Source organism: Sediminibacterium ginsengisoli (assembly GCF_900167075.1).
GTDB lineage: Bacteria > Bacteroidota > Bacteroidia > Chitinophagales > Chitinophagaceae > Sediminibacterium > Sediminibacterium ginsengisoli.
In genome coordinates this window covers 115343-202716 of sequence record NZ_FUWH01000007.1, presented here as the reverse complement: position 1 = coordinate 202716, position 87374 = coordinate 115343, and the positions used below count along the sequence as shown (strand labels likewise).

Below are 87374 nucleotides of genomic sequence, written 5' to 3'. Positions count from 1 at the left end.
GGATCTGAAGGCTGAGGATGTGACGGAAGTATACCGCCGAAGGTGGGATATTGAAGTCTTTTTCAAATTCATCAAGCAATTATTCAATTTCAGTCACCTGGTGAATAGAAGTGAAAATGGGATTAAGGTTGTTCTCTATGTCACAATGATCGCAGCCATTTTATTAAGCGCTTATAAAAAAGAAACGAAACAACCGGGATATAAAATACCCAGGCTGAAGTTCGCCGCTGATCTCGAAGCAGAGATAATTAAATATCTGATTATCAAGTGCGGCGGTGATCCCGAAAAAATGAACGCTATTTTATTGTGTAACTCCTCATAAATATCTTTCGAACACCTGTGGTCGCCTGACCAGCAACACAGCAAACCGCCGCGGTTCCTCACCCACCTCCCTCACTTCGCCCTCACCCCCCCCTGAAAAAATGGGTGTTTTTCACGTATGCAGCGCCAAAACCACACAGTATGTTTGCATCATGAAAGGGAGAAAACGCAGCGTTGTTTTACAACATTGCTGCCGGAATAAAGAGATAGCGGTCATCTCCGGGGGGAATATGGCTCGCTATCTCTGACTCTCTTGATTACAAAAAGTCTGACAGTTTTTTTATGCGTTGATTTATATTGGGGGCAGGAGAGGTGTTTACCTCTCCTTTTTTATGATCATATCTGCAACCCGTTCTCCATCCATCGCTGCACTTACAATGCCACCTGCATAACCGGCACCTTCGCCGCAGGGATAAAGACCTTTTAAAGAAGTATGTTCCAGTGTAGCCGGATCACGAGGTATCCTTACGGGCGAAGAAGTGCGGCTTTCGGTAGCAACAACAACGGCGTCATTGGTATAATAACCCCGCATCTTTTTTCCGAAGGCCCTGAAGCCGCCCTGTAAACTTTTATGAACAAAGGGCGGAAGTACCCGGGTAAGATCCGAAGATGCAATACCGGGCAGATAACTGCAATCGGGCAGGTCGGCAGAAATCTTATTGCTGCAGAAATCAGCCATCCGTTGTGCAGGAGCAACAAACTTACCGCCACCTGCTTTGAATGCCGATCTTTCGATGGCTTCCTGGAAATACATCAGCAGCAACGGAGAGGCGAGCAGCTGTTCACGCGTTAAGCCGAGCAACTCCTGTTTTTGTTCAGCAACAATACGTCCCTGTTTGCCAAAGAAACTGGTGGCATCAGGAATATCTACCTGTACAACCATGCCGCTGTTGGCATAAGGATTATTTCTTTTACTGGGGCTCCAGCCGTTTACAACCAGTTCCTCAGGGTTGGTAGCTGCCGGTGCAATAATACCGCCAGGACACATACAGAAACTGAACACACCTCTGCCGTCTACCTGTTCTACCAATCCGTAAGAAGCAGGTGGCAACAGCGGATCGCGTACGGGACAATGGTATTGTATGCTGTCGATCAGTTCCTGCGGATGTTCTATCCGTACACCCAGTGCAAAAGCTTTGGCTTCGATATGAACCTGGTGCTGGTGGAGTAATTCAAAAATGTCGCGTGCGGAGTGGCCTGTGGCGAGGATCACGTCTTCGGCAAAAAAAGTATCGCCGTCGGCAGTGCCAACACCTTTCAGCTGGTTGTTTTCGGTGACCAGCCGGTTTACTTTTTTGCCGAAGAGGAATATTCCGCCGGCATCGGTGATCTGCTGCCTGATGGCAGTAATGATCTGCGGCAGTTTATTGGTCCCGATATGCGGATGTGCTTCGAACAGTACATTTTCTTCGGCACCGAAAAGAAATAATATATTAAGGATACGGTTAATGTCACCGCGCTTTTTGCTGCGCGTATACAATTTGCCATCACTGTATGTACCTGCGCCGCCTTCACCGAAACAGTAATTACTTTCAGGGTTTACGATACCCTGCTTGTTCAGCAGGGCCAGGTCGCGCCTGCGGGTACGTACATCAAATCCCCTTTCGAGGATTACCGGACGAATACCTGCTTCAAGTAATTTAAGTGCTGCAAATAAGCCTGCCGGGCCCGCCCCAACGATAATCACCTGTCTGGATGCATGGGTAACATCTTTGAACAATACGGGCAGGGCCTTTCTGTTTTCGAAAGGTTCGCCGATCCAGGCTTTTACATCCAGGTTGATCCAGACCTGCCGGCCCCTCGCATCGATGGAATGTTTAAGTACCTGGTAGCCGGTTACAGCCGATTCTTGCAGCCCGGCCGTTGCGGCTATCAGGCTGCGGATTTTGCCGGTATCTGCGGCTTCGGAAGGCAATAGCCTTAAAGTGAGATTTTGTTGCATACTGTTAGGTATTTATCCTAAAAAGCATTGAAGCGGATAATCAGTAAATAATGCTTCCCTTCCGGTTAGAACGGAAGATCGTCCACCACGTCGGATGGGGGCGGCATATCATTGTAGCTCATATCCGGCGGCATATTGTCCTGACCCATTTTCACGGTCTCCATACGCCATGCGTCAAGGTTGGTAATATAGTTTTCGCGGCCGTCTTTCACCCACTTGGTTCCCTTGATATTGAACTGCACTTTCACTTCGTCGCCCATATTGAAACGGTCGGGCATAGCCGTCTTATCCTGCACACACTGGAACTTCACGTAATTGGTAATCACCCTGCCGCCGATATCTTCAGATTTCTCTATTACAAATTCACGGGTTTTGAATGATTCGGTACGCTGAACGATATCAAATTTAGCTACGAGTTTTCCTACGATTTCGTACGACATGAGTATTGTTTTATGAAAGCGCAAAAGTACTATTAAAAAAATGATCCGTTCTTCTAAATTCTTCCGCCGGGAATCTGATAAGTTCCGTAACTTGTCAGGCACCCCCTGGCTGAGTTTTACAAGCTGAAATGAGAAAGCGGAAATGCTGAAAATGCTTTAAAACGAACGGGTGTTATTATGAATAAGAGGCCGGGAAAAGCGATCAAAGTTGTGATGCTGATTTTTTTTATCAGCTGAAATCCAGTGGTAGTGCCATACTGTGGTTCGATGCAAAAAAACAAGAGAATAAAAAGTTTTTTTTTCAACATAAAGTCTACATATTCGCACCCCCGTATTATTTTTTTCAACATTTCCACATGTGGGAAAAATAAGATAACTTGAAGGTTTAAGGCGATAAAAGACAGGAAGGCAGATTGCTTATAAAAAAGGATTTGTTGCTGAAAGGAATAAGACAAGGAAAAGACTTAACTCATTATATAAAATTCGTTCACTTTTTGTATGACTAAGAACGCTGAATCTGTTTGGAGCAATTGTTTGAAGATCATCAAAGACATTGTAGAATGGCAACATTTTAAAACATGGTTTGAGCCGATCAACCCGGTAGAACTGAAGGAAAATGTATTGATGATACAGGTGCCCAGCCAGTTCTTTTATGAATACCTGGAAGAGCATTATGTGAACCTCCTTGCCAAAACACTGAAACGTGAGCTTGGAAAAGATGCACGCCTTGAATACCGCATCATGGTAGACAGCGGGAATACCAACAGCCGCAACGGCTCTATGGATATCCCGGCGCGTAACATGAAGACCTATAATAACAATGAGATGAATTTTCCGCTGGTGATCGACAACCCGGTGAAAAATCCTTTTGTTATCCCCGGGCTTAAAAAAATGCAGATCGATCCGCAGCTGAACCATATGTACACTTTCGATTCTTTTATCGAAGGCGACAGTAACAGGGTGGCCAGGCGCGCCGGTAAAACGGTGGCGGAAAAACCCGGAGCCAACTCATTTAATCCCTTGGTGATCTATGGCAGCGTCGGACTTGGTAAAACACACCTTGCACAGGCCATCGGTAACGAGGTGAAGAGAACACATCCCGGCAAAGTGGTTTTATATGTAAGCAGTGAAAAGTTCATCAACCAGTTCCAGGATCATAGCCGCAATAACGCGATCAACGATTTCATCCATTTTTACCAGCTGATAGATGTACTGATCATTGATGATGTTCAGTTCTTCAGTCGTGCTGAAAAAAGCCAGGATGCATTCTTTGCTATATTCAACCACCTGCACCAGAGCGGTAAGCAGCTGGTACTTACTTCAGACAAGCCGCCCAAAGACCTGGATGGTATGCAGGAGCGTTTGCTGAGTCGTTTCCGCTGGGGGCTCAGCGCAGATCTGCAGGTGCCGGATTACGAAACCCGTATCGAGATACTGGAACGTAAGATGAAAAACGATGGCCTGGATATGCCGAAGGAAGTGGTGAAATATGTGGCCTATAATATCAATACCAATGTACGTGAGCTGGAAGGTGCGCTGATCTCATTGCTGGCGCAGTCGTCGCTCAATAAAAAAGACATTGATGTAGAGCTGGCGAAAAAGGTACTGCGGAATTTTGTGAAGACCAGCAGCAAAGAAATCACCATCGACGCCATCCAGAAAATGGTTTGTGAATACTTCGATGTTCCTTATGATAAATTACTGCAGAAAACCCGGAAGCGGGAGATCGTGCAGGCACGGCAGATCACGATGTACCTGGCCAAAGCATTTACCAAAAACTCTTTAAAGACCATCGGGGAACATTTTGGTGGCAGGGATCATACCACGGTGATCCATTCATGTCAGACGGTAAAAGACCTGATGGATACAGATTCTATTTTCAGGGAAAACGTAATGGAGCTGACGCAGAAAGTACAGCTGGCAGCCATGTAAGCCAGATCTGGCAATGGTTACAGCCTGTTTACAGAATAAGAACATTATTTTTTGGGATATTCAATCTCCTATCCTTATTTTTGCAGCCCTCTCTGAAAAGAGAAAGGCTAATTCAGCCCGGTGAGGTGGATGAGTGGCTGAAATCAGTAGTTTGCTAAACTGCCGTACGGGTTAAACTGTACCGCGGGTTCGAATCCCGCCCTCACCGCAAAGCCTGACAACATAATTTGTCAGGCTTTTTTATGTTCTGGCCTTCTTTTTAAGCAGGGCCCACTAGTTGTTTTTAAGGCTATTTCTTACCTGTCCGCCCTGGTTGTAATCCGCAGAAAATCACCTGTTAAGCGACCTGTTCAGTATGTAAAATATATTTTATCAAAAGCCCGATTTTGGCACCCTGAACAGTTATATTTGTGGGAAGGGATATATGTTATCAGCAATGACTTTCATACCCCTGTAGATGTGTTAGAATTCTTTTGACCTGACTCTGCTGCTTATCTTTTCTCCATACAAACAGAATCCTGACAGGGAATGTGGTGATGATGAAAATATATGTGACTGAGATAAGCGAAGCTATATCCCCGGCTTATATGCTCTCTTTTACACCGGGATTCTGAAGATTGTATTCATTGTACACAATTTTATGCCCGGTTGCCGGGAGGTTTATAATTCTTAATTTTTATGATGCGAAGAAGTTACTGGATCTTTCTGCCGTTCATTTTTATGTACGCCTGTCAGGGCCAAAAGAAACTGGTAAATAATTTCAGTTATTTCCAGAACGGAACAGACAGCCTCGGCAAAGCGGTGTTTAAAGAACCGGTTATCCAGCCGAATGATCTGCTGTCGATACAGGTGTACAGCGGAACGCTGAGCCAGGAGCAGGCGGTTTTGTTTAACCTGCCGAATGCAGGAGGTGCAGGTATGCAGAGTAACAATGCACAAGGTGCTGCAACTGCTAATGGTTACCTGGTGGATATGGATGGCCAGATCGCAATGCCGGTTATTGGTAAAATAAAAGCGGCAGGCCTTACACGCGGTGAACTGGCAAAAACGGTGGAAGCAAAGATTGCAGATTATGTAAAAAATCCCAATGTGCTGGTTCGATATCTGCAGTTCAAGGTGAATGTGATAGGTGAAGTAAAAGCACCGGGTACTAAAAGCTTTAATACAGACCGTGTTACATTGCTGGATGCGTTAAGTGCATCAGGTGATCTTACTGATTTCGGCAAGCGCGAGAATGTTCGTGTTTTCAGGGAAACGAACGGAGAAAGGAAAGTGTATGAGGTAGACCTGCGTAACGCTTCTTTTTTTCAATCGCCTGCTTATCAGCTGCAGCAGAACGATGTTGTATATGTAGACGCGATCAATAATAAATTGAAGCTTGTAAATGCGAATCCTAATGTTCAAAGAGATATATCACTTGTGCTTTCTCTCTTGTCAGGAGTAGCTATTTTATTAAATACTTATATTCTCTTAACACGTTGATCTATGTCTGAACAACAAGGTGTTTTATTTCAGAACAAGGAAAGGAAAATGACGGTCAAGGAAATATTTTTTAAATACTTTTCTTACTTCTCCTTTTTTATTTTATCAGTAATTATTTGCTTGGGTGCCGCGGTATTATATGTAAGATATAAAGTACCTGTATATACGGCGAGTGCGCAGATGTTTGTAAAAAATGATGAGAGACGGGGTGGTTCGGTGCGTGGAAGCGGCAGTAACGATCTCATAGACGCTGCTATGGGTGGATCAAGGGTGAATCTCGACAATGAAATCGAGCTTATCAAAGCCAAAAATATTATCACCCGCGCTGTAGTTCAGGGTGGGTTGAATATGCGGTATTTCAATAAGGGCAAGATCCGCACAAGTGAGTTGTACGCGTCACTGCCTTTTAAATGTACACTGGTGTCAAAAAAAGACAGTAGTTCGGGTTTTCTTCTGACGCTAAGTAACCTGACCGACGCAGGTGCCGATTTGAATATCGGTAAAGAGGTAAGTAATTCAGGAAAAAGAAAAATAGAGTGGGGCATTCCTTTTTATTGTAATGACGCATACGTTATTTTAAATAAAAACCAAGGAGTAGCATTCAATAATGAAACGCCATACCAGATAAGATGGGAGCCGGCAGCAAATACGGCATCTGAAATCGCAGGCTCATTAGGGGTGGCACCGCTGAGTCAGCGTACCACGATCATTGTACTTTCGCTGAGAGGATCCAGCCCGGAAAGATGTGCTGAAATATTGAACAATATTATACAGGCATATAAAACGGTTAACCTGGAGGAAAAGAACCGTATTGCAGGGAACACTATTCAGTTCATTGACCAGCGACTGGCTATTGTAACACAGGAGCTTGGCGGCGTGGAGACAAATCTGAAAGAATTCAAAACTGCAAATAAATTTATCAGTGCAACAAACCAGTTGCAGCAGTTCATGGAAGATTACAGCGCTACTGATAAAACAATACTTGATCTTGAAATCAGGAAGCAGGTTATTGGTAGTATCGAAGATTTTATCAATAACCCGGCAAATGCAGATCGGATCATTCCCAGTAACCTTGGTGTTGATGATGGCACATTGACTGCATTGATTGTGAAATATAATGAACTGATACTTCGCAAGGAAAGGGAAACTCCGATGCAGGCTCCCAGCAGCCTTGTGATTGCCGATATCAATAACCAACTCGGAGAAACACGTACTGCCATCAGGAACGGGGTTTCTCTGATCCGCAGAAGGCTGCAGGATGAGTTAAATAACTTTAAAACAAGAAGTAGCAGGTTCCAGTCGGAATTAATCGAAATGCCAGCGCGTGAGAAGGTCTTAAAAGAGATCAGCCGCCAGCAAAGCATTAAAGAAGGGCTGTATCTGTATCTGATGCAAAAAAGAGAAGAGACGGCTATTACTTCCTCCTCTACTATTTCCAACTATGAACAGATAGATAAAGCTGTATTTTCCTACGCACCAATTGAACCTGATGCCAGGAGAATTAAATTATTTGCATTGGTGTTAGGTGTGTTGCTGCCTTTCGGTATTATTTACCTGAAAGATATCATGAATGATAAAGTGATTACCCGCGATGATATAACAAAAAAAACAGATACGCCGGTTGTAGGTGAAATCGGACATAGCAAGGATATGCAAACACTTGTGGTTGCACATAAAAGCAGGAGCATTATTTCCGAACAGTTCCGGATCATCCGTACAAACCTTCAGTTTTTACTCGGTAATAATAAAACACTCCTGATCACTTCATCTGTCAGCGGCGAGGGTAAATCTTTTGTAAGTCTTAACCTTGCAGCTGTTATGGCTATTTCAGGCAAAAGAGTGGCTTTACTGGAATTCGACCTGAGAAAACCACGGATCATTAATCAGATTGGAGTAGAGCGAAAGAACAAAGGAATCAGTAACTATCTCGCCGGCCAGGCCGTTGATATTAATGATCTTTATTATACTCTGGACGATTATCCTTCACTGCATATTTATGGTTGCGGACCAATCCCGCCTAATCCTGCAGAATTGATGCTCGGTTCTTATATGCGGCCATTCTTTGACGCGCTTTATGCGAATTATGATATCATCATCATCGATTCTGCTCCGGTTGGATTGGTGAGTGATTCATTTACACTGCACGATTATGCCCAGGCAACAATCTACGTGGTAAGACAACGATACACGCTGAAAAAACAGCTGGAATTTGTTGATGAGATATATCGTACGCAAAAACTCCGCAATCTTGGCCTCGTGATCAATGATGTGATGGTCGGGGATCGATACGGCTATTATGGATTTGGTAATGGTTATGGCTACGGAGGCTACAGTTACGGGAATTATTTTGATGATCTGGAATCAAAACCGTGGTGGCAGCGTTTTAAATGGAGAAAAAATAAAAATTAGGAATTCCGGCACATATGTGCAGAATAGCAGCTATAATCAGTGAGGATAAACCGAATCTGCCTGCGCGCATAGCACAGATGACCCAAGCCATGCAGCATGGAGGCCCGGATGATACCGGTCATTATGTTGATGATGAGCTGCCTGTTGCATTGGGACATAAGCGACTTTCGATCATTGATCTGAGTTCCGGAGGGCACCAGCCTTACTTCAGCAATGACGGTCAATTGGTATTGAGCTTTAACGGTGAGATCTATAATTATCTCGAGCTGAAAAAAGAACTCCGGGAAGCGGGGTACTCTTTTCGTTCAGACAGTGATACCGAAGTGCTCATATATGCATATGCGGAATGGGGAACAGATTGTCTGTCAAAACTGGAAGGGATGTTCGCTTTTGTGTTGATCGATAAGCGTAAGCGAAAAGTAATTGCAGCCCGCGATCATGCAGGAATAAAACCTCTGTATTACGGTAAGAAAGGTGGAGATCTTTACTTCAGCAGTGAAATAAGAGGAATATCTGCCATAGATCAGGGCTGGCCTCAAAACACGCAATGGCCTGTCTGGTTTCTTTCTTTTGGTTTTATCCCAGAGCCTCATACTACCCTGCAAAATGTCTGGCATCTGCCTAAGCAGCATTATCTTTTATACGATCTTGATACACGGCAGTACGAGATCAGGTGTTATGAAAAGTTTATATTCACATCCGATATTCAGTCTTATGATGAAGCAGTGTCGGCGGTTCGCGAAACAGTAACACAGGCAGTAAAGAAACACCTGATTGCTGATGTGCCTACAGGGGTCTTTTTAAGCGGCGGGATAGATTCGAGTATACTTACGATCGCTGCGCAGCAGATGGTGCCGGAACAGCTGAAAACGCTTTCTATCTATTTCGAAGATGAAGCATACAGTGAAAAATATTATCAGGACCTGGTCATCAGAAAAACAAATGTTGCACACCGCAGCTATAAGGTGGGTAGGGGTGAGTTTGTTGAAAGCCTGCCGGATATTTATAAAGCAATGGACCAGCCATCTACCGATGGGATCAACAGCTATTTTATTACCCGGTATGCCCGGGAGGAAGGTCTTAAAGTTGTACTGAGCGGGTTGGGCGCGGATGAACTTTTTGGCGGTTATCCTTCTTTTAAAAGAACAGGAAACACCAGTATGGCCGCCAGGCTTCACCTGTTGTCGCATGTTCTGCCTTTTGGCCAGTTAAAATATCCGCAAAGGAAAGGTGCTTATTACAGGAAGAACCGCTGGTACAATGATTATCTTGTTAACCGCGGACTGTTTATACCACGCGATGTAGCAGCAATGCTGAATATCAGCCAAAAAGAGGTGAATGAAGTGCTTGCCTCACTACCCCCATTACAGGATTCCGGCAAAGTGGAACAAAGGAACAGAACGAGCCAACTGGAAAGCGAATTATACATGCAGAGCCAGTTGCTGAGAGACAGCGATGTTTACAGTATGTGGCATAGCCTTGAGTTACGTGTGCCTTTTCTCGATAAAAAAATAATGCAACTCGTTCACAGGATGGATCCCGTCGTTAAATTCAATGGCAGCATCCCGAAACAACTCCTGATCGATGCATTTAAAAATGAACTGCCGGAGGAAATCTGGAAAAGACCAAAGCAAGGATTTACATTCCCGCTTGAAACCTGGTTCAGAACAATACCGGCCTTCGAAAATCCACGGTATATACCTGTTCGGTGGCAGAAAGAGTTCAGCAAGAAAAGAATTAATTATTCCAGGGTTTGGGGCATATTTCTTTTAAAAACTTTGGGAGACCGGTTTCCGGCCGGAGAAACTGACTGCAGTAAATCCCCTGACCGGCTTTTCATGTATTTAGCTGCTTTTTCCAGAACAGGGGGCATTGAAAAAGTGAACAGGGCTTTGCTGAAAGCCTTTGAGGATGCTCAACCAGGTCAGACAGATGCATATAGTGTATACGACAACTTTGCAGATCAGCGGTATTTCCCAAGATCTATGTTCAATGGTTACAATGGAAATAAGGCAAGGTTCATGTGGAACATGCTTACAAAGCCGGTTCCATGGAAACATATTGTTGTTGGCCACATCAACCTTGCGCTTGCTGCGCGGATTTTGAAATGGCGGAAAAAAGATATTTCATTTACAATCATGGCACACGGGATTGAAGCATGGCCAAAGGTGGGAGGATTTAAAAAGTGGTTATTGCAGAATGCTGCTATAATAGCGGTAAGCGAGTATACCCGAAAACAGATATCAGCCAATAATAATATTGATCTTTCCGCGATAACGGTCCGCCATAATTGCCTCGATCCTTTTTTTTCTATTCCCCCGATAGGTAAAAGGCCGGATTATTTATTGAAACGGTACGGGATTTCTCCTGGCGAGAAAATTATACTTACTGTTACGAGATTATCAGATCAGGAAAAATATAAAGGATACGATAAAACGATCGAGGCATTAAGCAACATCGGTATAAAAGAAAACATCCGTTACCTCCTTTGCGGAAATGCTGATACAGCTGAAAAGTCAAGGATTGAAGAACTGATTTTATCCTGCAACCTGTCTGATAGAGTAATAATGCCGGGTTTTATTGCCGACGATGAACTGGAAGATCATTACAGGCTGGCAGATGCATTTGTTATGCCAAGCAAGGGTGAAGGGTTCGGAATCGTATTTATAGAAGCAGCCGCCTGCGGCACTCCTGTTATTGCAGGGAATTCGGATGGAAGTGCGGAAGCGGTACTACAGGGTAATGGTGGCTACCTGGTCAATGCCGACGATGTGAGGCAATTACAGGAAACGATCGAAAAAGTTCTCGGATCGGTTTTGGATCGGGAAGAATTGGGCAGACAGGTGCAGAAGGCGTTTAGTTTTAACAAGTACAAGAATAATATTTTATCTCATTTTTCAGAAACGAATCCGCCCATTCATGGAGATTGAAGAGATCGTAATCAAACCTGAGGTTTCCGAAAAAAATTACTGGCGTGATATCTGGCGCTACAGAGAACTTTTTTACATATTAAGCTGGCGGGATATCAAGGTCAGGTATAAACAGACTGTGATCGGAGCTGCATGGAGCATCATACGCCCTGTTCTGACCACGATCATTTTTACCATTATTTTCAACAGGATTGCACGATTGGATAACCCCGGTAATGCTCCATACTCATTGATGGTCTTTGTAGGAATGCTACCCTGGCAGTTTTTCGCGAACAGTTTAAGCGAAGCCAGCAACAGCCTCGTGGGCAATGCCAATTTAATAACCAAAGTATATTTTCCGCGTATAATAATACCTGCCAGTTCTGTTATTACTTCTATGGTAGATTTTGCGATCTCTTTCTTGATATTAATTGTAATGCTGGTATGGTACAGGTATTTGCCTGGTTACCATGTTGTTTTTCTGCCCCTTTTCATTATCATGGCTTTTGTGGCGTCCTTCGGAATCGGTCTTTACCTGACTGCAGTTAATGTAAAGTACAGAGACTTCAGGTATATCATACCTTTTATTGTTCAATTCGGATTATATATCACACCCGTGGGTTTCAGCAGTCATGTGCTGCCCGAAAAATACAGACTGCTGTATTCTATAAACCCGATGGTGGGTGTTATTGACGGGTTCCGCTGGTGCCTGCTGAACGAGGAATTATATATTCCGGGATTTATTTTATCCCTCGCTATTACTATCATATTGCTGTATGTAGGCGTGGCCTATTTCAGGCGTATGGAAAAGGGATTTGCAGATAACATATAATTGTAATCAACCAGATATTTGTGAAACCAGTTATAGAAGTAAAGAATATTGCAAAGTCCTTTATTATCACGCATGAAGGAAAAAAAGAAAATTACAAGGCATTGAGAGATGTGATCGCCGGCGGGGTGAAAAAAATGTTTTCTTTTTCAAATTCGATGAGGGGTCGCCAGACAAGTGAAGAATTCTTTGCTTTAAAAAATGTTTCATTTGAAGTAGAGGCCGGTGACAGGGTTGGAATAGTAGGACGTAACGGAGCCGGCAAAAGTACATTGTTGAAAATACTGAGCCGGATCACACCGCCAACTGCCGGGGAAATAGCAATCCGTGGACGGATCGCAAGTCTGCTGGAAGTGGGAACCGGTTTTCATCCCGAACTGACAGGCCGGGAAAATATCTACCTGAATGGTGCCATCCTAGGCATGAAGAGGGCTGAAATAAAGAACAAATTCGATGATATCGTTTCATTTGCAGAGGTTGAAAAATTTTTAGATACACCAGTCAAAAGGTATAGCAGCGGCATGTATGTAAGGCTCGCTTTCGCTGTGGCTGCTCATCTTGATCCTGAAATCCTGATCGTTGATGAAGTACTTGCAGTAGGGGATGCGCAATTCCAGAAAAAATGCCTGGGCAAAATGGAGGATGTGAGTAAAAATGAAGGCAGAACAGTATTGTTCGTGAGTCATAATATGGGAATTGTAAAAAGCTTATGTAATAAAGGCATTTTACTCAACCAGGGTGAAGTAGAACACAGCGGAAATGTGCAATCAATACTGTCTGCATATTCCGATCAACTGGTTTCAGATAATTCAGTTGTGTATAAGCATATTGCCGGCGATCAGCGCGTAGAGATAAAAAAAATCAATATCGCACGAAGAAATGAGCTGTCCGTATACGATAAAATAAGCATTTCAATAAACCTGGCGCAAACAGACAATGCCTGGCAGCTAATCACTAAATATCATTTCTTTTTATTATTCCATAATATGGAAGGCGATGTAATCTGGAGTGTGTTTCAAAAGGATAATGAAAATTACTTTGATAGGATGCCCGGTAATTCGGTAAAGGTAGATTTGCTCAATATTTTATTGCCGGGTAGCTATTTAATATCCGCAGGCATATTTGACCATAACGATCAGTTTGTAGATTGGGTCGAATATGCAGAAACACTTGAGATTCTGTCTGCTTTTGCAGGTAATAAGACTTTTGATAACCGTTATGGTAAAGTAACCACAAAAGCCGAATGGTATGTGGATTAATCAGTTACTGAAAAAAGCGATACGGAAAATAAACTACCGTGCTGGTCAGAAACGAGCCGCCGGCTTTAACAGAAAGTTTAAAAAAAGCGGACTGAATGTATTTATAATGCAACCGGTCTGCCTTGAAGGAATGGAGTTTATTGAACTGGAGGAATTTGTATCAATCGCTGCTTTTGTCCATATGTGGGGGCACGGAGGAATCAAAATAGGGAACAGAGTTATGATAGGATCCCATACTGCCATTTCCACCATAACCCATGATTATAGCCAGGAAATTATGTATGATACAGTAATTGCAAAGCCTGTGATAATAGAAGATGATGTATGGATCGGTTCCCATGCTGTGATTATGCCCGGCGTAACGCTTGGTAAAGGCTGTGTAATCGGCGCAGGATCTGTGGTTACCAAAGATGTGCCTCCCGGCGCAATAGTTACGGGAGTTCCGGCAAAAATTCAAAAAATGCGATGAAAGTGCTGACTTGCCCCGGCTGCAGATCGGGTAAATATGTTGAATTAAGCAGAAGCGGTGCATTAACTGAATCAAGGAACAATATTGATTTCGTACAGAATGCATATGCTGTTAATCAGTGCAATAACTGCGGCTTGTATTATAAAGATGAAGTTCTATCCGAAAAAGAATTCAAAGTGTATTATAACAGCTTTGATTTTAATCAGTGGAGCGACCCCCGAAATATATATCCTACAGAAGAAATCATAAAAAAACAACTTGGTAAAGCAATCTGGCAGGCAAAAGAAAAACTGAAAATTTTAGATTTTGGCTGCAGTGACGGCAGGTTGCTGCATTTTTTTGCAGAGCAATCCTTCTGTTTCGGATTTGATATCGATGAACGCATTTATAAAACATTATCTGAAAAAGGAATAGAGGGATTGACATCTAAAGAACTGGAAGACAAAGACAGCTATTTTGACCTGATTATCATCTCGGATGTATTCGAGCATTTACTCCATCCCACTGTGCTGATTCAGCAGGTCTGGAAAAAACTGGCGCCGGGCGGAAAGCTGATCATCAGCACAGGTTTCGCCGATTCTGATTATTGCAGATTTGATATAGCTGACTACTGGTATTTTAAAAATCTTCAGCATGTTTGCATGCTTGGAAATAGATATATTGATTTCCTGGCTGCAACACTGAGAGCAAAAGTCGTACTCAGGAAAGAGTGTTCCCATTATTCCGCCTCTTTCATGAAAAAAGCCGGTCGGAAAACTGCTTTTTCAATCCGCTTTTTTTTGTACAAACATATTTCAACTAAAAAATCTTCACGCCTGAACAGGATAGTGCGCAAAGTCCCTTTTTTAAATAAAATTGTGAAGTGGAATACACAGCCATTTTATCCCTTCGCAAAAGATCATATTGTAACTGTTTTCGAAAAAATGAATCCTTGATGAGTAAAATATTAATTACCGGGTCATCTGGCCTGATCGGCTCTGAAGTGTGTACACATTTCGCATCTATGGGATGGGATATACATGGTGTTGATAATAACCAACGGGCAATTTTTTTTGGTCCGCAGGGTGATACAAGATGGAACCAGAGCAGGCTGCAGAGAACACTGCCTCGTTTCACTCATCATGAAGTGGATATACGAGATAGAAATGCTATCAGGCAACTGGTGCACCAGATACAGCCTGATGCAATCGTTCATACAGCAGCTCAGCCCAGTCACGACAGGGCTGCGGCGATACCATTTGACGATTTTGATACCAATGCAGTTGGTACCCTGAATCTCCTGGAAGCGCTGCGCCAGCTCAGTACCAGCATCCCTTTTGTGCATATGAGTACCAATAAAGTATATGGGGATGCTCCTAACCGCATAGCAATGACAGAAGAGGAAACGCGTTGGGATTATGCTGATGTTGCGTATACAAACGGAATTCCCGAAACCTTTACCATTGACCAGAGCAAGCATTCTCTTTTTGGTGCTTCGAAAGTGGCCGCGGATATTATGGTACAGGAGTATGGCCGGTATTTTAATATGCCCACCTGCTGTCTCAGGGGTGGCTGCCTGACAGGTCCTAACCATAGCGGTGTTGAGCTTCACGGTTTTTTAAGCTACCTGATTAAATGTAATCTGGACGAAAAACCCTACACTATTTTCGGATACAAGGGAAAACAGGTACGCGACAATATCCATTCCTACGATGTTGCGAAATTCATAGAAGCATATCTTAACCGTCCGAGGTATGGCGAAGTTTACAACATCGGCGGCGGAAAAGACAATACATGTTCTATCCTGGAAGCATTCCGTATTACAGAAAATTTTACGGGTAAACCCATGAAATATACATACAGTGAAATGAACCGGGAAGGTGATCATATCTGCTATTACAGCGACCTGAGAAAGATCAAATCTCATTATCCTGAATGGAGCATACAAAAATCTCTGAAGGAGACCATTGGCGAGATTGTAGCTAATTATGGAAAAAGAGCAGCCGGTGAAAAAAGCTGATTATCCCAGGATCTTATATATAGCCGATGTTCCTGTAGAGCTCAGTTTTGCCGGTGCTACACTTATCTATCGCCTGCTGGAAGAATATCCAAAAGATAAACTCGTGATCATCCAGGGGATGACGGTGAACAATAGCAAAAGAATAAACGGGGTTGTTTATCACAACAGGCATTCAACATTCCGGGAACGGCTGAAGCAATCCAAATTCGCAAAATTTGTTTCCCCGTTTTTTTTCCTCCGGCAGGCTGTAGTTCATGCAGCGGATCGCCATATAGTCAGAACATATCAACCGGATATTATTCTAACCATACCTTTCCGGCTCCGGTGGGTACAGGCATACCGGATAGCGCGTGAGTATAATATACCGCTTCACCTGATATTGCATGACGACTGGCTTATAACAGAAAAGCAGCCTTTTTTTCAAAAGCAGCTGGAGAAAATATTCATTGAAATGTACCGGTTTTCACAAAGCAGATTATGCATTTCGCCCAACATGGAAGCGTATTACCGGATGAAAACAGGCAAAGACGGAGAAGTGCTGCTTCCTTCCCGGGGTGTAAATGATAAAATATTTTCTCCGAATATAACCAGACTCGCCAAAAATGACCGGATCAGCTTCTGTTATGCCGGTTCCGTTTTTACAAGCGATTTTCTGCCCATGCTCGATCTTATCGCAAAGCATACTGAAAATGAAGGTTGCGATCTGCATATTTTTTCGGATATAGCTGAAAACATACTGGAACGATACGAACACCTGCGGAAAAATCATGTTTGTTTTTACAGCATGGTAGATTCAGCAGTGCTGGTCAGGAAAATGCACAAGGAAATGGATGTGTCTATCGTGCTTAATTCTTTCGAAATGGAAGAGGCTTTCAGGTATAATTTTTCCAGTAAAATAGTTGATTATACATCTGCAGCCCTGCCGGTGTTTTTCTGGGGTCCATCAACCGGTGGGATTATTTCCTGGGCAATGGAAAATGGTTGCGATAACGTGTTGCAGGACAATGACGAGAAAAAACTGGCAGAACAGATCCGATTACTGAAAACAGGAGCAAATAGGCAAATGAATGCTGAAAAAATGCTGAAAAAGCGCACAGCGTTTGATTACGAACATAACCATGATATTTTTATAAAATCCATTTCCATTCATTCATGATCAAAAAAGCCAGGCGTCATTTTTACAATATGCAGCTCAGGATGCAGGGTGTAAAACTTCGGTTCCCTGTTAATGGATACGATTTTCTTTTCGGGAACAGGAGCGGATTTGAAACCGGGCAGCATAACATGCTGGAAGCTGGTGTTAAATTTAATATCGGAGCAAAAGGAAGACTTGTTCTTGCCGGAAATATTTATATTAATTCCTACACGATCATTGATGTACAACAGCAGGTAACTATTGGTAATCGGGTTCAGATTGGTCCGTTATGTTATATAACCGATTTCGATCATGATCTGCATGTAGATCTGACGCAACCGTTTCACAGGATGAAGGATTCGGTAGAACCAGTCACTATTGAGGATAATGTATGGATTGGGGCCGGCGCTAAAATATTAAAAGGTGTTACGATCGGGAAAAATGCAGTGGTCGCTGCCGGTGCTGTTGTTGTGAAAGATGTACCCGCCGATACATTGGTTGCCGGAGTGCCTGCAAGGGTAATTAAAATATTGACTCAATCTAATAGAGGGAATGAAGTTTCTTAAAGGACTATGGCGGGTAATACAGCCCGCCCGGCATTATTTATTTAAGTCACCGTTTGCTATGGTCGGTGCCTACTACCGTTATTTCGGGGATTTGAAAAAATACCGGGCGCAGGGTGGTAAGATAGTATGGAGTGACATCGCCCCTGTTTTGTACCTTAAAAATGAAGATGCACAGAGTGGCGGCGGACATTATTTTTACCAGGATATATGGGCATTGCGTAAGTTAAGATCAATTGCACCGTACGTGCATTACGATATCGGTTCCCGATACGATGGCTTTGTGGGCCAGGCTACCGCTATTACAAAAGTGATCTCAATTGATATCAGGAAGCCTTCTTTCTCATTGCCAGATTTTGAATTTCAGTACGGCGATATCACCAATCTGGATATTCCCGCGAACAGTATTTACTCTGTTTCATGCCTGCATACCCTGGAACATATCGGATTGGGCAGGTATGGAGATCGGATTAATCCCGGTGGTTTTTCTGATGGGTTACTTACACTGCAGCATATTATAGCTCCGGGAGGCCATTTACTCATCAGCTTTCCTGTAGGCAGACCAAGGGTAGAGTTTAACGCGCAGCGGGTATTGGACCCCACCATCTTCACCGACCTGCTGCCTGGTATGGAACTCTTAGAATTCAGTGTAGTGAATGATCATAATGAATTCATAGCCAATGCATGGGCTGCTGATTATATAAATGCAAAATATGCGTGCGGTCTATATCATTTTGTAAAAAAGAGCAGGACTTAAACGGGATATGCTTCGTAAAAAGATACAAAAATGGTCATAGTGCAATTAATGGGTGGAATGGGTAACCAGATGTTTCAATATGCATTGGGGAAACACCTTGCTATATTGAATAATACGCAGCTGAAGCTGGATACAAGTATCCTGCTTGACTGGTCACCCGGAAGACATGCCGTTAACCGTTCATTTGATCTCAATATTTTCAATGTAAATGAAGAATGGGCATCCAAAAAGGAGATTTCAAGGTATAACAGCCAGTTGATGAATATTCCTGAAAAAATAATATTTAAAGCCCGTAAACTATTTTCAGGCGATGCAGTGCTCGGAGAAAAGTTCTATCATTTTGATGCTGATGTGCTGAATGCAAGAGGTGAAATTTATATAGCAGGATTATGGCAGTCCTACCGTTATTTCGAAAGCATAGAGCAGAAAATAAGGACTGCATTTCAATTTAGATTGCCCCTTTCGGCAAAAGCTTCAGAACTGCATAAAAGGATAAAGGCAACCAACGCTGTCTGCGTAAATGTGCGAAGAACGGATTATGTAAATATAGCATCCACTGCAAATACAATGGGAACAATTCCTGTGGATTATTATAAGAAGGCATTGGACATCATAGCAGCAAAATATGACAAACCGGAAATCTTTATTTTTTCGGATGATATTGCATGGTGTAAGGAACACTTGAATATTTTCAAGTACCCTCATTTTTTTGTAGATCACACCTATGCGGGAGAACAGTTCAGTGACTATATGCAACTCATGACTGCCTGCAACCATTTTATTATACCCAATTCTTCATTTGCATGGTGGGCTGCATGGTTGAACACGAGTGGGGATAAAATTGTAATTGCTCCTAAAAAGTGGATGGCGGATACATCTGTTAATACCACAGATTTAATACCGAATACTTGGATCAGAATATAACTATTGTACCGGTATCGGTCATAATCGCAACAGCAAACAGGCCCTGGCTCCTTGAAAGAACACTGGCAAGCCTCAGGCAGCAGACTTTTCAGCCCCGGGAATTGATTATTATCGACGCGTCCGATAATAATGCTGTAAAAGAATTGTTGTCCACCTGGGATGCAGACAGCATAGCCCTGAAATATGAAAAAGCCGGTGTAAAAGGTGCTGCTTCCCAAAGAAACCAGGGCGTTGAACATAGCGTCTCGCCTTTTATTGCTTTTCTGGATGATGACATCATACTTGAAAAAGATTGCTTTGGCTTCTTATTCAATACTATTGCCGGAAATGAAAACGTTGGTGGCGTAAATGCTTTTATAACCAACCAGCATTCATTTCCTCCCGGTAAAATTACAAGAACGTATTACCGGCTCATCAGCGACAGGAAGCTGGACTTCTACGATGGAAAGTGCTTCGGGCCTGTTATAAATGTATTGCCGGTCGATTACCAGGGAAGCAGACAATTAGTGGAGGTTGAATGGCTGAACTCCACCTGTGTCATCTATCGCCGGGAGGCTTTGCCGGTACCGGTTTTTGATCCGCATTTTACAGGCTATTCTTTTATGGAAGATGTAGCATTGTCGTTGCAGGTTGGAAAAAAATGGCAGATGTATAACGTACAGACTGCAAGAATATTCCATGATAGTCAGCAATCAGGACATAAAAGCAAAAGGCGACTGTTGAGCAAACAACAGATCGTTAACCGCTACTACATTATGACAAGGATAATGGAGAAAAGAAAAACTGCGGATCTGATACGGCTCATTGCAGCGGAATTATTCGGAATATTATCCGGACTAACAGGTTTTAATGGCTGGAAAACATTGATTCCCGATATCGGCGGGAAAATAGATGGCGCATGGTCATTGATAATGCGAAAAGGGCAATGAAAATATTAATCGGGATAACTTCCAGGAACAGGTGTGCCGTGTTGCCGAAGGCCATCGAATCTGCTTTGTCACAGACATACGGCGATAAGCATGTAGTAATATTTGATGATGCCTCTACGGACGGTACAAAACTGCTGAAGGAAAATTTCACTGCGGTGGAATGGATATTGTCTGGAGAACAGAAGGGATTAATGTATGCAAGAAACCTGTTTTTAACATTGCATGATGCAGTTTATTTCTGTAGCCTCGATGATGATGCATGGTTTCTCGATGCGAATACCTTATTGGACGCTGTACAGTATATGGACAGAAACGAAGATGTTGCAGCATTGGCGTTTGATATATTAAGCCCGGATGATCACAATCGTGTTCAGAAAGAGAATATAATAACTGAAACCAATAACTATATTGGTTGCGGGCATCTGCTCAGGATTCGCCCTGTACTGGAAGCCGGCGGATATTTTACAACACCCGGATATTATGGAAGTGAAGAAAAAGATTTATGTATTCGTTTAATGAATAATGGGTATAAAATTATGAAGTCCTCTGGCTGGCAGGTGTGGCATGATAAGACCAGCATATCCCGCAATATAAAAGCGCAACATGAGTCAGGTGTTTGCAATGACCTGGTATTCATGTGGCGGAGAACGCCGCTATTATTGTTATTGCCGGCATTGTTTTCGAAGTTCTATAAGCATCTTGCATTTTCAGCAACATATGAAAACGAAAAGCTGCTGTTGCCGTGTTTAAACGGAATGAAACGTTTTTTTCGTTTCCTTTTTACTTTTAAAACCGGTCGGAAAGCAGTATCATTAAGTACGTTTAAAAAATATATCCGCTTAAATCAATAATATGCTGTCGCGGTTAGAACCTCTTTTATTGCGTATGCCTTATGGTTTGATGAGCAGGATCAGGATCCTGATTTTCAGGTTGCTCGGACTTACCATTGGCAGAAAAAACAGGATGGAGGGTGGTCGTTGCCGGCGCCTGACACAAATAGAGATTGGCGATAATAATGCGTTCACGAAAGGTTTTATGCTTTGGCCTGAAGATGCTGATCATAAAGGGATCAGGATAAGAATCGGTAATTACAACTACTTTAACAGGAACTGCATGCTGGATGCATGCGGTGAGATTCAGATAGGCAATCATAACATGATCGGTCCGGATGTATATATCACAGATTCCGATCATGCGCATGGTGTCGGAATTTCCCCGGCAGCGGAACCAATGAAAAAAGGAAGTGTAAAGATTGGCGATCACTGCTGGATAGGTGCAAAGGCTGTACTGCTTAAGAACGTAGCGTTAGGAGATTATTGCGTGGTGGCGGCCGGAGCGGTGGTAACAAAAAGTTTTCCCGCCGGTAGTGTTATCGGGGGAGTCCCTGCAAAACTACTAAAGCATAATGGTGAAAAACATTCTTAAAAAACTGCTGTTTTCAGGCAGCGATGCGCAAACCATCAGGTTTGGCCCTGCAAAGGGAATGCAGATAAAATACGACGTAACTCATCGCTCGCAGCATTTGCTTGGATTGTATGAAAGAGAGATCTATCCTTTTCTGGAAAAAGGTATGAGCAAAGCCGAAACACTGATCGATGTAGGTGCGAACGATGGATATTACCTGCTCGCTTTTTTAAAGACAGGTAAACAGGTTATTGCTTGTGAACCTGGCCCGATTGTAACAGAATTGGTTGCGAATGCAGCATTGAATGGTTATACGGAAGAGCAAGATTATAAAGTCGAAACCAGATTGGTAGGAAATCCCATGAAACAAGGTTTTGTAGGAGTTGAAGAACTTACATCTGGATCAAGGCCACCTTATTTCCTGCTTGTGGATATCGATGGCGGAGAGGCAGACCTGCTGCGCTCATGCGGAGACAATTTTGCTTACCATAATGCTACATGGCTGATTGAGACGCATTCTAAGGAACTTGAAGACGAGTGTATTGCTTTGCTGAAGGCAAAGAATTATAAAGTAAAGATCATCAGGAATAAATGGTGGCGTTTTTTTATAAAGGAACAGCGACCACTTGAACATAACAGGTGGCTGTATGCAGAAACCAAATAAATACCAGTAAGCGCAACGCGGTTTGAAAATATTAGTAGCACATCCGGGAACCCAACATTCTTTTCAACTTGCGAAAGAGCTAGAGGAAAGAGGGCTGCTTTTGAGGTTCTATACTTGCTTAGCCATATCTGATAAAAGCATAACAGGCCGCCTGATAACAAAGTTCCTTGGCGGATCTTCGCTCAGGAACAGGATTATCAGGTCGGTTCCTCAGAAAAAGATAAAATGTTTTCTCCGCCTTGAATGGAATACACAGAAACTGTTAAGGAAAGGCGCAGACAGCGAATCGGTACTGTTTGAAAGAAACCGGATGTTCCAGGAACTTATCCCGGATCATGAACTGATGAAAGCCGATATTGTTGTGGGTTTTGATACCTCAGGCTGGGTATTGGCTGAGCGCTGTAAGAAGTTAAATAAAAAGTTCATCTTAGATGTAAGCATTGCACATTCGCTTGCAAAGCAGGAAGTATACAAGAGCATAGCCAACCGGTATCCGCAATGGAAATCTACAATTCATTATAAATCGCCAGAGTATATTGCATACGAACAGCTCGAAATGGAAACGGCCACTTGTATCATGGCAGCGAGTTCGTTCACTAAACAAACGCTTATTGTAAACAACATAGCGCAGGAAAAAATACTGATCAATCCATATGGTGTAAACAGCCTTGATTTCAAACCCATTCCTAAAAAGAGAAAACAGGGCGATTCAATAAGGTTTGTATTTGTGGGACTTGTTGATGCACGAAAAGGCGTTCCGCTTCTACTAGAAAGCTGGAATTTGTTGTCTCTGCCCGGTGCAACACTTACATTAATTGGCCCTGTTGAAGAACAGGTAAAACATGAGATCCTAACACAATACCCTAAAGTTGAACTAGTAGGAAAGCTTTCATCAGCTGAATTAAGGGGTGTATTGCCAACATATGACGTATTGGTTTTTCCAAGTTTTTTTGAGGGCTTCGGACTTGTGGTACTGGAAGCAATGGCTTGTGGATTAGCAGTGATAACAACAACGGCAACCTGCGCTGTGGATCTGATGGAACATTTCAAAGACGGAATTATTCTTGAAGATTACTCTGTTGCCGGGCTTGCCGGTTCAATGCGTGTTCTCGCAGAAGATCAGGCATTATTGGAAACGATTTCGGGGAATGCGATCGTAAAAGCTGAAAAATTCAACTGGAAAGCATATGGCGACCGATGGGAAAGCACGCTAAAAAAAATACATGAGAAGCCAGGGAATTGATTTTTTACGGTTCATTGCAGTAGCGCTGGTATTGTTCAGGCATTTCGATACAGCTCCGGATACTGCTGCTGCAACTAATCTGGCCACGCTGGTACAGCCGTTACAGCGCATTGGCTGGATTGGGGTAGACCTGTTTTTCGTAATAAGCGGATTTTTGATCTCAAGACTGGTATTCAATGAACTTGATGAACGGCGATCGTTCAACGCGCGGCGTTTCCTGATCAGGAGGGGATTTAAAATTTATCCTTCTTTCTATATTTTAATTGGTCTCACTTTCGTTTTGTTTTTTTTAAAACATAAACTTGATACAGGGCAGTTATTTGCCGAACTGTTTTATTACCAGAATTATGTACAGGGGCTCTGGCCACATACCTGGTCGCTGGCCATTGAAGAGCACTTCTATTTTCTGATTGCATTTGTATTTTATATTGTTGGTAAAAAGAAAATAAACTACAGATCGGATTCTTTCATTTTTATTTTTTTTGTATTAATCCTGCTGATCAATTATATAAAATTTTCTTACCGCGGTGTTATCACAGACAGCAACAGGGTGCCTTATTATACACATACAAGAATCGATGGCTTGTTATGGGGTTGCATACTGGCGTATCTGACCTTATATAAAACGCGGGTAATCAGATTCTGGGAAAAATGGATAATGTTGCCATTTGCCGCCGCTGCAATTCCATTTATATATGCACAGGCAAATAAGGGAATCAGCGATGTGTCACAACTCTATTTCGGGTTTACCTTTTTCAGCCTTTATTCCTGTAATCTTCTGCTCATCGTATTAAAATATGAATCGGTATTTAAATGGAAACTCTTTGCTGCTCCCGCGTCTGTAGGAGTGTTTTCTTATTCGATTTACCTGTGGCATATGCCCTGCAAGTTCTGGATCATGGGAGCTATTAACAAACTGGTAAATTTATCTTACCTGCAGAGTCTGCTGGTTTATATTTTTTCAGCCATATTGGTTGGTGTGGTTCTTTCTAAACTGATTGAAATTCCTTTTCTGAAAATACGCAACCGGATCTTTAGCTGATACAAGGGAATCCGTTAAAATAGTTATATGAGTACCAGAAAAATCAACTGGGTTAGTAGTCTCAATCAAGTGCACGAAAATGCTATTGCAGCGCTGGAGCATAAAATGCAGCAGTATTATGCGCGGAATAATAATTATTATGAAACCATAGATTTCACGTCTTCCAACTGGGCTGATGTAAATGAAACCGGGTACAATGAAATACAAAACCTGGCAGCAGAGGCCGGCAGTATCTGTGAAATAGGTTGCGGTAGCGCAAATATCCTGTATCATCACCCAGAAATAGAAAACAGGTATCATGGTTGTGATTTTTCACCGCAGTTGATACAAAAAAATAAAGAACGTTATCCTGAAGCGCAGTTTAATGTAATCCGTGATCCTGCTGTACTGCCTTTTGAAGATAATTGCTTTGACCTGGTATTCTCAGTATTTGTGATCGAACACAGCGCAAGGCCTGCTTCATTCCTGGACGAATGTAAGCGGATCCTGAAACCGGGCGGACGGCTTATTATCCTGTGCCCGGATTTTATGGGCTATGGCAGGATGTCTTCCCAGAGAGCAGGATTCAGCCAGGGAACCACCAGCCAGAAAATTGCACAACGTAGATTTATAGATGCAGCAATCACTTTTTTTGATAACCGGATGCGTATACCGTTCAAGTGTTCCCGTCTGATAAGACAGGCAGAAAAAGAACCTTTATTTATGGTTAATCTTGCTCCTACAGTATTCACAGATGTTTTTTTACCTGACGTGGATGCGGTATATATAACGAACAGGAATGAAATGGTGGCTTACCTGCAACATGCATGTACATTGCAGGAAAACAGCCCTGCATTGAAGAAATACGAGAAGGAACGAGAGCTCATTTTTATAAACGCGATAAAAAGAAGGCATGAAGATTAACGTATGGCAATACCGCCTTATTGCCAGGATAATCCCACTGAAACACAGGTTGTCTTTTTTGATCAGCCGCCTGTTGAATGAGGGAGGGATGATTACTATCCCTTATTATAAGAATTATGCGATCTCTGTTAACAGGGATAATAATGCTGTTGACAAATCAACAATAGCAGACCTGATCTTTGAAGGATGCCGGTATTTACCGGAGTATTTCCTGGTAGGAAAAATAAAAAAATGCTGCCGCAGGGTTTTGTATATGTGGATGTTGGAACCAATATCGGCACAACCTTATGGCTGATGGCGGATAAGGCAAAGCAAATACACGCATTTGAACCGATGCCCCATCTTTATAATACTGTTATCAGTTCTGTTGAAACAAATAATGCAGGGAATATTAACATGAAGATGATGGCTGTCGGAAAAGAAAGTGGTAAATTAAGAATGTTTAAAAACAATAATTCTTCCATTGCGGCCGCCGAAAACGCCGATACAATTGAAATACCGGTCAGTACACTAGACTCGGAACTGAAAAATCAGGAACAAATCGACTATATCAAAATAGATGTTGAAGGTTATGAATACAAAGTGCTGCAAGGCGCATCCGGCATTATCGGAAAACATAAACCGGTGTTACTGATCGAAATTCACCCGCAGTTCATATTGAATTACCAGGATAACTGCGAAGACGTGATATCATGGCTGGAAAATCAGGGCTATTCCATTTCTTTTTATTCGTTTCTTGACGAACAGCGGAAGAGCAAGGCGCGCCGTTTCCTGAACCGCTTTTTCCCTTCAAAAGGACGGCAACTGAAAAATAAGGACGAATTTTTCTCGGATATTGAACTGACACCGCAATTGTTAAGCTACCATTTACTCTGCGAGCCCGTATATGCTTAAAATACATGCCATCATTCTCGCTCTAAACGAAGAGAATTTTATTACTGCGCAACTGGATACTATTTATCCCTTCTGCGACAGGATCTCCGTTATTACACAATACGACAGAGACTGGTATGGTACAGCCGTAAATACTGATGGTACCGTTGATATAATATTAAAATATCCGGATCCGGGAGGAAAGATCAATCTTGTTGTACGGCGTCTTCCTGATGAAGCAGCAGCGAGGAATATGGAAATGCTGGCCTTTAACAGGAAAAGTTTTAAGGGTATACAAACACACGGAAACCCGATAACGGCAGTTGAAGCATTTCACAACCCGCCTGATTATTTCTGGGTCATCGATGCCGATGAAATATATGACCAGACTACCATTCCATCGATTCTCTCTTTCCTTGAAAAGAAGAACCCGCGGGGAATGCGGGTAACAGGGTATAATTATGTGCGCACGTGGAATCGTAGGATACCGAGAACGACAATCGATTTTACGCATTTCGGGTTTGTTAAACCCGGAGTCCTTTTCGAACAACGCAGAGTTGTTTCCTGGAATGAGCACAGGTTAGCCAGGTTATTCAAAATGCTGCGGCTTCCGGATTGGTCTGCATTTTTCTTTGGCTTCATTAATTGCCCGGAACAGATTGGCGTGTTTCATCATGGATGCTGGCTGGGAGATAATGCCCGGATCAGAGATAAATTTCAGAAATCCAGCCACCGGGAATCGATTGGCTGGGAAGCTGATTCTGTAGATGATATACATTCCGAATATGTTCCAAATTCAAACCTGCCAATAAATATCCAAAAAGCAAAATGGCCGGATAATTTTACTGAACAAAATGGATGATCATAAAATAAAAGTACTGGCGATTGTTCCATCGGGGTTTTGCTTTGGCCTGCAGCACGCTACCATAGATCTTTTCTCAGCAGCCGCAGAACAGGTTGAACCGCATTTTATAATAACCCGCTGGACGAACGGAGAGTTTGAGAAACATGTTAAAAAAGCCGGGTTTGCCTATTCATTCAGCTGGCTGGGTATGTTCAGCCGTAACCTGAACTGGCAATACCTGAAAATGAGTTTTTCAGCTTTGATTAAGTTGCCGCGTCTGTATTCCGATGTACTGAATGCTTTTCGCAGGGAAAAACCGGATATTGTTTTTTTTGCAAACCATCATGAATTAATACTACTGCTTCCTGTATTGCTTTTCAGTAAACGGAAAGTAGTTTGTCATATGCACGATCCGTCTCCTGCCATTCCTTTCCAGGTGAGATTGTTTTCTTTGTATGCCAGGCCGGTTAACAGGTTTATCGCCATTTCACAAAGCGTCAGCGACCGTCTTCAGAAATTAGGCTGTAAAGCGAATCGGATATCTCTTCTCCATAATGGCATATCACTCCCGGAAAGGCAAGAACATAAATCCCGGAAAGCATATTCGGAAAAATGGCCCGGTAACAGTTTTATATTAGGGATCACCGGCCAGATGTCTGCAACGAAAGGACATGAAGATCTTCTCATAGCATTTGAAAAAGCAATTGGTAAAGTCTCCAGCCTGAGGCTCGTGATAGGAGGAAAGCAACTGGAACCCTTTTATAGTCATTTAAAGGAATTAATCAATAGAAAGGGGTTAAATGAATACATTGTATTCTCTGGCTGGAGTGAAAATGTGAATGATTTTTACACATCCATAGATGTGCTTGTTCTGGCATCCAGGCACGATGAAGGCTATGGGCTGGTAGTTGCGGAAGCAATGTCCTGCGAAAAACCTGTTATCATAACAGCGTCTGGCGGAGCAACCGAAATTGTTGAAAACGGCGTGAACGGGATCATTGTGCCTAAAGAAGATGTTGAAAAAATGACGGATGCAATAGTTTTTTATGCTACAAATCCTGCTTTATATAAAGAACATGCTTTAAAAGCAAGGAAACATATTGAAGATAATTTTAATATATGTAAAGTGGCAGATAATTTTATTCATATTCTGAAGGCTGTTAAATAAAAGCGGGTTTAAATAATGTTCGGAAAGATTAAAATACCAATTCTATTATGGTTAGCCGCAGGTGGCTATTCACTATATGCTTTAATCGCTGGCGAAGACGTGCTGTTGATCTCCCTGATCTGTTTTTACCCGTTACTGATCTATAAATTTTTCTGGATTCCGCAGCAGTCGAATGTATTGTTCTGGGGGCAATTGGTACAATGGCTTTCTGTTTCTATACAAATCTTATATTGTTCTGCCACCGGAACAACCCTTGCTGAATTGATGCGCAATACGATTTTCCCGGTTAGCCAGTTCCCGTTCACTATAACACTTTCTATTATTTCATTGTATTCTTTTTCGGCGGGGCTTTTTCTGGCCGTGCGGAAATTGAAACATCCCGATCTTAACACTATAGCGGTGCAGTATTCAGCTAAGAAATCTTTGTTTATCTATGTTGCAATATCTGTAGTGATTTATTTAACCCAGATCGTAATCTGGGCATTCCCGTCTGTTGTTCAGTTGATCTATTTCTTCTTTTATATCAAATGGGGCTTTTTCTTCCTGACATTCTACCTGGTACATAAAACTGCAAAAGAACTGCGGTTAATATTGTACCTGATTATCTGTACTGAATTCGTATTGGGATTATCTTCTTTTTTCGCCAGCAGCTTTCTGTATATCATGTTCTTCACATTTATTTCCATAGCTGTTTTACAGCGCAAAATGATCAATTTCCGGTCGGCCTTCCTGCTGCTCCTGGGTGCAGGCTTAATTGCGCATGTCAGTATTCTGTGGACTTCTGTCAAAAAAAATTACCGGAACTATGTTACGCAGGGAGTGGTTAGTCAGTCAGTAACAGTAAGCAAAAAAGATGCGATTGTAAACCTGATCCGAAGCGCGAATGACGTACGCGATTCTGAGTATAAAGATGCTATAGTAACACTGGTGAACCGGATCGGTTATGTACAGTACTTTGCAGCTGCTACGGCCTATGTTCCGGCGGTAAAACCATACGAATATGGTAAAATATACTGGTCTGCCATTTCCCATTACCTGGTTCCGCGCTTTCTTGATCCTGATAAAGAAACGCTGGACGACAGTAAACACACTAACTATTATACGGGGCTAAACCTGAGCGGTGCCGATCAGGCTACATCTTTCAGTCTGGGCACGGCAGCTGATGCCTATATAGATTTCGGCCCTGTATTTATGTATATCCCTCTTTTTCTGTTCGGTTTTTTTTGCGGAACCGCGTATAAATTCCTTTTCCGGCGAAGTATTAACCAGCTATGGGCAACAATATTTACCATGCCGTTTTTTCTCCTGGTAAATATTTATGGAGCCGATACAAAAAAAGCATTTGGCTTTATACTTATTTATTTTGTTGTAATCCTGCTAACTCAAAAAAAGATCCAGAATATAGTAGATCCGTTATTAAAGCAATGATCCCTGTAGTTTTTTTAAATTCGCATCCTATCCAGTATTTTGTTCCGCTATATCAGAAGATCACAGCTGAAAACAGCTCCGATCTTGAAATAATTTATTGCTCGGGTGCGAACCCGGATGGAAAGCTGGATAAAGAGTTCGGTAAGAAAATACAATGGGATATCCCGATGCTTACAGGTTACCGGTCGCGGTTTCTTAAAAATCATTCCTTTAAACCTTCTTCCGACAATGGATTTTTCGGATTAATCAATTTCGGTATCCTGAAATATTTATTCAAAAAGGAAAAATCGGTATTTATAATACATGGCTGGGGGTATGCGACTAATATCATGGCTATTCTCTTTGCAAAAACAGCCGGTCATGTTGTATGTCTGCGTGCCGAAACACCTTATGTTCATGAATTAAAGAAAAACAGGGTTGTCACATTTTTCAAACACCTGTGGCTGAGAATGCTGTTCAGCAGGGTAGACCGGTTCCTGTATATCGGAAATGAAAACAAAAGATTTTATACTGCATTGGGTGTTTCCGAAAAACAACTTGTTTTCGCTCCCTATTGTATAGATAACAAACGTTTTGCAGAGGTTGCCGATGCTGTCTCAAAAGAAGAAGCACGCGCACTGGTTAAATTACCCGGTTCGGAAAAAATCATTTTGTATTCCGGTAAATATATCAGCAAAAAAAGACCCTTAGACCTGTTGCAGGCGATGCTCCTGCTAAAAGGTATGAATATACATTTGGTCATGGTTGGTGAAGGTGATAAACGAGCGGAGATGGAAACATTTATCAATGACAATGAACTTGCGAATGATATTACACTCACAGGTTTTGTAAACCAATCGCAGATTCCATATTATTATGCGGCTGCGGATATTTTCGTAATGACATCAGGCTTAGGCGAAACTTGGGGGTTGTCTGTAAATGAAGCGATGAATTTCGGTCTGCCGGTTATCCTTTCCGATATGACCGGCTCCGCATTCGATCTTGTAAGAACGGGCTATAAAAACGGAGAAATATATAAAACGGGTGATATCGTAGCATTGGCAAACGGAATTCGTAAATACCTGAGCAGAAGTACGGAAGAGGTAGAAGCGCAAAGAAATGCAACCAGGCAATTGATCAGGGATGAGTACTCCTACGAAAAAGTAATACAGGCAATCGAAAAAATTAAAGAGCAAGCTGGTAAATGAATAAATTGCTGGTGTTTGCCGAATATTATTACCCGGGATATAAAGCGGGCGGCCCGATTCAATCACTGTTAAATATTACGGAGTGTATACGTGAAGATTTTACCATATCGGTATATACCAGTTCATACGATCTTACAGCAGCCGCTCCTTATGATCAGGTAACCCCAAATGAATGGAATAATATTGTTGTACGTGGAAACGAATACAGCATATTTTATAAAGCAGGCCGTGGGTTACAGATCCGCAGCCTTATACGCGCCGTCAGGAAAACAGATGTGATATATCTCAATGGCATTTTTTCCAGCTCCTTCTTTTTATTGCCGGTATTGGTCAACTTTTTTCTGAAAAAGAAAATGATCATTAGCCCCAGAGGAATGCTCCAGGCCGGAGCTTTAAATGTCAAAAGCAAAAAGAAACGTATTTATCTTTTCCTGCTTAAGAAAAGCGGCTTGCTTAACAACGCAAAATGGCATGCTACCGATCCTGTGGAAAAGGAAGATATTGCATCAGTTTTTGCTAAAAATAACGGTATTGTAGTATTGCCGAATCTCCCCCGCAAACCCCTTCCTGTTATTGCAACGCCGCAAAAAGAGGCAGGGAAACTGAACCTTGTTTACCTCTCGCTGATCACAGCCAAGAAAAATCTTGATCTGCTCCTGGCTGCTGTTGCAGAAATGGATAATGTTTATCTGAATGTATACGGGCCGGTTAAGGATGTCAAATACTGGGAGAAAAAATGCCTGCCGATTATAAGCCGTCATCCAGACAAAATCACCTACAAGGGCGACCTTCAGCCCGAAATGGTGCAGCAAACAATAGCTGCTTACGATGCATTAGCACTTTTATCTTCAGGGGAAAACTTTGGTCATGCATTATACGAATGCCTGAGTGTTGGCCGGCCGGTCATAACAAGTCCTTTTACTCCATGGACGGATCTGGAAATAAAAAAGGCAGGGTTTAACACGGAGATAAACAATGTGTCGACGGTCATTGCAACATTAGAACGAATGCGGCTGATGGACCAGACTACATATAAGCTGTTTTGTATACAGGCCCACCATGAAGCCTGTGAATATTATTTTGGAACAGATTTCAAAGCAGGATATAAAAAATTATTCACTTCATAACCAGCAGTGATTTAAAAATTAACAGATGATCATTCTTGGCCTCAATGCCTACCACGCAGATTCATCCGCAGCTATTTTTGTAAACGGCACCATGATAGCCGCAACCGAAGAAGAGCGTTCCCGTCGCATCAAACACTGGGCTGGCTTTCCTTCAGAAGCCATTGCATTCTGTTTGCAGGAAGCGGGTATCACCCTTGACCAGGTAGACCATATTGCCATCGGCCGCGACCCGGGCGCCAAATTCTGGAATAAACTGCGTTTCGTTTCACAATCACCGGTAGCGAGTCTCGGATTTATAAAAGACAGGTTCTTCAACCGGAAAAAAATAACCAGTCTCGAAGAAGAATTCGAACACCACTTTGCAATTGATAAAGCACTCATCAAACCGAAGATCCACGCGGTTGAACACCACCGAAGTCACCTTGCATCCGCATTTTTTGCATCGCCCTTTAAAGAAGCTGCTTTACTGAGTATAGATGGTTCCGGTGATTTTACTACCACCATGACCGGAACGGGCAGCGACAACAGGATCGAAGTATCAGACTCTATTGATTTCCCGCATTCTTTAGGGGTTTTCTATACAGCATTTACACAACTCCTCGGTTTTCCGCATTACGGGGATGAATATAAGATCATGGGACTGGCACCGTACGGCAACCCAAGGTATGCGAAGAAGCTGGAGCAGGTAATACATTGTACCGATGATGGGCTTTTTCAACTTGATCTTTCTTTCTTCAGATCGCCGCATAAAGGATTCGTTACCTATGGCGATGCACATATTCCACAGATCCCTTCATTGTATGGCCAGAAAATGGAAGAACTGCTGGGCAAGGCGAGAGCCAAAGACCAGCCACTGGATCAACACCATAAAGACATTGCGGCATCAGTACAGAAAGTAACGGAACAGGTTATTTTTCATCTGCTGAACCATCTCCATAAAAAAACAGGGCTTAACGAAGTATGTATTGCCGGAGGTGTAGCGCAGAACAGCGTTGCAAACGGCAAGATCAGCCGTAATACGCCTTTCAGACAGGTATATATTCCGTCGGCAGGTCATGATGCAGGTATTTCCATGGGATCCGCACTGTATGTACAGCACCAGCTGCTGAACATGGAAAGACAACCGGCTATTTACAGCGCCTATACCGGCAAACGTGCAAGCCCGGAGGAGATAGAAACACTGCTCGGCAGCCGCAACATCAGTTATAAAAAACTCGGCGATGCCGAACTTCCGCAATATGTTGCTGAAAAGATCGCAAACGGCGCAGTGGTGGGCTGGTTTACGGGCAGGGCAGAGTTTGGTCCAAGGGCACTGGGCGGAAGATCCATCATAGCAGATCCGCGGCGTGAGGATGCCAAAGATCTCCTGAATGCCAAGGTTAAAAGAAGAGAGAGTTTCAGACCATTTGCACCCTCGGTGCTCGAAGAATATGCGGCATCCTTTTTCGATCTGAATGATAAAGTGCCCTTCATGGAAAAAGTATTCCCGGTGCAGGAAAATAAACGCGCGCTGATCCCGGCCGTAACACATGTGGATGGAACCGGGCGGCTGCAAACCGTGAGCAAAGATGTTTCACCGCGTTATCACGCGCTCATCAGTGCATTTCATGCTATTACGGGTGTTCCGATACTGCTGAATACATCTTTTAACGAGAATGAACCGATTGTAAATAGTCCGGCAGAAGCGCTGGAGTGTTTTCTGCGTACACAAATGGATATGCTTGTGCTGGAAAATTATATCGTAGAACGCTGATGGGTTTGAAAATCACAATTATTACGGCAACCTGGAACAGTGCCGCTACGCTGGAAGACACACTGCGTTCGGTAAAAGAACAGAGCTACGCCGATATTGAGCATATCATCATAGACGGAGCTTCAACAGACGATACACTGAAGATCGCTGACCGTTTTCCGCACATCGCGAAGATCTGTTCGGAAAAAGACAACGGCATCTATGATGCCATGAATAAAGGCATTGCACTTGCTACCGGCGATATTATCGGGATCCTGAATTCAGACGATGTGCTGGCAGACAACAGGGTAATTGAGCGTATTGCTGCCCGTTTCGAAGACGCTGGCATTGATGCTGTTTACGGCGACCTTGTTTTTGTTGACCGCAATGATCTCAGCCGGATCAAAAGGGTATGGAAGGCCGGATCATACAGGTATGGCCAGCTTTACAGGGGCTGGATGCCTCCGCATCCTACTGTGTACGTAAGACGCGGCTGCTATGAACGCTTCGGGCTTTTTAATATTGATTATAAAGTGGCTGCAGACTACGATATGCTGATCCGCTTATTGCTGATCAACCGCATCGCACTTGCATATATTCCCGCAGTATTGATCAGGATGCGTACCGGCGGTGTGAGCACGGGTAGCTTCAGCAGAAGATTTTCAATCAATAAAGAAGACCGGCTTGTCTGGGAAAATAATAAGATAAGTCCCAGATGGTATACATTGTATTGCAAACCGTTGTATAAAGTAAAACAATTCCTGTTCCCGGCACTGCAATGGCGCTGGCTGTCTTATCGCAGGCGGAACCGCGGCTGATAGCGGAACAATATTACCTTTATAAGATGTTCGGATTATTCAGAAATAAAAAAACGGAGCCCACAGATCTGTCTTTTTTGAGCACAGATATGCACAGCCACCTGCTGCCGGCACTGGACGATGGTGCTGAAGACATTGAACAATCGGTACAGCTGATCACAGAAATGCGTGCGCTGGGTTATCGAAAACTCATCTGCACACCACATGTTATGGCAGATATGTACCGTAATACTCCCGCGTCTATTTCAGAAGCACATGCAAAACTTGAAAAACGCCTGGCCGATAACGGGCCTGCTGATATAGAGATCGCGTATGCGGCAGAATATATGCTCGACGAAGGTTTTACCCTGAACAGGAATAATCACTCATTGCTGAAATTAACCGGTAATTACCTGCTGATTGAAATGTCTTATCTCGCAGAGTCACCTTTTTTGCATAACGAAATATTCGAGCTCAGCCTGAGTGGGTACCAGCCTGTTCTGGCACATCCTGAGCGCTATAATTTTTATCATAATGATTACGCAGTTTATCGTAAGCTCTGCGATGCCGGCTGCCTGCTGCAGGTCAATCTCCTGTCCTTTACCGGATATTATGGCCCGGCCGTTAAAAATATTGCTACGCGGTTACTGAAAGACAAGTTGATCACGCTCGCCGGAAGCGATGTGCATCACATGAAACATATCGCTGCGCTTAAAACTCTTTCCCGTACTTCTGTATGGACGGAGCTTAAAAACTATCCCTTCCTGAACCATTCCTGGTTATAAATTTCCCCTCCGACGTTTTTATATTATACTATAGTTGAATGTGTAGGTAAAATCCTACAAATTAGAAATAATTAAGGTGCGGATTGTAGTAATAATCTTACATTAGCGGTACTAAACTATCTGCTTTCACCCCCGGGATTGTCTGTAAAAACAAGAAAACGCTTATGCTATCTGTTTTATCGATACTGTTTTTCACATTCCTGGTAACATACTTCCTGATACCGGTATTAATAGATGTATCAAAGATCAAGCATCTCTTCGACGATAATCTCGAAACAAGAAAAATACATATACAGCGAACGCCGAATTTAGGTGGCATTGCTATTTATACGGCTTTACTCCTTGGATCCGGTATATTGATCAAAGCCTCACTGGTTCCCTGGTTCAACTATTTTATAGCCGGCTCTTTTATTATCGCCCTGATCGGTGTAAAAGACGATCTGGTAGGCCTGGATCCGATGAAAAAGATCGTAGCACAGATAGCTGCGGCTTTCATAATGGCTTATATGGCAGACATACGTATTACCAGTTTTTACGGGTTAGCCGGGATATACGAACTGCCATTATGGTTAAGCGTTGCGTTTACCATGCTTGTTTCTATCTTTTTATATAATGCCATGAACCTGCTCGATGGTATAGATTGCCTTGCAACAGGGATAGGTGTTATTGCATGCTTTACCTATGCAGTTTGCTTTTATATGATGGGCAATAAAGGTGAATGCCTGCTTGCGCTCGCACTCGGCGGTGCATTGATCGCTTTTCTTTTTTATAATTATTCGCCTGCAAAGATCTTTATGGGCGATTCAGGTTCACTTACCATTGGCTTTATCCTTGCCATCCTGAGTGTGCGTTTTATTGAATTAAATAAAAATGGCGCTGTTCCCGCAGTTCGTTTTCATTCGGCACCGGCTATTGCCATCGGTATCCTGATCATACCGGTATATGATACATTACGTGTATTTTTTCTGCGTCTCTGGTTAAAAAGATCCCCGTTCAAAGCAGATAATAATCATCTGCACCATCGACTTGTTTATCTCAAATTCTCGCATATACAATCTTCACTTATACTGATATTGATCAATCTTGTGAGTATAGCAATGGTTTTCCTGTTGCAGAAAGCAGGAAATATGCCTTTGATCTGTGGCCTGCTGTTATTGGCATTATGCACCAATATTATTTTGTGGACCATGAAATCGAAGCGCAAGGCGGCAGGCAGGTTCCATCTTCAGAAAGCAGCATAATCACCTTGTCATGTGAATGATAGCCATTTCATGAACTAGCAATATTTACGAAATCTGTAATTTTTTACATAAAAGCGCCCGTTTTCTAAAAAAAACGGGCGCTTTTATGTATTTCCTATTGTAAAAAGCTATTCTTACCTGTACTTTTAGGCTGACGATCCAATATCCGACAGTTTATTCATAGCAGAATCCAATTTTAATGAAAACTGTGCATCAGTCAAGACAGTGCCGTAAATGTAAAAAAGGCACACTGGATACTCGTGTCGAAAGGGCAATGGTAATTAAAAAATTGTTCTTTTGGCTACCGATAAAAAGATACCGTTGTAGTCATTGCTACAGGCGCACCTACCTGTTCACTACTTCCGATGTTTTAGAGCCGGATTATGATGCGTTTCCTACCGTGGATAATATCTTCCACGGGCAACCGCAGCCATCTCAAAAGCATAAGCAACCTTCCACACCCAAATACAATGCTTTGGATACCCGTTCGCCCCGGATTTATGCCAACGGGAATTCAGGTGACGTGAAGATCAGGTACAAGGAAAAGCCGGTGGACAGGTATACATCCACATATACACGGATATAAACGATTGATTCATCAACTGTTCTTTTGCTCAGTCGCTTTTGCTTCTTCTTTTACGGCCTGGACTTCCGCTTCTTTTGCCTGGACAGTTTTCTTGCCTGTTTCCACTTCTTCCTGCCTTACCGTTACTGCATAAGGTGCCGGATGAATGGCTCTGCCGAATTGAACGGCATAGGCTTTTGTGAACTCAGCACCGAAATACAGAATAATGGAAGAATAATAAACCCAAAGCAGTAATACTACCAGTGATCCCGCAGTTCCGTAAGTACTGCCTACATTGCTTTTGCTGATGTAAAACGAGATGCCGAATTTGCCGATCATAAACAGGATGGCAGTAGTGACGGCACCGGTCATTACATCTTTCCACCGTATGTCTGCATCGGGTAATACCTTAAAGATCACGGCAAAAATGAGGGTGGTAGCTGCCAGTGTGATCACCAGGTTCAGGATATAAAACACAACTACCGTTACATCCGGGTATGCGTTTCTTAAACTGTTGCTGAAACCTTCTATTACTGTGCTGATGGATAAAGAAACCAGCAGCAGAAAACCAAGACTTACGATCACCGAAAAGGAGAGGAACCTGTTCTGTATCATTTTCAGCCAGCCTTTTTTTGGCTTGGGCTTTAAACCCCAGATCCCGTTGATAGAGTCCTGGATCTCGCCGAATACTGTTGTAGCACCGATGAGCAGCGTTGCGCCGCCTATAATGGCCGCTGTTTTGCCTTTCCCGCTTACGGATGCATTCCTGATGATCTGCTGAAGCTGCGCGGCTGTATCGCTTCCCACAAACTCTGCAAGCTGCGCATAGATCCTTCCTTCAACCGCTTCCCTGCCGAGAAATAAAGCACAAAGCGAAATGATCACGATCAGCAACGGGCCCATGGAGAATACCGTGTAGTAAGCCAGCGAGCCGCTGAGTTTGGTTACTTTGTCATCGGAAAAACCATCGATCGCATTCTTAAGTACTTCCCAGATATTTTTAAATGTATGTTTCTTTTTCATACGCCTAATTTTTTCAGACAGGATCTGATGTCGGTTGCTTTTCCAAAAACACCCTCAAACAGGTCGCCTTTTTTTTCAATGCGTTTGAATATATTCTGAATCGTGAACATGGAAGGATGGAGACCCGTTTTTACTTCTTTCCAATCGAGCGGAGTTGATACTGTTGCACCCTCTTTGGGCCTCAGACTATATGCTGAAGCAAGTGTCTGTCCCGTGCGGTTCTGCAGGTAATCCACATAGATTTTTTTACCGCGTTTGGATAAAGATCTTTCAAGACTCGTAAACCGCGGTACCTGCTCATGTACCAGTGATGCAATGATGTGGGCAAAATCCTTTACCGTATCATAATCATATTTATTACCCATCGGAACATATACATGCAGGCCGGTAGCGCCTGATGTTTTACAATAGGATAGGGCACCGGCTTTATCCAGTACTTCCTTTGTAGCACGCGCCACTTCTATCACCTGGTCGAACGAGTTTCCGGAAGACGGATCTATATCTATCACCAGGTAGCTGGGCGATCCTGGTTTTTTGACAGTGGAGTTCCAGGGATTCATTTCAATACAACCAAGATTGGCGAGGTATAACAGGGTGGCTTTATCGTTGCAAAGGATATAATGAATGATTTTATCCGAAGATTCGGAATAGATATCCGTTGTCTTTACCCAATCAGGCGCATTTTCACCTGCATCTTTATGAAAGAACCCTTCATCCTTAATGCCGTTTGGGTTTCTTTTCAGCGACATAGGCCTGTTTTCCAGGTATGGAAGGATATAAGGCGACATTTCATCATAAAATGTGATGAGATCGCCCTTGGTATAACCTTCATCGGGCCAGAACACTTTGTCCAGATTAGTGAGCGTTACCTGTTTTCTGTTCACCGTAATTGTCTTTTCCTTTTCGGCTGCGGCCTCAGGAGCTACAGCTTTTTTTATGCGCTTCGGGGCGGCTTTTACAGTTGTTTCTTTCATGGTAATTTCTTTTGCGTTTCTATCCGGTCTTAAACGGATAAAAACAGGATGACGCATGATATTGGATGATGTCAGTTCCGTAAAATTCAACTCTGCCACGAGCTTTGGTTTTACCCAGGTAACCGGTGAATTTACTTTTACAGGCTTACCGAAGGGGGATTGTGTTGTAATGAGCGGCTTCATCAAAGCGGCAAGATCCTTCAGTGATTGGGTATTGAAACCGGTGCCTGTATGACCGATGTATTCAAGCTTGCCGTTATTGTATTTACCAAGTATCAGTGCACCGAAATGCTGTCTGCTGCCACGTGGACTGGTATAGCCGGCTATAACCGCTTCATGCGTTTGCAGATGTTTAATCTTCAGCCATTCTTTTGTTCTGATGCCCGGATGATAAAAACTGTCTTTTCTTTTGGCAATGATACCTTCCATTCCTGCGGCTGATGCTTTTTTGAAAAATGCCATGCCGTTTTTTTCAATATGATCGCAGTAGCGGATGATGCCGTTGTTTCCGAGTATTTTTCTGAGTAGTTTTTTGCGCTCGGTCAGCGGTATTTCTTCGAGGCTTTCGCCTTCGTAAGAAAGCAGGTCGAACACATAATAGACGAGGGGAAGGCTGGTCTGATTGATATCGTAATGCTGCAGTTCCTGGAAATTGGGTTTGCCGTTTTCATCAATCAATACAATCTCACCATCCATCACCAGCCTGTGTTTTATTTTTTCAAGCGCAGTTACCAGTGGCGAATATTTCTCCAGGAAGGAAAGCCCGTTGCGCGAATACAACCTGATCTCATGATCTTCAAGTTCTGCAATGGCACGGTAACCGTCCATCTTCAGCTCAAAGATCCAGTCTTCATGGTCAAATGCTTCTTCAACAGAGCTGGCAAGCATCGGTTTGATATAATGACTGACCTTCTTATCGCCGATGATTACAGAAGCTGGTTCAGCGTGTGCGGGCTTTTTTTTTACTGCGCTGGTTTTCGGCTTTTTTGACGGTGCTTCCTTTTTATCTTCTTTCTTTTTGTTCTTACTGAAATCCTCGCTGTTATAGGTTTTATCGGTTGCATACCGGTCGCGGTGTTTGATCAGCAGCCAGCTGTTTCCCTTGCCTTCATCTTTTTTGATCTTCACCAGTGCAAAGCCTCCTTTCAGTTTTTTTCCTTTCAGTTCAAATTTAATGCTCCCTTTTTTCAATGCACTTTTTGCTTTAGCCGAGGTGATGGGTTCGCCGGCTTCATCTACCGGAATGTAAGCGCCATGGTCCCATACTTCAACGGTACCTGCGCCATAATTTCCTTCGGGGATGGTTCCTTCGAAACCGATATAATCAACAGGATGATCCTCAACCTGCATAGCAAGGCGTTTGTCGGCCGGGTTCAACGACGGGCCTTTCGGTACCGCCCAGCTTTTAAGTACGCCATCCAGTTCCAGCCTGAAATCATAATGTATATGCGAGGCATGATGGCGCTGTACTACAAAACGCAGCTGATCTGCTGCCGATACTTTACCGGCAGGCTCGGAAGTTTTATGGAAATTCCTTTTCTTGTTATAAGTAGTAAGTGTCATCAGGATGCTTTTTTGCGTGAACCTCCGAGGCTTGCCTTCAGCTGTGCCATCAGGTCGGTAGCTTTGGAATGAACCACTTTCAGGGTAGGAGCGGCGGTTTGTTTGCCTTTCGATTTAGCGCGGATGATCTTCATCAGTTTTTCGGTATAAGTGTCTTTGTATTTCGAAATATCAAAACTTCCGCTCAGCTGTTTGATCAGTTCCATGGCCATTTTTATTTCTGCGGGTTTACTGGTTGTGGCCGGTATTTTGAGTTCCGGCTGCCTGATCTCCTGTGCAAAACGGATCCTGTTGATCACCATTACATCATCCTCTGCTTTAATGATACAGAGGCTTTCCTTGGTTCTCAATACAAAACTTCCCAAACCGGCTTTCCCTGATTTCTTCAGTGCATCTCTCAGCAATGTATAGGCTTTGGCTCCGTTCTTTTCCGGTTCTGCGTAATAGGGCATTTCATAATACATGCTGTTGATCTCGCTGATGTCTATGAACTCGGCTATTTCTATGATCTTTGTTTTTTCCGGTGCGGCACCTTCAAAATCCTTGTCATCCAATATAACATATTTATCATCCATCAGGTATCCCCGCACAATATTTTCCCAGGCCACTTCCTTGCCGGTTTTTTCATTCACACGCTTGAATTTGATGTTGGCGTGGTCTTTTTTATCGAGCATATCCAGGTCGAGCTCACTGTTCTCCACAGCGCTGTACAGTTTAATGGGAATATTCACCAGCCCGAACCCGATGCTGCCTGTCCAGATTGCTTTCATAAAGACAAGATTTACATACGGAAACGAAAAAATACATGCCATACATCCGTAAAGGCCGAAAACAGGCTGGAAACCTCTCTCAGGCTGCCCGAAGCGCTGTTGCGTATTTTTTTCTACAGCCCACGCTTTGTCAGGCAATCTATTTAAGGCCCTGTTTTTTTATCTTGCAGTATAAACAGTGATTATGAGCCAGGCATTTGTAAGAGAGCAGGACGAGGAATGGCTGCAGGACGTAAAACCAGATCCGGCAGCATTGCTGCGTTTCCTGAAACGTGAGAATGGCGGCAGACCCGTACACGAACTGCGGGTAGAGGAAGATAAGTCCGGCCGGAAGCAATATGTGATGAGCAACGGGCTTACATATATGCTGGATATGGACAACCGCTGGCAGGTGGTGCTGTAAGATGCTGGAAACCAGGCCTATGGCTTCCGGTTTTCTTTTCTCAATATAATTCCACAATTTTTTTGCAGGTAAATCTTATTCCCCTACTTTTGCGTCCCTGATGTGAAAGCAGCGATGCTTGAACATGGCCCGGGAAGTAGCGCAGGCCGGTAGCGCACCTGGTTTGGGACCAGGGGGTCGCAGGTTCGAATCCTGTCTTCCCGACTGAAAACCTCAACAGAAATGTTGAGGTTTTTTATTGGGATAAATCTTGTAAATACTGGAAATTTTAGCTTTTCACAGCACTTCTTATCGATTTTCCTAAGTATCCATTTAAAATGCTTAAAGCCGCCAAATTTGACCATTCACTTCAAAATTGGGAAAGGATAACCAGACCAACATTGCACAAGCCAAGAAAACAGCCGTACTGATTGAACAGGATATGGCAAATGAGAAGTTTGACCAGACACTTGTCCGACATAAAGGGGAAACTGAAATCCCGGTACAGGAGAGGGTAATCGTAAAGTATTTCGAGGAATGGGTAACAATTTACAAGCAAAATGAGTTGTGGTACCAATATCAACTACTACCATCCTGGAACACACTGATGAAATGGGACAAATCCGATTGCAGCGATTGATGGGAATGATAAAAACTGGATAAGCGTCCAGCCTGCCATTTACTTTGCCTTATTCCCCCTGATCACCACTTCACGGTGACCCTTACCCCAACGGATCATTTCAGCTATCACTTTTCCAAAGGACCGGCAGTGCTCGGTGGGCGCATATTCGACCAATACCGGTGTTTCATCGTACACGGTTCTTTTGAGCAGTTTGCTCTGCTCCATTTCCTTTAACTCTTTTGATAACATCCGGGTCGTGATGCCCGGAATACTACGTTCGATCTCGCGGAAGCGGCGGTTCCCGTTACAGATCGAATTGATGATAGGGATCCGCCATTTACCGCCGATAAAGTACAAGGTGTCCTGTAATGCTTTAAGTTCCTGCTGCTGGTTTCTGGCCATGATTCAACGATTGATTACTGGTATACTACATGATACTGGTTACAAATGTATACCAGTTAACGGATACCTTTGCTCAAAATTATCAAATCATGGAATTGAAAAACAAAAAGGCAGTGATAACAGGCGGCAATAGCGGCATAGGTCTTGCAACTGCCAGAGAGCTGGTCAGACAGGGCGCTACCGTACTGATCACGGGCAGAAGAAAGGACGCTACAGAACAGGCAGCACTTGAAACAGGATCCATGCCATTCGTTGCTGACCAGGCGCGGGTAGAGGACATTGAAGCTCTGCGCGATCATATTGCAGAAACTTTTGGTAAAATAGATATCCTTTTCATTAACGCCGGGATTACCGGTGCCGCCGGCCTGATCGAAAATGAAAGCGAGCAGAACTTCGATACGGTTATGGATATCAATTTCCGCGGTGCCTATTTTACTTTAAGCAAACTGGTTCCTGTACTGAGTGATGGTGCATCCGTTATATTTCTGTCTTCCAATACGGCTTTTATGCACAAGCCGCAGAGTTCTGTTTACCAGGCCAGCAAAGCGGCCCTTAATTCGATCGCAAAAACGGCTGCCGCAGAGCTTAGTGGCAGGAAGATCCGGGTTAATACCATAAGCCCTGGACCTACCAGAACAAATGTCTTACATCATTCTTACGGTGAAGTAACCGCCAATGCTATCTGGGAGGATCTGGTGGATGTGGTACCGCTGAAAAGAATTGGTAAGCCGGAAGAGGTGGCTAAAATGGTTGTGTTCCTCAGCAGCGAACACGCCGATTATATTACCGGTGCCGACTTCCTCATGGACGGCGGTATGACCATTTAAAAAAACGTAATGGTTTTGTTGTTCTTCAGTATTATCTACACAGCTGCAACATCCGGACCGTTAATTGGCAATTGCAGGATGACCCCGACCGATAGTAATATGAACGGATTCTCTGCCAGAATAGCCAGCTGTTTTGTCATTCCTTTTGGCTAAAACAATCAGAAGTTCAGCTAAATCTGTTTTTTTCAGCCGGTGCAACTTTGCATAAGCAAAATAAAACAGTAAAAAAATGAACATTGTATTAACCGGTTCTCTGGGCAACATCGGAAAGCCGCTTACAACAGAACTTGTAAAAAAAGGGCATTCGGTAACCGTCATCAGCAGTAATGCAGAAAGAAAAGAAGCCATTGAAATACTGGGTGCAAAAGCGGCTATTGGCAGTATGTTTGATGCCGGGTTCTTAACAACAGTATTCACTGGAGCAGACATTGTCTATTTAATGGAAACGATGGAAGCCGCCGGTAATCTCTTTGATAAATCAGTTGATTTTATTACTAATATTAACAAAATTGGCAACAGCTACAAAAAGGCGGTTGAGCGGTCGGGCATAAAAAAGGTAATTCATTTGAGCAGTATCGGTGCTCATACCAACAAGGGCATTGGCATTCTCATCTTCCATTACAATGTAGAAAGCATTTTGAGACAATTGCCGGATAATGTCGCCATCAAGTTCATTCGGCCGGTCGGCTTTTATATCAATATGTTTTCCTTTGTGCAGTCGATAAAATATAATGGTGCCATTATTTCAAACTATGGTGGTGACAAAAAAGAACCCTGGGTTTCACCTTTGGATGTAGCAGATGTAATTGTTGAAGAAATGGACCAACCATTTGCAGGCAGAACGGTACGATATGTTGCCAGTGATGAAGTTTCTCCGAATGAAATTGCAAAAGTCCTGGGAAATGAAATTGGAAAACCTGATCTGGAATGGAAAGTAATACCTGATGAACAATTATTGAACAATTGGTTGGGAATTGGTTTTAATAAGCAGGTTGCTGAAGGCTTTATTGAATTACAGAGAAGCCAGGGCGATGGCAGTCTATATGAAGATTACTACCAACACCAACCAACTTTTGGCAAAATAAAACTGGCTGATTTTGCCAAAGAATTCGCATTGGTTTATAATTCTGAAAACAAGTAATCTTTCATATATGGAGGCTTCTGAAAATGCAACGAAAGTTACTCAAAGCTCACGCAGTTGATGGCAGCCCGATAAAATCAAAGTTGTTTTTGGTACTAAGCAGAATAAACAGGTTTACTTTACATTATGGAACAACGGCCAACTAAAAGAATAAAAACGATTAGCGAATTCCACCGGTTGAGAGGATTGATGCAGCCTGAGCATCCGCTTATCAGCGTGATTGATTACAGCAATGTTCAGCGGCCTGCCGATATTGCTGAAACAAACTGGGTGTTTGATTTCTACCAGATATCTGTCAAAAGAGGAATGAACGCTAAAATGAAGTACGGGCAGCAGCAATACGATTTTGATGAAGGTATTATGTTTTTTGTTTCACCTAACCAGGTATTCAGGATAGAGCCCGATAGAGATGTAGCTGAAAAGAAGTCGGGGTGGATGTTGCTCATTCATCCTGATTTCTTATGGAATACATCGCTTGCCAAAACTATTAAACAGTACGAATTTTTTGATTATTCGGTAAACGAAGCCTTGTTTTTATCAGATAAGGAAGAAAATACACTCAATCATATTATTGAAAATATTAAGCAGGAATATCATGCAAACATCGATAGGTTTAGCAAACAGATCATTATTGCACAAATTGAAAGTTTGCTTAGTTATGCTGAGCGCTTTTATAGCCGCCAGTTTATAACAAGAGAAAAATCAAACCACCAGCTTCTGGTCCGGTTGGAAAAATTGCTTGTAGATTATTTTAACAGCGATAATTTAATTGCAAAAGGATTGCCCACCGTTCAGCACATTGCAGACACGTTACATGTTTCACCAAAATATTTAAGTAGTTTGCTTAAAGTGCTCACAGGACAAAGCACACAACAACACATTCACAACAAACTTATAGACAAGGCGAAGGAAAAGCTGTCAACTACACAACTGTCAATTAGCGAAATTGCGTATGAATTAGGCTTTGAACACTTACAATCGTTCAGCAAACTTTTTAAGGCAAAGACAGATATTTCACCCGTGGAATTCAGACAATCATTTAACTAACAGATGGCGTAAGCTTTCGGACTATTGAAATTTCGTAAAACCGGGTATGCTTCCGGATGTAAGGGGCTGTAGTACTCATTTTTCAGACGGATGATATAAAGCAGTTTCTTTTTCCGTTGGATTGTAGAACTTGGTTTCTACGATCTTTACGATACCGCCGCCACCCTTCAGGTAATGCATTTCCTCTATCATGAAGCCGTACTTCCCTTCAGTCCAGAGATAGCGGTTGGCTGTAGCCCCGTTAATAGTGAAAGGAGTAATGATCGGATCGAGCAGAAGCGAAGTGGAATAGATATTGGCTAAAGAAACGGGTAGCCCCACATTTATGTTGTAAATCGGTAATGAACCTTCATAAATATAGGTACTGTATGCCTGCAGCACCTGGTAACCGGTAACTTTTCCATCTTTTACATATACACCTAAAATAGTAAAAGGATTGTGAGAACCTTTCATCGAAGGGATAGTGGGAAATGGAAATTCAGCGGTATCAAAGCTGTATGCCGTATTATGATATAACTCTACCGTAGGCGACACTTTATCCGCTACCCATTTTTTTACCTTCCATTTCGGATTGGCTTTATCCAATTCATCCAGTGTGATATTGAACTGTCCTTTGAGTGTTACCGTATTGATAAATGCATCTTTATGCGCCTGAGTTCTTGCTTTTGCAAGTGAATCGCGCCTTTTTTCCCTGGCCAGCGTTAATTCCGCCTGCTTGTCTGTGATGGCTTTCTGTTCTGATTTTACCAGGAGTTTCAGCTTGCTTATTTCCAGGGCTTTCTCTTCGTTGAAATTCGGATAGTCGGGGCTTTTTTCAAATTGAAGTATCAGGGGCAGTATATCATTGTTGGCGGAATCTTTTGCATGAAGTTCGCGGGTAGCCATGATCTGTAAGTACAGTATTTTACAGTTGGTGTTACCAAGCGCTTCGCGGACCTGGCTCAGGAATTCCAGTGTTTTTTTATAATCGCCTTTGCCGTAACTCTCTTCTGCGAGGAGATAGGCTGCTTTGGCTTCTATTGCATTTGTCTGGGCGTTCAGTGTATAACCTGTTATAAAGAACAGGCATATCATTATCAGTTTTCTCATATCGTTTATATGTTTAAAAATAGCCGGTATGAAAAAAATGCCCAATACTCCTAAATAGGTATAAGAATGAATTTCACATCTCTTGCTTCACAAAGCCCCTTTAACTTTTCGCTGATCAGGTTCCCATGGATGAAAAACCGGCTTATAGTGAAATGGCCGTTTTAAGAGAACATGGATCATACTGTCAACATTGTACCATTGCTGCACAACGATACCAACCTGGTCATCTGGCACGCAAAATCCTGCCGCTAACCAGCGGCAGGATAAGTTAATTTTTAAACCTACTATTTGCGGCTGCTTTTTCCCGGGCTCCCACTTGTGCCCTGGGCGGAAGAATTTTTTTTGCCCGTTGATACGGTGCTTGAATCCTTACTCATCTTTTCATTGTTACTGGCAACCGACTTGGTCTGTGCTATCGATTTTTTTGAATTCTGTGCCATAAACCTGAATTTTAAGTGGTTAATAATGCCACGTAAAAAGAAAGGATTATGCCATAGTTACAGATGCGTTCCTGTATAATAAAATACACGCGAAGCCACTCCAAGGGATTCTTCTTCCACATCTTTCCGCACTATTGCAACCGGCTATAACAGGTCAAGGTCGCGGGCAACGTAATAACTGGGCACAAGTGGGCGGTAACCCGCAAATTTCCTGATCTTCGATATGTCCATGATGCCTTCAAAAGGATCCAGGAGCGGTCCCTCTGCCTTGGGAAAAGTATCAGCAGCGAGGCCGAAAGAATCCGCGAGTTCGTACAGCGAAACCGGCGCATCATCTGCGAGGTTAAAAATCTGGCCATCCAGCCCTTCAAGGTTAAGCATCAGGTTAATACCTTGCGCCACATCGAGATGATGGAGCATTTGCATGCGCCAGCCGGGATGACGGTTCCATTTTTTAAGCAATGGCAGGATTTCTTCTATATGCGGGTCCTTATCGCCATAGACAAAGGAGAGGCGGAGTATGCGTAGGTCCAGACCATCGGTTCTGTGCAGTGCCAGCAGTTCCTGTTCAGCGGCAACCTTACTCGCTGAATACGCACGGGGGTCATTACTATCTACAAAATCAGTTTCCCTTGCCGGATGTCCGTAGCCGGAAACATATACATTGCCTGTGCTTGTGAATACAAACCTTTTTACACCCGCAGCAAGGGCCGCTTTGGCGAGTGCAACGGTTCCGTTGTGGTTGGTTTTTATTATTCCTTCGTTATCTGTAAGTGTCCGGAAAAAGGCAGCCAGGTGAACAATGGCATCGGTGCCCTCCACTGCCGGTACGAGGGATACCGGATCGAACAGGTCTCCGGTAACAGGTATCGCGCCGAGCGTTGTCAGCGTTTCTGCTTTGGCCGCATCGCGTACCAGGATCCGGACTTCATGCCCCTTTGCGATCAGGCGGGGAACTAACCTTGAGCCCACTTTCCCGGTTGCACCGGTTACTAAAATTTTCATATGTTTTGATTTAAATTCATCATGCAAAGTTCCTGCCCTCGCGGGAGCAATGACAACGAGATTCAAACCAATAAGTATGATTTTCAAACCTTCCCTTTCCGAAATGAATTTGGCGCTGCGCCTGTTATCCTTTTAAAATAATTGTTGAAGTAGGTAGTGTATTCAAAACCTAATGCATCTGCGATCTCTGCTATGCTGCAGTCGGTATGGAGGAGCAGCGCTTTTGCTTCGGCAACTATGCGGTCGGCAATATGGACAGATGTAGGTTTGCCGGTAACTTCTTTTACGGCACGGTTGAGGTAGTTTACATGCACTGCCAGGCCCGCGGCAAAGTCCTGAGGAGCGCGCAGCTTCAACGCTTGGCCGGAACGCTCCAGCGGGAACTGCCGTTCCAGTAGATCAAAAAAAAGATGCGTGATCCTGGTTGCTCCTTTTTTGAACTCCGGTACATTTTGCGGAGGCTGTATCCTGAGCGCTTCCCGGAGGATGAGTTCAATACAATTACTGATCATTTCGCCCTTTTGCCTGTAATCACTGTCATAAACAGACACCATCTTTTTAAAAATACCAGCTATGAATTCTGCCTGTTCATTGTTCAGTGCAATGTGAGGCGCGTCACTTGTACGTACCAGTGGTGAATTGTTCAGGAGCTGAGTTCTTTCCCTGCCAATAAAAAACGCAGGTGTAAACAAACAGGCGTAACCGGTTCTCTCCCTGGAACGATGGATAACACCATGCGGTACTTTGGGATTTACAAAAAAGAGAACCGGGCCATTCATTTCAATCACCCTGTCGCCATAAGTGATGGACATATCACCATTCACCAAACCCATTTTGTAAAAGTCGCGGCGGCCCAATGAAACAGGCAGATCCCGCGGGTTGGTAAGTACATGCGCCTTAAAGCCTTTGATTGTAAGGTCGGTCATATCTATCCCGGGTATCGCGGTATTGCGTTTTACTGCCATCCGGCAAAATTAATACAATCAAACCTTTAAAACAGATCTGAAATGTTTTGGTTATTGTCTTCAAAACGATGTTAGAAGCCTAACCCCTTAACTTTGAATAATTATGATGCCGCATAGACCAGTTCATCATTTTCTCAAGATTCCCTTCTCCACATTCTCCTTCAATAAATTCTCTGCATATTCCCAGATTGCTTCCGAGCCTTTTTTGATGACCGACTTCTTATCATATACCTGCTGATAGCCCACATTGAATTCAGCCCAGGTGCCACCGTTGTTGGATGTGTTTTGTAACAAGGGTTCCAGCCTGTCCATAGATCTTGCAAATTTGGCTTCATTGGTATGGCCGGCCTCAAATTCCTCCCATATGGAAATAAACTCCGAAGCCTGTTCAGCGGGCAATAACCCGAAGATCCGTTTTGCTGCACGTAGCTCTTCTTCCGTGTTCGTATGATTTTTGGCAGTGTCGTAAATAAATGTATCTCCCGCATCAATCTCAACAATATCATGGATCAGCACCATTTTTACCACTTTCAGCACATCAATAGGCTTGTTTGAATGCCCGGCTAAAACAATCGCCATCAGAGCTAGGTGCCAGCTGTGTTCCGCGTCGTTTTCGTGTCTGTCGCTGTTGAACAGTCTGGTTTTGCGGGTAATATATTTCAGTTTGTCGATTTCTTTGATGAAACCGATCTGTTTTAATAGGGTAGCTGTTTCCATGAGTGCTTTATTTGTATTGGCTGATGGAGAAATGCAAGTACCTGCAAATTAGATAAGAATGGGTACCTATTAATAGGGAAACGACAAGGCATATAAATTTTAATGATATGAGAGGAACTGTTAAGGACAAAAATCTATTTTACTAATTCTAATTTCTCATTTTGCATTTTGCAAAATGAGAAATTATTCATATATTTGACTTATGAGACAGCATAAAGGAATGAGACCTCAGGATATTGTTATTTTGCTAAAAATTGTCATTTTAGGAAATCAGGAATGGCAATTCCAGGATTTGGCACGCTCACTTTTTATCAGCGGCGCAGAAGTGTCAGAGTCCCTGAATAGGAGCAGCCTCGCCGGTCTTATTGATTATAATCGGAAAAGGGTCAACAAAATTAGCCTCTTCGAGTTTTTACAATACGGTATGCCCTATGTTTTTCCACAGTCTCCTGGACGGATGACGCGTGGAATGGCAACAGCTCATAGTCATCCGATCTTTTTGGAAAAAATCATTAGCAGTGAAATTTATGTATGGCCTGATATAGGGGGCAAAGATTATGGTCAGGCGATTGAGCCTCTCTATCCTAACCAAGTAAAGGCCGCAAAGGATGATCCTACACTTTATGAAGTGCTGGCGATGTTGGATGTTTTACGTACTGGTAGAAGCAGAGAGAAAAAAATTGCCTTAAAATATTTGTCAAAATTATTGTTGCATGATCTATCACGAGAACATAAAGAGGATACAGATAGTGAAGGAATCACTTGGTGATCTGAAAGATAAAGTTGTTTTTGTTGGTGGCGCTACTGTTGGTTTGTATACAGATAAATCATCTGCTGAAGCGAGACCTACCGATGATATTGATGTCGTAATTGAACTTTGGTCGCATAGCGAATATGCTGCTATAGATGAACGTTTGCGAGATATGGGATTTGTCAATGATCAGGCTTCAGGTATTGTATGCAGATATATTATCAGGGATATTATTGTTGATGTGATGCCTACACATAATGATGTGCTTGGTTTTTCTAACAGATGGTATCCGAAAGGGTTTGCAACAGCTATCGATTATGATTTAGGCCAAAGTTCCATCCGTATATTTTCTCCTCAGTACTTCATCGCAACTAAACTTGAGGCTTTTAAAAGCCGGGGGAATAACGATGGAAGAACAAGTACAGATTTTGAGGACATTATATTTGTGCTGGAAAATAACACACGTATATGGGAAGATATGGAGGCGGGAGATGATGAAGTGCGTACATATCTTAAAAAAACATTCAGAGAATTATTAGATAAACCTCATTTCGGTGAATGGATAGATTCACATGCCGGTTACGGATCACCGCCTGCAACTTATTTTATAATAAATCAATTAAGGGCTTTTGTGGACAACAAATAATATACGCGAACCGGATTATCATTTTTTTCGAAAATATCGTATATAAGTACACGATGGTGGAGAATCATTCTCTACCCATCCTGTCCGCAATCCCAAACGCTACCTGCTGTATCTTTCCAATGACCTTTTCACCCGTACGGTTGGATAAAAAGATCATGCTCAGGTTCTTTTCAGGGAAAAGCACAATGTAAGAGTAGAAACCGTAAGTGCCGCCGTCTGTCCAGATACGCCATGCATTTTTATCAGGATGGTATTGATACCAGTTTAAAGACAGAGAATAAACTCCGGGATTAACAACATCCATGGACGACGGCGGGATTATTTTATTGGTGGCAGCATCTATGAAAATACCGGGTGTCAGAACCATTTCAGCTTCGGGCGTTGAACGGTTCTGGAGATAAGTAAGGTATCTGACCATGTCTGCCGTGCTGGAACGCATTCCCCCGGTTCCTTTCAGCAACTGATGGATGAGATAAGGGGCGGGTTTGCCGGAAGGATCGTAGCCGGTCATAAGTGCAGACGATATAACAGTATTGCCAAAACCTGTGTTTTTCATCTGCAGCGGATCAAGGACATATCGTTTGATCAATGCATCGATCGGTGCCTTGTAAACATTTTCCAGTACAAGGGTCAGTAAAACAGCCGCGGTATTGGAATGCCGGGGCCTTACGCCGGGTATCGTATCGGGTTTAGCTGATGCCAGTGCTGCGAGGAATGCCTGCCTGGTAAATCCGGTGTCCAGTCCTGAAAACAAATTATCCGGAAGCGCTGAAGTAGTATTGGCCAGATGCAGGACCCTGATCGGAGCTCCGTTATATGCGAGACCAGGATAGTTCCCTTCCAGGTAATTACGCACATCATCCTCCATTTTCAGCTTTTTTTCACTCACGGCATGGGCGAGTACCAGGCTGGTAAAGGTTTTGCTGACAGAACCGATTTCATAGACCGAGACCGGCGTTGGTTTTTCTTTGCCGAAATTGTAAAACCAGTTGTCGTTCCTATAATGAATGCCGACCGATAATGCGGCTGTTGAGCTGTCTCCGGAAAATTCTTTTCCCAGGCGCATGATCAGGCTGTCGTAGCGGGCAGGCGCCTGCTGGGCATGAACAAAATAGTTGATCTGAAGCAGCAGGAATGTGGCGAAGAAGGTTTTCATGAATAACAATTTATCGTATTATGACTCCAAGATTACCCCTTTCAGGCTAAAGAACTCTTTCTTTTCGACGAAACCAGCCTTACAGGCGACATCCGGTCTGATAAGGTCTTTTGGAGAAACGGTCATTTTATTGACATCCAGGGTATTAAGCTTCTTTTTCTTCCGAATCCTGCGGTTTTCCGCGTTTTTTGTTGTGCTCGCCGAATAGGAGCCATATTGTTCTTAAAATGGTGAAAAATAGCTTGTTAAAACGTCAGATAAAAATTAACATTGTCTTAATATTGACAGTTCGCCGACGATAATTGACGGTTCAATGCTTAACTGCTGTTTTTTGCAAAAAATGCATGCAATGTTTTGCATGATCTTCCTGTCTATTATGAATGGCCAGCCTGTCAGCCGGGGTATTGATCAAAAACGAACCCAAAACACATGTTATGAGAAAGACGATTGCCGTGATGAAAGTGGTTACTTTATCCTTTTTTACTATCTCTCTGCATTCCACCGGGTAATCTTTGCCCGGAACCTCCCTGCATTGGTTTTCACCCCTGATACCAGGTACTAACATACACGAATACGCTAATCAAGATTTTAAAAACCCAAAAAGTAAAACAATGAGAAGATGGAAATTTTTCGGTTTGATCATGCTTCTGATGAGTATGATCACAAGCACCATGATGGCTCAAGGTGTTTCCATCAGCGGAACGGTACTGTCTGACGATGGTGCGCCGCTCGCTGGTGTAACTGTTACTGTAGTTGGTGCAAACCGATCGGTAGTAACAGCTGACAATGGTAAATTCACGGTCAATGCAGATGCGGGCGTACTGCTCGAATTTAGCTATGTGGGTTATACCACACAATCTGTGAAGGCGGCGGCCGGAATGGTAGTGCGCCTTGCAAAAAGCACTGAACAGCTGGGTGAAGTAGTTGTTACGGCGCTGGGTATTAAAAAAGAAAGAAAGGCACTGGGCTACGCGGTGACCGAACTGAGTGCTTCGGAACTGATGAAGAACAAGAGCACCAATATCATCAACTCTCTCGCCGGTAAAGCGCCGGGCGTTAATATTACACAGTTCAGCGGTGCAGCTGGTGCCGGTGCTTCGATCACGATCCGTGGCGGTAACTCCACATCGGAAGGCCGTCAGAACCAGCCTTTGTTTGTTGTAGACGGAATTATCTACGATAACTCAACCAGCGTTAGCGGTAATACCGGTACCGATGGTATGTCGCGCAGCAATACAACGTATTCAAACCGTGTAATGGACATCAACCCTGAAGACATCGAAACCCTCTCTGTACTGAAAGGTTCTGCGGCAGCAGCACTTTACGGTTCAAGGGCGGCTGATGGTGTTGTGATCATCACCACTAAAAAAGGTGCTGAAGGTACTGTGAAAGTAACTGCCACCAGCAAAATCACTACCTCGTGGGCTAACAAACTGCCTGAAGCGCAGACAACTTTCAAAAATGGTATTTATGCCAGCAATGGTGTTTTCAACGATATTACTTACAGCTCATGGGGGCCTAAACTGGGCGCATCCGATACGCTGTATGACAATATCAATGACTTCTTCCGTAATGGTATCATCTACGATAATAACGTGAGTGTATCCGGCGGATCAAAGAATGGTTCTTTTTATTTATCAGGATCTAATTTCAACCAGGATGGTATCGTTCCGAATACCGGCTTCCGGAAAACAACTTTCCGTTTCAATGGCGAACAGAAATACGGCCGCCTGACGCTGAGTTCAAATGTGGCTTATTCGATCGCCAACACAGACAGGACCTTAACAACATCCGGTTTGTACAGCGGTGGTGGTAACGGTACAATGGGTGCGATCTACGGCTTCCCTCAGAATTTCAACATGAAGAGGTATGAGAACATAGATGGGTCACAATACCGCAGGTTTGCCGGAACAGTTCCATTGGAGAACGATCTGGACAATCCTTACTGGATCATCAATAAAGATAAACTGACTTCAGAAACCAAGCGTTTCACAGGCGGTATCAATGCTTCATACAAAATCGCCAGCTGGTGGGATATCATTACCCGCTTAGGTTACGATCAGTATAATACCAATGATTATAACTACATTGCCCCGGGTTCAGCGGTGATTCCTTTGTACCAGAACGGTCGTTTGAGTAAAAACCTGCTGGGGTATACTTTCACGTCAACAACTGTGATGAGTAATTTCCATAAATCATTCGGCGATTTCGATGCCCGTGTGATGATCGGAAATACAACTGAAGCAACTGATATCGTCAGCCAGAATCACTGGGGCTTCAACTTTATCACTGCCGGTACCATCAGCTTCGGAAATATTGCCACCACCAACCAGTTCTTTAAAGACGGCGTAACCAAAAAACGCCTCGTTGGAACTTATGGTGAAGTGGGCGTGTCTTATAAAAACATTGCGTTCCTGACTGCAACCGGCCGTAACGACTGGTCATCTACACTGCCATTGGACAGCAGGTCTTATTTCTATCCGTCAGTGAGTGGTTCGGTAGTGATCACCGAGTTATTGCCTAAGAGCAGCATTCTTTCTTTTGGTAAAGTGCGCGGAAGCTGGGCACAGGTTGGTAAAGATGCCAATCCGTATGCAACCCTTACTTATGTGAACAACCCGATCACCATCGGTTCTTATACAGGTATCGGTAACCAGTACACCAGCGGTAATCCTTTCCTGAAACCTGAGATCCAGAATTCATGGGAAGTTGGTGGTGAGTTCAGGTTCCTGGGCGGCCGCGTAGGACTGGATGTAACCTACTACCACAGCCAGACTCAGAACCAGATCGCTCAGCCACGTTTGTCTAACGCGAGCGGTTATATCCTCACTTCAATCAACTCCGGTTCCGTGATCAACAAAGGTGTTGAAATAGCGGTAACCGGTAAACCGATATCACGCAGGGATTTCACCTGGGATGTAGCGGTGAACTTCTCTTATAACAAAGGCCGCCTGGGCGACTTCCTGCCAGGTGTAGCTTATTTCTACCCGACCGATGCACAGTTTGGCGGTGTGAAAGCAGCGTCTATTCCTAATGGCGGTTACTTCCTCGGCATGACCGGTACACGTTTCCTCCGTGAAGTGGATACCAAGGGCGTTGAGGTTGCGAATGGCCGCTACCAGGTAGATCCTACAACAGGTTTATACAAGATCAATACCAACAACCCGATCGTAGGTAACCGTGAGCCTTCATTCATCGGTGGTATCAGCAATACAGTACGTTACAAAAAATTCATGCTGTCATTACTGCTTGATATCCGTAAGGGTGGAGATATTTACAACGGTACAGAATATGCAATGGTGGTGAACGGTTTAAGCAAAAGGACACTGCTGAACGACCGTCAGTCTGTGACCGTAACCGGTGTTAACAGTGTGACCGGTGCTGACTTTTCACAAACTTACAATGCAGGTCAGAACTACGTGATCAACGGTGCTACACTTTCAGGTAACTACCTGATCCAGCAGTACTGGTCTAACTATGCAGCCAATTCAGAGAACTTCATCACTTCTGTAAACTGGGTGAAAGTACGTTCACTGTCGCTGAACTACGATTTCACAAGCATGCTGAAGAACAAGAGGATCATCAAGGAACTGTCTGCAACCATTGTAGGTACCAACTTATTTACATGGACCAACTACAAAGGAATGGATCCTGAAGTAAGTGCCGCGGGCGGAACAGGTGGTTCAGGTTCTACAGGTATCGATTACCTCGGTGTTCCTGCTGTAGCTGGTGTTACTTTCGGTGTAAATATTACGTTCTAATCAATGCAAAAAAGTTAATCATGAAAAATTCAAAATATATACTATTGGCTCTCCTGGTTGTACTCGGGGCCACTTCGTGTAAAAAGTTCCTGGATGTAAACAATGATCCGAACAATCCGAACAACGAAAGTGTATTGGTTGAGAACAGGTTGCCCTGGATCGAACACTTTTACCAGTATACTTCGGGTGTTTCCAATTTCCGCAGCTCATGTATTGCCGGCGTTTACTACAGCAACTCTGCGGCAGGTAATGCGCTCAGTACAACCTGGACAACTCATACCGGTAATACCACGCCTTACCAGACCTGGTTTGTGGAAGTGGCTTCTAACCTGAACGACCTTTACAAAACCGCACAGAAAAATGGCGCTTACCATTATATGGCAACAGCCAACGTTTTTCACGCACTCGGTTTTATGCAGATGCTGGATATCTATGGTGAAATGCCTTACACACAGGCGATCTCAGGTATAGCAAGTCCTGCTTTTGATGATGGCAAAGCAATCTACAAAGGCTGTATGGCAAAACTGGATGAAGCGATTGCGCTGTTCGGTAAAACACAGGAAGCAACAGCTGTTCCTTTGTCGAAAGGCGACCTCTGGAACAACGGAGACCTGAACAAATGGATCAAACTCTGTTATGGTCTGAAAGCCCGCTACATGCTGAAACTGTCTAAAAAATCAGATCTGTACAACGGGGATTCCGTTCTGTATTATGTGGCAAGAGGCCCTCAATCCAATGCGGAGAATACCATCGGACCAGGTTATAACAACAGCACAGTAACCGATTACCTGTTAGGAGATCCTGTTGTAACCAACGGTAACTTCGATTATGCCGCTTACGGAAGCAACCAGCGTATTTCACAATATCACTACAACCTGCTTACCAACATGCGTGGTTCAGGCGTAACAGATCCACGTATGACCAAGATCGTTCCTGCTGCGATGTCTAACATTCAGCTGGATGGCAGCGGTAAAGTGATCTCTTATACCTGGAACCGTTCTGCGGGTGTTGATATGCACGGTGCGGCAACAAGGCTGCTGAAAGGCGGGGCGGCGTCTATCGTAGCTCCTTCCTATGCCACTGCCAATACCAATATCACTTATGCGATTTCCGATGCAACAGACCGTGCTAATTTCATTGCTGCACAAACAACAGCCGGCCGTCCTTTCACCACAAGCGGCAATAACGTAACTGTAACGTACAGGGCAGGTTCTATTTATATCAATAGTACCAACTACCTGTATGCAGGTGATACTGTTTACGTAAACCTGCGCAGCAGTTCCATTGCAACATCTGGCATACCTGCACAGGGACAGACAGATGTAAGCTGGTATCCTTCAGTTCCGGCCTTTACAGCGGGAGCTGTGGCATCTACCGGTTCTTTCCAGATCCGCCCTGTTTCAGACCAGGAGATCCTGACCTATCATGAAATGTGCTTTATCAAGGCCGAAGCCTATATGAGAAAAGGCGACGCAGGAAGCGCCCATACAGCATACAAGGCAGGTATCCAGGCTCACCTCGATATGATGCAGGCCAAGCTTACGCAGTGGCAGGGTAGTGGCTATACAGCTACCAATCCTGACATGGCGCCAATGAGCGGCACTGCGATCACTGCTTATATGGCAAGTAACGCTGTGGTGCAGACCGCAGGTGCGCTGACCATGGCAGACATCATGTTACAGAAATACGTAGCAATGGGTTGCAGCATCGAGAACTGGAACGATATGCGCCGCTTTAACTTCAGTGCGGGTAATATTGGTGGTTTTGGTGTGGTTTACCCGGGCTTCGACAGAACACCGCTGTTCGCAGGAACTGCGCTTTATACCGGTGGCTCTAAAGCAGATCCAAGGTACTGGCCACGCAGGTTCATGTTACCAACCACGCTCGAACTCAACTATAACCTCGCGAATGTATTGGCCCTTAATGCCAATGCAACAGCCCCGAATATCTGGAGTATGCCGGTATGGTGGGATTGTGCAACAGACGACGAGTATTATGGATATCTTAAAAAATAAGGTTTAATACCCGATTTACGTGTTGAATCCTGGCAAAGAGGCTGTATCAATAAGATACAGCCTCTTTTTATTATGCTTACAGCAAAGATTGCCTGAACAGCCGGAATGATCTATATTAACTGCGCTAAAGCTTTTGCTGCATGAAATCCATATTCATATTTATACTGTTGCTGCTCACGATATCTGCCTCTGCTCAGAAAAAGAAAACCTATTTTTCGGCCTGGACATTTCAGCAGAAGAACGCTAATATTTATGGCCTGTCTGTAGGATTATGGAATTTTGCAGAAAACCCCAAACGCACAACCAGCAATGGCTTGCGGCTTTCACTGATCGGAGAAGGAATACTGGTAGCATGGATGCCGGCAAGCCCGATACCCGCGAACGACAGTGCATTCCTGGAAAGCAAAAAGGAACCCTATTCCGAACGGATCAATGGACTCAATATATCAGGTACCGGAACTGCCGGTGCTTACGATATCAATGGTATTTCCATCGGGGTGGTCGGCCACGCCGTTAAACGTGTCAATGGCATATCCGTTTCCACTTTAAATTTTGCTTTACAGCATAACGGTATTCAGCTCGGAATCTTTGTCAATGAATCGTATAAGATGCGCGGTATCCAGCTGGGCGCTTTTAATAAAAGCAGCAGAACCAAAGGCATACAGATCGGTTTCTGGAATGTGAATGAAAAAAGAAAGTTGCCATTGATCAACTGGAATTTTTAATTCAATAACTCCGAATGTCAGTAATAGCTTCACCGGATCACTGGCAAACAATTGCACTGTGGAGGTAAATTATTTCAGGTATTCTAAGGAGAACCGGCCCGTGTCGGAATTATACGAAGTGATGTGCAATATCGGTTGAAGAAACAAATCCCCATACGATCAAGGTATCACTGGGGCAATATTGCTACGCCGTGCATGTATCCGGTAATAAATGGCATTGGCATATGTATTGTGCGTGTTACGCATTACCCACCTGATAAAATCAACCTATGAAAGCAGCTGTATTCCATGCGCCGGGAAATATTCAATACGATACGGTACCGGATCCCGTGATAGAAACACCGCGTGATGCCATTATTAAAGTGACATCAACAGCTATCTGCGGATCAGACCTTCACATTTATTCCGGCGGCTTCCCGCAACCTCGCCCGATGGTACTGGGACACGAATTCATGGGCATTGTAGAGGAAACGGGCAGTGCTATAACCAATCTCAAAAAAGGTGATAGAGTGGTGGTGCCCTTTCCTATTGCATGTGGCCATTGCTTCTTTTGCCAGCACCAGTCACCCGGCAACTGCTCCAGCAGCAACCCGGAACATTATGGTCCGGAAGGTGGTATTGTGAAGGAAAAAGGCGGTGCCCTGTTTGGTTACACAGATCTTTACGGTGGTTACGATGGCGGCCAGGCCGAATATGTTCGTGTTCCCTATGCTGATTACGGTCCCCGAAAAGTGCCGGAAAATTTAACCGATGAAGAAGTGTTGTTCCTTACTGATATCTTTCCGACAGGTTATACCGGTATCGACTGGGGCGGAATAAGCGGCGGGGAAACGGTAGCAATTTTCGGTGCGGGTCCTGTTGGCTTGATGGCGGCTAAAAGCGCATGGCTCCGCGGCGCTCAGCGTGTGATCCTGGTGGATGTATTGACTTACAGGCTCGAGAAAGCCCGTCTTACTACGAACAGCGAAACGATCCTGTGGGAGGGCGATGGTGAAAATGTTATAGAAGAGCTTCGTGCCATGACGGAAGGACGCGGCCCCGATCTTTGTGTGGATGCAGTAGGTTTCGAACCTGAAAGAAACCTGATCGACCGTGCCAAAGCCGTGATCAATTTTGAAAAAGGTTCTGTCAAAGTACTGGAAGCCTGTATGAGCGCAGTAAGACGCAGTGGTATTGTCTCCGTGCTTGGTGTGTACGGTACAACTTATGATAATTTTCCGGTAGGGCAATTGTTCGATAAAGGCCTCACCATTAAAGCCGGCCAGGCACCCGTTCATAAATATATCGATCAGCTTCTGGATTGGGTTTCAGAAGGAAAAGTGGTGCTGAATGATATTATTTCACACCGGCTGCCGCTTTCAGAGATCGCGCATGGTTACTCGATATTTAAAAAGAAAGAAGACGATTGTGTAAAAGTGGTACTCGATCCCTGGAAATGATCGGTCTGTGTATTTTATTCCACCGCAAAACGGCATTATTTATTTCCCTTATTTTAAAAGTATTTTATGAAGCGAAGATTCCCTCTCCATATTTCACGCGCAGCCAGCAAAAGAGCAAGAATGATCTGTGTAGGCCGCGAATACACCTCTTTTACAGAAAAGCCATCCGACAGCAGAAACGGTAATGGTAATTCAAATCAAAGCAGTGCACATGATCTGTTCAATGCGTTTACTGCAGATGTGATCCGGGAGCGCAAAATATTTACAAGGTAACAGTTACCAGTTATGAAAAATAAGGCCGTAGCTTTCTTCTGAAATAATGTCTTTCCATTTCCGGATCAGGTCGCGGTAAGCCTCGCCCACGGGCATGATCTTCCTGTCGAGGTCATACAGCCCAAGCTCGTTTATGTTTCCCACATCGTTGCGTAATGCCGAATCCCAATCTACCTGGTGCAGCAGACTGTACCAGGTGAACCCGATCACAGGGATACCATCGTGTTTCAGCCGGTGTACATTGGCCCATTGCTTGATCAGCCACTCAACACAGGAAGGCATCCTGATATTCGTTTCTGTATGCATGATCGGTAAACGATATCTTCTGTAATACTGGTGTGTGATCACATAATAACCGAAGATTTCACCGGAAGCTTGTGTGGTACCATCCGGATGTACGATGTGTTCATTCGTAACGTAATAGTCATTCCCCATGATGCACCGCGCTTTGATCTGGTTGTCGAGGAACCAGTGATATTCTGCTTTCGACATTCCATTTGATAACAGGTATTCATACATCGCAACATTTAAGGGGTAACCGTAAGTGAGGTCCAGCGAAAGAAACCTTTTCTGGTTAAGGAACCTTGCCAGCGGCGTTGCAAGCGGGTCAGTTGCATGGAAATATTCCGAAGACTCACTCTGGATAAACGCTGCTTCCGGCTGAACGGAAAGGATCGCATGCATGGCCATCACATTTGCCTTTGCGATATGTTTCAGGGCTGTTACAAAATGCCTGTCGCCCTGCAGCCGTTCATTCCACCAGCCATATTGTGCCGAGAACATGGCTGCGATGAATATTTCATTTACAGGTGTATACAACTGCAGGTAAGGAAACCTTTGCGCAAAAGCTTTTGCATACTCTGCAAAATAATGCGGGAAATCCGGGTTTTGAAAATCACCTATCCAGTCGGGTATTCCGAAATGGCAGAGATCAACGATCGGTGTAATATTCATCTCCCGCAATGCATGGAATGTATCGTCTGTAAAATCCCAGTCATATACACCGGGCGCTGTATGGGTCTTATAATAAGGAGGGCCATAACGCAGAAATTCTATCCCGCTGTCCTGCACCAGTTTAAAATCGGTCTGCCAGTGCTGGTAATGGCCGGTCTTTTCCATTTCATCCACCCGTTTGGTAGACCCATCTGGTAAAAGGATCGTAGGATAGCTGTTCTCGATACCCGTTGCGAACATGAATTTATTGCCACGCATAACAAAAGATATTAAGCAGCTTTTTCACGGAAATATTTATCAATAGCTTCTTCCAGCGAAGGAAGCGTGAAGCCCTTACTGTTCTCCATCACGCTGTACCGCGGTTGCGGTATGGCCCAGTTCATTTCAGCAGCGGGCTTAGGCTGTACCAGGGATGCCGGCAAGTGTTGCCGCTGCGCAATAACACGGGCAAGCTCTGCCCAGCTGGTATGCCCGTTGTTACAGATATGCCACAGCCCTTTTTCTTCATCTATCAGGATGTCGAGCGCAGCTCTTATAAGATCAGGAATATAAGTAGGGGACAGTATCATATCATCCGCTGCTATGTATAACTGACCTTTCCGGAGCGTGGCTGATATGTCATGTATAAAATGCTTTTCATCCCAGGGACTAAAAAAAGGACTTGTACGTATGATCAGTGCATCAGTATAAACAGAAGAAACGAGCCGTTCTCCTTCCGCTCTGCTTTTACCGCAGGTATTAAGCGGCCTTACTTCATCAGTTTCCACATACGGTGCCTGTTTATTACCATCAAATACATGATGCGATGAAAAAGTAAGAAAGGGTAAGCCATGCTGCCTGCATTTTTCGGCAAGCAGTGCCGGTATTTCTGCATTGATATGAAAACAGGAATCTGTATTTTTTTCCGCCTCATCAATTTCCCAGATGCCGCAGGTATTAATGACTGCCCATGGATGATATGTATCGATCGCGGATTCAATTTCACGACTGAAAATTTTGTTAACCGGCGACCTGCCTAAACCCGTATAAGGAATATTCCTTTGCCTGCATGCGCGGACAAGTGCTTGTCCCAGGCTGTTATTGAGATTGGTGATCAGCAACGGTGATGATTGCAGAATAGGAATGTTCTGTGTTTTTGTAGCCCTTGCTTTATCCCACCAGCCTTTCCCCGGCAATAAGGGATGGTCATAAGTGCTGTTGGCGGAAAGCTTACTGACCATTCTTGCGAGTGCTGTGGGCCTTGGGTTTCCTTTCCGGAGATCGAATGCCCCTGTTTCATAACGTTTATGACGGTGTACAAGCAGGCTGTTCCAGTCATAAGCACCCAGTAATGACCAGGCAGTAACGGCACGGATATCGGCACCGTTACGTATAGCTGCTTTTGAAGCATTACATGCCTGGTTGAACCAGCGCAGTTGTTCTTCACGTGTGCAGTCCATATGAACTTCAGTCAGTGCGATGGGAATATGATATCGCTGCCAGGTTTCCTCTAATAGTTTCTGGAGCCCCGTACAACGGTTTACACGTACAGCTTCTGTATCTGCATAGGTATGACGGCCATTCCCGCCATGTGTGTGAACCGGGTATTTCTCTATTTTCTCATCCAGAAAACGTTCGGAAGTAACATAATAGTTCAATCCCATTATATCCGGCGGGCAGGGATTTTCCAGGAAGAAAATAAGTGTTTTCTCTTCAATCCCATTTTCAATAATATATTGCCAGAGCGGATGTTGTTTTGTTACCTTCCCGCATAACAGATCGAATGTCAGCCAGCGGCGATGGTTCTCGAAGTTACGTTGATAGATAAGAAGCTTTGTACTGTGCGCTTTCGCGAGATCTTCTGTCTGCACCAGCTTTGCCAGCGGGTTGACCTTCCTGATCTCTTTCATCGCAAAAACCACACCTTTTAATTGATTGATCAGCATCCGCAGGAAGTCTGCAGCATTATTTTTGTGCGGATACCACAACCCGTATAGCCCGCTGAACCTGGCTGTAGTAAGCGGTTCGTTAACAGGTGTGTAATATTCGATCCATGGAAATGCTTCAGCCGTTTGTTTTGCATAGGCCGCAAGACCTGGAGCAAAATCATCACGGTTAAGTGCCGTAAATGCCGGACCGCTTCCATGATGCACCAGTCCGGCTATAGGAATGATCTCCCTGGTCCTTAATATTTCCAGCTGTTGTTTTGCCCAGGTCCAGTCGATCCTGCTGTTCTTATGCGGCTGATGCTTTTCCCATAGCAGGGGAAAACGCAAAGCACAGATACCTGTATCCGCGATTGCGTTTATATAATCTGTACCGTTGTAACAGCCCATATCCATGAATTGGTCCGAATAATGATCACCAACACGGTTAATGCTGCATTCAATACCGCCCCAGATTTCAGGAAGTGATGGATGTTGTTTTTCTATGCCCATTGAGATGTATTTCTGGTGAGTGTTCCGCTATCAGCTTTTTAAAAAGCGTCAGCGATTGCGCCACTACCTGGTCCATGTTGTAATAACGGTACGTTCCAAGACGCCCTGTAAAATGCACTTTCGCCTGTGTGGCTGCAAGCAGCTGGTATTTTTTATAGATCTCTGCATTCTCCGGTCGCGGAATGGGATAGTAAGGATCGCCATGCTCGGTCGGATATTCGTATACAACCGATGTTTTGGAATGTTTCTGACCTGTGAGATATTTGAACTCTGTTATTCTTGTATAAGGATGTTCATTGGGATAGTTAACCGTTCCCGTTGGCTGAAACTGCTCCTGGTCATAGGTTTCAAATTTGAAATCGATGGAACGGTAAGGAAGTTTTCCGTAGCAGTAATCGAAATAGCTGTCGATTGGCCCTGTGAAGATCAATTCCTTATAGGCAACCATTGATGTGATTTCCTTATAATCTGCATTCAGCATTATTTTGATATTCGGATGCGACAACATTTTGCGGAACATTTCCGTATAACCGTGCAACGGCATGGCCTGGTAGGTATCTGTAAAATACCTGTTGTCCCGGTTGGTCCTTGTCGGGATCCTTGCAGTAACAGAAGCATCAAGTTCAGAAGGATCAATACCCCATTGCTTACGCGTATAGGAGCGGAAGAATTTTTCATACAATTCTTTTCCCACCTTACTCAGCACCACATCTTCTGAAGTACGGATCTGGCCCAGCTTTACGGCTTTGGATGCGAGGAAAGCTTCTACTTCATCTGAGCAGAGATTCATCCCGTAGAGCTTGTTGATCGTATCAAGGTTGATAGGGATCGGAACCAGCTGACCATCCACACTCCCCAGCACACGATGTTCGTAAGGACGCCATTGTGTGAATTGTCCGAGATAATCGAAGACTTCTTTGGAATTGGTATGAAAAATATGCGGACCATATTTGTGTACCAGGATACCGTCGTGATTATAATAATCATACGTATTTCCGCCGATATGATCACGTTTGTCTATGATCAATACCTTTTTATTTGCAACAGTAGCTAATCGCTCTGCCATTACGCTGCCGGCGAAACCGGCGCCTACGATGAGATAATCAAACATATTGCACCTCCTTTGCTCTGTTTTTAATGTTCGAAGCGGAAATGGTCCTGATGTGTGCGGCCATTTCAGCACAGGTTTTGTCCCATGAATGGTCGGCTAAAAACGTATCCACTTCCTTTAACCAGTTTCTTTTATCTTTTGTGGCTATTTCTTCTTCAACAGCTTCAACAAATTCGGTTGCCGAATGAGCGATATGTACGAGCTGTCGTGTGCCGTAAGGCTGTACCACATCCCGGATCGGGGTTGAAATAACAGGTTTGCCGGCTGCAAGGTATTCCGGTGTTTTGGTAGGGCTGATAAACTGCGTCGATTCGTTCAGCGCAAATGGAATGATCGCTATATCCCACCCGGAAATATATTGCGGCAGTACATCGTACGATTTAATACCCAGGTAGTGGATATTCGCAGCCTGTGGCAGGTCGCATTCCTGTACTTTCACTACAGGCCCGAGGAATACAAAGTGCCAGTCTGGTCTTGCAAATGCTACTTTGCTGATCAGGTCGCAGTCAAAACGTTCATCTATCACACCAAAGAAGCCGATCCGCGGATGCGGGATATCCTGCTGATCTTCGGGCTCTGCATTTTTTTGACGTGCCTTTGCAAAGTGTGCTTTATCAATACTGCTGGGGAAAGGATGTATGTTCGCATGTTTGTCCTTCTTGGCCTCATAGAGACTCTGGCCGCCCGTAAAGACCAGGTCGGCTTTACGGAACAGTTCAGCTTCCAGTTCCTGCAACTCGGCAGGTGCATAACGGAAAGCACTGAGTTCATCCATGCAATCGTAAACAGTCAGCTGGGGATGGAAGTCGCGCGTAAATTTCAACGCCATAGGGGTATAATACCAGAAGAAATAATCGTTAATACAGTACTCGTGCAGCATGCTTTTTAACAAAGCCGCCGTTCTCTGTGCGGTATCATTGCAGGGATCCCCCTGTAAATGAGGCACAGCGATATAAAGGTTATCGCTTCCGGTTTCTATCAGCATTTTGTCCATTGGCGCATTAAACACAGGCTCTTCCACAAAATAAACAGTGAATTTCTTTGCCAGGCGTGTCAGCACATGCTGCGGACGCTGGTATACAAAGCCCCATCGCAAATGCGAAAAACAGATCAGGTTCATAGGATGATTTTTCGGGTTAAACGAAAATGAAAGAATAGGATTAGATCACTTACATTCTTATGCCTGTAAAAAAGAAGCTATTGCTGTGGAGCTTCTTACACCGCAGGTAACACATGCGTATGAAGGTCAACGCGTGCGGTGGAACTACTTACTCATATGGTATTACACATGTTTTGCCTAAAAGAAAACAGGCCGGGTAATCACCCGGCCTGTTCTTTATAAATGTTTTTTGATCAATGTTACCAGGTCTGGTTCTGACGGCCTTGGTGCATCACCTGCAATGATCTTACCATCTTTCCCGATCAGGATATAACGCGGAATGGTAGTGATTTTATTCGCTTTGACAAAACTGTTGGTATCGGCATTTTCAAGAAGAAAAGAAGCCGGGTACGAATGCAGTTCTTCTTCCGCAGCAGCACGTAACCAGTCTTTTTTGTTCTGATCGATAGAAATATAGGCAAACACGATCTGCTTATTGCTGAACTGTGCCTGGATTTTTTTTGAAGCAGGCATTTCCGAACGGCAGGGTGCGCACCAGCTGGCCCAGAAATCGAGCAGGATCAGTTTCCCTTTATTAGCTTCAAAAAAAGCGCTGAGCGTAGTTGAGCTGCCATTTGTTATTGCCATTTCTCCTGTTCCCGCCGGCCTTACTGGTTTAAGAATGGATACAGCTTTGTCACGTATGATGTTACGATAACCGTTATCTTTTACGTGCTGGTTAAAATCTGCTACTGACTTCTGAACATTATTGAATTTGGGTGATAAGACCCGGAACAGGCAAGTCGCCAGTAAAAAGTCGCGCATGGTACCTGAGAACCTGGTTTGGGCAAATGCATATTTCCTTGCAAAATCATTTGTATCGGTAATATCCAGCGGAACCACCTGGTCAAAATGAATGCTGAGCGATTGCATAGCGGCATGGAGGTAAAAGATATTCGGCGCATAACCAATCTTTTCGAGCGAAGCGATACATTCATTCACGTAACTTTCAAACAACTTGTCACGCTTCAGCAGTTCGATGTTATTCCGGTAAAGCAGCAAAAGATCCTTAACTGCCGTACATTGTACAACCTGAATGGCAATTTTATAAAACGACTGACTGATTGAATGCTGCATCCGGAAGGATTCAATAAAATCAAGCCTGCTTTTTTCTTTACGTTTAATGGTCTGTATAAAAAGCTGAACAGAATCCGCAGTACGCACTTTCTTCTGGTAAAATTCAGGCCTGCCGCCATCATAGATCTTACCGGTCTGTGCTACCATGTCCTTAAAAAGTAACAGTTCATTACTGCGGACAGGGTCATCTTTCACAGAGAAAACAGCCCTGTTCTCCTTATCTTTTTCAACATACAATTTTTCGCCCGGATATACATAATAAGGGATCTGGTCCTGGTTGGCATGCAGTAACAGAACCGGGGAGGTGAGGGCAAGTCTGGTCTGCCCTTTATGGAGAACCACAGGCCTGCCCATTGCAACAGAGTCATGGTAATAAAAATAGAAATTTTCATCGGCATGGTTTGTAATCGTTGTCAGCTGCATCTCCTGCGCTTCCGGGCGAAATTGCAATAACAGCAATACAAGTAATAGGGCGGCTATACGTTTCATTTGTTCTACATTTTGTAATTAAGTTCTACAATTGTAGAATAAATAATCCGATTTGCCAAGAAAAACAACTTTTGGAAAGTTCTGAAACTTTCCAAAAGTTTATTTTTAACATTACCTCCTGAAATCGTCTGCCTGTTCCAGTAATTCCATCGATTTCATAACAGGATCCCATTCAGCTCCTGAAAAAATCAAGCGGAACCATTTCCTGTACCTGTTGCTGTAACGGATATTAATGAAGAGCCAGATGGCTGCTGCTGAAAAAAGAAGTGTGATGGGAACCTGGACGCTATAAAATAACAGGCTGTTCCTGCTGATCATATCCTGTGTGATGTAAAAGGTAGTCCATACCGGCAACTGCAGAAAAAGCAACCGCGTGATCCATAAGGTTGAAGACCTGAGGCGGGCCAGTTTTTCCTGTGTCTGCAGAACCGATGCACTGATATCTGTCTTGTAGATAAGAACAAGCTGATAGAGATACACGCCAATGGCAATCTTGGTAAGGATCACCTGGATCAGCGCAGAGATGATGAAATACCAGGATGCATACGTGTAGCTGGTGATGATGATCACATCCACAAATCCCACCCAGGCAATACCTGTAACCAGTGCAAACAGTTTTACTGGTTTCATGGATGAGAGCAGCGATTGCACTTTTAGCTGCGCAATATCTGCTGCCTGCTGCTGGTTGAATACCAGGTTTTGCAGTAAGCGTGCATCATAGGTTTTCCATAACTGCATAAGCTCTTTGTCTTCCATATTATCTGTCTTTAACGATGGCGAAATTTTGTTTCAGTTGCTGTTTGATCCGCCCTATTCTGGTTGCGACATTGGTCTCGGAAATGCCCATAATGGATGCCATTTCTTTATGGCTTTTCTCCTCGAGATAAAGCAGCATCAATGCCTTGTCGAATTCTCTTAAGTCTGCAATGAACTGTTGCAGCAGATCAAGATCATTTTGTTCCGGACCGGTGCCGGCTAACGGTGTTTCATATAATATACCTGCCGGCAGATCCGACACGATCTTTTTATGGTGCGACTGCTTCCTGTAGAAAGAGATGGCAGTATTTAAAGAAACCCGGTATATCCAGGTTGAATATTTATACTGGTCATTATACCTGTGCAAAGACCGCCAGAGTTGCACAATGATCTCCTGTACAAGGTCTTTCCTGTCTTCCGGGTCGGAGCAGTACGAATGAGCTATCTTGTAGATAATGCCCTTGTGAGCTTCTACCACGCTGAGAAATAGGTCGGAAGAGATCATGTCTGGCAATTGTTTATATATTATTCGCAGCAACAGCACAGAAATCACAGCCTTCGGGATTTTTTTTGATAATAACCTCATTTTTCCGAAGCTGTAATTCATAGTATCCGGGATTTAAAATACTCAATATCATTGGATAATGTATTATCCGGAAGCTGTAACAGCCTGCAGGCTTCCGCTGTAATAAAGACTGCACAATAAAAAAGGTACGGATTCGTTTTATAGTACAACCCAATGCTTACTAACCCATCCCTATAAACCCCGGCATCAGGCCGGGGTTTTGTTTGATCCTCGTCCGTTCGCAGTTTTTAAAAAATTACGTTAGTTTCATGTTTCGTTATCGTGGCGACAGTAAATCTTATTTATTATCATGATCAATCATAAAAAACCGGAGCTCAGAACCGTTCGGGTTACCCGCTACCAGGCGCCATTGCGCGAGGGTGGTTCTTTGCCCGCTATCGCAGAAGCCGACGATGGATTCCTTTATGTGCTGAAATTCAGGGGAGCGGGCCAGGGCGTCAAGGCATTGATCGCAGAACTGATCGGAGGGGAGATTGCCAGAGCTGCGGGACTGAAAATACCTGAGATCGTTTTTGCAGAACTGGATGAGGCTTTCGGTCGTACCGAGCCCGACGAAGAAATACAGGATCTGCTGAAAGCAAGCACAGGTCTGAACCTCGCGCTCCATTATCTTTCAGGATCCATCACATACGATCCTGCAGTTACTACTATAGAGCCTTTACTGGCATCGAAGATTGTCTGGCTCGATTGTCTGCTTACGAATGTAGACCGCACGGCACGCAACACCAATATGCTGATGTGGCACCGCGAACTCTGGCTGATCGATCATGGTGCTTCGCTGTACTTTCACCATTCCTGGAATAACTGGGAAGCGCAATCCGTAAAACCGTTTGTACAGGTAAAAGATCATGTACTGCTGCCACAGGCCAGTGAACTCGAAACAGCAGATCTGCTGATGCGTCAGCTCATTACAGAAGAATTGCTGCACGATATCGTGGCATTGATCCCGGAGAACTGGCTGCTGTCCGATACCGGTGGCGAAACTGCTGAAGAGCGCAGGAGCGTTTATTTCCAATTCCTGGCCAACAGGCTCAGGTCATCTGCAACATTTGTAAAAGAAGCACAGGATGCAAGAAGAGCGCTTATATGAATATGCCGTACTGCGTGTTGTGCCAAGGGTAGAACGCGAAGAGTTCGTGAACGTAGGCGTTGTGTTGTATTGCAGACAACTCAGGTTACTGAAGGCAGAAATACTGCTCAGCGAAGAAAAACTGCGTATGTTATATGAACATACAGATATTGAGCAAGTCAGAAAATACCTCGATGCTTTTGCAGCGATCTGCGCCGGTGATCCTTCCGGCGGACCTATTGCCGCACTGGATATTGCTTCCCGTTTCCGCTGGCTGACTGCCACACGAAGTACCATCCTGCAGACCTCAAAAGTGCATCCCGGCCTTTGTAAAGATCCTGAAAATGCACTGGCCCGGCTTTTTGCGCAACAGGTCTCGGGTTAAGCCAATATGAAGTTTTCGGTGCGGTGCAACGAATGGTTTAAACAGCCGGTCAGTCGCTCAAAAATCATTCATATGTTACGCTATTTCGCCATTATGCTTATCAGCTGCTGTTTTCTTGCCTGCCAAAAAGAACAGGAAGAAAAACTGCCTGCACCTGTTCAGGAACTGATCCGCTCTGCCGGAACCGAGTGCACCTGTCTTCCCTACATCAATAAATACCGGTGGAAAGGAAACATCGTTTATGTACTGGCTTACAAAGGGCCTGCCTGTGACTGGGCGCCTGCCTTTTACAATAGCAAAGGCGAAAACCACATCCTTCCGGCACCCGATAACTTCATTGATTTTTACAATGAAGCAGTGCTGATCGAAACCGTATGGGAATGTAATCCCGGCAAGAAATGACAAAAAATAAGCGCCGGCGATCATCGCCGGCGCTGCATAAAACTATTGGATTATAAATACGGACGGTGTCAGATCCGGTCATGTGTATGATCTGCTTTTTCTTCTTCCATCGCGTCCTGAGCATCAGGATTCAGTTCCTTGCGATCTTTCATATTCTTACGTGTAAGAAAAAATAACAGGGCAAGGGCCAGGACAATCACAACAACGATAATTCCGATATTCATGACTCGGTGTATGAGTTTAACTAAAGGTACTGCAAAATCCAATCCTCCGATATTATCAATTTGTAACCAGCCTTGCTACACATGAAGCTCTTCCTTTTTATCGGAATGAAAATTCAGCAGGAAATTGAAAAGGCTCACTTCAGTTGGCACCTGCAGTTTTTTCCGTAAACGATACCGGCTGAGTTCCGCACTTTTGATCGTGATGTTCATGATCTGCGCAATTTCCTTGGTGGAAAGATTGAGCCTTAAATAAGCACACAGTTTCAGCTCACTGGGCGTAAGGTTCGGGAAATGCTTCTTCAGCGATACAAAGAAATCACTGTGTACTTTGTCGAAGTGAACGATGAACTGATCCCAGTCTTTCTTGATCTTTTCCTCTTCCAGCATCCGTATGATCTTTTTATAATCTTCAGGCGCTTTTTCTTTTTCGGCAGACTTATTGATCTTCACAAACTCTTCCTTGATCTTGGTGAGTACTTCTCCTTTTTGTACCAGGTTCATGAACGATGATGCCAGTTCGGTATTCTTATGTTCTATTTCCGATTCCAGTTTTTCATTCCTTAGGCGGATGATCTCATTCTCGTTATGTTCCATTTCCAGCTGGTGCAGGTACTGGAGCCGCTTCTGTTCTTCTTCGTGCCTTTGTTGTTGCAGCGCGAATTTCTTTGCCTGGTTTTTGTAGAGCAGGTAAATGATGAACAAGCCTGCCAGGAGGTAAAAACATTGCGCCCACCACGACTGGTACCAGGGTGCCAGGATCACAAAACGATAGGTCGTTACAGCGGATTCTTCTCCGCCATGCTTTCTCGCTTTAATGAGAAATGTATAGGAGCCCGGAGGCAGGTTGGTATAGTCTTTTTCGTTTTTGGACGACCATTCAGACCAGCCTGTTTCAAAACCTTTCAGCTGGTATGCATATTCGAGATTGGCCTGTTGTCCGTAAACGGGAGATGCATATTCAAAATGCAGCGAATTCAGGGCATAGCTGATCCGTGCCGGCTCATTGTTCACACTGTCGGAAACTGTTTTGCCAAGGTTATTGTAACCCCCGTAGATAAGACTGTCGCCTTTGTTGATCACTTTAACAGACCGCAGTAACACCGGAATCACTTCCTGCCGGCTTTTATATGCAGCATAATTCACGAGGTAAAAACCTTCTTCGCCCGCCACAAAAACATTGTTGTCGTCATAAGGATATATAAATTCGAAACCGTTACCTACGATCTTGTCGTTCAGTTCTGTAATATTGGTCAGCTGTGGTTTCGTTCCGGAAAAATCGGCCACGCCCAGTTTCTTGCCTGTTATGAACCAGATATTTCCATGATCATCTTCCTTCAGATATTGGATCTTTTGCTGACCGAACAGGTCTGTAAAGAAAGCTGAACGTTCAAAATCACCGGCTTTCGGATTGTATTCAAAAATGCCTTTATCCGTTGTTAGTACCACACGGTTCTTGATCTTGAATAAATGATTCCTGTTGGATGAAAGAATGCCTTTATGGTCTTTATACACTTCATAATTCGGCTTGCCATTGTTGAAGTTGATGCGGTACACTCCTTTGTACGGATGCGATACCCAGATTGTGTTATTATCGATGGCTACATACCGCGCCGATTCGAAATGAGAGTGAATATCATGGTTCACAAATTTTCCGTTCTCATAATGGTAAAAATTAATGCCATTATAAGTGCCTGTTACCATCACGGGCGATGGCTGGATATCGTACAAGGGCATAAAGGTCCAGAAGCCGGAAGTCTTGTCTAAAGAAACCGCTGTATTGTTTTTGATCAGGTAAGCGCCATCGGTATGCCCCATCAGCAATTGCCCGTTTACTTCCGCGAGGTTCCAGACCTGGCCCTGGCTGTGCGGGATCAGGGTAAATCTGCTTTTGGAAAGACTGATGTCCTTACCGCCTGTCAGGGGCGCTTTGTACAAACCATTGGATGTGCCGATATACAGATCGTTTTTATATACCAGTGACACATAACCTGCACTGTGTTCCTGGTCGTCCGGAAAAATATGTTTGATGGCATTGTTATAAGCAATAAAATCAATCCCGTTATCAAGCCCCAGCCAGAGGTTATGGTTCCGGTCGAGGAGAATGCTCTGGATGTTGTTGTTCTGAAGTCCGTCCTGCTTAGACAACCGCTGCACCAGTATGCCCTTCAGGTTGATGATGAAACAACCGCCAAGGCTTGTTGCAAGTGCAATATGATCGGTGTCGATAACAGTAGCTGCCACAATATTTTTTGCAGCTGCCAGCTGAATATCCGGTGAACGGAAGGGGGCAACCGTATTTCCTGTCAGCAGGTAGAGGCCATGTTTGTTGGTAACCACCAGCGTGCTGTCGTTATTCAGCACAACCATAGCAGTTACCCAGGCATCGGCGGGCAGCACCTGAAAACCCGGAGCAGGATACCAGGCACCATTCCTGAACGTTACATAACCTTTGCTGTAATCATGCGCGATGATCTCGCCTTTATTGCAACCGATGAAATTCCAGTCGATGCTGGTGTATACAGAGATCTTGCCGCTGTTCAGATGAAAGATCCTCCGGTTCGATCTGAAAAAAAGCTGGTCGCGGCAAACAACAATATCCCATACATCTGCAAACCCTTTTTCATTATCCGGTATAAGATTGTTCAGTGAAGTATATACGAGGTTGCCATTCTTGCCGGGAGAAAAATAACCGATTTCATTCTGTGCGCCAACATAAATACGGTCGTCTTTAGTAACGGCAATGGACCGGATGATGGTTTCATTGGGAAGCTTGTATTTTTTCCAGTATGTCCCGTCGAACACCAGCAGGCCTTCGTTGTTGGCAAAGTAAAGAATGCCGCGGGAGTCCTGCTTAACATCCCAGTTCTGGGTACCGGCCTTATAAAGATTTTTGGGATAGTTGATGATATCCGGAAGAGCAATCGTGTTCTGAGCACACATTACTGAACTATACAGAAGTGTTACCACAAGCAGGATGGTTCTCATAGGCAAGCATTATAGAATCTAAGATATGAAGAAAAAATGATGTGGTAATGATGTGGTGTTTTGAAAGAAAATAAATACAAAAAACAGTTGTATGATGTGGTAATGATGGGGGAACTTTTTAATTCCCGAAGAAACCCGCAGGTATTTTCGTTGAAACAATCAAGCTCATGCAAAAAAAGTTTTCAACTGCTGTTTTTAACGGCCGGAATGCCTTCCTGCTGTTCTTTTTTTTCCTTTGTTTGAATCATAGTGTTGTTGCGCAAGGCTTTCTGAAAGCAAACGGGCAGCAGATCACCGATGGGAAAGGGAACAATATTTTGTTGAGAGGGATCGGCCTGGGTGGCTGGATGCTCCAGGAAGGGTATATGTTGCGCGTGAACGGGCATGGTCCGCAGCATTCCATCCGCCAGCGTATCGAAGCGCTGATCGGCAAAACGAAGACCGCGGCTTTTTATGATGCCTGGCTGGCAAATCATACCACCCGTGCCGATATCGACTCGCTCCGGGCCTGGGGATTCAATTCCGTGAGGTTGCCCATGCATTATAACCTGTATACATTGCCCGTTGAACAGGAGCCTGTGGCCGGAAAACAGACCTGGCTGACAAAAGGTTTTGCTATGACAGACAGCCTGCTGCAATGGTGTAAAGCCAATAAAATGTACCTCATACTGGACCTTCATGCCGCGCCGGGCGGACAGGGAAACGACCTGAATATTGCAGACCGTGATACAACCTATCCAAATCTCTGGCAATCGGAAGCCAACCGGCAGAAGACCATTGCATTATGGGAAAAGCTGGCCGAACGCTATAAAGATGAACCCTGGATTGGTGGTTATGATATATTGAATGAACCCAATTACGGCTTTACGGATCCGGCAGGCGACCGAAACGGTATCCGTGAACCACTTAACCAGCCATTGAAGGAACTGATGATGGCTATCACAACGGCTATCCGGAAAATAGATCAGAAGCATATCATTATTATTGAGGGGAATGGCTGGGGTAATAACTATAGAGGTATCCTGCCGCCCTGGGACAAAAACATGGTACTCAGCTTTCACCGTTACTGGAACTTCAATGATAAGGCATCTATCGGTTCTATTCTTGAAGCCAGGGAAAAATACAATGTACCGGTATGGCTGGGAGAAACCGGGGAGAATTCCAATGTATGGTTTACACAGGCGATCAACCTGCTGGAAACAAATAATATAGGTTGGGCATGGTGGCCCCTGAAAAAGCTTGGAAATAATAACCCGTTGGAAATCAAATCCAATCCCGCTTATGAGCGAGTGCTTCGTTACTGGAATAACAACGGGCCGAAGCCTTCGGCAGAAGAAGCGGCCGAAGGATTGACGGAGCTGGCCGCATCGCTTCAGAACAGTAAGAATATCATTCATTATGATGTGCTGGATGCCATGTTCAGGCAGCCTTTTTCAACAGCAACAAAGCCGTTCAGGTTACATCAGGTAAAATCCGGCACCGTGATCGCAGCGGTTGATTATGATCTAGGACGAAACGGCTATGCATACGCTGATCAGGATACAGCTGATTACCATGTATCAACAGGCCAGCGAGGGGCCGGCAATCGCGGCCGTATGTACAGGAATGACGGTGTTGATATCAGCAGGGATTCGGCAACCGGCGATTTTTATATCAGTCATACACAACCAGGTGAATGGGTGCAGTATACTATAGAGGTAACAGAACCCGGTACTTACCAGCTGGAATTCAGCATTGCAGCAAAGGAAGCAGGGAGCCTTATTCTTTCCGTGAACGGTTCAAACTCCCGGTCCCTGGCTCTGCCTGCAGGAGAGACGGGCAGATGGCATCCGGCAGAACTGAAAAACGTACAACTGAACCGCGGAAAACAGGTTATAAAAGTACAGGTGGAACAGGGTGGTTTCCTGCTTAAAAACATTCGTTTTTTAAAAAGTGTATAATTGACACATCATGATGTGGTATTGATGGGCTTTTTTACAGTGTTTTCAACAGCTGAAGGGGCTTATGATGTGGTAATGATGTGGTAAAAAAACGACAAACCGCTTTCATATAGGATATTTTTAAGGATCTAAATCAAACGCTGCCATATGAAATGTAAATTTCTACTCTGTTGTGCACTCCTATTGTTACAGGGGCTATTTACCGCTGTAACAGCACAAAACATTCCGGTTACCGGAAAAGTAACATCAAAAAAGACCGGAGAGCCGCTTGCTGGCGCTACGGTATCCGTAAAGGGAACCTCAGCCGCCACGCTGACGGATGAAAACGGAAAATTCGGCATCAATGCAAAATCTGGTGCAACCTTACTGATCACTTACCAGGGCATGATAGATGCGGAAAAGACCATCTCGGGTGCCGGTACTGTAAACATCCAGTTGGAGGAGAACAACACCGCCACGCTTTCGGATGTAGTAGTGATCGGTTATGGTACCCAGAAAAAAAGCGTGGTGACGGGAGCTATCTCGAGCGTAAAAGCTGCCGACATCGAAAACCAGCAGATCAACCGGATAGAGCAGGCCTTGCAGGGCCGTACTTCCGGTGTTACCATTGCTTCCACATCCGGATCTCCGGGTGCTGCGGCTACGGTTCGCGTGAGAGGCGTTACCTCTATTAACGCCAACAATCCTTTATGGGTAATTGATGGTGTGATCGTTGACAACGGCGGTATCGGGTATCTGAATACCAATGATATCGAGTCGATAGAAGTACTGAAAGATGCCGCTTCTGCTGCCATTTACGGAACCAGGGGCGCCGCTGGTGTTATCCTGGTAACCACCAAAAAAGGAAAAGCAGGTACCATGCGTGTGAACTACAATGGTTATTATGGTACACAGGCACCTGCCAAACGCCTCGATCTGCTCGATGCCACCCAGTATGCAACATTGAGGAACGAAGCTGCCGTGAATGGCGGCGGTGCTCCCATTTTTACCAATCCTTCTTCTTTCGGAAAAGGAACTGACTGGCAATCGGTGATCTTCAATGAAAGCGCGCCGATCCAGAACCACGAAGTGAGCCTGAGCGGCGGTGGTGAAAAATCGACCTATTATGCATCTTTCGGTTATTTCAGTCAGACCGGTATTGTTGCCAGCGATATTTCGAACTGGAAACGGTACAGCCTCAGGCTGAACTCCACCCATAAGATCGGTAATTATATTACGTTCGCACAGAACCTCGGCTTTGCACGTACGCGCAACCAGGGTATCAGTACGAATACCGAATTTGGTGGCCCGCTGAGTTCTGCCATCAACCTGGATCCGATCACTCCGGTGGTGATCACTGATCCTGCCATCGCGAATGCAGCGCCTTATTCAACTCAACCTGTGGTTCGTGATGACCTCGGCAGACCTTATGGTATTTCCCAGTACGTACAACAGGAGATGACCAACCCGGCAGCTTTCATGCGTACACAGCGCGGTAACTTCTCATCTGCAGATGATATCGTAGGTAATGCCTACGTAGAAGTGGAACCGATCAAAGGCCTGAAGATCCGGTCTACACTTGGTGCCAAACTTTCTTACTGGGGCGGCGACAGCTACAGACCCGTTTACTACCTGAACGCGGCACAGCAAAGCACCAATAACCAGTTCACACGTAACAGCAACCAGCTGTTCAACTGGAATATAGAGAATACCATTTCATATACAAAGTCTATCGACAAACATAATTTCACCATACTTGCAGCACAGGGTGCTTACCGTGAGAATTTCACCAGTGGTCTTTCCGTTACCAAATCCAATCTGCCTGTAACCACATTTGAAGATGCTTCCATGAACTTCAACGTGGCAACGGCCAATGTAACGGCAAGTGCTTCGGAAGGTACCGTACATGCGATCTCATCGTTGTTCGGCCGTCTGAACTATAACTTCGATGAAAAATACCTGGTATCTGCAATTGTTCGCCGTGATGGTTCTTCAAGATTCGGTGCCAACCATCAATATGGTATATTCCCGTCAGGATCGATCGGTTGGGTACCTACACGTGAAGAATTCTGGCGTCCGAACAATATCCTGAATACACTGAAAGTAAGAGCTTCCTACGGTGTGAATGGTAGTGATGAGATCGGTAATTTCGGATATGTATCTACAATAGGCGGCGGACGTAACTATCCGTTCGGTGTAGATAACCTGCAAACAGGTTACAGCCCCAACGCCCCTTCCAACCCCGATCTGAAATGGGAACAGACCAGTCAGCTCGACCTGGGTTTTGATGCGGTACTGTTCAGGAACCTGACCTTATCGTTCGACTGGTATTATAAAAAGACAACCGGCATCCTCCGTTCGGTAACGCTGCCCGGTTATGTAGGTTCTACCGGCAGTCCGGTGGCCAATATCGCAGACATGAACAATAAAGGTGTCGAGATCGAACTGGGTTACCGGAAAGAAATCGGTAAACTGAACTTCGATGTAAGAGGTAATGTAGGCTTTGTTAAAAATGAAGTGACTTACCTGGGTGATAATATTGCCTTTATCGGAACAGGTGCCAATTTCCAGAACAGTGATTTCGATCTGCAGCGTACATCTGTTGGTCTGCCTTATAACTACTTCTTCGGTTTCCGTACAGCAGGTATTTTCCAGAACCAGAAACAGATCGATGATTATGTGGGCGGCCCGTCCAATACCAAGATTCAGCCGAATGCAAAACCAGGCGATTTCCGCTGGGTGGATGCGAATAACGATGGCCGAATCAACGGAGATGACCGTGTAATGCTCGGCAACGCTATTCCTACCATGACCTATGGTATTACGCTGAACATGAACTACAAGAATTTCGATTTCTTACTGTTCGGACAGGGCGTTTCAGGAAATAAGATTTACCAGGGATTGCGCAGGCTGGATATCCCATCAGCCAACTGGCAGACAAAAGCACTTAACCGCTGGACAGGTGAGAATACCAGCAACAGCTTCCCCCGTCTCAGCACAAATGATGCGAACAGGAACTTTGCTTATCCGTCAGATTTCACCCTGGAGAGCGGTGCTTATTTCCGCATTAAAACACTGCAGGTGGGTTATACACTGCCACGTTCCATCACTTCAAAAGCAGGTATACAGCGCGTAAGGTTTTATCTCAGCAGCAACAACCTGCTGACGATCACCAAATACACAGGTTATGATCCGGAAGTGGGCGGTGCCCAGGATGTATTCGGATCAGACAATGGTGTGTATCCGCAATCCCGTTCTTTCCTGTTTGGGGTGAACATTGGTTTTTAATCTTAAAAAATGAAAAAAATGAAAAACAGAAATACCAGTTATGCCGCACTGCTTGCCGTTGTGCTTACGATGGCAGGTTCATGCAAGAAGGATTTCCTCGATGTGGATCCCGGTGCTACCATTATGGAAACAAATTATTACAAGAACCCGCAGGAAGCTTTTGCAGGACTTGTTGCAGCGTATGATCCGTTAGGCGTTGAAACCGTGAATACCTATCACAATTTCGGAGCGCTGAATGCTGCATCGGATGATACTTATGCAGGCGGTGGTGGTCCGGCAGATATGAATACCTGGCAGGTATGGGAGAAATATACGCTGGATGAATTAACAGGCCCGCAGGGCGATTTCTGGAACCGTAACTACAACGGTGTGGCAAGGGCCAATGTGATCCTTTCCAGGCTGGGTAATATTCCGGGACTGGATGATGCCACAAAGAAAAGATATATAGCGGAAGCCAAGTTCCTGCGCGGTTATTTCTATTTTGATCTCGTGCGCATTTTCAAGAATGTGCCGCTGTTCACTGCACCACTCACCACATCAGAGATCTATGGCGTGCTGCAGGCAAAACCTGAAGATGTATATGCACAGGTGGAAAAGGATCTGAACGAAGCAATTCCCGATCTGCCTACAACTGTTCCCAAAGCTACAGAAGGTGGCCGTGCAACCAAAGGCGCTGCGAAAGCGCTGCTCGGAAAAGTATATCTGTATGAGAAAAAATGGGCACAGGCTGCAGCGCAGTTTGCAGATGTGAACGGAACACCAGGCGGAACAAGTACGCTGGGTTACAAGCTTCTCACCAACTTCGGCGATATTTTCAGGCCGGATAATAAATACAATACAGAGTCCATCTTCGAGATCGTGCGTACATCTGTAGCCAACTCAGGCTGGGGCAACTGGGGATCATTTGAAGGAAACGTGGCAGTGACCATGTTTGGCCCGAGAGGCTATTCAGGTCCTACCTATGTTTCCGGCTGGAGCTTCAATCCCATCACGCCGCAGCTGAATGCTGCCATGGCAGGAGATCCGCGTAAGCCATTCACTATTGCCAATATAGATAGTATTGTAAATGCAGCACCGGGGCGTGCTTATGAGAAAGGTTATAACAATACAGGTCTGTTCATCGAAAAATATGCACCTAAAACACAATGGCGCAGTACAGGCGGTGGTGCGGCAGAACTGAACTGGCCGAATAACTACATCGAGATCCGTCTTTCCGATACTTACCTGATGGAAGCGGAAGCACTGGTACAATCCAATACCAACCTCACCCGTGCGGCAGACCTTCTGAATGCGGTACGTGCGAGAGTAGGTCTCGGACCGATTACAGCCACACTTGATAATATCTACAACGAAAGAAGGCTGGAACTCGCAACAGAAGGGCACCGCTGGTACGATCTTGTACGTACCGGAAGAGCGCCTGCTGTACTGGGATTCAGAGGATTTGTGGCAGGCAAACATGAAATTCTGCCCATTCCCCAGCGTGAACTGAATAATACCAAACTGGTACAGAATCCAGGTTATAAATGATCTCGTGTTTTGATTGGGTTTAATCAGCAAGCAACGTAAACCGGGGGTTTAAAAATGAGTAACAGCTGCCGGAAGGCGGCTGTTACTACATTATGAACAGCCTAATATCCAATAACTATGAAATCGAATTATATTTTATGTTCCCTCTTGCTTTTATCAGCAACGATGGCCTCCTGTCAGAAAAAAAACAACCGTGATATTTCCAATCCACCCGTATCGCCGCCGGTAACAACGCCTTTAAAAACCGATGTGGCTTTCTGGCTGACACAGGGAGATGGCTCGGTACAATTTCAGCAGCAGCGCGTAAGCCTGCTTTTTTCTTCCGAAACCAACAGTAATACTACCATCACGGTAGATACCACGCAAACTTACCAGCAGATAGACGGTTTCGGCTATACGCTTACAGGTGGAAGTGCCACACATATCAATTCATTGCCGGCTGCAGAACAGGATGCTTTGCTGAAAGAACTATTTCTCACTGACAGTACGCATATCGGTGTAAGCTATCTCCGTATCAGCATCGGCGCATCCGATCTGAGCGCATCTCCTTTTACCTATAACGATCTTGCACCCGGGGAAACCGATATGACCCTGCAGCGTTTTTCGATCGATAAGGAGCGCGAAGACCTGATACCCGTGCTTAAAAAAATCGTTGCACTGTTCCCGGATATCAAAATACTCGGTTCGCCCTGGTCGGCACCTGTCTGGATGAAAAGCAATAACAGCTTTGTTGGCGGAAGCCTGCTGCCTGCTTATTACAGTGTGTACGCACAGTATTTTGTGAAATATATCAAAGCAATGAAAGCTGAAGGCATCACAATAGATGCCATTACACCACAGAATGAACCCCTGCATGGCGGCAATAATCCAAGTATGGTGATGCAGGCAACGGAACAGGCAGACTTTATTAAAAATCACCTGGGACCAGCTTTCCGTAATAATAACATCAGCACAAAGATCATCGTGTATGATCACAATGCAGACAGGCCTGATTATCCACTGACAATCCTGGCTGATCCGGATGCCAGGCAATATGTGGATGGCTCGGCTTTTCATCTGTATGGCGGCCAGATCAGCGCATTATCGCAGGTACATCTTGCATATCCGGATAAAAATGTTTATTTCACAGAACAATGGGTAGGTGGTCCGGGTAACTTCGGGGGCGACCTGCAATGGCATGTGGAGAACCTGATCATCGGGGCAACCCGGAACTGGAGCCGTAATGTACTGGAATGGAATCTTGCTGCAGACCAGGCGTATAAACCCTATACGAATGGCGGCTGTAACACCTGTCTTGGTGCACTTACCATTGGCGGCGGTGTTAAAAGGAATGTGTCTTATTATATCATCGCACATGCGTCCAAATTTGTGCGGCCGGGATCTGTTCGTGTGGCTTCTGATCAGACAGGTAACCTGCTGACCGTGGCTTTCCGGAATCCCGAAGGAAAAAAAGTACTGATCGTTTTAAATAAAGGAAATGCGCCCGCTGTATTCAATATCGGTTTTAAGAACAGGTATGTTACCACTTCCCTCAATAACGGGTCTGTGGGAACCTATGTATGGTAAATCAGTTAAAAAGCTGCCGCATGAGGATCAGTAAAGCCGTATACGTTCTTGCTGCACTTTGTGCACTTGCTTTTTTATGGATAAGATGCACCGACAGCGCCGGTGCCGTTTCCCGCGATCCGCGGGGAAGCATGTATGCCGGAGATGCAGCCTGCCGTAACTGTCATAAGAATATTTATGACAGTTACCTGCAGACAGCACATTACAACACATCTTATCAATACAGCCGGGATACTGCGGGAAATATTCATAATCGTTTACAGGCAAGTATTCCGGATCAGGATTCACTTGCCGTGAACCCTTTCCGGCTGGGGCAGCATTTGTGGATCCGTATTGAAAAAAGGGACAGCATCCTGGTGCAGGCCGGTTATCAGGATAACCGTGAACTGGGTGCACATCCCTTCGATATGGCTTTTGGTTCAGGCGAAAAAGCTACTACTTACGCATACTGGAAAGGCAGGAAATTATACCAGCTGCCACTCTCGCATTTTACTGAAATCCAGAACTGGGCCAACAGCCCTGGTTTCCCGGCAGACAGGATCAATTTCGAACGGCAGATCATTGCGCGTTGTTTTGAATGCCATAGTTCCTATATCAATAAAGAACTCACACCGGGCGGCGGACTTACGGTTAACGAAGACCTGAACCGACAGACAATCATTTATGGCATCGATTGTGAACGTTGTCATGGCCCCGCTGCGGAACATGTTAATTATCATACTGCAAATCCGGCGGAAAAGAAACCGCAACGTATTGCCGTTACAAAAATGCTGTCCAGGAATCAGCAACTGGATGCATGCGCGGTTTGTCATTCTGGTAATGATAAAGCCACCCAGAAAAGCACTTTCTCATTTAAGCCAGGCGATACACTTTCTAATTTTTACTTTCCTGAATATGCGAGGTCGGTGAATACCGAACCTGATGTGCATGGCAACCAATTGCAGTTGCTCGCGCAGAGTAAATGCTTTATAAAAAGCGAAGTGCTTACCTGTAACAGTTGCCATAATGTGCACAATGGACGGCAGACAATAGCTGCTGCTTCTGTGAAATGTATGAGCTGCCACAGTGCGCCTGAAAAAGTTCATAAAACAGTTACAGCCCAAAATCTGCAGCTCACCAACTGCATCGATTGCCATATGCCCATGGAAGCATCGAGGAAAATCAGTTTCCGGGAAGCCGGGAATGAAAAGTTATCGGCTTATTATTTAAGGAGCCACCGGATCGGCATTTATCCGGCTGCACAAAAACCAAAATAGCTCCCTTTCTTACCGCAAACTATTGTTATTCCGGGCTTTATTACAGGCACAGTTTTTTTATTTATACCTGTAAAATGAAGCTATGATAACGAATCTTCCAGAAGCGGTGCAGCAAAGACTTGCTTTACCCGCATTAGAAAAAGTAGACCCCAACCGGCAGGATGTATCCGTTGAAACAGGACAGGTGGTAGATTCACATGCCCAGGCAGCTGTTACAGCTATGCTTACAGGTATTTTCAAGCTGACCAGAACTGCAGAAGGTGCAGCATTACTGATTAATGAGCCGGCACAGGGGGATAAAGTCTCTGTTGTTTTCGGAGATAAAGCCGACGAAGTGGTTCAGAAAGTAGCCGCCACCGGAACTGCAGGTGCCGAGAGAACCCGTGACCTGATGAACCGGATCTGGGATGCAGTTACAGCGATCATCCGTGAAAACACCGAACAGCCTGTTACGCCCGAATCGGTAGTAACGATGATGAGCAACGAACGGCATAATATCCTGGTATATCTCCCGGCAACCCTGCAGATGGGCGAATTGCTGGAAGATACCACGCTGGACGACCGCACCAATAAAATGGAAGGTCCGGTATCAGGTCTCATGCATAAGATCGAAAATATTTTCTCAGGCAAGGAATAATTTATCAAACGAAGAAATCATCACTTATGGAAAAGAATCTTCACAGCGCCGAAGCGGTAGCTAAATATAAATCGCTGGTAAGCGCAATAGGAACCTGTATGTTCACTACTTCCGGCGAATCGGGTCACCACGCTTCAAGACCCATGGCCATTGTGGATGTGGACGATGATGCCAATACCTGGTTTTTTACCAGTCTCAATTCAGAAAAGATCAAAGACATCCGTAATGATCAGGATGTTGCCATGATCTTCGCGCATCCCGGAAAAGAAATTTATGTGGATGTAAAAGGAAGGGCAGCGATCATCACTGACAGGGCTACCATGGAAAGCAAATGGAATCCGATTGTAAAAGTATGGTTCCCGGAAGGAGTGGACAGCCCGGATATCTGTTTGTTAAAAGTAAAAACAGACGAAGCGCATTACTGGGACAGTGACAGCAGCAAGATGATGCAGGCATTTAAAATGCTCGCATCCGTGGTAACCGGCCAGAACCTTGTAAAAGGCGTACACGGCGATCTGAATTTATAGCACACATAGGTTTTTATAACGAAAAGAGCAGGCTTGCCTGCTCTTTTTATTTCTTCTTGGTGATATTGCCGATGATAATAATGATCAGTACAACTACTCCGAAAACGGCAAGAATGCCAGTCCACATACCAGCTTTGAATATTCCTTCAATAGCGGCACATCCGCTGAGTGTAAATAAGAGGATTGATAGTAATGTAAATGCCAGGTTCTTTTTCATATTCGTCTTTTTAGCTGTTAAATAATATATAACAATAATTAAAAAGACGGGCCAGGGGAGGAATGACCATGCTTACAGGAAGGAATCGATGTCGGCCAGTTTTACGGGTTTCTCGAGTACTTTGATGACCGAGTCGTTCACTTCTGCTTCATGCGCAGATTTGAAGGCACTCATGAGTGTGATCTTCATGGCCGGGTTTACGGCAAGCAGCTGATCAACAATTTTCCAGCCCATGCCGTCGGGCAGGTTATTATCGAGGAGGAGGACATCAGGAGACAGCTGTGTTGCTTTTGCAATGCCCTCTTTCAATGTATGGGCAAGCGACACATCATAATTTTTTCTGGTGAGATGCACTTTCAGCAGCAGGCACAAATCCAATTCGTCATCGATGATCAAAACTCTTTTCATTTCTAAAAATAATTTTCAAAATCATACCATACGGTGTACTGGGATGATGTAGACAATATTCCTCAGAATGATTTTTCTCCTTGTTTTTATTACAGGTACGATTATTTCGATACCAGAAAGTATAAATGTAGTTACAAAAAATTAAAATTCATTTATTATGACAAATCAAGGAAAATTAATTCTGGGCCTGCTGGGCGCCGCTGCGGCTGGTGTGGCGATAGGGATGCTGATTGCACCAGACAAGGGTAGTGAATTAAGGAAAAAGATCAGCGATACGGCCTGTGACCTGGCTTCCAAAGCAACCGACATGATCGCTTCAGGAAAAAGTAAACTGGAAGACGTAGCGCAAACTGCTGTAAAACAGGCTGAAGGCCTTTACAATGATGTAACGAAAAGGGGTGACAAAGTTAAAGAGGCAGTATCCTGATTTTCCCGCAAAAGCATTGGAAAGGGGTGGTTGAATCTTTCATGGATCCGGCCACCCGTTTCTTAAATAAAATGACCATTATGGAAAAGGAAAAAAGTGAAGAAAAAGATCTGCTTACACTGGCAGGGGAATATGCAGAAAATTATTACAAGCTGACTGTTGTCAATATCAACAAAAAAACAGCAGATATCAGTGCAGGGGTATCTTTCGCTTTTTTTCTCGCACTGCTTACCTTTTTTATTTGTATGTTCCTCGGCATTGCCGCTGCATACTGGATAGGTGAGCGGATCAACAGCCTCAGTGGTGGTTTTGCCATTATCGGCGGATTTTATATTCTGCTGATCCTGTTGCTGGTTGTACTCAGGAAAAAACTTTTCTACCCTTTTGTTAAGAACATCGTAGTAAAAAATATTTATGACTAAGATTTCTACATACCAGGATCTTCTGAACGAACAGGCACGTCTCGAGTCTTCGCTGGCCGTAACAAAAACAGAGATTACAAAAGAAATAGCTGAATGGAAAGAAAAACTCAAGCCGGTAGGAAATGTGCTGAACACGGTAGGTAAAATGACAAACAGGGATACAAGCAACCCACTGGCCAACCTTGGCATTGACCTGGGCGTTAATTTCCTGCTGAAGAAGGTATTACTCCGTAATGCGGGCTGGATCACCCGTTTACTGGGCCCGCTGCTGGTAAGAAATTACCTTACACATGAAGTGAATAAACCTAAAAATATTTTCGGTAAAGCCGTAGACTGGATCAAAAAAAAGATCTGATCCACTTTAACGGTTGAAAGAAAAAACAGCAGCATGTTCGTGTTGCTGTTTTTTTATGAGTGCGGCAATGATATCGGCCGCCAGGTAGCTGAATGTAATGCCGTTTCCCCCGAACCCCAGTGCGAAATAGGTTCTTGGTCTTTCAGGAATACTTCCGATATACGGCAGACCGTCTT

At 44.2% G+C, this 87374-nt stretch carries 78 protein-coding genes, 2 tRNA genes and 1 pseudogene (1 of these 81 cut by a window edge); 57 read left to right on the top strand and 24 right to left on the bottom strand.

All coding sequences use genetic code 11. The features are described 5' to 3' along the window. On the top strand, nucleotides 1–322 hold a 322-nt coding region (locus tag B5D42_RS12950; RefSeq protein WP_139367150.1), incomplete at its 5' end, for a transposase. Nucleotides 323–637: 315 nt separating this feature from the next. Here B5D42_RS12950 and B5D42_RS12945 read toward each other — a convergent pair. After that, nucleotides 638–2263: an NAD(P)/FAD-dependent oxidoreductase gene (locus tag B5D42_RS12945; RefSeq protein ID WP_078831938.1), complete on the bottom strand. Its 1626-nt coding sequence runs from the start codon at nucleotides 2261–2263 to the stop codon at nucleotides 638–640. 65 nt (nucleotides 2264–2328) lie between these two features. After that, nucleotides 2329–2703 carry a DUF3127 domain-containing protein gene (locus B5D42_RS12940; protein WP_078831937.1) on the bottom strand — a complete coding sequence of 125 codons (375 nt, stop codon included), beginning with the start codon at nucleotides 2701–2703 and terminating at the stop codon, nucleotides 2329–2331. Nucleotides 2704–3201: 498 nt separating this feature from the next. On the opposite strand from B5D42_RS12940, the gene dnaA reads away from it, so the two are divergent. The 31 genes and pseudogenes from dnaA to B5D42_RS12790 all read left to right on the top strand — a co-directional run bounded on the left by dnaA (nucleotide 3202) and on the right by B5D42_RS12790 (nucleotide 36737). Beyond that, a complete protein-coding gene (gene dnaA / locus B5D42_RS12935; RefSeq protein ID WP_078831935.1) occupies nucleotides 3202–4635 on the top strand; it encodes a chromosomal replication initiator protein DnaA in 1434 nt (477 codons plus the stop codon). A 119-nt stretch (nucleotides 4636–4754) separates the two neighbouring features. Continuing rightward, nucleotides 4755–4843, top strand: a tRNA-Ser gene (locus B5D42_RS12930). A gap of 470 nt (nucleotides 4844–5313) precedes the next feature. Continuing rightward, on the top strand, nucleotides 5314–6117 hold the full coding sequence (locus B5D42_RS12925; RefSeq protein ID WP_078831934.1) for a polysaccharide biosynthesis/export family protein: 804 nt from the start codon (nucleotides 5314–5316) through the stop codon (nucleotides 6115–6117). A 3-nt stretch (nucleotides 6118–6120) separates the two neighbouring features. Further along, nucleotides 6121–8526, top strand: coding sequence for a GumC family protein (locus B5D42_RS12920; RefSeq protein ID WP_078831933.1), 2406 nt, complete (start codon nucleotides 6121–6123; stop codon nucleotides 8524–8526). Between the two features lie 14 nt (nucleotides 8527–8540). After that, the gene (gene asnB, locus B5D42_RS12915; protein ID WP_078831932.1) at nucleotides 8541–11456 is read left to right on the top strand and encodes an asparagine synthase (glutamine-hydrolyzing); all 2916 of its coding nucleotides are present in this window, start codon (nucleotides 8541–8543) and stop codon (nucleotides 11454–11456) included. Further along, nucleotides 11446–12267, top strand: a complete 822-nt coding sequence (locus B5D42_RS12910; protein ID WP_078831931.1) for an ABC transporter permease — start codon at nucleotides 11446–11448, stop codon at nucleotides 12265–12267. The genes asnB and B5D42_RS12910 overlap by 11 nt, the downstream gene beginning before the upstream one ends. 20 nt (nucleotides 12268–12287) lie before the next feature. Next, on the top strand, nucleotides 12288–13523 hold the full coding sequence (locus B5D42_RS12905; RefSeq protein ID WP_078831930.1) for an ABC transporter ATP-binding protein: 1236 nt from the start codon (nucleotides 12288–12290) through the stop codon (nucleotides 13521–13523). Nucleotides 13524–13833: 310 nt separating this feature from the next. Then, nucleotides 13834–13989: pseudogene (locus B5D42_RS18325) on the top strand (DapH/DapD/GlmU-related protein); the annotation flags it as partial. Beyond that, complete coding sequence (locus B5D42_RS12895) at nucleotides 13989–14927, top strand: class I SAM-dependent methyltransferase (protein WP_078831928.1); 939 nt, start codon at nucleotides 13989–13991, stop codon at nucleotides 14925–14927. The pseudogene B5D42_RS18325 and the gene B5D42_RS12895, both read left to right, overlap by 1 nt. Then, the gene (locus B5D42_RS12890; protein WP_078831927.1) at nucleotides 14927–15991 is read left to right on the top strand and encodes an NAD-dependent epimerase/dehydratase family protein; all 1065 of its coding nucleotides are present in this window, start codon (nucleotides 14927–14929) and stop codon (nucleotides 15989–15991) included. The genes B5D42_RS12895 and B5D42_RS12890 overlap by 1 nt, the downstream gene beginning before the upstream one ends. After that, on the top strand, nucleotides 15960–17147 hold the full coding sequence (locus B5D42_RS12885) for a glycosyltransferase family protein (protein WP_078831926.1): 1188 nt from the start codon (nucleotides 15960–15962) through the stop codon (nucleotides 17145–17147). Before B5D42_RS12890 ends, B5D42_RS12885 begins: the two co-directional genes overlap by 32 nt. A 128-nt stretch (nucleotides 17148–17275) precedes the next feature. Next, nucleotides 17276–17692, top strand: coding sequence for an acyltransferase (locus B5D42_RS18265; protein WP_317042017.1), 417 nt, complete (start codon nucleotides 17276–17278; stop codon nucleotides 17690–17692). 91 nt (nucleotides 17693–17783) lie between these two features. After that, on the top strand, nucleotides 17784–18446 hold the full coding sequence (locus B5D42_RS12875) for a DUF268 domain-containing protein (RefSeq protein WP_176113009.1): 663 nt from the start codon (nucleotides 17784–17786) through the stop codon (nucleotides 18444–18446). Between the two features lie 258 nt (nucleotides 18447–18704). Next, nucleotides 18705–19370, top strand: coding sequence for an alpha-1,2-fucosyltransferase (locus tag B5D42_RS12870; RefSeq protein ID WP_176113008.1), 666 nt, complete (start codon nucleotides 18705–18707; stop codon nucleotides 19368–19370). Continuing rightward, entirely contained in the window at nucleotides 19355–20299 is a 945-nt protein-coding gene (locus tag B5D42_RS12865; RefSeq protein ID WP_078831922.1) for a glycosyltransferase family 2 protein, read from the top strand. Before B5D42_RS12870 ends, B5D42_RS12865 begins: the two co-directional genes overlap by 16 nt. Then, entirely contained in the window at nucleotides 20269–21150 is an 882-nt protein-coding gene (locus tag B5D42_RS12860; protein WP_078831921.1) for a glycosyltransferase family 2 protein, read from the top strand. Before B5D42_RS12865 ends, B5D42_RS12860 begins: the two co-directional genes overlap by 31 nt. A gap of 1 nt (nucleotide 21151) precedes the next feature. Further along, the gene (locus tag B5D42_RS12855; RefSeq protein ID WP_078831920.1) at nucleotides 21152–21724 is read left to right on the top strand and encodes an acyltransferase; all 573 of its coding nucleotides are present in this window, start codon (nucleotides 21152–21154) and stop codon (nucleotides 21722–21724) included. Next, nucleotides 21705–22367 (top strand): class I SAM-dependent methyltransferase, encoded by a 663-nt coding sequence (locus tag B5D42_RS12850; protein ID WP_078831919.1) that lies wholly within the window; start codon nucleotides 21705–21707, stop codon nucleotides 22365–22367. The genes B5D42_RS12855 and B5D42_RS12850 overlap by 20 nt, the downstream gene beginning before the upstream one ends. A gap of 22 nt (nucleotides 22368–22389) precedes the next feature. After that, complete coding sequence (locus B5D42_RS12845) at nucleotides 22390–23610, top strand: glycosyltransferase family 4 protein (RefSeq protein ID WP_078831918.1); 1221 nt, start codon at nucleotides 22390–22392, stop codon at nucleotides 23608–23610. Next, nucleotides 23591–24652 carry an acyltransferase family protein gene (locus B5D42_RS12840; RefSeq protein ID WP_078831917.1) on the top strand — a complete coding sequence of 354 codons (1062 nt, stop codon included), beginning with the start codon at nucleotides 23591–23593 and terminating at the stop codon, nucleotides 24650–24652. Before B5D42_RS12845 ends, B5D42_RS12840 begins: the two co-directional genes overlap by 20 nt. A gap of 27 nt (nucleotides 24653–24679) precedes the next feature. Then, complete coding sequence (locus B5D42_RS12835) at nucleotides 24680–25555, top strand: class I SAM-dependent methyltransferase (protein ID WP_078831916.1); 876 nt, start codon at nucleotides 24680–24682, stop codon at nucleotides 25553–25555. A gap of 231 nt (nucleotides 25556–25786) precedes the next feature. Next, nucleotides 25787–26449, top strand: a complete 663-nt coding sequence (locus B5D42_RS12830) for an FkbM family methyltransferase (protein ID WP_176113007.1) — start codon at nucleotides 25787–25789, stop codon at nucleotides 26447–26449. After that, a complete protein-coding gene (locus B5D42_RS12825; RefSeq protein WP_078831914.1) occupies nucleotides 26442–27290 on the top strand; it encodes a glycosyltransferase family protein in 849 nt (282 codons plus the stop codon). Before B5D42_RS12830 ends, B5D42_RS12825 begins: the two co-directional genes overlap by 8 nt. Then, nucleotides 27283–28440, top strand: coding sequence for a glycosyltransferase family 4 protein (locus B5D42_RS12820; RefSeq protein ID WP_078831913.1), 1158 nt, complete (start codon nucleotides 27283–27285; stop codon nucleotides 28438–28440). Before B5D42_RS12825 ends, B5D42_RS12820 begins: the two co-directional genes overlap by 8 nt. A gap of 99 nt (nucleotides 28441–28539) precedes the next feature. Further along, a complete protein-coding gene (locus tag B5D42_RS17915; protein ID WP_176113006.1) occupies nucleotides 28540–29868 on the top strand; it encodes a hypothetical protein in 1329 nt (442 codons plus the stop codon). Further along, nucleotides 29865–31055 (top strand): glycosyltransferase family 4 protein, encoded by a 1191-nt coding sequence (locus B5D42_RS12815; RefSeq protein ID WP_176113005.1) that lies wholly within the window; start codon nucleotides 29865–29867, stop codon nucleotides 31053–31055. Before B5D42_RS17915 ends, B5D42_RS12815 begins: the two co-directional genes overlap by 4 nt. Next, nucleotides 31052–32182, top strand: coding sequence for a glycosyltransferase (locus B5D42_RS12810; protein WP_078831911.1), 1131 nt, complete (start codon nucleotides 31052–31054; stop codon nucleotides 32180–32182). The genes B5D42_RS12815 and B5D42_RS12810 overlap by 4 nt, the downstream gene beginning before the upstream one ends. A 25-nt stretch (nucleotides 32183–32207) precedes the next feature. Beyond that, on the top strand, nucleotides 32208–33935 hold the full coding sequence (locus tag B5D42_RS12805) for a carbamoyltransferase family protein (protein WP_078831910.1): 1728 nt from the start codon (nucleotides 32208–32210) through the stop codon (nucleotides 33933–33935). 5 nt (nucleotides 33936–33940) lie between these two features. Then, complete coding sequence (locus B5D42_RS12800; RefSeq protein ID WP_217698821.1) at nucleotides 33941–34732, top strand: glycosyltransferase family 2 protein; 792 nt, start codon at nucleotides 33941–33943, stop codon at nucleotides 34730–34732. Nucleotides 34733–34758: 26 nt separating this feature from the next. After that, nucleotides 34759–35496, top strand: coding sequence for a tyrosine-protein phosphatase (locus B5D42_RS12795; RefSeq protein ID WP_139367148.1), 738 nt, complete (start codon nucleotides 34759–34761; stop codon nucleotides 35494–35496). 164 nt (nucleotides 35497–35660) lie between these two features. Beyond that, nucleotides 35661–36737: an MraY family glycosyltransferase gene (locus B5D42_RS12790; RefSeq protein WP_078831907.1), complete on the top strand. Its 1077-nt coding sequence runs from the start codon at nucleotides 35661–35663 to the stop codon at nucleotides 36735–36737. 598 nt (nucleotides 36738–37335) lie between these two features. On the opposite strand, the gene B5D42_RS12785 is transcribed toward B5D42_RS12790, so the two are convergent. The 3 genes from B5D42_RS12785 to ku are packed head-to-tail and all read right to left on the bottom strand — an operon-like array spanning nucleotide 37336 to nucleotide 41632. Further along, the gene (locus B5D42_RS12785) at nucleotides 37336–38325 is read right to left on the bottom strand and encodes a YihY/virulence factor BrkB family protein (RefSeq protein WP_078831905.1); all 990 of its coding nucleotides are present in this window, start codon (nucleotides 38323–38325) and stop codon (nucleotides 37336–37338) included. After that, a complete protein-coding gene (gene ligD / locus B5D42_RS12780) occupies nucleotides 38322–40862 on the bottom strand; it encodes a DNA ligase D (RefSeq protein ID WP_078831904.1) in 2541 nt (846 codons plus the stop codon). Before ligD ends, B5D42_RS12785 begins: the two co-directional genes overlap by 4 nt. Then, entirely contained in the window at nucleotides 40862–41632 is a 771-nt protein-coding gene (ku, locus tag B5D42_RS12775) for a non-homologous end joining protein Ku (protein ID WP_078831948.1), read from the bottom strand. The genes ligD and ku overlap by 1 nt, the downstream gene beginning before the upstream one ends. 184 nt (nucleotides 41633–41816) lie before the next feature. On the opposite strand from ku, the gene B5D42_RS12770 reads away from it, so the two are divergent. Both B5D42_RS12770 and B5D42_RS12765 read left to right on the top strand, forming a co-directional pair. Continuing rightward, nucleotides 41817–42035, top strand: coding sequence for a hypothetical protein (locus B5D42_RS12770; RefSeq protein WP_078831903.1), 219 nt, complete (start codon nucleotides 41817–41819; stop codon nucleotides 42033–42035). Between the two features lie 130 nt (nucleotides 42036–42165). Next, nucleotides 42166–42239: transfer RNA gene (locus B5D42_RS12765), tRNA-Pro, on the top strand. A 454-nt stretch (nucleotides 42240–42693) separates the two neighbouring features. Here the strand turns inward: B5D42_RS12765 and B5D42_RS12760 are convergent. Next, nucleotides 42694–43038, bottom strand: a complete 345-nt coding sequence (locus B5D42_RS12760; protein WP_078831901.1) for a winged helix-turn-helix transcriptional regulator — start codon at nucleotides 43036–43038, stop codon at nucleotides 42694–42696. A gap of 89 nt (nucleotides 43039–43127) precedes the next feature. Here B5D42_RS12760 and B5D42_RS12755 point away from each other — a divergent pair, with 89 nt between their 5' ends. From B5D42_RS12755 to B5D42_RS12745, 3 genes are all read left to right on the top strand, one after another. Next, nucleotides 43128–43865, top strand: a complete 738-nt coding sequence (locus tag B5D42_RS12755) for an SDR family oxidoreductase (protein WP_078831947.1) — start codon at nucleotides 43128–43130, stop codon at nucleotides 43863–43865. A 229-nt stretch (nucleotides 43866–44094) separates the two neighbouring features. Beyond that, a complete protein-coding gene (locus tag B5D42_RS12750) occupies nucleotides 44095–45006 on the top strand; it encodes an NmrA family NAD(P)-binding protein (protein ID WP_078831900.1) in 912 nt (303 codons plus the stop codon). Between the two features lie 126 nt (nucleotides 45007–45132). Further along, nucleotides 45133–46053, top strand: a complete 921-nt coding sequence (locus B5D42_RS12745; protein ID WP_078831899.1) for a helix-turn-helix domain-containing protein — start codon at nucleotides 45133–45135, stop codon at nucleotides 46051–46053. Between the two features lie 75 nt (nucleotides 46054–46128). Here B5D42_RS12745 and B5D42_RS12740 read toward each other — a convergent pair whose 3' ends face one another. From B5D42_RS12740 to B5D42_RS12725, 5 genes are all read right to left on the bottom strand, one after another. Beyond that, nucleotides 46129–47142: a hypothetical protein gene (locus B5D42_RS12740; protein ID WP_078831898.1), complete on the bottom strand. Its 1014-nt coding sequence runs from the start codon at nucleotides 47140–47142 to the stop codon at nucleotides 46129–46131. A 284-nt stretch (nucleotides 47143–47426) separates the two neighbouring features. After that, entirely contained in the window at nucleotides 47427–47582 is a 156-nt protein-coding gene (locus tag B5D42_RS17910; protein WP_176113004.1) for a hypothetical protein, read from the bottom strand. Nucleotides 47583–47726: 144 nt separating this feature from the next. Continuing rightward, on the bottom strand, nucleotides 47727–48587 hold the full coding sequence (locus B5D42_RS12735; RefSeq protein WP_078831946.1) for an NAD-dependent epimerase/dehydratase family protein: 861 nt from the start codon (nucleotides 48585–48587) through the stop codon (nucleotides 47727–47729). 83 nt (nucleotides 48588–48670) lie between these two features. After that, a complete protein-coding gene (locus B5D42_RS12730; RefSeq protein ID WP_217698820.1) occupies nucleotides 48671–49552 on the bottom strand; it encodes a helix-turn-helix domain-containing protein in 882 nt (293 codons plus the stop codon). A gap of 126 nt (nucleotides 49553–49678) precedes the next feature. After that, nucleotides 49679–50269: an HD domain-containing protein gene (locus B5D42_RS12725; protein ID WP_078831897.1), complete on the bottom strand. Its 591-nt coding sequence runs from the start codon at nucleotides 50267–50269 to the stop codon at nucleotides 49679–49681. Nucleotides 50270–50471: 202 nt separating this feature from the next. On the opposite strand from B5D42_RS12725, the gene B5D42_RS12720 reads away from it, so the two are divergent. Then, nucleotides 50472–51038 (top strand): hypothetical protein, encoded by a 567-nt coding sequence (locus B5D42_RS12720; RefSeq protein ID WP_217698819.1) that lies wholly within the window; start codon nucleotides 50472–50474, stop codon nucleotides 51036–51038. Further along, nucleotides 51019–51666 (top strand): nucleotidyl transferase AbiEii/AbiGii toxin family protein, encoded by a 648-nt coding sequence (locus B5D42_RS12715; RefSeq protein WP_176113003.1) that lies wholly within the window; start codon nucleotides 51019–51021, stop codon nucleotides 51664–51666. Before B5D42_RS12720 ends, B5D42_RS12715 begins: the two co-directional genes overlap by 20 nt. Before the next feature lie 64 nt (nucleotides 51667–51730). Here the strand turns inward: B5D42_RS12715 and B5D42_RS12710 are convergent, their stop codons facing one another. Continuing rightward, on the bottom strand, nucleotides 51731–52822 hold the full coding sequence (locus tag B5D42_RS12710) for a serine hydrolase domain-containing protein (protein WP_139367147.1): 1092 nt from the start codon (nucleotides 52820–52822) through the stop codon (nucleotides 51731–51733). Nucleotides 52823–53433: 611 nt separating this feature from the next. Between B5D42_RS12710 and B5D42_RS12705 the strand changes: the two genes are divergently transcribed. From B5D42_RS12705 to B5D42_RS12685, 5 genes are all read left to right on the top strand, one after another. Further along, the gene (locus tag B5D42_RS12705; RefSeq protein ID WP_078831893.1) at nucleotides 53434–56583 is read left to right on the top strand and encodes a SusC/RagA family TonB-linked outer membrane protein; all 3150 of its coding nucleotides are present in this window, start codon (nucleotides 53434–53436) and stop codon (nucleotides 56581–56583) included. 20 nt (nucleotides 56584–56603) lie between these two features. Beyond that, nucleotides 56604–58598 (top strand): SusD/RagB family nutrient-binding outer membrane lipoprotein, encoded by a 1995-nt coding sequence (locus B5D42_RS12700; RefSeq protein WP_078831892.1) that lies wholly within the window; start codon nucleotides 56604–56606, stop codon nucleotides 58596–58598. Nucleotides 58599–58738: 140 nt separating this feature from the next. Further along, on the top strand, nucleotides 58739–59323 hold the full coding sequence (locus tag B5D42_RS12695) for an LA_2272 family surface repeat-containing protein (protein WP_078831891.1): 585 nt from the start codon (nucleotides 58739–58741) through the stop codon (nucleotides 59321–59323). A 269-nt stretch (nucleotides 59324–59592) separates the two neighbouring features. Then, complete coding sequence (locus B5D42_RS12690; protein WP_078831890.1) at nucleotides 59593–60762, top strand: zinc-dependent alcohol dehydrogenase; 1170 nt, start codon at nucleotides 59593–59595, stop codon at nucleotides 60760–60762. Nucleotides 60763–60828: 66 nt separating this feature from the next. Then, nucleotides 60829–61035: a hypothetical protein gene (locus tag B5D42_RS12685; RefSeq protein WP_139367146.1), complete on the top strand. Its 207-nt coding sequence runs from the start codon at nucleotides 60829–60831 to the stop codon at nucleotides 61033–61035. 3 nt (nucleotides 61036–61038) lie between these two features. On the opposite strand, the gene B5D42_RS12680 is transcribed toward B5D42_RS12685, so the two are convergent. From B5D42_RS12680 to B5D42_RS12650, 7 genes are all read right to left on the bottom strand, one after another. Next, a complete protein-coding gene (locus tag B5D42_RS12680) occupies nucleotides 61039–62247 on the bottom strand; it encodes a family 1 glycosylhydrolase (protein ID WP_078831889.1) in 1209 nt (402 codons plus the stop codon). Nucleotides 62248–62258: 11 nt separating this feature from the next. Beyond that, nucleotides 62259–64406 carry a family 1 glycosylhydrolase gene (locus B5D42_RS12675; RefSeq protein WP_078831888.1) on the bottom strand — a complete coding sequence of 716 codons (2148 nt, stop codon included), beginning with the start codon at nucleotides 64404–64406 and terminating at the stop codon, nucleotides 62259–62261. Beyond that, nucleotides 64372–65517, bottom strand: a complete 1146-nt coding sequence (gene glf, locus B5D42_RS12670) for a UDP-galactopyranose mutase (protein WP_078831887.1) — start codon at nucleotides 65515–65517, stop codon at nucleotides 64372–64374. The genes B5D42_RS12675 and glf overlap by 35 nt, the downstream gene beginning before the upstream one ends. After that, a complete protein-coding gene (locus B5D42_RS12665; RefSeq protein ID WP_078831886.1) occupies nucleotides 65510–66637 on the bottom strand; it encodes a glycosyltransferase family 1 protein in 1128 nt (375 codons plus the stop codon). Before B5D42_RS12665 ends, glf begins: the two co-directional genes overlap by 8 nt. 216 nt (nucleotides 66638–66853) lie before the next feature. After that, entirely contained in the window at nucleotides 66854–68242 is a 1389-nt protein-coding gene (locus B5D42_RS12660; RefSeq protein ID WP_078831885.1) for a TlpA family protein disulfide reductase, read from the bottom strand. Nucleotides 68243–68353: 111 nt separating this feature from the next. Continuing rightward, nucleotides 68354–68998 carry a hypothetical protein gene (locus B5D42_RS12655; RefSeq protein WP_078831884.1) on the bottom strand — a complete coding sequence of 215 codons (645 nt, stop codon included), beginning with the start codon at nucleotides 68996–68998 and terminating at the stop codon, nucleotides 68354–68356. A gap of 1 nt (nucleotide 68999) precedes the next feature. Beyond that, on the bottom strand, nucleotides 69000–69503 hold the full coding sequence (locus B5D42_RS12650; protein WP_078831883.1) for an RNA polymerase sigma factor: 504 nt from the start codon (nucleotides 69501–69503) through the stop codon (nucleotides 69000–69002). Between the two features lie 370 nt (nucleotides 69504–69873). On the opposite strand from B5D42_RS12650, the gene B5D42_RS12645 reads away from it, so the two are divergent. From B5D42_RS12645 to B5D42_RS12635, 3 genes are all read left to right on the top strand, one after another. Continuing rightward, nucleotides 69874–70674, top strand: a complete 801-nt coding sequence (locus tag B5D42_RS12645) for a HipA family kinase (RefSeq protein ID WP_078831882.1) — start codon at nucleotides 69874–69876, stop codon at nucleotides 70672–70674. Further along, entirely contained in the window at nucleotides 70652–71038 is a 387-nt protein-coding gene (locus tag B5D42_RS12640) for a DUF3037 domain-containing protein (RefSeq protein WP_078831881.1), read from the top strand. Before B5D42_RS12645 ends, B5D42_RS12640 begins: the two co-directional genes overlap by 23 nt. Nucleotides 71039–71110: 72 nt before the next feature. Continuing rightward, entirely contained in the window at nucleotides 71111–71440 is a 330-nt protein-coding gene (locus B5D42_RS12635) for a hypothetical protein (RefSeq protein WP_078831880.1), read from the top strand. Nucleotides 71441–71508: 68 nt separating this feature from the next. Here the strand turns inward: B5D42_RS12635 and B5D42_RS17905 are convergent, their stop codons facing one another. Further along, nucleotides 71509–71664, bottom strand: a complete 156-nt coding sequence (locus B5D42_RS17905) for a hypothetical protein (RefSeq protein ID WP_176113002.1) — start codon at nucleotides 71662–71664, stop codon at nucleotides 71509–71511. Nucleotides 71665–71739: 75 nt separating this feature from the next. Beyond that, nucleotides 71740–74649: a ligand-binding sensor domain-containing protein gene (locus B5D42_RS12630; RefSeq protein WP_078831879.1), complete on the bottom strand. Its 2910-nt coding sequence runs from the start codon at nucleotides 74647–74649 to the stop codon at nucleotides 71740–71742. Between the two features lie 167 nt (nucleotides 74650–74816). On the opposite strand from B5D42_RS12630, the gene B5D42_RS12625 reads away from it, so the two are divergent. The 7 genes from B5D42_RS12625 to B5D42_RS12595 all read left to right on the top strand — a co-directional run bounded on the left by B5D42_RS12625 (nucleotide 74817) and on the right by B5D42_RS12595 (nucleotide 85369). After that, nucleotides 74817–76589, top strand: a complete 1773-nt coding sequence (locus B5D42_RS12625; protein WP_078831878.1) for a cellulase family glycosylhydrolase — start codon at nucleotides 74817–74819, stop codon at nucleotides 76587–76589. Nucleotides 76590–76736: 147 nt separating this feature from the next. After that, nucleotides 76737–79856 carry a SusC/RagA family TonB-linked outer membrane protein gene (locus B5D42_RS12620; protein ID WP_078831877.1) on the top strand — a complete coding sequence of 1040 codons (3120 nt, stop codon included), beginning with the start codon at nucleotides 76737–76739 and terminating at the stop codon, nucleotides 79854–79856. Between the two features lie 18 nt (nucleotides 79857–79874). After that, nucleotides 79875–81383 carry a RagB/SusD family nutrient uptake outer membrane protein gene (locus B5D42_RS12615; protein WP_078831943.1) on the top strand — a complete coding sequence of 503 codons (1509 nt, stop codon included), beginning with the start codon at nucleotides 79875–79877 and terminating at the stop codon, nucleotides 81381–81383. Nucleotides 81384–81548: 165 nt separating this feature from the next. Next, the gene (locus tag B5D42_RS12610; RefSeq protein ID WP_245825669.1) at nucleotides 81549–82949 is read left to right on the top strand and encodes a glycoside hydrolase family 30 protein; all 1401 of its coding nucleotides are present in this window, start codon (nucleotides 81549–81551) and stop codon (nucleotides 82947–82949) included. A 20-nt stretch (nucleotides 82950–82969) separates the two neighbouring features. After that, complete coding sequence (locus tag B5D42_RS12605; protein WP_176113001.1) at nucleotides 82970–84205, top strand: multiheme c-type cytochrome; 1236 nt, start codon at nucleotides 82970–82972, stop codon at nucleotides 84203–84205. Nucleotides 84206–84287: 82 nt separating this feature from the next. Continuing rightward, the gene (locus tag B5D42_RS12600) at nucleotides 84288–84842 is read left to right on the top strand and encodes a hypothetical protein (RefSeq protein WP_078831874.1); all 555 of its coding nucleotides are present in this window, start codon (nucleotides 84288–84290) and stop codon (nucleotides 84840–84842) included. Between the two features lie 26 nt (nucleotides 84843–84868). Next, nucleotides 84869–85369: a pyridoxamine 5'-phosphate oxidase family protein gene (locus B5D42_RS12595; protein WP_078831873.1), complete on the top strand. Its 501-nt coding sequence runs from the start codon at nucleotides 84869–84871 to the stop codon at nucleotides 85367–85369. Between the two features lie 46 nt (nucleotides 85370–85415). Here B5D42_RS12595 and B5D42_RS12590 read toward each other — a convergent pair whose 3' ends face one another. Together B5D42_RS12590 and B5D42_RS12585 are read right to left on the bottom strand one after the other, a co-directional pair. Further along, a complete protein-coding gene (locus B5D42_RS12590; protein WP_139367144.1) occupies nucleotides 85416–85586 on the bottom strand; it encodes a phosphatidate cytidylyltransferase in 171 nt (56 codons plus the stop codon). Between the two features lie 72 nt (nucleotides 85587–85658). After that, nucleotides 85659–85994 (bottom strand): response regulator, encoded by a 336-nt coding sequence (locus tag B5D42_RS12585; protein WP_078831872.1) that lies wholly within the window; start codon nucleotides 85992–85994, stop codon nucleotides 85659–85661. A gap of 157 nt (nucleotides 85995–86151) precedes the next feature. On the opposite strand from B5D42_RS12585, the gene B5D42_RS12580 reads away from it, so the two are divergent. The 3 genes from B5D42_RS12580 (at nucleotide 86152) to B5D42_RS12570 (ending at nucleotide 87198) form a co-directional block, all read left to right on the top strand. Continuing rightward, nucleotides 86152–86421 (top strand): YtxH domain-containing protein, encoded by a 270-nt coding sequence (locus B5D42_RS12580; protein ID WP_078831871.1) that lies wholly within the window; start codon nucleotides 86152–86154, stop codon nucleotides 86419–86421. An 80-nt stretch (nucleotides 86422–86501) separates the two neighbouring features. Next, a complete protein-coding gene (locus tag B5D42_RS12575) occupies nucleotides 86502–86843 on the top strand; it encodes a hypothetical protein (RefSeq protein ID WP_139367143.1) in 342 nt (113 codons plus the stop codon). Next, nucleotides 86836–87198, top strand: a complete 363-nt coding sequence (locus B5D42_RS12570) for a hypothetical protein (protein WP_078831869.1) — start codon at nucleotides 86836–86838, stop codon at nucleotides 87196–87198. Before B5D42_RS12575 ends, B5D42_RS12570 begins: the two co-directional genes overlap by 8 nt. A 6-nt stretch (nucleotides 87199–87204) precedes the next feature. On the opposite strand, the gene B5D42_RS12565 is transcribed toward B5D42_RS12570, so the two are convergent. Further along, on the bottom strand, nucleotides 87205–87374 hold the final stretch of the coding sequence (locus tag B5D42_RS12565; RefSeq protein WP_078831868.1) for an NAD(P)/FAD-dependent oxidoreductase. Its footprint extends 1036 nt past the window's final position; the window shows 170 of its 1206 coding nt (coding positions 1037–1206); its start codon lies beyond the right edge, outside the window — the gene reads right to left on this strand; it ends in the stop codon at nucleotides 87205–87207.

Bases quoted from the DNA above. Each gene is read 5' to 3' on its own strand.
- B5D42_RS12945 (WP_078831938.1), bottom strand. From the start codon at position 2,263: ATGCAACAAAATCTCACTTTAAGGCTATTGCCTTCCGAAGCCGCAGAT.
- B5D42_RS12940 (WP_078831937.1), bottom strand. From the start codon at position 2,703: ATGTCGTACGAAATCGTAGGAAAACTCGTAGCTAAATTTGATATCGTT.
- dnaA (WP_078831935.1), top strand. From the start codon at position 3,202: ATGACTAAGAACGCTGAATCTGTTTGGAGCAATTGTTTGAAGATCATC.
- B5D42_RS12925 (WP_078831934.1), top strand. From the start codon at position 5,314: ATGATGCGAAGAAGTTACTGGATCTTTCTGCCGTTCATTTTTATGTAC.
- B5D42_RS12920 (WP_078831933.1), top strand. From the start codon at position 6,121: ATGTCTGAACAACAAGGTGTTTTATTTCAGAACAAGGAAAGGAAAATG.
- asnB (WP_078831932.1), top strand. From the start codon at position 8,541: ATGTGCAGAATAGCAGCTATAATCAGTGAGGATAAACCGAATCTGCCT.
- B5D42_RS12910 (WP_078831931.1), top strand. From the start codon at position 11,446: ATGGAGATTGAAGAGATCGTAATCAAACCTGAGGTTTCCGAAAAAAAT.
- B5D42_RS12895 (WP_078831928.1), top strand. From the start codon at position 13,989: ATGAAAGTGCTGACTTGCCCCGGCTGCAGATCGGGTAAATATGTTGAA.
- B5D42_RS12890 (WP_078831927.1), top strand. From the start codon at position 14,927: ATGAGTAAAATATTAATTACCGGGTCATCTGGCCTGATCGGCTCTGAA.
- B5D42_RS12885 (WP_078831926.1), top strand. From the start codon at position 15,960: ATGGAAAAAGAGCAGCCGGTGAAAAAAGCTGATTATCCCAGGATCTTA.
- B5D42_RS18265 (WP_317042017.1), top strand. From the start codon at position 17,276: ATGCTGGAAGCTGGTGTTAAATTTAATATCGGAGCAAAAGGAAGACTT.
- B5D42_RS12870 (WP_176113008.1), top strand. From the start codon at position 18,705: ATGAATATTCCTGAAAAAATAATATTTAAAGCCCGTAAACTATTTTCA.
- B5D42_RS12860 (WP_078831921.1), top strand. From the start codon at position 20,269: ATGGTCATTGATAATGCGAAAAGGGCAATGAAAATATTAATCGGGATA.
- B5D42_RS12855 (WP_078831920.1), top strand. From the start codon at position 21,152: ATGCTGTCGCGGTTAGAACCTCTTTTATTGCGTATGCCTTATGGTTTG.
- B5D42_RS12850 (WP_078831919.1), top strand. From the start codon at position 21,705: ATGGTGAAAAACATTCTTAAAAAACTGCTGTTTTCAGGCAGCGATGCG.
- B5D42_RS12840 (WP_078831917.1), top strand. From the start codon at position 23,591: ATGAGAAGCCAGGGAATTGATTTTTTACGGTTCATTGCAGTAGCGCTG.
- B5D42_RS12835 (WP_078831916.1), top strand. From the start codon at position 24,680: ATGAGTACCAGAAAAATCAACTGGGTTAGTAGTCTCAATCAAGTGCAC.
- B5D42_RS12830 (WP_176113007.1), top strand. From the start codon at position 25,787: ATGCTGCCGCAGGGTTTTGTATATGTGGATGTTGGAACCAATATCGGC.
- B5D42_RS12825 (WP_078831914.1), top strand. From the start codon at position 26,442: ATGCTTAAAATACATGCCATCATTCTCGCTCTAAACGAAGAGAATTTT.
- B5D42_RS12820 (WP_078831913.1), top strand. From the start codon at position 27,283: ATGGATGATCATAAAATAAAAGTACTGGCGATTGTTCCATCGGGGTTT.
- B5D42_RS12815 (WP_176113005.1), top strand. From the start codon at position 29,865: ATGATCCCTGTAGTTTTTTTAAATTCGCATCCTATCCAGTATTTTGTT.
- B5D42_RS12810 (WP_078831911.1), top strand. From the start codon at position 31,052: ATGAATAAATTGCTGGTGTTTGCCGAATATTATTACCCGGGATATAAA.
- B5D42_RS12805 (WP_078831910.1), top strand. From the start codon at position 32,208: ATGATCATTCTTGGCCTCAATGCCTACCACGCAGATTCATCCGCAGCT.
- B5D42_RS12795 (WP_139367148.1), top strand. From the start codon at position 34,759: ATGTTCGGATTATTCAGAAATAAAAAAACGGAGCCCACAGATCTGTCT.
- B5D42_RS12790 (WP_078831907.1), top strand. From the start codon at position 35,661: ATGCTATCTGTTTTATCGATACTGTTTTTCACATTCCTGGTAACATAC.
- B5D42_RS12785 (WP_078831905.1), bottom strand. From the start codon at position 38,325: ATGAAAAAGAAACATACATTTAAAAATATCTGGGAAGTACTTAAGAAT.
- ligD (WP_078831904.1), bottom strand. From the start codon at position 40,862: ATGACACTTACTACTTATAACAAGAAAAGGAATTTCCATAAAACTTCC.
- ku (WP_078831948.1), bottom strand. From the start codon at position 41,632: ATGAAAGCAATCTGGACAGGCAGCATCGGGTTCGGGCTGGTGAATATT.
- B5D42_RS12770 (WP_078831903.1), top strand. From the start codon at position 41,817: ATGAGCCAGGCATTTGTAAGAGAGCAGGACGAGGAATGGCTGCAGGAC.
- B5D42_RS12760 (WP_078831901.1), bottom strand. From the start codon at position 43,038: ATGGCCAGAAACCAGCAGCAGGAACTTAAAGCATTACAGGACACCTTG.
- B5D42_RS12755 (WP_078831947.1), top strand. From the start codon at position 43,128: ATGGAATTGAAAAACAAAAAGGCAGTGATAACAGGCGGCAATAGCGGC.
- B5D42_RS12750 (WP_078831900.1), top strand. From the start codon at position 44,095: ATGAACATTGTATTAACCGGTTCTCTGGGCAACATCGGAAAGCCGCTT.
- B5D42_RS12745 (WP_078831899.1), top strand. From the start codon at position 45,133: ATGGAACAACGGCCAACTAAAAGAATAAAAACGATTAGCGAATTCCAC.
- B5D42_RS12740 (WP_078831898.1), bottom strand. From the start codon at position 47,142: ATGAGAAAACTGATAATGATATGCCTGTTCTTTATAACAGGTTATACA.
- B5D42_RS17910 (WP_176113004.1), bottom strand. From the start codon at position 47,582: ATGGCACAGAATTCAAAAAAATCGATAGCACAGACCAAGTCGGTTGCC.
- B5D42_RS12735 (WP_078831946.1), bottom strand. From the start codon at position 48,587: ATGAAAATTTTAGTAACCGGTGCAACCGGGAAAGTGGGCTCAAGGTTA.
- B5D42_RS12730 (WP_217698820.1), bottom strand. From the start codon at position 49,552: ATGGCAGTAAAACGCAATACCGCGATACCCGGGATAGATATGACCGAC.
- B5D42_RS12725 (WP_078831897.1), bottom strand. From the start codon at position 50,269: ATGGAAACAGCTACCCTATTAAAACAGATCGGTTTCATCAAAGAAATC.
- B5D42_RS12720 (WP_217698819.1), top strand. From the start codon at position 50,472: ATGAGACAGCATAAAGGAATGAGACCTCAGGATATTGTTATTTTGCTA.
- B5D42_RS12710 (WP_139367147.1), bottom strand. From the start codon at position 52,822: ATGAAAACCTTCTTCGCCACATTCCTGCTGCTTCAGATCAACTATTTT.
- B5D42_RS12705 (WP_078831893.1), top strand. From the start codon at position 53,434: ATGAGAAGATGGAAATTTTTCGGTTTGATCATGCTTCTGATGAGTATG.
- B5D42_RS12700 (WP_078831892.1), top strand. From the start codon at position 56,604: ATGAAAAATTCAAAATATATACTATTGGCTCTCCTGGTTGTACTCGGG.
- B5D42_RS12695 (WP_078831891.1), top strand. From the start codon at position 58,739: ATGAAATCCATATTCATATTTATACTGTTGCTGCTCACGATATCTGCC.
- B5D42_RS12690 (WP_078831890.1), top strand. From the start codon at position 59,593: ATGAAAGCAGCTGTATTCCATGCGCCGGGAAATATTCAATACGATACG.
- B5D42_RS12685 (WP_139367146.1), top strand. From the start codon at position 60,829: ATGAAGCGAAGATTCCCTCTCCATATTTCACGCGCAGCCAGCAAAAGA.
- B5D42_RS12680 (WP_078831889.1), bottom strand. From the start codon at position 62,247: ATGCGTGGCAATAAATTCATGTTCGCAACGGGTATCGAGAACAGCTAT.
- B5D42_RS12675 (WP_078831888.1), bottom strand. From the start codon at position 64,406: ATGGGCATAGAAAAACAACATCCATCACTTCCTGAAATCTGGGGCGGT.
- glf (WP_078831887.1), bottom strand. From the start codon at position 65,517: ATGTTTGATTATCTCATCGTAGGCGCCGGTTTCGCCGGCAGCGTAATG.
- B5D42_RS12665 (WP_078831886.1), bottom strand. From the start codon at position 66,637: ATGAACCTGATCTGTTTTTCGCATTTGCGATGGGGCTTTGTATACCAG.
- B5D42_RS12660 (WP_078831885.1), bottom strand. From the start codon at position 68,242: ATGAAACGTATAGCCGCCCTATTACTTGTATTGCTGTTATTGCAATTT.
- B5D42_RS12655 (WP_078831884.1), bottom strand. From the start codon at position 68,998: ATGGAAGACAAAGAGCTTATGCAGTTATGGAAAACCTATGATGCACGC.
- B5D42_RS12650 (WP_078831883.1), bottom strand. From the start codon at position 69,503: ATGATCTCTTCCGACCTATTTCTCAGCGTGGTAGAAGCTCACAAGGGC.
- B5D42_RS12645 (WP_078831882.1), top strand. From the start codon at position 69,874: ATGATCAATCATAAAAAACCGGAGCTCAGAACCGTTCGGGTTACCCGC.
- B5D42_RS12640 (WP_078831881.1), top strand. From the start codon at position 70,652: ATGCAAGAAGAGCGCTTATATGAATATGCCGTACTGCGTGTTGTGCCA.
- B5D42_RS12635 (WP_078831880.1), top strand. From the start codon at position 71,111: ATGTTACGCTATTTCGCCATTATGCTTATCAGCTGCTGTTTTCTTGCC.
- B5D42_RS17905 (WP_176113002.1), bottom strand. From the start codon at position 71,664: ATGAATATCGGAATTATCGTTGTTGTGATTGTCCTGGCCCTTGCCCTG.
- B5D42_RS12630 (WP_078831879.1), bottom strand. From the start codon at position 74,649: ATGAGAACCATCCTGCTTGTGGTAACACTTCTGTATAGTTCAGTAATG.
- B5D42_RS12625 (WP_078831878.1), top strand. From the start codon at position 74,817: ATGCAAAAAAAGTTTTCAACTGCTGTTTTTAACGGCCGGAATGCCTTC.
- B5D42_RS12620 (WP_078831877.1), top strand. From the start codon at position 76,737: ATGAAATGTAAATTTCTACTCTGTTGTGCACTCCTATTGTTACAGGGG.
- B5D42_RS12615 (WP_078831943.1), top strand. From the start codon at position 79,875: ATGAAAAACAGAAATACCAGTTATGCCGCACTGCTTGCCGTTGTGCTT.
- B5D42_RS12610 (WP_245825669.1), top strand. From the start codon at position 81,549: ATGGCCTCCTGTCAGAAAAAAAACAACCGTGATATTTCCAATCCACCC.
- B5D42_RS12605 (WP_176113001.1), top strand. From the start codon at position 82,970: ATGAGGATCAGTAAAGCCGTATACGTTCTTGCTGCACTTTGTGCACTT.
- B5D42_RS12600 (WP_078831874.1), top strand. From the start codon at position 84,288: ATGATAACGAATCTTCCAGAAGCGGTGCAGCAAAGACTTGCTTTACCC.
- B5D42_RS12595 (WP_078831873.1), top strand. From the start codon at position 84,869: ATGGAAAAGAATCTTCACAGCGCCGAAGCGGTAGCTAAATATAAATCG.
- B5D42_RS12590 (WP_139367144.1), bottom strand. From the start codon at position 85,586: ATGAAAAAGAACCTGGCATTTACATTACTATCAATCCTCTTATTTACA.
- B5D42_RS12585 (WP_078831872.1), bottom strand. From the start codon at position 85,994: ATGAAAAGAGTTTTGATCATCGATGACGAATTGGATTTGTGCCTGCTG.
- B5D42_RS12580 (WP_078831871.1), top strand. From the start codon at position 86,152: ATGACAAATCAAGGAAAATTAATTCTGGGCCTGCTGGGCGCCGCTGCG.
- B5D42_RS12575 (WP_139367143.1), top strand. From the start codon at position 86,502: ATGGAAAAGGAAAAAAGTGAAGAAAAAGATCTGCTTACACTGGCAGGG.
- B5D42_RS12570 (WP_078831869.1), top strand. From the start codon at position 86,836: ATGACTAAGATTTCTACATACCAGGATCTTCTGAACGAACAGGCACGT.